Here is a 115,343-nt window from a genome sequence, read left to right as displayed (position 1 = left end):
GTTTAGCATTAAAAATGAATGGTGAAGGTCCTAAAACTATTTATATAGATGCTAAAGGAGAATGTGAAGTAACTGGAGCAGATATTAAAACCGATGGAGATGTAGAAGTTGTAAATAAGGATTTACATATAGCAACATTAGACACTGATGGAAAGCTATATATGGAAATCACTGTTGATAGAGGAAGAGGATATGTTTCTCAGACTAAAAACAAGAGTGATAACTTACCTATAAATACAATTCCTGTTGATTCAATATACACTCCAGTTAAAAGAGTTAATTTTACAGTAGAAAACACAAGAGTTGGTCAAATTACCGATTATGATAAACTAACTCTTGAGGTATGGACTAATGGAACAATTAAGCCAGATGAAGCTATAGGGTTATCTGCAAAGATACTTATAGAGCACTTTAAGTTGTTTATGACATTAACTGATCATGCTAATAATGTGGAAATAATGGTTGAAAAAGAGGAAGATAAGAAGGAAAAAGTTCTAGAAATGACTATTGAAGAACTTGATCTTTCAGTAAGAAGTTATAACTGCTTAAAGAGAGCTGGTATTAATACAGTACAAGAGTTAACGCAAAGATCAATGGATGATATGATGAAGGTTAGAAACTTAGGTAAAAAGTCACTTGAAGAAGTTGAGCAAAAACTTGAAGCTCTTGGCTTAAGCCTAAGACAGAGTGAGGAATAAAACTCTGTGTACCGACCAATTTTAAAAAGGAGGTAAAGACATGGCAGGATATCGTAAGTTAGGTCGTCCAACTGACCAAAGAAAAGCAATGTTAAGAAACTTAGTTACTAGTTTCTTAAAGCATGGAAAAATTGAAACTACTGATACAAGAGCAAAAGAAACTAGAAACTTAGCTGAAAAGATGATAACTCTTGCTAAAAGAGGAGATCTTCATGCTAGAAGACAAGTTCTTGCTTTTGTAACTGAAGAAAGTGTAGTAGCAAATTTATTTGAAAATATAGCTCCAAAGTATGCAGAAAGAAATGGTGGATATACTAGAATGTATAAAGTAGGTCCAAGAAGAGGCGATGGAGCAGAAATGGTTATACTAGAGTTAGTATAATATTAAAAGGGATTAAGTTAAACTAGCTTAGTCCCTTTTTTGTAATAGAGGTGTTTTTATGTTAAATAATATGGTGGAGTGCAAGGACCTTATATATCAATATCCAGGTAATGAAGAAGAGCAAGGAAAAATAGCTATAAATGGGGTAAGCTTAAATGTTAAAAAAGGAGAATTCCTTGTTGTATTAGGACGAAATGGTTCTGGTAAATCAACTTTAGCAAAGCATATAAATGCATTACTTCTTCCTAGTGGAGGAAAGGTATATGTAAACGGCCTAGACACAGCAGATACCAAAAATCTATGGGAGATAAGAAACAAGGCAGGAATGGTTTTTCAAAATCCTGATAACCAGATAGTTGCAACAATTGTAGAAGAAGACGTGGCATTCGGACCAGAAAATTTAGGTATAGAACCTGAGGAAATTAGAAAAAGGGTTGATGAGTCCCTGAAAAGAGTAGGTATGTATGATTACAGGAAACATGCTCCTCATTTGCTATCAGGTGGCCAAAAACAGAGAATAGCTATTGCAGGAATTCTTGCCATGAGACCTGAATGTATAGTTTTTGATGAACCTACTGCAATGCTTGACCCATCTGGGAGAAAAGAAGTTTTAAAAACAATAAAGGATATTAATAAAACCTATGGAATTACTATAATATTAATAACTCATTTTATGGATGAAGCAGCTGAGGCTGACAGAATTATTGTAATGGACCAAGGGAATATAATAATGGAAGGATGTCCTAGGGAGATATTTAGTCAGGTTCCTGTTATGAAAAAAATAGGATTAGATGTTCCGCAAGTTACTGAGCTTGCTTTTGAGTTACAGCGAAATGGAATAGATATGACTACTAATATACTAACTATAGACGAAATGGTGGAAGCATTATGCCAATTAAAATAGAAAAATTAACTCATATATATATGAAAGGTTCTCCTTTTGAAAAGAAAGCCCTTGATGAAGTTACAATTACTATAAATGATAATGAGTTTGTAGCACTTATAGGTCATACCGGCTCTGGTAAGTCTACATTAATACAGCATATAAATGGTATTTTAAAGCCCCATAGTGGAAATATAATAATAAATGATGTGAATATTACAGATAAAGGCGTTAAGTTAAGTGATATAAGAAAAAAAGTTGGACTTGTTTTTCAGTATCCTGAATATCAGCTATTTGAGGAAACAATAGAGAAAGACATATCCTTTGGTCCAAAAAATTTAGGATTAAGCGATGAGGAAGTAAGTAATAGGGTAAAGAGAGCTATGAATATGGTAGGTCTTGATTATGAGATCTATAAAAATAAATCCCCTTTTGATTTAAGCGGTGGTCAGAAGAGAAGGGTTGCAATTGCTGGAGTTGTTGCTATGGAGCCTGAGGTTTTGATTCTTGACGAACCAACAGCTGGCTTAGATCCGAAAGGAAGAGATGACATTTTAAATCAGGTAAAAATACTTCATAGAGAATACAACATGACTATAATCTTAGTTTCTCATAGTATGGAGGATGTGGCAAAAGTTGCTGAAAGAATATTAGTCATGCACAAAGGAAAATGCATACTAGATGGAAAGCCAAGCACAATATTTAAAGAAATTGATACTCTTGAAAGTGTAGGATTAGCAGTCCCGCAGGTTACATACCTAATGAAGAGACTTAAGCAAAAAGGCTTTAATATTTCAGGAGATGCATTTACAATAGATCAGGCTAAAGAGGAAATATTAAAATTTTTAAGGAGCGCTAAAAATGATTAAGGATATTACCATTGGACAGTATATACCTGGTGAATCTTTTATACACAAATTAGACCCTAGAACTAAAATATTAATTTCTATGATGTATATAATATCTCTTTTTATAGTAAATAATTTTGAAGGATATATTTTTATAATAATCTTTACAGTTTTATCAATACTTATTTCAAAAGTGCCGCTAAAGTATATATACAAAGGGCTGAAGCCAATATTTATACTGCTTATATTCACTGCTTTGATAAATATATTTATGACCAGCGGAGAGGTTCTTTTGTTTCGATGGAAGTTTATAAGAATATACCGTGAAGGTCTTGTTCTTGCAGCATTTATGATTATAAGACTTACATTTTTAATAATTGGTACATCATTACTTACTCTAACAACATCACCAATAGAGCTGACAGATGGAATTGAAAAACTTTTAAATCCATTTAGAAAAATAGGGGTACCAGCGCATGAATTAGCAATGATGATGACAATAGCACTTAGGTTTATACCAACTCTTATGGATGAAACTGATAAAATTATGAAAGCTCAAATGGCAAGAGGCGGTGACTTTGAAAGTGGAAACATATTTGCAAGAGCAAAAAATTTAATTCCACTTCTAGTACCATTGTTCATTAGTTCCTTTAGAAGAGCTGATGAACTTGCTATGGCTATGGAAGCAAGATGCTACAGAGGTGGAGAAGGAAGAACGCGAATGAAGCAGCTAAAGCTTACAAGCAGAGATATTACAGCAGGTACAGTAACAGTCTTAGTTATTATCCTATGTATTTTCAGCAGATTCTGGTGGACCGCAGTTTAATAATAAATTGGAGTAGAAAATGAAAAATATAAAACTCATAATAGAATATGATGGTACTAATTACGCAGGATGGCAGAAACAAAAAAATGCTGTTACAATACAGCAAACATTAGAAGAAGCAGTTTTACAGCTTACAGGTGAGACAGTAAATTTAGTGGGTTCAAGCAGAACTGATGCTGGAGTACATGCAAAAGGATTTGTAGCAAATTTTAAAACTCAAAGCAGTATACCTGGTAAAAGCTTTAGAGAAGCTTTAAATACTATGCTTCCGGAAGATATTACAGTGTTAGAGTCAGAAGAAGTACCTTTAGATTTTCACTCTAGATATTCAAGTAAAAGTAAAATGTACAGCTACACTATAATAAACAGAATTCAGCCTCCAGCAATAGGAAGAAATTATGTTTATCATTTTAAAAAAGAATTAAATTTTGAAGAAATGCAAAAAGCTTGTAATTATTTTATAGGGAAACATGATTTTTCGGCTTTTAAAAGCACAGGAAGCTCGGTAAAAACATCAGTTAGAACAATAAAGAAGGCTTTTATTAATAGAGATAATAATAAAATAATTATCTATGTTGAGGCTGATGGTTTTTTATATAATATGGTAAGAATAATGGTAGGTACACTTATTGATGTTGGAATTGGTAAAATAAGGGCTAGCGATATTAAAGATATAATACAGTCTAAAGATAGGAGCAGAGCAGGTAAAACTGTTCCTGCAAGCGGACTTTGTCTAGAATTTGTACACTATAATTAGTGGAAATTTGTTGACACACCTGGTAGAATGTATTATAATGAATAATGTTGTATTATGAAGTGTATAAGATCCACTAGCCCCGGATCTTGACATAGATAAACGTTTTTTATGTAGAGTTCAGGGAGGGAAAAAGATGAAAACATATCTAGCAAAAAAGAACGAAGTTGAAAGAAAATGGTATGTAATTGACGCTGCTGGAAAACCACTAGGAAGAGTTGCAAGCCAAGTTGCTACAATATTAAGAGGAAAACATAAACCAGTTTTTACACCAAACGTTGACACTGGAGATTTTGTAATAGTAATTAATGCGGAGAAAGTTGTTTTAACAGGAAAGAAATTAGATCAAAAAATGATGAGACATCACTCATTATATCCAGGTGGATTAAAAGAAACTCCTTATAGAGAAGTATTAGCAAAGAAGCCTGAATTTGCTTTCCATGAAGCAGTAAGAAGAATGCTTCCAAACGGACCATTAGGAAGAGATATGCTTAAAAAGCTAAAGGTATATAGAGGTGCTGAGCATAATCACGATGCACAAAAACCAGAAGTACTAGAGTTAAAGTACTAATTGGAAGCAGGAGGGAGGATTTATAATGGCTAAAGTTCAATATATAGGAACTGGAAGAAGAAAAAAATCAATTGCAAGAGTTAGACTTGTACCAGGTGAAGGTAAAGTAACAATCAATAAAAGAGATATCGAAAATTATTTTGGTTTAGAGACTTTAAGAGTTATTGTTAATCAACCATTAGTATTAACTGGAACTAAAGAAAAGTTCGATGTAATAGTAAATGTTCATGGCGGAGGATTCACAGGTCAAGCTGGAGCTATAAGACATGGAATTACTAGAGCATTAGTTAAAGCTGATGAAAATCTTAGACCAGAATTAAAGAAGGCTGGTTTCTTAACAAGAGATCCAAGAATGAAGGAAAGAAAGAAATACGGTCTTAAGAAAGCAAGAAGAGCACCACAATTCTCAAAGAGATAATATGCAAAATATACAAAACCCGCAAACCTCAATGGTTTGTGGTTTTTTTTTAATAGTTTTCCAGAAATTTAATAAAGTAAAAATTAAAATGTAGCACAATATATATATTGAGTACATTATATTTCAATGTAATTCTTCTAATTTTGTATTTCTACAAAGAATTTAAAGGAGGGATTGTATTGCATTATAATGGTAAAATAAAAAAAAGAGCTATATTAGTTTCAACTTTAATTTTTACATTATTAGTATATAGTATTGTTAAGAATGTAATACCTGCAGCAGCAGAAAATGATAGTACAAGCAATAAAAAAACAATACTAATAGATGTTGGTCATGGTGGATATGATGGTGGTGCAGAAGGAAAAAGCGGAACTAAGGAAAAAGATGTAAACTTAAAAATTAGTCTTAAGTTAAGAGATAGTTTAATTGAAAAAGGGTATAATGTTATAATGACTAGAGACACAGATAAAGCTCTTTTAGATGAAGATAAAAAAACTACAAGAAAAAAAGCACAGGATATTGCAAACAGGTGTAAAATTAAAGAACAATCACAGGCCGATTTGTTTATAAGTATACATCAAAACCATTTTCCGCAAGGGAAATATTATGGAGCTCAAGTATGGTACTCAAACAATAATAAAAGTCAATCTTTAGCACACATTATGCAGGAAAATTTAAAAATTGACTTAAATCATGATAATAAAAGAGTAGAGAAACCTGCAAAAAATGATTATAAAATATTATCTTGTAACGATACAATGCCATCAGTTCTTGTAGAATGCGGATTTTTATCAAATTATGAAGAAGAACAGAGACTTCTTTCAGAAGAATATCAGCAAAAAATTGTAGATTCTTTAGTAAAATCTATAAATATGTACTTCAGTAAAATTGAAAATCTATAAACTATAAAAAAGCGACATATTACCCAGGCAATATGTCGCTTTTTAGAATTTCATAAACTTGTAAACAAAACATACAATTAGGAGATAACTTTTTATGGACAAGAAAAAGCACTATGGTATATAATTATGCACAAACAAATCGAAAAAAATTAAAAAAGGAATTATAAAGTAATATATATATAATGTAATATAAAACGGAGGTAAAAAATATGAGAGAGATTCATGTTTCAGAAATTACAAAAGCTGTTAGAAAGCTCTGTATAGATGCTAACTATTTTTTATCTGATGATATTAAGCAGAAATTAGAGGAAGCTTATAATGATGAAAAATGGACTATAGCTAAAGATATACTGGAGAAGCTTCTAGTTAATGCAGATATTGCTAAAAATGAAAATATGCCTATGTGTCAGGATACGGGTATGACCTGCGTATTTATTGAATTAGGTCAGGATGTGCATATTGTTGGAGGAAGTTTACAGGAGGCAATAAACGAGGGAGTAAGACAAGGCTATGCTGAAGGATTTTTAAGAAAATCTGTAGTTAAAGATCCTCTTGACAGAGTTAATACAAAAGATAATACTCCGGCAGTAATTAACTATGAAGTTGTAACAGGAGATAAGCTTAAAATAACTATTTCTCCTAAAGGCTTTGGCTCGGAAAATATGAGTCAATTGAAAATGCTTACTCCTTCCTCTGGAGTTGAAGGTGTTAAAAATTTTGTTATTAAGACAGTTAAAGAGGCGGGACCGAACCCATGTCCTCCAATGATAATTGGAGTAGGCATTGGAGGTAATTTTGAAAAGGCTGCTACTATCGCTAAAAAGGCTCTTTTAAGACCTATTACAGAAAGAAATAGTAATCCTTATTATGCAGCACTTGAAGAAGAACTTTTAGAGAAGATAAATTCTTTAGGCATAGGACCACAGGGGTTTGGAGGAAAAACTACAGCACTTGCTGTTAATATAGAAACTTATCCGACTCATATAGCAGGGCTTCCTGTTGCAGTAAACATAAGCTGTCATGCAACAAGACATGCAGAGATAGAACTATAAATGGGAGGAAGAAAACAATGGAAAAAAGAATTACAACTCCGCTTACAAAAGAAAAAATAAAAGAGCTTAAGGCAGGAGATAGTGTACTTATTACAGGTACTATCTATGCAGCAAGGGATGCAGCACATAAAAGACTTGTGGAGCTTTTAGAAAAAGGAGAAAGTCTTCCCATTGAAGCTGAAGATGCTGTAGTATATTATGTTGGACCAACACCAGAAAAACCAGGTCAGGTAATAGGTTCTGCAGGGCCTACTACAAGCTACAGAATGGATGCCTATTCTCCAAAGCTTATAGAAAAAGGCTTGAGAGCAATGATAGGAAAAGGGATTAGAAGCAGTGAAGTTATTGAAGCTATAAAAAAGAATACGGGAGTATATTTTGGTGCCATAGGCGGTGCGGCTGCACTTATTGGAAAATCAGTTGTAAAATCGGAAATAGTAGCTTATGAGGATTTAGGCGCAGAGGCTATAAGAAAACTTGAAGTTGTAGATTTTCCAGCTGTTGTAATTATAGACTGCCAAGGAAACAATCTGTATGAGATAGGACAAAGAGAATATAAAGAGTATGAAAAATTAAAATAAGTAATTATTATAAATAGGATAAATTTACAAGCAAATTCGACTTAATCATTATCTTTTAGGCAATAATATTATAATAAGTATTGTCTTGAAAGGATGATATAGTGAAAAAATCCTATAAAATAAATAACTATATTAATATTACAGCTGTAATAATTGCTTTTAGTATAGCTTCATTTGTATTATTTTATCCTCCCATGCCAGGAGTTGCAGACCAGGGGGATTTTCAAAGGGTAATGACTGTTACAGGTCTTAAGGAACTTGAAAGAACTCCCGAAGAGCTTAATTCCTTATGGTTTAAGTTTGTTAAAAGTGAATATAAAATGGTTCCTATGAATCCTGCAAGGTTATTAGGAATAATCCCAACAACTAGCATGATATATCCGATTACTTTGGCAAGGATAATTTCAGGAATAATTGCAGGAGAATATTTTAGTACTAAAGTTTTATCATTTGTATATGTACTAATGTATACTGCTGGATTTTATTTTTGCTACAAATTTATTAAGTTTAAAAGAATAGTTACAAATATTTTTTTTATGATTTTATCTATATTTATATTAATGGATGGAAATTATGTTGTGTGGTTCAACAGTTTATATGGCGAGCCTATGATGATAATAGGGCTTATGCTGTTTATTGCTTCAGCTTTATATGCTGTAAGTAATTTAGATAAAAAAGATTTTAGAAAAATTATGCTCTTTTTTTTAACTGCTTTACTTTTTCTTGGAGCAAAGCTTCAGTGTTTTCCAGCTTTGCCTTTTATGATAGCATTTATTATCAGAATAGCTTTTATTCAAAATAAGGATTTGTTTAAAATTAAAAACAGCAGAGTTTTAATTGTGCCTGTGTTAATTTTAATTTTCTATGTAGGAGGTATATACGTTCAAACAAGCAGTGTCTGCGGCTTGGATACTGAATATAATTCAGTATTCTACGGTATTTTGAAAAATTCTAAAAATCCAGAGAAGGATTTAGCTGTATTAGGCTTACCTTCGGATATGGCTGTGGATGCAGGCAAGCACGCTTATCTTCCAAAGGAAGAGTACATAAAGTATAAGCCGTGGTCAAAGCTTACAAAAACCGAATTTAACGATAAAATCAGTAATTTTAAACTTTTAAAGTTTTATGTTTTTCAGCCTGAGAGGCTTATAGAGGGTATGGAATATACAGCTTCTAAAGTTTTTGATACAATGAGTTCCTTAGGAAAATATGAAAAAACTGCAGTAAGTGAGTATACATATAAGTTTAACAGATTTACCTTATGGTCAGAGTTTAGAAACACTAAATTACCTAAAAGGCTTATTTTTCTTGTAATATTTTATGGTTTTATTGCAGTTGTTTCTATAATAGAATATATAAAAAGAAAAGAAAATACAAAGGAACGCATGTATATAGAACTATTATGGCTTATTGCAATAATTGGTATTCTGCAGTTTCCAATGCCCTATATCGGCAATGGGGAAGCAGATACTGCAAAACAGCTTTTTCTTTTTAATTATACCTTTGATATAATGGTTTTAGTTTCATGTACTTGGATATTCGATAAAGTATGTAAAAAAGCAAAAAATAGTTAATAAAGGAGCCAAAAGCGGCTCCTTTAGTCATCATTTTTCAGGAACAATACCATACTTTTCACATTTTAATGCTACAGTTCTATGGGTAAGTCCTAATGCTTTTCCAGCCTTATTATAGCTTTTATATTTTTTCATAGCTATAGTTATAAGTTCTTTCTCATATTCTTCAAGTGGAAGAAGTTCACCGTTTACTAAATTAATTAAATTTTCTTCTTTTGGAGAGAAATTAGCTATATAAAAGGGTAAGTCTTTTGAGGTTATTATATTTCCATCACACATGTTAATGGCTCTCTCTATAATATTTTGAAATTCACGTATATTGCCTGGCCAATGATATTTTTCAAGCTGCTGAAGAGCTTCAGCGGATATGCCTGAAATAGTTTTTTTAAGTTTAGTGCTGATAGTTTTTATAAAATATTCTGCAAGCAGACTTATATCTTCCTTTCTGTCTCTTAGAGGAGGAAGAGAAAAAGTTAATACATTCAGTCTGTAGTATAAGTCTTCCCTAAATTCACCGCTTTTTAACATCTCTTCAAGGTTTCTGTTTGTAGCAGCAAGTACACGTACATCAACTTTGTGAGTTTCAAGTCCTCCAATGCTTTCAAATTCCTTTTCCTGAAGCACTCTTAAAAGTTTTACCTGCATGGATTTAGGCATGTCCCCGATTTCATCTAAAAATATAGTGCCTCCATCTGCAATTTTAAACTTGCCAGGTTTGCTTTTTACTGCTCCTGTAAAAGCTCCCTTTTCGTATCCAAATAATTCGCTTTCTAACAGATTTTCCGGTATTGCTGCACAATTAACTTTTATAAAAGGTTTATCTTTTCTTTGGCTGTGATTGTGTATAGCCTTTGCCACAAGTTCTTTGCCTGTACCGCTTTCACCTCTTATTAGCACTGTAGAGGTTGAATGAGCTGCCTTTTCAGCAATTATCAAAGCTTCTTTTAGGGTTCCGCTGGAACCTATAATATCGCTGAAGTGACCTCTGAAGCTAGTTTGTTTTTGTAATTCCTCTTTATAATAATTAAGCTCTTCCTGATAGTTTTCAAGCTTTTTAGCAAGCTCTGAAATATCTTGAAAAACACCAATAGCACCTATAACTTTATCTTCTGAAAATATAGGGCTGCGATTGGTTATAACTATGTGTTCATTTATCTGCATAATGTCGCCAGTAGTCTTTTCTTTTGTAAGCATAACTTTAGGTAATTCAGAAGCTTCAATTATATCATTTATATTCCTTCCTAACACTTCATGTATATTCTTTTTAAGAAGATTCAAAGTATATTCGTTTGCAGAAGTTATATTAGAATTAGCATCTATAATTATTATTCCAAGTGGCAAATTTTCAAGTATTTGCTCGTTGGCAATAGTACTTTCTTCAATTAAAGCGTCCACATTAGACATTGAGCTGCTTTGAGGACCTATTTGTGTTGTTATAAAACTGCATAGTTCAAGTACAGCATTTCTGCCGGAGTTATTATCTTCATAACAAGAGATTTCAATTATTTCATTTTCTTTAATTTTTAAGGAAACTAAGGCTAGCATGCTTATGGCAATTGGAGTTTTACTGTTTAATTTCCTTATATATAAATTAATATTATATTTTGCTTTAAGCTCTGCTGCTTTGTGAACAATCATAGCAGCAATTCTTGTATGGATTCCATAATGAATGTTTACAATAATACTGTTTTTATACATTATTACACCTCGCTATGATAAAAAATATCATTATGCAAATTCAGCCTGATAAAAAGTATCAATAATATAATAACCTGTTAAAAAAGGCTTGTCTAGTATTGATTTATAATAAAAAAACATAATATGCAAATAATAATAAGAAAGTATTTGATAAAAAATATCAAGGGTATTTAATACATAGCCGATTTTACGCTGTTTTAGATTTGGCATGAAATTTGCTGTAATAATATTTTGGTGTTTAAAAAAAATAAAGATTAGTAAATAAAGTTGATTGATAACTTTCTAGATCCATTTAAAGGAATGAGGAGGAATTGTTATGAAAAAAGGAATTGCAGCTTCCAGAGGGTATGCTATTGGTAAGGTAGTGCTGAATGAAAAAGAAGAAGCAGTAGTAGTTGAAAGAAAAATAGAAAATGCAGCAGAAGAAAAAAATAGACTTCAAGCTGCTGTTAGTTTATCAAGAGAGCAGATAACTAAAATAATGGCAAAAGCAGAAGCTGAAATGGGTGCTGATAAAGCTGCAGTTTTTGAAAGTCATATTATGTTGCTAGATGACCCGGAATTTGTGGGGGCTATTGAAGCAAGCATTGAAGGTGCTATGATTAATGCAGAAAAAGCATTAAAAGATACTGTTGATATGTACATGGGTATTTTTGAATCCATGGAAGATGAATATATGAAAGAAAGAGCTGCTGACGTAAAAGACGTTGGGAATAGAATTTTAAACAATCTTTTAGGTATAGCTACAGAAGCGGTTGAGGTTTCAGGCAATGATGCTGTTATTGTTGCTCATGATTTAACTCCTTCTGATACAGCAGGGCTTGATAAGAGCAAAGTAGTAGCTTTCTTAACTGATATCGGCGGAAGAACGTCACATAGCGCTATAATGGCTAGAACTTTAGAAATTCCAGCTATAGTTGGACTTGGAGATATAACTGTATCTGTTAAGAATGGGGATACGGTTATAGTAGATGGATGTGAAGGTATAGTTATAATAAATCCTAGTGATGCACAGATAGAAGAATATAAAGCTAAAAAAGTAAAGTTTGAAAAGGAAAAGGAAGAGCTTAAAAAGCTGATTGAAGTTAAGACTACAACAAAGGCAGGAAAGAGAATTGAAGTTGTAGGTAATATAGGAAAGCCAGAAGATGTTCACAAGGTTATAGAAAATGGCGGAGAAGGTGTAGGTTTATTTAGAACTGAGTTCCTTTATATGGATAGAGATAACATGCCTACAGAAGAAGAACAGTTTGAAGCTTATAAATATGTAGCTGAAAAATTAGAAGGAAAACCAGTGGTTATCAGAACTTTAGATATTGGAGGAGACAAGAAGCTTCCATACCTTCCAATGCCGGAGGAAATGAATCCTTTCCTAGGCTACAGAGCTATAAGATTATGTCTTGACAGAAAAGATATATTTAAGATTCAGTTAAGAGCACTTCTTAGAGCTTCAGCTTTTGGAAATATTAAGATAATGTTCCCTATGATTTCTTCAGTTGAAGAATTTTTAGAAGCTAAAAAGCTTTTAAATGAGTGCAAGGAAGAATTAAAGGCTGAAGGAAAAGCTTATAATGATAACCTGGAAACAGGAATAATGGTAGAAATACCAGCTGCTGCAGTAATTGCAGATGAATTTGCAAAGCATGTAGACTTCTTCAGTATAGGAACAAACGACTTAATTCAGTATACTATAGCAGCAGATAGAATGAATGAAAAGATATCCTATTTATATAATCCAATGCATCCGGCAGTTTTAAAACTTATAAAAATGACTATAGAAGCTGCTCATAATGCAGGTAAGTGGTGCGGAATGTGCGGAGAAATGGCAGGAGACGAAGAAGCTATACCTACCCTAGTTGAATACGGCTTAGATGAGTTTTCTATGAGTGCTTCGTAAATACTGAGAGCTAAACAGATAATTACAAATATGTAATAAATATTTTTCAATAAAAAGGTGGGTAAGTTTTATTTACTCACCTTATAAATTTTTTAATAGTAAAAAGTAAGATTGTAAAAAAAGTTATACTATGTTATACTTTCATTAAAATATTCCCCTTATTACGCGTAGAAGGAAAAAAATGAACACAGAGTCATTACAATATTTTATTAAAGTATATGAGAAGAAGAGTATATCTTCTGCCGCCAAAGATTTATTTATTACTCCTCAGGGATTAAGTAAGACTATAAAGCAGCTTGAAACTGATTTGCAGGTTGAATTGTTCTGCAGAGGGACTCGGGGTATGGAAGCAACTGAATATGGAGAATTATTATATGCCAGAGCTAAACATATTTGCTATCTAATGGATGATATAAAGAAGGAAATCAGCATTATGAGCAGAGAAAAAAGTACAATAAGTGTTGTAGTAACTTATTCTGCATCAACTGCTGTTCCTACTAAGCTGTTATTCGGGTTTTCTAAATTATATCCAAATGTTCAAATGAAATTGAGAGAATTTCCTGACGAATACCCTATATATAAGCTCTTTGAAGAAGAAGCAGATGCAGGATTAATTATGGGACATGAAGGAATTGAAAACTGTGAGTATGATTTAGTTGTATCTGGTGAAGTGGTTATAGCAGTACCTAAAAATCATCCTCTATCAGTTAAGGATGAAATTTCTGTAATGGATTTAGAAAATGTGCCCCTGGTTATTAAATCTGTAGAAGAAGGTAAAGAACATAGCTTTATAGATAAATGCCTTGAATTTGGATTTACACCGCATATTGAGCAGGAACTTGGAAATATTACTACTTTACATAAATTATGTGAAGCAGATGGGCTTGCTGTTGTTTCGGTGGATTTTGTTGAAGAGGCAATAAATAATCAAAAGCTTAAAATTATAAGACTAAAGGAAAAAATCCCACAAAATATTTATCTTATTACAAGAAAAAGATTCATTCAATCTAAGGCATTAGCACTGTTTAGAAGATATATAAAAGAAAATAGTTAAGATAAAAAGTCGTTTTGATGAGAAACAGCATCAAAACGACTTTTCTAGCTTATAAACTAAAAGTTTACTCCTAGAACTTTTGGCTGATGGAGTCTTTTACCCACATGTGTTAAATTAAATAATGTAAAGAAAAAAATCTAACGGTATCACAGAAAAAAGAGAAAATAGAGGGAGAACGCGTAAATAAGTCAGTGATAAAAAAAAGATTTTTGCAGTATTGGCTTAATACAGGGGGAATAAAATTGTATATGCTGATATCGTTTCTATTTAAATTAAGTATAACTCTCTCAGCTTTTTCATGAAATAAATTTAGTCTAATTTTCTTAGAGGTGACAAAATGAAATATAAACACATAATTGATAAGATGACATTAGAAGAAAAGGCATCATTAACCTCCGGTAAGGATTTTTGGCAGTCGATGGATATTGAGCGTTTGGGAATAAATAGTATGTTTTTATCTGATGGACCTCATGGCATTAGAAAGCAGGCAAAAGCAGCAGATCATCTTGGATTTAATCCAAGCCTTCCTGCAACCTGTTTTCCTACAGCTGCAACAGTAGCAAACAGCTGGAATGAAAAGCTGTGCATGAAAATCGGCGAGTTCTTAGGAGAAGAGGCAGTAGCTCAGAAAGTAAACGTATTGCTTGGACCAGGTATTAATATGAAAAGAAATCCTTTATGTGGGAGAAATTTTGAATATTTCAGTGAAGACCCTTATCTGGCTGGAAAGTTGGCAGCTAGTTATATAAAAGGTATTCAGTCTAAGGGAATTGCAGCATGTGTAAAGCATTTCTGTGTAAATAATCAGGAAGAAAGAAGAATGGCTATAGATACAATAGTTGATGAAAGAACACTCCGCGAAATTTATCTTACTGCGTTTGAAATTGCAGTAAAAGAAGGCGGCGTGAAAACCGTAATGTCATCTTACAATATGTTAAATGGTACTTATACAAATGAAAATATGCATATAATGCAAGACATCCTTCGTAAAGAATGGGGATTTAAAGGTGTAGTAGTTACGGACTGGGGCGGAAGCAACGAGCGTGTTGCTGGACTTATTGCAGGTAATGAACTTGAAATGCCGACTACAGCAGGAGAGACAAATGCAGAGGTTTTAAATGCCATTAAAAGCGGAAAATTAAAGGAAGAGATTTTGAATGAATGTATAGATAGAATGCTGGAATTAATATTCACTACAGAAGAGGTATATAAGAAATCTGTTAAAGAATATGATGTAAAAGAACACCATAGTTTAGCACAGTATGCAGCAGAAGAATCTATTGTGCTGCTTAAAAATGAAGAAAATATTCTTCCTATATCTTGTGGAACAAGAGTGGCTGTGATTGGAGATTTTGCAAAAAATCCAAGATATCAGGGGGCTGGTTCTTCAATAGTAAATCCAACAAAACTGGATAATACTCTAAACTGTCTAAAGAATACCAATTTTATTACTGTAGGTTATGCACAAGGTTTTGAACGCTATGGAAAGAAAAGTGATAAGTTAATTAAGGAAGCCTGTAAGCTTGCAGCACAAGCTGAGGTAGTGCTTTTGTACATAGGTTTAGATGAAGCTACTGAGGCAGAAGGCCTAGACAGGCAGGATATGAAAATTCCACAAAATCAAATAGATCTTTTAGAGGCTATATATAAAGTAAATACAAATATAATAGCAGTAATATCTTGTGGTTCAGCAGTGGAAATGCCTTGGATTAGCAAAGTAAAGGGGCTCGTACATGCTTACTTAAGTGGACAGGCTGGAGCAATGGCAGTTTTAAGAGTGCTTTGTGGAGAAGTAAATCCATCAGGAAAACTGGCTGAATCTTATCCATTACAGTATAAAGATGTACCTTCTTCAAGCAATTTTCCAGGTAAGGAAAAGACTGTAGAATACAGGGAAGCATTATATATAGGTTACCGTTACTATGATACAGCTGATGTGGAAGTTCTTTTTCCCTTTGGATATGGTTTAAGTTATACAAATTTCGAGTATTCGGATTTAAAAATAGAAAACGATAAAATAAGTTTCTTTTTAAAAAATACTGGAAAGTTCTCTGGAGCGGAAGTAGCACAGCTATATATTGGAAAATCTTCAGATATAGTCTTTAGGCCTAAAAAAGAACTGAAAGGATTTAAAAAAGTCTTCTTAAAGCCTGGAGAAATAAAGAGAGTTACTATAAATTTTGATGATAAAACTTTCCGTTATTACAATGTTTTAACAGATTCTTGGGAAGAAGAGCCTGGTGAATATAATATTTTAGTGGGCTCCTCCAGTAAGGATATTAAGCTTTTTGGTGTAACTTCTAGAAAAGGAACATCTGCTCCTGCACCTTATGATAAAAATTCTCTTTCATCTTATTTTTCTGGTAAGGCAGCAAATGTAGATACTATGGAATTTGAAGCTTTGCTTGGTAGAAAAGTACCTAAGTCTAAATGGGATAAAAGCAAACCGCTAGGCTATAATGATACTGTTGCACAATGTCAATATGCAAAGGGATTAGCTGCAAGATTTGCTTTCCATATCATTGAGTTTGTATATTGGTTTCTTAAGAAAATAGGTAAGAGAAGTACTGCAAATGTTATTATGATGTCTATTTATCACATGCCTTTCAGAGGAATTGCCAGAATGACAGGTGGAGTTTTTAATATGCCAATGCTAGATGGGCTGCTGATGGTTGTAAATGGCCAGTTTTTTAAAGGCTTAAGGCACTTGCTTAGAGAAAGAAGAAAGATGCTTAAGGAGAGAAGTAAGTCAGTTAAAAGTTTTAAAGCTTCTAAAACAAAAGTACAAGCAACACAGGAGGGATAAAAAATGAGCAGGGGAAAAGTCGGTTATAACAACGTAGCTACAGAAAAGAAAGAAATTTGGTCAAAATTCAGAGAAAAGCATCCAGAGCTTGCACAATTTATTGTATTTTTAATTTTAAGTAATGGCATTACTGTTCTTCAGATGGTTTTGATGCCCGTTATTAAAGGAGTCTTTGAACATACAGCCTTGATAAATACAAATTTTCAGGTTTTTAAGGTTGGTAATAATCTTGATGGAAGTCCTTATTATGTATTCAATTATGCAGCTGGTTCAATTGCTGCAGGTGGTGGAGGTGGACTTGCCTATTTCCTTGCAGTTCAAATAACTTTAGCAGTTGCACAAATTATTAATTTCTTTGTACAAAGGAATATAACATTTAAGTCTAATGGTAACATATGGGAAGCTGCGTTTTGGTACGTAGTTGCTTATATAGTTATTTCTATTAGTGCTGCAGCTTTTCAGGGACTTTACAAAGCACCGATTTATAACTTTTTTATGAATACTTTGGAATTAGGTTCAGTCGGTGTAACAATAGCAGACTTTATTACAATAATTATAAACTGTGCTATTTCTTTCTGGGTATTCTACCCAATATTTAAGATAATTTTTAAACGCAATTCAGAAAAATAAAATCAGTCTTTTAATTGGTAATAAATAAGTGCTTTATATTTATATTAAGGTACTATATTTTAAATACAAAAAATACAGTTTAGGGGGGATTTATTAATAACAATTTTTTCAGCAGGTTTGTCTTAAGAAGGGCAAGGTTTTATACGAAATTTATAATTTGGGAGGATAATTATGAAAAGATTATCAAAAAGAACTGGTATTATTTTGTATGTAGTAAACATTGTATTAATAATTGCACTTGTGATAAGTAATTTTTATGCAATGGCTTATAAGCAGATTATTTCAATATATTTTGGACATGAAACTAATAAAGTTGTTTCATCTGACGATAAAGCAGAAACACAGTATTTTAAAACATGCTATTCATCTAAAGAGGAACAAAAATCTAGTTCTGAAAAGCTTGTACAAGAAATAGTAGAGGAAGGTATTGTGTTATTAAAAAACGATAACAATACACTTCCGCTTACATTTGGTTCAAAGATTACTTTATTAGGGCAGAGTTCTGTTGATCTTGTTTATGGAGGTGGTGGGGCTGGATCTGTTGATACTACTAAAGCGGTAGATTTATTGACAGCACTTCAAAAATCAGGATTTAACGTAAATATGACATTATGGGATTTCTATAAAACTGGAGCAGGTTCAAAATACAGAAGAACAACTCCTGATGTGTATGGCAGAGGTACTTTTGCAGTAAATGAAGTTCCACGAAGTGTATACACAGAAAAAGAAATTAATAGTTTAAAGGATTATAATGATGCAGCTGTTGTTGTACTTGGACGTTCTGGAGGGGAAAGTGCAGATCTTGCATCTACTGGAAAACATTTTCTTAAGATTGATGAAAACGAAATAGAGCTATTAAAACTTGCAAAAGAAAATTTTAAAAAAGTTATTGTTATTATAAACTCCTCAAATGCAATGGAGTTGGGATTCTTAAAAGAATATAATATTGACGCTGCTATATCCGTGGGTGCTATAGGGCAGACTGGTGCTTATGCTATAGGTGAAGTGCTGAATGGAAAGGTAAATCCATCTGGTAAATTGGTTGATACTTATGCATATAATGCGCTAAGTGCTCCAGCAATGGCTAACTTCGGAAATTACAAAATCACTAACAGTAAAGTAAATAAAGGAAATACTTACATGGTTTATGGTGAAGGGATTTATATTGGGTACTATTATTATGAAACTAGATATGAGGATGTAGTACTTGGAAACGAAAGCGTAAACAATTATGATTATACAAAACAAGTACAATTTCCATTTGGGTACGGTTTATCCTATTCTACATTTAAGTGGTCTGATTATAGTGTAGTAAAAAAGGATGATGGATATGAAGTTTCAGTAAAAGTTACAAATACAGGAACTGCTACTGGTAAGGATGTTGTACAGATTTACATGCAGTCTCCTTACACTCAATATGACAAAGATAATGATATAGAAAAGGCTTCTGTAAAGCTGGTAGGGTTTGCAAAGACTTCTAAGCTTGAACCTGGTAAATCAGAGGTTGTTAAGATCAAAGTAGATAAAGAAGAAATGAAGGTCTATGATGCAAAAGGATATAAAACATACATTGTTGATGCAGGTGATTATTATTTTGCGGCAGGCTTGAATGCACACGATGCACTCAATAATATTCTTGCAGCTAAAGGTAAAACTACTGCAAACAATATGGATTATAACGGAAATGCAGATTTTGTAAAGAAATTTACTGTAGATAAGCTTGATGCTATAACTTATTCTGTATCAGCAGAAACAGGAAAGAAAATCACAAATCAGTTTAACGATGTTGATATTAAGTATTATGATCCTAATTTCAAATATCTTTCAAGAAGAGACTGGTCAGGTACTTGGCCAATAACTTATGCAAAGGGTGCTTTGACTGCACCTGATAAGATGCTTAAAGATGCTGAGATTTCATTCACAGAAGATTCGAAGGCTGTTATGCCTGTAACTGGCAAGATAGACGAAAAGTATGGTAAATTAAGCGCTGCCATGTTTATTGGACGTGATTATAACGATAAGATGTGGGATGCTCTTCTAAATCAGCTCACTGTTGATGAAATGGCTGAACTTGTGAGAATGGGTGGATATGCAACTATACCTCTTCCATCAATTAATCTGCCAGGAACAGTAGATAAGGATGGTCCTGCAGGGATATCTACAACCCTTGTTGGTGGAGGAGAAAGTGGTATGGCATTTCCTGCAGAAGTAACTTTAGCTTCTACATGGAATATTGAACTGGCTAATAAGTTGGGTGTATCTATTGGTGAGGATAGTCTAAGCTTAGGTGTACATGGAGTATATGCTCCAGGGGTTAATATGCACCGTGCACCATTTAGCGGAAGAAACTTTGAATATTTCTCAGAGGACAGTTTCCTTTCAGGTAAGATGAGTGCAAGTGAAGTTATAGGGCTTCAGTCTAAGGGTGCAATAGTATATATGAAACACTTTGCTTTAAATGATCAGGAAACAAACCGTATAGGAGGTCTTATGTTTGCAAATGAGCAGACTCTTCGTGAAGTGTATTTGAAACCATTTGAGACAACTGTTCGCGAGGGAAACGCACGTGGTGCTATGGCTAGTATGAATAGAATAGGAGCTCGTTGGTCAGGCGGTCATAAAGGGCTTATGACAGAAACCTTACGTAATGAATGGGGGTTTAAGGGAATGGTTATTACGGATCAGGCATCTTTTTCAGTATTTGCTTATGAAGATTTACGTGAAGGTATAGAGGCAGGTACTAACTTATGGCTGAATACTGATGCTAAGCTTTGGAAACTTACTAATGAGCAATTAACTCCTACTGTAGTAAATAATATAAGAAAATCAGCTAAGGATATCATCTACACAATTGTAAATAGTAATGCTATGAACGGCTTAGCAGCAGATTCTAAAATTGTTGAAATTATACCAAAATGGCAGTACTGGATGATTATTTTTGATGTTGTAGCTGGTTTATATATAGTTGTTTCAACAATACTTGTTACAAGAAAACTTATTAAGCAGAAAAAAGAGTTAAATTCTATTGGTGCATAAAAACATAAGGATGTCTCGAAATTTAATTGAGACATCCTCTTTTTTAAGTCAAGATATCAATAAACCAAAAGTTTATTCTTAATAATTTTTAGATGATAGAAATTTATGTTGTAATATGATAAATTTATAAGGAATTAGTGTTATAATTTTTACAACGATAACTTAATATTTTCTTAATGTTTTAATACTTGATGATGGATTTAGTTTCATTTATAATTATTCTGAACATATGACTTTATAGTGTTTATAATAAACACCAAGTGTTTCGGCGGTACTTTCTTCAGGTACCGCCGAAAATACAAAAAGAGGAAAAGATGATGAAGTATAAAGAACTGATAAATAAAATGACATTAGAAGAAAAAGCATCTTTAATGTCTGGTAAGAACTTTTGGCAAACCAAGGATATAGAACGCCTAGGGATAAACAGTATGTTTCTTGCTGACGGTCCTCATGGAATTAGAAAACAGTCGGTATCTGCTGATCAGATTGGTCTTAATGAGGGGATTCCAGCTACCTGTTTTCCTACAGCTGCTACAGTAGCTAACAGCTGGAATGTAGAACTGGCGGAAAGAGTAGGACAGTATCTTGGTGAAGAAGCAGTTGCTCAAAAGGTTAATGTGTTACTAGGACCAGGCGTTAATATGAAGAGAAATCCTTTATGCGGAAGAAACTTTGAGTATTTCAGCGAAGATCCTTATCTTGCTGGAAAAATGGCAGCTGGTTTTATTAGAGGTGTTCAATCAGAAGGTATTTCAGCCTGTGTTAAGCATTTTTGTGCAAATAATCAGGAAGAGAGACGTATGGCTATTGATACAATTGTGGATGAAAGAACTCTTAGAGAAATCTACCTTACTGCCTTTGAAATAGCAGTTAAGGAAGGAAGAGTAATGGCTTTAATGTCTTCTGCTAATAAAGTGAATGGTATTTTTGCAAATGAGAATATGCATTTAATGCAGGATATTCTTCGAGGTGAATGGAATTATAAAGGCTGCGTTATCACTGATTGGGGCGGAAGCAATGACCGTATTGCAGGACTTATTGCCGGCAATGAGCTGGAAATGCCTTCAACTGCTGGTGAGACTGATGATGAAATTATTCAAGCTATTAAAAGCGGTAAACTAAAAGAAGAAGTATTAGATGAGTGTGTAGACAGACTGCTGCATCTTATTTTTACAACTGAAGAAGCATACAGGAAACCACCTGAAAAATTTGATGTAGAAAAGCATCACAGAGTATCACAGAAAGTTGCAGAGGAGTCAATAGTGCTTCTTAAGAATGAAGATAATATATTGCCGCTTAAGTATGGTAAAAAGGTTGCAGTAATTGGAGATTTTGCAAAGGAAGCACGATATCAGGGAGCAGGCTCTTCTATAGTAAATCCAACAATATTAGATCATACATTGAATTGCTTTGAGGAATCAGGAATTGTAAGTATTGGTTTTGAACAGGGGTTTGAGCGTTATGGAAAGAAAAACGTAAAAAAAATAGAGAAAGCCTGTGAACTTGCAAAGCAAGCAGATGTTGTACTTTTATATATCGGGTTGGATGAAGTTACTGAAGCTCAGGGACTAGATAGACAAAGTATGAAAATTCCTCAAAATCAGATTGATTTATTAAATGCTTTATATAAGGTTAACTCTAATATTGTAGCCATTCTTTCCTGCGGCTGTGCAGTAGAAATGCCATGGATTAACAAGGTAAAAGGCCTGGTGCACGGATATTTGGGCGGACAAGCTGGAGCAAGGGCTATTCTCAGAGTTTTATCTGGTGATGTTAATCCATCAGGAAAGCTTACAGAAACTTATCCTCTTCGTTATGAAGATACACCTTCTTACTATAACTTTCCAGGGAAGGAAGTAAGCGTAGAGTATAGAGAAGGGATATATATTGGATATCGTTATTTTGATACAGCTAATGTGGAAGTACTGTTTCCTTTTGGTTATGGCTTAAGCTATACAACCTTTCATTATTCCGATATACAAGTGAGTAAAGAGGAAGTTAGCTTTAAGATTACAAATTCGGGAAAAGTTGCTGGAATGGAGATTGCTCAGCTGTATGTTGGCTGTAAGTCTGACGCCATTTTCAGGCCTAGGAAGGAATTAAAAGGCTTTGTGAAGGTATTTTTAAATGCCGGCCAGACAAAGACAGTAACAATACCTTTTGATGATAAGACTTTCCGTTATTTTAATGTAAAGACAAACAGATGGGAAATAGAAGGCGCAGAGTACGAAATTATGATTGGAGCATCAAGTGCTGATATTAGACTTGTTCATACTATTTTTATTGAAGGTACTGGAGCACCTCTTCCATATGATAAGGATAAGCTTCCGTCCTATTATTCAGGAAAAGTAAACAATGTAAGCACAGAAGAATTCGAGAATCTTATTGGACATAAAGTACCAGTTTCTACATGGGATAGAAGAAAACCTTTATCATATAATGATACTATTGCACAGTGTCAGTATGCAAAGGGAGTATTTGCAAGACTTTCATTCCATCTTATTGTATTTGCATACTGGCTTTTAAGAAAAATAGGGAAGAGAGCTGCTGCAAATATTATAATGATGTCTATATATCATATGCCTTTTAGAGGAATAGCCAGAATGACAGGGGGAGCTGTGAATATGCCTATGCTGGACGGCATATTAATGATAGTGAATGGACATTTCTTTAAAGGGTTGCGGTATTTTTTAAAGGAAAGGCATAAGAAGAAAAAGAATGAAAGAAAAAGAAGATAAATAACAAGTAAGTTCAGTAATAATAAATAAAAGGGGATGAGGTTCACAATGAAATTACTTTCAATAGTAATACCTTGCTATAATTCACAAGAGTATATGAAATATTGCATAGAATCTCTTTTGCCCGGTGGTGAAGATGTAGAGCTTCTTATAGTAAATGATGGTTCAAGTGATAAAACAGCAGAAATTGCAGATGAATATGTAAGAAAATATCCAACCATTGTAAGGGCCATTCATCAAGTAAACGGCGGACATGGGGAAGCTGTAAATGCGGGAATTCGAAATGCATTAGGTTTATACTTCAAAGTTGTAGACAGCGACGATTGGGTAGATGTGAGAGCATATCTGAAAATATTAAAATGTTTAAAGGATTTTCAGGCAGAAGCAAAATCAGTTGATATGATAGTAAGCAATTTTGTGTATGAAAAAGAAGGTTCAAAGTATAGAAAAATTATGAAATATGAAGATGTACTCCCACAAGGCAGGATTTTCACCTGGGATGAAATTAAGAACTTTCGTAAAGGACAGTATATATTGATGCATTCTATTATATACAGAACACAACTTTTAATAGATTGCAGACTGGAACTTCCAAAGCATACCTTCTATGTTGACAATTTATTTGTATATGTACCTCTTGAACATGTAAGGAGAATGTTTTATATTAACGTAGATTTTTACAGATACTTTATTGGCAGAGCAGATCAATCCGTTAATGAAAGTGTTATGATTAAAAGGATTGATCAGCAGATAAGAGTAAATAAGCTTATGATTGAGCAGGTGAATATTAATAACATTGAAAATGAAAAATTGCGCAAATATATGCTTAATCATTTGGAGATTGTTACTGCAGTATCTAATATTCTGCTTATACGTTCAGCAACAGAAGAAAACTTAAAAAAGAAAAAAGAATTATGGAAGTATATTAAGGATAAGGATATAGAACTTTACAATAATTTAAGATACGGCTTTTTAGGAAATATAGTTAACCTGCCAGGGCGAATTGGACGTAGTATTTCTATAGGGGTATACAAAATATCACAGAGATTTGTGGGATTTAATTAAAGAAATAGTATTGAAGTTATATTTTAAGAAATAGTTTTTTGTTATATACTCCCCTTGTAGCAGACAGTTTAAATAAAAAACTGACTCTATGAAGGGAGAATTTTTATTTTTTGTGACTATGTTTTGCAGTATACGTATATAGTTATAGAAAATATATTTTTGAGATATATAAAGGTGGTGTAAAAATTGGATGAGGATTTGAAGCTGGTGCAGGAGGTATTAAAGGGCAATATAGACAGCTTTAATATATTAGTCAATAAATATGAACTTACTATACTTAGGTTTGTATATAATATTCTAAAAGATAGAGAAGCTGCAGAAGACATAACCCAAGAAGTTTTTATAACTGTGTATAACAAGCTTTATACATTTGATAAAAATTATAAGTTTTCAAATTGGATTTTTCAGATAGCCAGAAATAAATGTATTGATTACATAAGAAAATATAAAAGAGTTTATGAAGCTAATGTGGAGGAAACTAGAGATATAGCCTCTTCTCTAATATCACCTGAGCAAAGTGTAGAGTTTAAAGAAACAAAAAAGCTTGTGGAAAACTTTTTAAATACATTAAATGATGTGGATAAACAAATAATCATACTAAGATATTCAAACGAAAATATAACCTTTAGAGATATGGCGGAAATAATGAAAATGACAGAGTCAGCTGTAAAAAGAAGATACTACAAAGCAAGAGACAAGTTTAAGGAATTTAGAGTAAACAAGGAAGAGAGGTGTAAGTAATGGATTGCAAAATATTTAGAAAAAGACTTACAGATTTACTTGAAGATAATATATCCTACGATTTAAAAGATGCTATGCTGGAACATGTGAAAAATTGTGAAGCCTGCAAGACATTATATGATGAAGAAGTTTTTATAGATGAAGCTTTTAAATCTTCCTTAGCTTTTGATGCACAGTCTTTTAGAAGCCTGAGAACAGACATTATGAAAAATATAAATAAAAATAAATATGGAAAAAATCCTGTAAAAAAGTTTTTATATAATATAAAAAGATTTAGTAAAACTTATTTATATGCTGCTGTTTTTATCATTTTTGCAGTAATTGTTACTCCATATATTATAAAAAATGGTTTTATCTCACTTATTAATAAAGGCATAGGTATGGAAATTGCTAACAAAAGCTCTGAGGGTGCTTTATTAGAGAATTACAGTGTAAGCGGTGAAAAAGAACAGAAAAATCAAATTGCCCAAAGCAAAGCTGCAGAAGATAATAGTACTAACTCATTAAAAAGTGCTGAGATTAAATCAGAGGTAAAAGATGCTTATATGCCAAGGTTTGAAAAGAAAGCTTTAGAAAAGAGCTATAAACCAAAGTTGAACACTTTGTGGAAAAACAGCACAAGTAAGAAATACAGTGCTGCTTTAGAAGGAAAAGGACCAGAGGCTATTGAAGAAGGAATTGCAAATATAATTTTAAAAGAAGTAAATACAGGGAAACAGTGGTCTTTTAATTTGGTTGATAATGATGGAAAACAGTTTAGCCCAAAGGCAATTGAATGGATAGATGATGAGCATCTTTTAGTTATAATAGGATACGGATATAAAGCTGTAAATCAAGGAGGATTGCTATATGTTTTAAATATAGTTGATGCCGGTGTTTACGAAGCAGATCCTAACAACACTATAAATCTTAACCCAAACTCAGAAATAACAAAAATACTTTCAGTAAAGAGACTGTCTTCAAATGACTTACAAATTGATGTGGAAGTTTTGGTGTTTGATGATGAAGCTTTAAACACCAGCCATAGAGAAAACAGGACTATAATGCTATCTCAAGCCATGTATAAATAGTATTAGTATTAAAAGTTAGGATTAGTTATTTAATATAGTCCTAGCTTTTTTGTATTATATTAACACTATGTAGGGTGCACATGTAAAACAGGCTACCTTATTATAAGGCAGCCTGATGATAGTATCTTACTTAATTAGCAATTGGAGTAACTTTAAGCAGTATATTACCAGTGTATGTGCCTGCTGTGATATTTTTTTCTACACCGTTAACTGTCATAGTCACTTTATAACCCTCAGGAGCAGTAATCTTTGAGCTATCAGCAATGGTTAAGCCAGTTAAATAAGAATTTCCGTTAACGATCCAAGTGGAACCATTAGTCAAGGATACTACCACTCCGTTGTTTACCGCAGCATTAGCTGTATTGGTAACTTCACCTAGTTTTTTATAGTCCTCAGCTCCAATACTACTTATTTCATGTTTGGCAGTACTTGCAGAAATGGTACCAGTTATTTTAGCATTATCGAAATTAATAGAAAGATTTTTACATTTTCTGCTTTCCTTGCCTGACATATCTTTTACAAGGTCGCCACGGGTGGAATTATATAAGTCGCCTTTTAGTTCTATATTAGAGAAATTTGCAATTGTATCCCTTGCTTTATCAATAGCAGCAGTATTATGGGTTTTATCTTTTACAGCTGGTTCTGTTGGTTCTTTGTAAACACCTGTGTTTAAAAGTAGTCCATCAGTCATAACTGGACCTGGATCGTCGTTATCCATTAATTGGAGGAGGACTCCATTGCCGGATTTTAACTGTGCACCCTTAGAACCGTCTACGTCAATGTGAGCAGAAGCACCTTTTACTAAGAAGGTTGTCTTTCCTGTGTCAAAGGTAGTGCCATCTTTAACACTTACAGAGCCATCACCATGCCACATAACTCCGAAACGGCTGGACTTTACAGTAGTTTGTTTCTCTTCAATGGCATCCAAATCTTTTGAAGTAAGACCTAGCTTTAGGCTAGTATTGAGTTTGTCTAAATTTGTACGTGTACTTGCACCGAAAATACCACTACCACCTGTTATTATAAGGGCATAGTCAGGAACAGTAATTTTAGAACCATAGAAGGAATCTTCAGCATTACCGATGGCATAAGCTCCGTATCCGCTTTCACCGGTGATGGCAACATTACTATTAATAGCAGTGAGTTTTATGTTATTACAGTCATCAGTTGATAGAACTCCCCAACCTTCAGATGATATGGAAGAATTGATATAAGTAGCAGTGGTGTTATCACCTAATACGTTAGTAGCGCGGCAATTTCCCGAAAGCCCAAGCATCCAGGGTACTGATTTCATCATGCCTAGTTGTACGTTAGGTTTATAGTCTGCAGGAAGCGTACCATTCTCAGTATTGATTTTTGAGTTCTTGACGATTAAGTTGCTGCCGTCAGCGGCAATAACAGCCGGACGGATGGCTCCATGAGTTTGGATATCGGCATCATCTACAACAACTGTGGTGTCTTTGCCAGTAGCCATAACAGCAGCACCAAATCCAGCAAAGTCGTTACCACCATTACCAGTTAAGTTTATTTTTGCACCGTTAACAGTATAAGTACCTCCAGCTACATAGATACCGTTGAAGTTTTCTTCCTCTGAAGTAATCTTAATATCCTTTGCATCAGTGTTTGTAACATTTCCACCTACAACTGACGCTGTAACAGATTTGTTTTCTACAATACCAGTACTATCTACAAACAGAGCCTGACGGAAAATGTGAGTTAGATTTACTCCCATATTTTCTTTAACGTATTTCACTTCGTTATATTTAGTAACGGAGAGCACAACATCCCCTTTAAACGTGCCAGGTTTAATTGTCTTTCCAATACCATCAACTGTCATAGTTATACTATAGCCCTCGGGAGCTGTAATAGTAGCTCCTTCACCAATGGTGAGAGATGATAGTTTAGTAGTTTTGTCTACAACCCAATTAGAGCCTGCCTCAACGGTTTTGCTGCTAGCTGTTACTTCTACATTAGTATTTTTTGAAGTTACTGAAGAAAATGAAGAACAAGCTGTAGTAGTCATCATTGCAGTAATGATTACACAAGAAATAAATAATTTTAATTTTTTTCTAAGCATTTTTTTCTCCTTTCTAATATGAATTAAAAGGCTATTATGTTAGAACTTTGTAAGTACCTTTTCCGCGGATTATTAAGGCACTGATAATAAGTAATCACCTAGGTCAATGTAAACGTTTGACATGATTAGTTTATCATATACAAATCTGAATATCATTGTTGAAAATATAAAAATCACTAAGCTAAATTAGTAAATTTTTACAACAAAATAAATTAGGGACGGTTATAGTTAGTTTTGTTTCTTACACCTATGATTTAAGGTATATACTTATTTCTATAAAAGATGGTAGTAGATATATAGTTTAAATACAATTATAATAAATACATAATATTATATTTATAAGAGGTATAGTATGGATAAGTCTACTAAGTTATATACAAAGGCAGTTAATTATTATAATGATGGATATATTGACAAATCATTGGAATATTGCGAAAAAAGTATTTCTGAGAATTTAAAAAATAGTTCTGCCATAAATCTTAAAGGTCTTCTTTATTATTTAAAAGGAGACCTTAATAATGCTCAAGCTTTATGGAAAATGAATTTTGAGGTAAATAAGGATTTAGTATCTAAAAAATATCTGGAAGACAGCAAAGATGATAAAGAAAAACAGTCTTTATACGAGCTTGCTGTAAAAAAAGCAAAAGAAGTTAGAATAAAGGAAGCATTAAAGCTTCTTGAAGAGTGTAAAAAAAGTGATTTTAACAGTATAAATGTAAATAACTGCATAGCACTTTGTGCCATTAAAACTGGTGAATATAAAAAAGCTTTAAAAGCTATAGATGAAGTGTTAAAAATAGATAAAGAAAACAAGATTGCCTTAGGATATAAGAAAGAACTGATAAAATTCGGCATAATAGAAAAGAAATTTAAAATAAAGTATATAAATTTATCAATACTTATTATAGGTTTTATCGTTATTTTTACAGTTATATCAAGATTTATAAGTAGTCCAGCCAAGGTTTATAACAAACCTGAAATAAAAGAAAATAATTTAAATATAACTTCTAAAAATATTTCTGATATACAGCAAAAAAGTACAGTAGATAAGCAGGAGGAAAAGAAGGAGGAAGCTGTAGAGCTATTCCCCTCAGAAGATATTAAAAAAGCTTTAGAGAGTAAAAATTATGATAAGCTATACACAATTTTTTTTAAATGGCAAGGTAAAGAATTAAATGTAGGTGATAAGTATTTATTAGTGAAAACTGAAGAAATAATAAAAGACGGTGGGGTAGAGTATTTTTATAATAGAGGCAGAGAAGCTGCAGGACGTAAAAATTATGATGAGGCAATAGATTATTTAACGAAAGCCTATAATATTGGAAGCAGTAGCTACCTTTATTCACATGTAATTTATTTTCTTGGGTTTAGCTATGAAAGCAAGGGAGATATAGAAAAGGCTTTGAAATACTACAAAGAATATGACAGTAAATATCCTAGCGGAGATTATGAGGATACAGTACTTTATGAACTTGCTTTGATATATAAAAATATTGATAATGATGCAGCTAGAAACTACGCTGAAAAGCTGGTTAAAGCTTATCCTAAATCTATTTATAATAATTCCATAATAAAAGGAATATTAAAGAGGAATTAAAGTTACCCTGATTGAAACAGGGAATGCAAGGAGGATAAAATGTTTATTAAAACAGTTACCGTTAGTAATTCCTTAGGCATTCATGCAAGAATTGCGGCAGAAATAGTAAATAAGGCAGATATGCTTAAGGGCAAATATGGTATTAATTTATATATAAGAAAAACTACAGTTTCTACACCTATTGCTATCAGTATGATTGCTTTGGTATCCCTCAAAATATCAAAAGATGATATAATAGAAATTTCCTGTATGGAAGACAGCATAGAAGGTAAAAATGCAGTAACAGAACTTTGCGAATTTATAAGCAGGCTTTCAACAGATAAAACTGCAAGTTTGAATAATTTAGACAATATTATGGTACAAGGCAATATAGTTAATGAACAGATAATTCAAAGTATACCTGTAGGTATAGTAGTTGTTGACATAAATTCATCTATTATATCAATGAATAGTTACGGTCTTAAGTTTATAAATAGAAATCTTCAAGAAGTTATTGGAAAAAATATTTTAGAAGTTATTCCAACTTCTGATTTGCCTTCTGTAATTAAGAATAAGGAAAAGTATACCGGGGTAACCCAAATAATAAATAATACTGAGGTTTTAGTTACAAGTTGTCCCATGTTTTCCGGGGATAGTATTATTGGTGCAGTTGAAATATTCCAGGACATTTCGGAACTGGTAACTGTGAAAGAACTAAATGAAAAATTCAGCATGATACTAGAGTACAGTAGTGATTTAATTTGTTTTGTTGATGAAAACAGAAAAATAAGTTATTTAAATCCGTCATATACAAAGTATATTCCAGTTTCAAATAAGGATGCGTTAGGAAAAGACCTAAAAGATTTATCCCCTGATGGACTTCGAATGAAGGTATTTAACTCAAGAGAAAAGGTTGAAAACTTTGTTTATCAAAAAGAAGGCATGGATATGGTAGCTACAGTAGGGCCTGTATTTATAGATAATAACTTTAAAGGTATTATTTCAATACTTAGACCAGTAAATCATATTAAAAATATATTAAGTAAACTGGAAGAATCTCAGGAAGAGATAAATTATTACAAGAAAGAGTTATCACGATTTTCGAAATTAAGCAGCTCATTTGCAGATATCATTGGTTCAAACAATAGTCTTAAAGAAAGTCTTTATATGGCAGAAAAAGCTTCTAAATCAGTTTCTACTGTTTTATTGCGTGGTGAAAGCGGTACAGGTAAAGAATTAATCGCAAAAGCAATTCATAATAACAGCAATCGAAAAGATAAACCTTTTATTAGAGTAAATTGTGCTGCAATTCCAGAAAACTTACTTGAAAGTGAATTGTTTGGATATGAAAAAGGGGCTTTTACTGGAGCTGTGACAAGTAAGCTTGGAAAGTTTTCTCTGGCAGATGGGGGAACTATATTTCTCGATGAAATTGGTGATATGCAAAAGTCAATGCAGGTTAAACTTTTACGAGTTCTTCAGGAGAAAGAGTTTGAAAGTGTAGGCGGAATAACTACAAAAAAGGTTGATGTAAGAGTAATTGCTGCAACTAACAGGCATTTAGAAGAAATGATTGAAAAAGGTGAATTTAGAGAGGATTTATACTATAGGCTTAATGTTATAACAATTCAGCTCCCTCCTTTAAGAAATAGAAAAGAAGATATAAGTCTTTTAGCTGAGCACTTTATAAATAAAATAAACAAGAAACTTGATAAGAATGTTAAAGGAATAAGCAAGGAGGCTCTTATTTATCTGCAGGATTATAATTGGCCTGGAAACATAAGAGAGCTGGAAAATATAATCGAACGTGCTATAAATATTTGTGAGGATGAAATTATTACTGAAAGAGATTTGCCAATATATTTAACAAATATAAGACCTAAGAAGGAAGATACCTTTAAACTTGAAAACGACGATATGCTTACTATGGAAGAATATGAGAAGCAAATAATAAAAATGGCAATGAAAAAATATAAAAGCTATAATAAAGCGGGAAAAGCTCTAGGGATTTCTCATCGTACAGTAGCACTAAAGTGTGAGAAATATGGAATAATTAATGATAATTGAGTTGATAAAATTTGTAAAGCTGTTAAAAATATTAAACAGGACTTGACAAAAATTATCAACCTATAAGAAGTATGGTTGACAAAAATTATCAAGTGTAAAAATGTTTTTATGTGTTAAGAGAATTTAAAATAGCTCTAAGTATTATTAAATAGTTATTTAAGAAAATGGCATGATAATTGCTAGTTAAATAAACATTAATAAACTTGGAGGTTGTGATTATGAAAATTGTGTTATTAGGTGCACCAGGAGCGGGTAAGGGAACTCAGGCTAAGTTAATTTGTGAATATTTTAATATACCTCATATATCAACAGGAGATATATTTCGAGCACAAATAAAAGAGAAGACTGCTTTAGGTATTAAAGCAAAAGAGTTTATTGAAAGTGGTAATCTTGTTCCTGATGATATTACAGTTTCAATAATTAAAGAAACTTTAAACCAAAAACAATATAATGATGGATTTTTACTTGATGGATTTCCACGAAATATATATCAGGCAAAGAAACTTGATTTAATATTAGTTGAAAAAAGACAGTTTATCGATAAGGTTTTTTTAATTGATGTATCAAAAAATATTATTTTAGAGAGAATTGCAGGGAGAAGATTCTGCGGTCAATGTGGTGCAAGTTATCATATTAAGTTTAATCCTTCTAAATATGGAGATAAGTGTGAGGTTTGTGGCAGTATTTTAATGCATAGATATGATGATAAAGAAAATATAGTTTTAGATAGACTGGAAATATACAATAAATCTATACAGCCTATTGTAAGTTATTATAAACAATTAGGTATATTACAAACTATACAAGGTAATGCTGATGCTAAAGATATTTTTTATAATATATGCAGTTTTTTAAAAGCGGTTTGATAAAGCAGAAGAAAAATTTCAAACCTAGTTGCTGTAGAGTTTTAAGCTTTACAGCATTTTTGATTTTTTAATGCATAGATAGTTAGATATATATTTAAACTGTTAATTAAACAAGGTATTCATACATACATATTTATTATAACTGCAGAGAATAAAGAGATATGTGTATAAATAAAAGGAATAATTGTAAAGATAATAAATAGTATAGAATGAGGTGCAAATGTATAGGAAACCTCTGGAGAATACAAAGTTTGTTTAAAGATTAAATAGAATTGACTTAAGATTAAAGCTATATAATAATTATTATTAAATAGATATAGGGTATTGATTTACATAAAAATATGTTGTAAAATAATAATATAAAATACCTGTTAGGGGTATATAGGAGGTAATGAAAATGAAAGAAGTTATGGATAACAATTTTATCGAAGAAATAAGTGAGGGAGATGTTCCTGTAGTAGTTGATTTTTGGGCTCCTTGGTGTGGACCATGCAGAATGCTTTCACCAGTTTTAGATGAGCTTTCAGCAGAGTATGAAGGCAAGGTAAAATTCATAAAAGTTAATGTGGATAATAACCCAGTTACATCACAGAAATATAGAATATCAAGCATACCAACAGTTATGGTGTTTAAAAAAGGATTAGCAGTAGATACAATGATTGGTTTCAGACCAAAAGCAGATATAAAACAGCTTCTTGAAAAGCACATCTAACTGGTTATAAATGAGGTGAAAGACTTGGCTGACAGATATGATATAGCTATAGTTGGCAGTGGGCCTGCAGGAATTTCAGCAGCTGTAAATGCTAAGATAAGAAATAAAAATATAATTATATTCGGAACTAAAGACTTAAGCACAAAGCTTATCAAAGCTCCAAAGATTAATAACTATTTAGGTCTGCCTGATATCACTGGCGAAGCTCTTAAAAATGAGTTTCAAAAGCATCTTGATGCAATGGATATAGACATAACTAATGAGAGGATAAATAATATTTATGCCATGGGAGATTATTTTGCTCTTATGGTAAATGAAAAAATGTATGAAGCTACTGCTGTTATTTTAGCAACAGGAGTAGAGTATACAAAACCTCTTAAAGGAGAAGAAGAGTTTTTAGGAAGAGGGGTAGGCTACTGTGCTACCTGTGATGCACCCCTTTATAAAGGAAAAACAGTTGCTATCATAGGCTATAATCATGAGGGTGAAGAGGATGCCAACTATGTAAGCGAGCTTGCAGCAAAAACTTACTATATTCCTATGTATAAAGCAGATTATAATTTAAGAAGCAATATACAAGTAATAAATGACAGACCTTTAGAAATACAGGGAGATAGTCTGGCTGATAGATTGGTATTTAAAAATGGTGAAATTAATACTGACGGTATATTTATTTTAAAGGACAGCGTTCCTCCTGGGCAGTTAGTTCCAGGACTTCAAATAGAAAATGGCCATATAAAAGTTGATAGAAATATGAGAACCAATATAGAAGGCTGTTATGCTGCAGGAGATTGTATTGGAAGACCGTATCAATATCTTAAGGCGGCGGGTGAAGGTCAAGTAGCTGCTTTAAATGCTGTAGCTTATATTGATTCTAAAATTAAAAATTCCTAGAGGATTATCCTCTGGGAATTTTTAATTTTTTGAAATATTTATTAAATTCAACTTTGTTAATTTCGACTATAATTCTGAAAAATGTTAAATTGTAAATGGTTGCAGTAGATTGTAAAATTAAATTGACCTTAGAAATTAACACTGCATTCAAAACAGAAGTCAAAGTTTTATTCTATGAAGTGATTATACTATGCAATATTTAAGGAAAGGGTGGTTTTATGGAGACAATAACTGATTTAAATACTAAGATTAAAAAGAACAAAAACAATAAATTATTGAAAAAGCTTTGGGAGCAGAGATATCTGTATTTACTTCTTCTGCCAGCTTTAGTTTGGGTAATTGTGATTTGCTATGCACCGATGTATGGCTTGTATATGGCTTTTGTAAATTATACACCAACAGGAGAACCGTTTTTTAAAGGACTTTTAAACAGTAAGTTTGTAGGACTTGAGTGGTTTAGATATTTTGTAAGCAGTCCAGATTTTTATATTGTTATAAGAAACACTTTAGCAATGAGTCTCTTAACCTTGATTATGTCTTTTCCAGCTCCAATAATACTTGCACTGGCACTTAATGAGGTAAGAAGTATATTTACTAAAAAATTTGTGCAGACTGTATCGTATTTGCCTTACTTCATCTCCTGGGTTATTGCCGCAAATATATTCCTTACTTTGTTGTCCTCAGAAGGAGTAGTAAATAATATTTTAAAGACACTTCATTTAACCGATTCTAATATTTTATTCTTTCAAAAGGGTGAGTATTTTTGGTGGATAATAGCTTTTGCAAACACCTGGAAGGTTATGGGGTATAACTCTATTATATATTTATCCGCAATAGCAGGTATAAGTCAGGAACAGTATGAAGCGGCAAAGGTGGACGGAGCAAATAGAATTCAGCAGATGATTCATATAACATTGCCATCACTTAAACCTACAATTGTAATATTGTTGGTTCTAGCAATAGGGGGAATTCTTAATGCTGGATTTGAACAACAGTTACTTATGCAAAACAATGCAATAATGAATTATTCAGACGTAATTGATACTTATGTATATAGATATGGGCTTCAGAATGGAATGTTTTCTTATGCATCAGCAGTTGGATTGTTTAAATCAATAATATCATTTGTGTTGTTAATTATTGCTAATTATTCTGCTAAAAAGCTAAACGATCAGTCATTATTCTAGAAGGGGTGAAGCAATTGAAAAAGACATCAAGTATATCGGAACATGTATTGGATATAGTAGTATACCTAATACTAATTTTAGTTGTATTAATTACACTTTATCCATTTTGGAATATTTTCATAATTTCAATTAATGATCCAATAGATACTATTAAAGGAGGTCTTTACTTCCTCCCAAGAAAGCTCAGCTTTGCAAGCTATCAAACAATTTTAACTGATTCTGAATTTGTTGGTTCTTTAAAGATAACTTTACTAAGAACAGTTATAGGTACTCCTGTAGCGGTTCTTGCAACGTCAATGTTAGCTTTTGTATTGTCAAAAAAGGAGTTGCTAGGTAGAAAGTTCTTTTCGCTGTTATTTATATTTACCATGTATTTTGGCGGCGGGTTAATACCTTACTACATGGTACTTAAGTCAATACACCTTATTGATAACTTTTGGGTATATATTTTTCCAAATTTGATAAGTGTTTTTAATATGATACTTGTTAAGGCTTACATAGACAGCATGCCTGCAGAACTGTTTGAATCTGCAAAAATTGATGGCGCTAACGACTTGGTTGTTTTCTTTAGAATGGTATTGCCCCTAGCAAAGCCTGTGCTTGCAACAATAGCATTGTTTATAGCAATAATGCAGTGGAACTCCTGGTTTGATTCTTATGTATTTACTTCCAGTCCGGGACTTAAAACTATGCAGGCAGTGCTTGTAAAGATACTGAACCAATATCAGACCGGCAATATGGCTTCAGCTGCACAACAGATGGCAGACTCAGCAAAAAGAGTTGCTGTAACGTCTGACAGTATAAGAATGACAGCAACAATGGTATCTACAATTCCAATAATTCTAGTATATCCTTTTGTTCAAAAATACTTTGTTAAAGGTATAATGGTAGGCGCTATAAAGGATTAATGCAAATGTTTATAAAGTTTTGAAGCTTTCTGCTTCAAAACTTATAAAAAATAAAAAATCAATAGGGGGAAAACAATGTTAAAATCAAGAACAAAATTTATTACTCTAGTCTTGACACTTACAGTGGCTTCATCTGTATTAACTGGTTGTAGTATTGGAAAATCTAAAAATGAAACGGCAAGTGAAGGAAATGACAATGTAGTAACTTTAAAATTCTTTGATAAAAATACTGGTGATGCTTTTACTGACGAGGTAGCTCAGGAAATTACAAAGAGAACAGGTGTTAAGGTTGAAATTCAGCAGCCTACTGGAGATCCGCTTGAAAAGCTTAATCTTATGCTTGCTAGTGGCGATTATCCAGATATAGTTCTTATGGATAGGTCAAATGATATCGTAAACAAATATATTACCACAGGTGCTCTTATACCTCTTAATGACTTAATTGACAAATATGGTGCAGATGTAAAAAAGATGTATGGAGATACTTTGAATAAGATAAGATATCAGGATGGAAAAAACTATTATCTTTCTAACTGGTATGGCAAAGACCCAGATGCTGTTTTTGGATTTATAATGAGACAGGATATGTTAAAGCAGGTAGCTTTAGATAAAGCATCAAATGGACAATACTTTACTCAGGATGAATTTATTAAGGTATTAAAAGATATTAAAGCTAAGTATCCAACAGTTAATGGAAAAGAAATAATACCTCTAACTTTCCAAAGTGATAACCAAGGCGGTATTGTTGGAACATTTAAGGGAATGTTTGGACTAAAAACTTACTATCAAATAAATGGAGAACTTAAATATGATGTAAGAGATCCTAAATATCTTGATATGTTAAAATATATGAACGCATTATATAGAGAGGGTCTTATTGATAAAGAATGGGTAGTTAATAAGAAGGAATTATGGCAGCAAAAGCTTTCTAATGGTTATACTTTTGCTACAACTGGAGCTTATTGGGATGTTACAAATTCAAACACTGCATTAAAGGGCAGTTTAGGTAATGATGCTCAGCTTTATGCATATAAGGTAGTAGCAAATGGTGTAGATCCTTCAAAGACTACTTACGGTGGAAGAAGCTCATTAGGCTGGGATGCAATTGGTATAACAAAAAATTGTAAAAATCCAGAGGTAGCAATGAAATTTATTAACTTTCTTGCAAGTGAAGAAGGTCAATACCTGATGATGTGGGGAGTTGAGGGAAAAACCTGGAACATGGTAGATGGAAAACATAAACCAACTGATGAAATATTAAAGCAATTTAAAGATAACTTTAATGATACAGCTAAGAAGACTGGTGTAAGACACTGGACATGGTTTATTAAAAATGGTTTAGGTTCAGATGGAACTCCATATGATATGGCTACTAAGTATGATAAGGATCAAGCTCAAATAATTGCTAATAAGAACCTTCCAGATACTTATTGGGATACAGCTGAGTTTGATGGTTTAACACCAAAAGGTGGAACTCCTGAAGCGTTAATAAACCAAAAAGTACAGGATATATTTAATCAGGCTTTCCCTAAAATTGTTAATGCAGCATCTGAAGCAGAATGTGTAAGTTTGTATAATAAAATGATTGCTGATATAGATGCAGCAGGATTATCTAAAGTAGAACAAATAATTAATGACAATTATAAACAGAGAATGTCACTCTGGAAGTAACATTAAATAATAGCCTCAAAGCGGACGTTTCTCCCTTTGAGGCAAAATTTTAATTTAATAAAATATCAAGAAAGGCAGGTGAAACCCGTTAATAAACTTAACGGAGTTTAAAAATGGGCATAATTTATAATCAATCAACAAGAGTTTTTCATTTGCAGGCAGCAAATACAAGCTATATAATGCAGGTTTATGATGATGGGTATTTGGCACATTCCTATTGGGGTAAGAAAATAAACAAAGTTAATGAGAAAAATATATTATCACTAAGAGGCAGAGGGTCATTTTCACCAAACACAAGCAATGTTAATAAAGTGCTTACCTTAGATACTCTTCCGCAGGAATATCCAGCCTACGGTAATTCGGATTTTCGCACTCCAGCTTATGCTGTGCAGCTTGAAAATGGCTCAACTGTAACAGACTTGAGATATGATTCCCATAGAATTTTTAAAGGAAAGCCTATGCTCAGGGGACTTCCAGCTACTTATGTAGAAAAAGACGATGAGGCTGAAACATTGGAAATAATTATGGTTGACAGATTAATAGGTCTTAAGGTTATACTTTCTTATACAGCTTACAAAAATTTTGATGTTATTACTAGAAGTGTTAGATTTATAAATAGGGGAGAGAGTAAGCTTAAGATTCTTAGAGCACTAAGCATGAGTGTAGATTTCAACAGCAGTAAATATGATTTCATGCATCTTTATGGAGCTTGGGCCAAGGAAAGACATATAGAAAGAAGACCTCTTTTAAATGGAACTCAGTCTGTTGAAAGCAGAAGAGGATCAAGCAGCCACCAGCACAATCCTTTTATAGCATTATTGAGCAAGGATGCCACTGAAGATAATGGAGATGTTTATGGTTTCAGTCTTGTTTACAGTGGGAGCTTTTTAGCTCAGGCAGAGGTTGATCAATATGAAACTACCAGAGTTTCTATAGGCATAAATCCTTTTGATTTTTCTTGGCTTTTAGAAAAAGGAGAAGAGTTCCAAACTCCTGAGGCAGTACTTGTATATTCTTCAAAAGGAATAGGAGAAATGTCAAGAACCTATCACAGGCTATTTCGTACAAGGCTTTGCAGAGGACAGTTTAGAGATAAAACAAGACCTATTTTAGTAAACAACTGGGAAGCAACTTATTTTGATTTTAATGCTGAAAAGATAGAAGCTATTGCAAAGGTAGGAAAAGACCTTGGAATAGAGCTTTTTGTATTAGATGACGGCTGGTTTGGAAAAAGAAATAATGATAACTGCTCTCTTGGAGATTGGGTAGAGGATAGAAGAAAGCTTCCGAATGGCTTAAAAGATTTGGCAGAGAGAATAAATAAGCTTGGCTTACAGTTTGGGCTATGGTTTGAGCCTGAAATGGTGTCGCCAGACAGTGAACTTTACAGACAGCATCCTGATTGGTGTCTTCATGTGCCAAATAGGCCAAGAACAGAGGCAAGAAATCAATTGATTCTTGACTTATCCAGAGAAGACGTATGTGAGTATATTATAAATTCTATTTCAAATATTTTAAAGACTGTTCCGATAAACTATGTAAAATGGGATATGAACAGAAACATGACTGAAATTGGTTCAGAATGCCTTCCTGTTGAAAGGCAGAGAGAAACTGCTCATAGATATATGCTTGGACTTTATAAAGTAATTGATAAGATTACTTCAGATTTTCCGCATATATTGTTTGAGAGCTGTTCAGGCGGTGGAGGGCGTTTCGATGCAGGAATGCTTTATTATATGCCTCAAACCTGGACCAGCGACGATACAGATGCAGTTGAAAGATTAAAAATACAGTATGGCACAAGTATAGTATACCCAGTAAGCACTATGGGAGCACACGTTTCAGCTGTTCCTAATCATCAGGTTGGACGAGTGACTCCATTAAAAATGAGAGGTGACGTAGCCAAGTCAGGTAATTTTGGCTATGAGCTTGACCTTACAAAGCTTTCGGAATGTGAGAAAGAAGAGATAAAGGTTCAGATTGCAGAGTACAAGGAGATTAGAGAATTGATTCAGTTTGGAGACATGTATAGGCTTTTAAGTCCTTTTGAAGGAAACGAAACAGCCTGGATGTATGTCTCAGAGGACAAAACGGAAGCTTTTGTAGCATACTTTAACGTTTTAGCTGTTCCAAATGGCCCAATAAAGAAATTAACCCTAAAGGGATTGGATGAAAAAAAGGAATATGTTATTCAGGGTTCTAAAGAAGTATATGGGGGAGACGAATTAATGTATTTAGGTCTTACTTTACCTGAAACAATGGGGGATTATAGCAGCATAATATGGAGATTAAAGAGTAAGCAGTAGACATATAGAAAAAAACTGCAGGCAGTTTGTATATGACAAATTGTCTGCAGTTTTACCTTTGTATAGGTATTGTAATTTTAACTTGAGTACCAATCCCCAGCCTGCTGAATACCTGTACTCCAAAATTGTCGCCAAAGTAGAGTTTGATTCTATTATTAACATTCTTTATGCCGTAGCCTGTAGTCATATTGTTTATTTCATTTAGTATTTGACATAGCTTTTTCTTTGAAATTCCTATGCCATCATCTATTACTTCAAATATAATTTTATCTTCAGCTTTGTAAAGTTTGATAATTATATTTATTCGGCAGTCATAACTCCAAATACCATGGTTAATGCTATTTTCAATAAAAGGCTGAAGGATAAGCTTTAAAGTTTTGTATTTAAGCAAATTATCATCTAAAGAGAAGGTTATATTTAACAGGTCTTTAAATCTTCTCTTTTGTATCTCTATATAATATTTTGTAAGCTCAATTTCATTTTTTATTGAGAGCATGTAGTTGCCGTTATTTAAAGACATTCTATAAAACTTGGAAAGAAGGGAAGTCATTTCTACAACATTCTGATTATTACTCCTTAATGCTAAAGATGAAATAGAAGCTAATACATTATAAAGAAAGTGGGGATTAATCTGCTCTTGTAATACATTAAGTTCAGCCTGTTTTTTTAGGATTTCTTTTTGATAAACTTCTTCTATCAGAAATTTTATTTTTTTGTTCATGTTGTTAAAGGCATCAGAAAGCTTTCCAACCTCATCAGAGCCCATATTCTTAAGCTCAAAGTCGAAATCACCGTTCTGAATTTTTATAGCCTGCTTAGCAAGGATATTTATTCTTTTTGTAAGTATTTTTGATAGTGTAAAAACCATCACAATGGCTAATAATATCATAGCTAAAGAAAATACTAATATATAGGAGGCAGATTTACGTGCATTGCTTAGAAAGCTGTTATAAGGTGTCATAGTGAGGGTTTGCCATCCATTGTTTAAAGTGTTGTAAACCAGGAGCATTTTTTGATTGTTATATTGAACATCAAGTCTGTTTTTATTTATAAGCTCACTTTTATCAATATTTAAAATATCAAATATATTTTTTGTTATTAGCGATTTGTCTTTGCTTGAAACAATATTTCCTTCCTGATCTACAATAAAGCTGAAGCTATTTAAGGAAGTCTTTTCGATTAATGAGTATAATTCAGCTTCCTGAATAGTTAAAACAGCCAGACCGTAAGGGAAATTGATGCTTCCGCTGTTTAAGTATCTGGCAAGGGTAAACACATAATTTCCTGAAGAATCCTTGAATGTACTGCCGTAAACAACATTTCCAGAAGAGTTTTTAACGTTGTTATACCATTTTTCATTTATTACACTATTATCTAAATGTTTAATATAATATTGGTCGGCGGGAAGAGTTATATTTGGTGTATAAACTGTGATTAAGGAAGTATCAGGGTTTAAAATCAGCATATTAGAAAAAAACTTATTTATAAAATAATAAGCATCTTCTATGTTTGCTTTAGTATAATCTTGTACCAGATAATTTTTTAAATCGTTGTTTAAATAAATTAAGGAACTGCTTTTTGAATATCCTTCCAGTTTCTTTTCGATATTACTGCTGGTCTGAAGCAGATTATTCTGCATACTTTGGTAGTTTTGTTCAATAAGATTATTCTTAGTAGTATTATAAAAGTAAAAGCTTATAACAAACACTGGAATAATAGCAACAATTAAATATCCAAGGAAAAACTTTCTTCGTATGCTTGAGTTAATTAAATAATTATATATTAATTTAAGCATTTTCTTATACCTCTAGTATTTCTTTCTGTAATCATTTGGAGAAGCTCCAAATTTCTTTGCAAATATAGTACAAAAATAGGACACATTTTCATAGCCTACCATGTTGCTTATATCATGAACTTTCAAGGACTTGTTTTTTAATAGCTCACTAGCTTTTTTTAGTCTGTAGTTTGTTAGATATTCCAAGATGGTTTCGCCTGTTTTTTCCTTGAAAATAGATCTGATATAATTTGAGGACAAGTAAACCTCCTTAGCTATATCATCAATTGTTATAGGTTTATGATAGTTTTTATCGATAAAATTAAAGATTTTATCTACAACATACTGATTTTTATCCTTCTTTTTTATTAATAGATAATCAACTATTTTTTCTGTGTAATCAAAAATTATAAGTTTAACATCATTAATATCTTCGCAAATAGAGAGTTTTTCCCATAGCTCATTTTTTGATGCATGAGTCTTAGAGATTTCGGGATTTTGGATTAAAAAATTATCCCAAATGAATACGAGCAAATTATAAACACTTTGAATTACTGAAGCTTTAGGATATTTCTTATCTGTTAATAGTTTTATATATTCATTTATTACTTTATAAACTATTCCTTTGTCATAGCTGAAAATAGCACTACTTAATTCTTTATCAATTGAAGGTGTTGAATATTCTGTTGTTTTTTTATTAAAGTTTTTCGAAGCTTTAATAATTGAGTTTTTGCCCAAATAAAAAACATTTTCTCTAGCATATATCAGGCTATTAAAGGTATTTGCTAATTCGGTTAAAGTTGACTTAAAATCTGAATATATAATTGAAGCATTAAAGCATTGGTTTATATCAAGCTTATATTTAAGGAAGCTTATAAATTCTTCTAGGCTTGAAGTATGGTGTTTATCTGTTCTAATTATAATAGTACAAGTACAGTTTTCTTCAATTAACTGGGCATGCTCATCAAAAGAATAAATAAAATTTTCTATTAAATTAAGGACTTTTTGCTTTGAGTTAATATTAATTACATAGTATGAAAAACTGGCAAAGTCATGGGAGCTATCTGTTTTTATATCACTAATAATGGAAACTATTTTTGAAGGCTCATCTTCATGCAGTAATTTATAAAAGCAGTTTTGTATAAATACCTTCAAGGAATGTGCTGACAACTTGTCTTTTTCCAAGTCTTTTTTAGCTTTTAGTATAACATCTTTCAGTTCGTTCATATCTACAGGCTTTAAAATATAATCGATTGCATTAACTTTAAGTGCATTTTTAGCGTAGGTAAAATCATCATAGCCTGTAAGAAAAATAATTTTAGAATTAATATTTTGTTTCCTAAGCCCTTTAGTGAATTCAATTCCATCCATTATAGGCATTTTAATATCAGTAATTATAATATCAGGTTTATATTTACAAGCTTTCTCAAGGGCTTCTTTTCCATTTCTTGCTGTTGCAACCACCTGCACTCCAAGGGAATTCCAATCCACATAATCCCTTAAGGTTTCTAATTCTAAGATTTCGTCATCTACTAATAGTACACTGAACATGTATAAATACCCCCTTATAGTACTATGAATAGGTAACCTTATTGTATTATAACACAAAATATAATAACTTGATACAGATGGAGAACATGGGAGTTAATTTCAAATATTAACTGGTTTAAATGCAGTGTCTTATATTCATTTTTAATTGTTTTATTGTAAAATGTTTAGTTTATAGTAATAACTAAGTAGGACGATTATCAAATATTATCTTTTTTAAAAGAAGAATTAAATGATAACCGTCCCTTATTTATTATCTTTTTTAAAAGAAGAATTAAATGATAACCGTCCCTTATTTAAATTAACTATTTAAGGTTGTATACAGCAGCTCTTTCAATAGAAAGACCTTTGGTATAACGCTTCATGAATTCATTAAAGCCTGCTACATCCTTAGCATCTGGCTCTACTTTTGCACAAACTTCATCTGCAAATATTTTGTTTGTAAGGTAATCTTCTAATGTTTCATTTTCGGCTTTGTTAAGCATATAAGAAGCTAAGAGTGCCATTCCCCATGCTCCGCCTTCTCCAGCAGTTTCCATAACAGAAACGTTGGAATTTATAGCTGCAGCCATAATCTTCTGTCCAACACCTTTAGTTTTAAATAAGCCTCCGTGACCTAGTATTTCATCAACATTAACGCCTTCCTCTTTAAAAAGAATATCCAATCCGGTTTTTAATGCACCTAAGGCTGTAAATAGGTGGACACGCATAAAATTAGCTAAGTTAAATTTACTTTCAGGTGTACGCACAAATAATGGACGTCCTTCTTCAAAATGAGTTATATGTTCACCTGAAAAATAATTATAGGATAGTAATCCGCCGCAGTCTGAATCTCCTTCAAGTGCCTTATTATATAAAATAGAAAATAATTTATTCATGTCAACTTCCATACCCATTGCTTCAGCAAATTCTCTAAATATGGAAACCCACGCATTAATATCTGATGTGCAGTTATTACAGTGAACCATAGCTACCAGGTTGCCAGTAGGTGTTGTAACTAAATCTATTTCTTCATATGCTTTGGATAATTCTTTTTCAAGAACAATCATTGCAAAAACAGATGTTCCGGCTGAAACATTTCCAGTACGCTTTGCAATACTATTGGTTGCAACCATACCTGTCCCTGCATCACCCTCTGGAGGACAAAGTGGAATACCAGGTTTTAATTGGCCTGTAACATCTAGAAGTTTTGCTCCTTCTTCTGTAAGAACTCCAGCATTTTCACCAGCTAACAAAACTTTTGGCATAATATCTTCAAGTTTCCATGAGAAGTTTTTATGAGCAATTAAGTCATTGAACTGCTTAATCATATTTTTATTATAGTCTTTTGTTTCTATATCAATAGGAAACATTCCTGATGCTTCACCAATACCTATAACTTTTTGACCTGTTAGTTTCCAATGTACATATCCTGCCAAAGTTGTCTGGAAACTAATATCGGCTACATGCTCTTCACCATTTAAAATAGCCTGATAAAGATGAGCTATGCTCCATCTTTGAGGAATATGGTAGTTAAAAAGTTTAGATAATTCTTCTGAAGCTTTTTCAGTAATAGTGTTACGCCAAGTACGGAATGGTACTAAAAGTTCACCCTTTTTATTGAAAACCAAATAACCATGCATCATGGCACTAAAACCGATTGCACCAATGGTTTGAAGGGTTACTCCATATTTTTGTTTTACGTCGCTTGCCATTTTCTTATAACTATCCTGTAAGCCTGTCCAAACATCCTCTAAGCTGTAGGTCCAGATGTTATTAATATAACTGTTTTCCCAGTCATGGCTTCCAGAAGCGATAGGTGTATTATCTTCACCGATTAGAACTGCTTTAATTCTTGTTGAACCAAGTTCAATACCAAGCATTGTTTTTCCGCTTAAAATGGAATTTTTGATATCATTCATTGAAAGACTCATTTTTAAACCTCCATAAAACATATACATATTAATATTTAAATTATGTTTGTGACAATATTTATTAAATATGTGTAGACGTTTTCTTGACAAAAATATGATTACAGCTTCATATCATGTACGTACAACTTATTGTAAAAATTTTGAACTGATAATTCTTTTATTACTATGTTTAATTATTTATCAGCGTGATTGTTGTTAAAACAAATACTTGTACGTACAACTTATGATTTTATTGTACTATCAAAATAATATTTAATCAATATGATTTTGAGCTAAACTTAATATTTTTAGTTGTTTTAATTATTATCTTATATCTTAGGTTTAAGAAGAACTTATTAAAAACTAAATCAGCTTATTAAATAAATTTAAACCCCTTACCCAGAACTTCATAAGTATCGCACATAATTATAAATGCATTAGGGTCGTAACTTTTAATCATATTTTTTAACTTTGTTACTTCATTTTGGCCTACTACCACCATTAACATTCCCTTTTCTTTGCCGGTATAGCCTCCGTAACTTGACAGTTTTGTAACGCCTCTATCTAAATCATTTAATATGGCTGTTTGTATGGCTTCGTTATTTTCCGATATAACAAAAGCCACCTTGGAAAAACCAAAGCCCATCTGAACAAAGTCTATTGCTTTGCTTGTAATAAAGAGAGATATGAGAGCATACAGGGCTTTTTCAGCACCAAAGGCAAATCCAGCAGCTGTTATAACAATTGAGTCAAATATCATCATACAGTTTCCTATAGTAATTCCTGTATAATCGTGGATTATGTAAGCAAGTATTGAGAAACCACCTGTAGAACCTTTACTCTTTAAGGTTAAGCCTAGTCCTATTCCAACAGCAAGTCCTCCGAAAACAGCGTTAAGCATAAGATCATCAGCAATAGGACCTATATTTTTTGTCATTAAAATAAATAAAGGCAGAAGTACTGAACCAACTGCAGTTTTTAGTCCAAACTTATTCCCAAATAGTATTATTCCAACAATGAATAAAGGAATATTTAAAGCCCACTGAGTAAACGCTGGCTGAATACCGAATATTTTTTCTATTACAAGAGATGTCCCGGTAACACCGCCTGAGGCAATGTTATTTGGAACAAGAAATACATTGAAAGATACAGCGGTTATTAAACTGCCTATGATTAATAAGCTATATTCTATTAAAGGGGTAACAAAAGATGATTTTCTTTTAGAACGCATATTTATTCACTCTCACTTTATATAAAATATGTATTAATTGTATGTGTGCAGTTTATGTATTGCAACATATAAAACGGTAATATAAGTATAATAAATTTTTTAATAAACTACTACTATTAATTTTTCTAACAAAGTGATAAAATATAGGAAAGATATGGAATAATGAATTAATTTTTATTATGGATTTGAAAGGGGTTATATTAATGAAAAAGTTGCCAGTGGCAGTACAAATTTTTTCTATTCGTGATGAAGCTGAAAGAGATTTTAAAGGAACCATGGAGCAGGTTAAGGCAATGGGCTATGATGGGGTGGAGCTTGCTGGATTATACGGATATTCACCTGAAGAAATTAGGGATTATATTAAAAATGCAGGACTTAAAGCCATTTCAGCTCATGTACCTTATCAGGAATTGGTAGCGGATATGGAAAATACTATTGAGAAATATGTTACCATAGGATGTGAGTATATTGTTGTTCCTTACTTAACAGAAGAATATCGTCCAGGAACAGAAAAGTTTTCTGAAGTGGTAAAAAACATTGAAAAGATAGGTGAATACTGTAGAAGCAAGAACATGATGCTTCTTTATCATAATCATGATTTTGAATTTACAAAAATGGAAGATGGAAGATATGCACTGGATTATTTGTATGATACAGTAAGTGCAGACAAGCTTCAGACAGAGATTGATACCTGCTGGGTAAAGGTATCGGGAGTAGATCCTTCAAAGTATATAAGAAAGTATGCTAACCGCTCACCAGTAGTACATTTGAAAGACTTTAAAGGTGAAAAATCTGACAATATGTATGAATTAATCGGAATTGACGAAGGAGAAAAGAAAGCAGCTAATAATTTTGAATTTCGTCCAGTAGGATATGGCGTACAGAACTTTAAAGAGATTTTAGAGGCAGCAGTTGAGTCTGGTGCAAAATGGGTAGTTGTTGAACAGGATGCTCACTATGATAACACAGCTATGGAAGATATTAAACTTAGCCGAGATTATTTGACTAAGCTTGGTTGGTAGTTGTTGAAAATTCCACATCAATTTAATGATGTGGAATTTATTTTGGCGGTTTTATAAATTCTTTCTATATTCCGTAGGTGTACATCCATAATGCCTTTTAAATATGTCATAAAAAAAATTTGTATTTTCATAGCCTATTTCTCTAGCTATTTCAGCTACGGACATATCAGAATTTTTTAATAAAATGCCAGCTTTTTTTAGTTTGGCTTCCTGTAATATATGGGTAAATTTTCTGCCGATAAATTTTTTTATAATAGAGCTTAAATAGTTAGGATGAAAGTGAAAATGCTCTGCAGTTGAAGCAAGTGTGGCATTTTTGCAGTTATTTTCAATATAAAGAATGATATCGGAAATTTTAGTATTTCTAAGATTATTATAGTTTTGCGAATTAGTATTCTCAGCAAATATACGAACAAGTTCTGAAAAAATTATTATCATATAGCTGTTAATTACTTCATCTGAACATAGAGATTTATCAAAGAATTCGCAGAGTACATCTTCCATTAGGTTTGTAAGCTTTTCAGATTTTCCTGAATTAAATATTATATAATCATTGAAATCATTGCTTTGGTAAATAGCTCGGATAAAGAAACTTGAGAGCAGGTCATTTCCAGATAAACGGCTTAGCAATATGTTATCGAGATAATTTTTACTCATCATACAGTTTATGATAATATCATTCTCGTCAGCAGGTATTATGGAATGAAGCACGTTTGTATCAAGTATGCATACTTCTCCTTTATTAAGTGTTATATGTTTTCCGTTGATTATCTGATGACATTTACCAGAATAAACATAAGTCATTTCTATATAATTATGGTGGTGCTCTGTTACACTGCTAAAGCGAGGGTGACAGGCAAAGATAATGCCTTCTTTTGGATGTATCGCCGTTTTATTTTTAAAAGATTTTTCAGGATTTATTATAAAATCAACATCCCATCCTTTATTGATAAAGGGAAATTTTTTTGTACTATCTTCATCAAGAAAGAAATCCATTTCAGGTAATACCTTAGGCATAATGTTTTTATTGGATGATAGCTCTAAACAAGTATCTTCAAGCAAAGTATGTTTTCTTAAAAATTTATTAAGCTCAATTCGATTCATTAGTTCACCTTTAGTTATCGAATTTAAAATAGCTGCCTATTTTATAACAGTACTTTAGCATAAACAGATGTGATTTACAAGAATATTAACTATGGTTGTACATTATATTAGATTTCGTTGTTAATTATTATTTAGGCATATAGTAAAATGATTTAAAAGGATGAATTGTCTGTAAACGTATAATAAGAGGTGATGTTAATGTTTTCGATAATTAAATGTTTTACTAATAACAGTAACAAAAAAGTCATTATTGGAGATAATAAAATTTCTTTCGGATGGCAGCTGGATTCAGATAAAAATAATGTATTTCAAAAAGCTTATCAAATAGTGTTGTTTAATGATAAGAAGGAAATGCTATGGGATACAGGAAAGGTTGAAAAAAGTCAGCAGATAAATATTTATTATGATGGAGAAAAGCTTGAGAGCAGAAAAGAATATTATTGGAATGTAACGGTTTGGAATAACTATGATGAACAAGCTGTGAGTGAGCCTGTAAGTTTTGAAATGGGCTTAATAAATGTTGAAGATTGGCAGGCAAAATGGATTGAAGCCAAAATGCCCATTCAATCTAAAAAAGAGCAGTTTATTCTGCCACAAATATTTTCATATAGTGGAGGAAATCCAAAAGAGATTGAAAAAATTCCTTTAGATCCTCCTGTAGTGTTTGAAAAAGAGTTTTTTATAAAAAATAAAAAAGTTGAAAAGGCAAGAATATATATCACAGCCCATGGTGTTTATGAGGCTGAGCTTAATGGAAAAAAAGTAGGGGACGAGTATCTGGCTCCTGGATTTACAACATACCCTAAGTTTCAGTGTTATCAGACTTATGATATAACAAATCAAATTAAATGCTTTGAAAATAAATTAAAGATAACTGTGGCAGACGGTTGGTACAAAGGGAAAATAGGTTTAGCTGGCATTGGACACCAATTCGGCGATAATGTTGCATTGCTTGCCCAGATTGAAATACAGTATGCAGATGGAGAAAGAAAAATTATAGGAACAGATAATTCATTTAAAGCTTCAAATGGAGAGATAGTTTATTCAGATTTGTTTATAGGTGAAAAACAAAATCATGCATTAAAAACAAAGGACTATTATGAAGTTATAGAGAAAGATTATGGATATAAACAGCTTAAGGCAGATTCAGCTGAGCCGGTAAGATGTATTGAAAAGATTAAAGCTGTAAGTATAATTAAAACCCCAAAAGGTGAAACTGTAATTGATTTTGGCAGAAATATAGCCGGAATTGTTGAAGTGAAAGTAAAAGGCAGTGAAGGCGATGTTTTGCAGCTTCAGCATGCTGAGGAACTTGATAAGGAAGGAAACTTCTTTTTTAATCTTATGGGGCAGAACAAATACCAGACAGATACATTTGTATTAAAGGGAGGAGAAGAAGAAACATTTATTCCTAAGTTTACTTATCATGGCTTTAGGTATGTTAAGGTTATAGGATATCCAGGAGAAATAAATAAAGATAATTTCACAGCTTATGTATTATCCAGCGATTGCAGAAGAACTGGATGGCTTGAAACATCAAATGAAAAAATAAATCAACTAATTGAAAATATATATCATTCACAGGAAAGCAATTTTGTTTCGGTACCAACAGATTGTCCGCAAAGGGAAAAAGGCGGCTGGACAGGAGATGCACAAATCTATACTAAAACTGCAATTTTTAATATGAAGCTTGACAACTTTATGAAACGCTGGCTTTATAACATGAGGCTTGAGCAGTATGAAAATGGACAAATACCAGGTCTTATTCCTTGGATAGAGTCAGATAAAATGTTATCTAGTGGTTTTGGTAATATCAGTTCTGCAGGGTGGGCTGATGCCTGCATAATTATTCCATGGCATCTTTATGTTCAGTATGAAGACATAAATTTTCTTAAAGAAAATTATGAAATGATGAAAAAATGGATAGATTATGTTGAAGCAAGATGTGCTTCTAATATAACTGATGAATCAGAAGAATATGAAAAATATATATGGGATATGGATTTTCATTACGGAGATTGGTTTACCCCAAGCTTAGTAAACGAAGATGGCAGTCCGAATCCAATGCTTTCAGCAAAATTAACTGCTAATCAGGTTGCAACTATGTACTTTGCTTATTCTTCAGAACTTCTTTCAAATATTGCACATATACTTGGAGAAAAGGAGGAAGCATCACATTACTTAAATTTATCTATAAAAGTTAAAGCTGCATTTAATAAGGCTTTTGTAGATAGCGAAGGAAAGATTTTAAACGACCTTCAGGGCTTATACACACTAGCGGCTTATTTTAAAATGGGTGATGATAAAGTTAATAAAAAATTTGCAGACAGATTAGCTGAAAAAATTAAGGAAAATGGAAACAGATTAGATACGGGATTTTTAGCAACACCAATACTTTTAGATGTTTTAACAAACTATGGTAAGAAAGATTTAGCATATAAACTTCTGCTGCAAGAAGAATGTCCATCTTGGCTTTACATGGTAAAGCAAGGAGCAACAACTATATGGGAATGCTGGGATGCTGTTAAGGTGGATGGAACAAGAAACATAACATCTTTCAACCACTATTCCTTAGGAAGCGTGCAGGATTATATAGTCAGAAAAATTTGCGGATTAAATAAATCATCAGAGAAAAATGCCGAATTTATTTTTGAGCCTGATTTTGATGCACCATTTAAGTATTGCAGTTTATTCTATGAAAGTCCTTATGGAAATATAGAAGTTAAGTGGATAAAACATGAGCATAGCAGGGAAGTAAATGTAAATATTCCAGTTGGAGTAACTGTTGTTTTTAAGGTGCAGAATCAAAAGGTTAGAAAATTTGGTTCAGGAGTATATAATATTAGATTTATGTCAATATAGTAGACACAAAAACTCGAATTTTTTATGCAGTTTTCTTAAAGAATCTTCAAACTGTTAGGGAGTCATATAACCGATACTGCTATGAAGCTTTTTTCTGTTATACCAGGATTCTATATATTCGAATATAGCTATCCTTGCAGTATTAAAGTCACAATATGTAACTAGGTTTACTTCTTCCTTTTCCTCCTCAAGCCTTGCCATCTTATTTAACATTGCCTGATACTCTGCTGATGTTATAGTTGTATATTTATTCACAGTTATTGGTTTAACTCTCTTAAGCCATCTATTGATTGTTGACTTTGATATGCCATATTCGCTACTAAGTTCTGCCAAACTCTTACCAGAGTTATAGAGCTCTACAATTGTCTTTCTAAATTCTTTTGTATAATATCTCTGTCTTTTTGCCATTATAGACTTTTTCTTTCTTTTTTATATTTTAAGGTGTTCTAATTTTTGTGTGCACACTAATATACTAACACCACTTTTTCAAATAAAAATTATAAAGTTTGATAACCGTCCCTAAGTTCTAGAGTAATTAAGAACCTACAAAGGCTGTATCCAAGAAATTATTAGGTTATTTGGATACAGCCTTTGTATTGAGTAAAATTATTAAGCTTTATTTAACTGCAAAAAAAACATGATTGCCTATAGATTTTATATTTGTTTTATTTACCTTTTTCATCCAAGTTGAAGTTGATATTTTTGGATTGTAAAAGAAAACTGCCTTATTAGTAGGGTCTTTACCTTTTAGTGCATCTAAAACTGCTGCGTAGCTTGCTTTATCTGGCACTACGTGTATTTCACCATTTTTTAAGCAGGAAAAAGCATTTTTCTGCTTTATTATTCCTTCTATAGTTTTTGGAAAATCGGGACTTTTAAGCCTGTTAAGTATTACTGAAGCTACAGCAACTTTACCATCGTAAGGTTCTGAACGGCTTTCAGCATATACAATCTGTGCCATAAGATATACGTCATCATCAGTTATATATATAGTTTTATCAGATACGTTAAAAACTTGGACTGCGCTTATTTGTTCGTTATATAAATCGCAATCCGTATCATTTGCTGCTTTTACTGTAGACCAAGGAATGCTTAGGATAATGGTCGTCAGTAAAAGTATTGAAAAGTATTTTTTCATTTTTTTCCTCCTTTTACCTACGGGGTTAGCTGACGGGTTCGGTAAAGGCATAACCTACGTTAAAAAACGATTCACCCCAAACAAAATGGTTTCCCCGCGTTTATAAAAACTTAGGCTGAATTTATTATTCCACAGTTTTTGAAAAAAATACAAAATTTCAGAAAAAAATTGGCATACTATTTAAAGTATGCCAGAGTGTAGTAATATTAATTTTAATTAGCATTTTTAAATTCTGTGAAAGTCTTTAAAAAACTATTATAATTTTTTTCCGCAGCATTATATTTTGAAGTTGAATCTGAGTAAATTTCAGCAAGCTTTTCACTTGTTAAATTACTTCCTGCAAGTTTTTCATTTTTAACTGCATAAATAAAGCTTTGAAGATAGCTTTCATAACTATCCATAGCAGTATTAAATAATTTATAGCAGTTAACCGCTTTTGCAGGAACAGCTAAATTTGAAAACTCCTGTCTTATGTAATTTAACTCATCATCATTTTTATTAGCAAGAGCTATAATATTGTCTAAGTTTCCACCTTCATTTCTAGTTTTTGAAAGCTGAATTGAAAAATCTATCTTAAGAGGAGAAAACTTTGATGCAATATTATCCAGGCTTTCAATAAACTCTGCATTCTGATTTTGGGTTATTTCTTTATCTCTTTGAATTCTACCTAGTTCATAGGCATAATTTAACGTATTTTCAATAAAAGTTACGCAGCCTTCAGGCAGAGTTATTATTAAGTTTTTATTGATGATTTTAGAATAATAATTTATACAACTTTCCATATAAGTTTTCAGGTTATCAGCAGCTTTGTCTATATCTTTTCCTTCGGGATCTCTATAAATTGCATCTATCTGTCTATAAATAGTTATATTTTTTTCTAATCCATTTGTAAGATTTTCATGGTCTGCTTTATATTTATCTGAAGCAGTTATAGTTTGAAGTTTATCCTTTAAAACTGTTAAATTTTGAATTTTCTCTGGGATTTCTTTTCTGATTGCTGTTAGTTTTTCTGAATCAATAGCCTGACCCTTACTATAGGAGGCTGTACTTGAGTTAACATCATTTATTTTGCTTATAATTTCTTTTACATTTTTTTCATAGGAATTCATTGAGTCGCCTATGAATAAATAGTATGTTCCAAAAAAAACTGCTCCTAATAAAATTACAAAACCTAATATTTGTAACATAAAAATTACTATTTTATTTTTAGCTTTATCTTTAGCTTTATTATTTTTAACGTTTTCCCCTTCCAATTTTTACTCCTCCGTATTCCTTATTTACTGATGGTTGTACTATATATTAATATTCTATGTTTTGTGTTAAAATTCCTTCTTGCTGTTTTTTAAATTTTCTATTAATAAATATTATTAAAATCTTGATTAAAGTTTCATATATTTAGCAATAATTTTATACTATAAGGGTGTATATTGTTGTATAATTGAATATAGATAATAAACTATAAGTTCTGATAAATTTTTTGGTTAGCAGTTTAGGAGGGAAAAATGTGGCAGAATTTTTCGGATTGTTAGTAAATAGCATTAAAGCTATAAGTCCATTCTCTATATTAGACATTATAGTGGTATCATATATTTTTTATAAGGGTTATATGCTTATTAGAGAAACAAGAGCTGAGCAGCTTTTAAAGGGTATTCTTTTAATACTTTTACTTATTCCTGTAAGCTCAATTCTCAAATTAACAATGCTGGAATGGATTTTAAATAAAACAATAACTATAGGTATTCTTTCTATTATAATTATATTTCAGCCTGAGATACGAAGAGCTCTGGAACACTTGGGAAGAAGCGCTTTTAACGACAGGCACTTACTTGAAAATGATGAGATAATGGAGAAAGTTATAAATGAAGTAACGGAAGCTGTAGAAAGTTTATCTAAAAGCAAAACAGGAGCTTTAATAGTTATCGAAAACAGAACTGGACTTGGAGAAGTTATAAGTACTGGTACTAAATTAGATGCATTGGTTTCATCTGCACTTCTTGAAAACATTTTTGTAGTTAATACACCTCTTCACGATGGAGCAACTATAATTAGAAACGATAGAATTATTGCATCAGGTTGTTTTTTACCTTTGACAAACAGTGATGATATAAGTAAATTATTAGGTACAAGGCATAGAGCAGGTATAGGGATATCCGAAAATTCCGATGCATTAACTATAATAGTGTCTGAAGAAACAGGAGTCGTATCCCTTGCGGTAAACGGAAAACTGACTAGAAATTATACTAAGGAAAGATTAAAAGATATACTAATTAGAATATTGAAAGCTAAGCAAAAAAGAAAGATAACCTTTAGGGAGAGGGTGGTGCTATGGAGCAAAAAGATACGTGGCTAATTAAAATATGCTGTGTAATAGCAGCTTTTTCTCTATGGCTTTATATAGTTACTATAGGAAATAATGAAGTTACAAGAAGGGTTACTGTTGCAGTAGAGCTTACAAATATTGATTCTGTAACTGATAAGAAACTTGTTATTCTGCCAGAACAACAGTTTACTGTAGCTTTAAATGTTAAAGGAACACCTGCAGATATAGAGCTTGGCAAGGAACAATTTAAAGTAGTAGCGGATATGAGTATGTATGCTTTATCTAAGGGTGAAATCAGGATTCCTGTTACAGTTGAAAGGCAGCCGGTTAATGTTACAGTGTTAGATTCAGGTTATTATGTTAAAGTAATGTTTGATGATTTAGTGCAAAAAAGTGTTCCTGTGAAGGTATCTATAAGCGGAAAGGCTAAAGAAGGTTTTTATGCCTTTCCACAAACAATAAATCCAACAGAAGTAATTGTAAGCGGTGCAGCAAAATTTGTTAATGCAGTTACAGCTGTAGAAGCTGGAAAAGATATAAATAATTATGAAGAAGATATAAATTTTAATTTACCTCTTAAAGCTGTTGATGCAGACGGCAAAGAGGTCAAGAATGTAAGTATAGATACAAATACTGTTCAAGTAACAATTCCAGTTAAAAGGACTAAAACAGTTGGAATAAATGTTAAGACAAAAGGAAACATAAGTAATGAATTTTATTTAAAATCCTTAGTGCCGCAGCCAGAAAAAGTGGATATAGCCGGAGGAAATGCAATAAATAATATAACAGCATTGGATACAGAGCCTGTAGATTTAAGTACTCTTTCTCCAAATAAAAATATTGTTGTTAAATTAATTGTACCAGAAGGGATAAGCTTAATAAACAGTGATGGAACAGTTAAGGTTAAGGCAAATTTAGAAAAAGTTATTAGTAAGACCTATTCTTTAAATATTGGTATTAAGAATTTAAATGAAGTGTTTACAGCAGCACTAGATATTCAAAAAGTTTCAATAACAGTATCAGGTGCGGAAAGTACAATTAATACAATTAAAGAGGAGGATTTTAGCGCTTTTGCAGACCTTAGTGGAATAACATCAGAAGGCGAATATTCATTAAAGATAAATACTATTATACCACAAGGCGTAACAAAGATTTCAACTAATCCGCAGAGTGTAAAAGTTACTTTAAAGAAAAAGGAAGCATCAGCTGCAGGCAATTCTGATGCAGCAGCTTCAACCAATGCACCAACGAATGGAGGACAATAAACTATATGTCAATAAGAATTAACAATATAATACTTGATATAGACGATGACATAAATATTTTAAAAGATAAGGCTGCTAAAAAGCTTAAGTTATCAAAATCTCATATTAAAGATTTCAAAATTTTAAGAGAATCCATAGATGCAAGAAAAAAAGATAGAATTAAGTTTAACTATACCTTAGAGGTGAGTACCGATAATGAAGAAAACCTTGTAAAGCGGCTGGATGATAAAGATATTAAACTAGAGACTGTTAAATATACAGACGAGTTTCCTTTTGGTACTAGAAAAATGAAGCAAAGACCAATAATAGTTGGAATGGGACCGGCAGGAATGTTTGCCGGTCTTTTGATGGCGAGAAAAGGATATAAGCCTGTAATTTTTGAGAGAGGGCAGAGAGTAGAGGAAAGAACTGAAAGCATTAATTCTTTTTGGACTACAGGAAAACTGAATATAGAATCAAATGTTCAATTTGGTGAAGGGGGAGCAGGTACCTTTTCTGACGGAAAGCTTACAACAAGAATAAAAGATTCAAGATGCGACTATGTTTTGGAAGCTTTTGTAAAAGCCGGTGCTCCAGAGGAGATATTATATATTGGAAAGCCTCATGTTGGAACGGATATTCTGAAAAATGTTGTTAAAAACATTAGAGAAGAAATAATAAGTTTAGGCGGAGAAGTAAGATTTAACAGCAGGTTAGAGGATTTGATTATTAAAGATAAAAGTTTAAAAAGTATTGTAGTTAATGGTGAAGAGTTTCCTTGTGAAAATCTAGTTTTAGCAATAGGACACAGCTCAAGGGACACTTACGAAATGCTTTATAAAAGAGGTATAACTTTAACTGCAAAACCTTTTGCTATAGGTGTAAGAATTGAGCATCTGCAAAGCTTGATAGATGAAAATCAGTATGGCAGGTTTGCAGGTCATAAAAGACTTAAGGCAGCAGATTATAGGTTAAGCTATATTGGTGAAAAGACCAAAAGAGCTATTTACAGTTTTTGCATGTGTCCTGGGGGAGAGGTTGTAGCTGCAGCTTCTGAGGAAAGAAGATTGGTAACAAATGGAATGAGTTATTATAAAAGGGATAAGGATAATGCAAATTCAGCATTAGTCGTTACTGTAGGACCAGATGATTTTGGAAGTAGTAATCCGCTAAGCGGCATGGAATTTCAAAGACACTATGAAAGTCTGGCATATTCCTTGGGTGGTGGAAATTATACAGCACCTATACAGCTTGTAGGAGATTTTTTAAAGGATAGGGTAAGCAGTAAGCTGGGAAATATTATTCCTACTTATAAACCTGGTTATGAATTTAGAGAATTAAAAGGCTGCCTGCCTTCTTATGTTATAGAGGCATTAAAGGAAGGTTTGCTAAACTTTGAAAATAAGATAAAAGGGTTTGCTCAAGATGATGCTGTGCTTACAGGTATAGAAACAAGAACTTCTGCACCTTTAAGAATTGAAAGAAATGAAAATCTGCAGAGTGTCTGCTTAAAAGGCCTTTATCCTGCAGGAGAAGGAGCCGGCTATGCAGGAGGCATAATGTCCGCAGCTGTTGACGGACTTAAGATAGCAGAAAGCATTATGAAGGAGTGGGCACCGATAGATTAGATTTTTACAGGATGAAATAAAATTAATAGATTGTGTCAATGATGCAATCTATTAAACAGAAAGTTCGTAAACGTTTCAAATAAAAAGGGAGGTTCATACTTATACGCAGACAAGCTGAATATATGATAAGAAATATTTGTGTTATAATATAGACAAAAAAGAATAGGAGAACATATGAGCAGAATAAGAGTTTTTACTGGGCACTTTGGAAGTGGAAAAACTGAAATAGCTATAAACTATGCTATTAATCTTATAAAAGAGGGAAAAAAAGCTGCTATTGTTGATATAGATATAGTTAATCCTTATTTTTGTGTTAGGGATATTAAGGACTATTTAGAAAAACAGTATGGTATAAGAGTTATTTCATCGAATCCTCACTACTCTAATGCTGAATTAGCAGTAGTGCCGGCAGAAATATTTTCTGTATTTAATGATAAATCTTATGAAGTTGTTATAGATATAGGAGGAGATGAATCAGGTGCAGTAGTTCTTGGGCAATATAACAGATTTTTTAAAGAGGAACCTTATGATTTATATTTTGTAGTTAATAATAACAGACCTTTAACTCTTGATGCAGAATTAACAGAGGAATATATAAAAAGTATACAATTTGCCTCAAGGCTCAAGGTTACACAATTAATTTCAAATACTAATTTATCCTATGAAACAACCTTAGAAGATATATTTAAGGGGGATAGGGAAGTATATGAGCTTTCTCAAAAGTTAGGTATTCCATATAAATTTACTGTATGCAGAAGAGATATGGCTGAAGATATAAAAGGTAAAGTTAAAGGTGAGATTTTTCCAATAGATATATACATGAAACCGCCATGGAGATAAAATAATAAGTTTTAGGAGTGAATTCTATGTCGCGAGTTACCTTTAGAGAAGAAAGATGTAAAAGTTGTGGAAATTGTATTAAGGCTTGTCCTAAAAATATAATATCTTTTTCAGAGAAATTAAATAACAAAGGGTATCATCCAGCTGAAGTTACAGAAGATAAAATGAGCCAGTGTATAGGCTGTGCTTCTTGTGCAAAAATGTGTCCGGATTGCGTTATAGTAGTGGAAAAATAGAGGTGATATAGCAATGAATGAAAAAGTATTAATGAAAGGTAATGAAGCAATAGGAGAAGCAGCCATACGAGCTAACTGTCATTGTTTTTTTGGTTATCCAATTACACCTCAGACAGAACTAGCTGCCTACATGTCTAAAATGATGCCAAAGCTTGGGAGAGTATTTCTGCAGGCAGAAAGTGAAATAGCAGCTATAAATATGGTTTATGGAGCAGCTGGAACAGGGGTAAGAGTTTTAACCTCTTCATCAAGCCCGGGAATAAGTTTAAAAGCAGAAGGAATATCTTATTTAGCAGGAGCAGAGCTTCCTTGTGTTATTGTAAATATTGTAAGAGGGGGACCTGGGCTTGGGGGAATTCAGCCTGCACAGTCTGATTATTTTCAGGCAACAAAGGGAGGGGGCCATGGTGATTTTTATATGCCGATTTTTGCACCAGCTTCTGTACAGGAAATGGTTGATTTAGTTCAGGAAGCTTTTGATGTAGCAGATGTTTATAGAACTCCCTGCATGATTATGGGAGATGGAATGCTTGGACAAATGATGGAACCTGTTGAATTTAAAGAAAGAAAAAAGAGAGAACTTACAGAGAAGACTTGGGCAGCAACAGGACTTAGAGGCAGAAAAGAGCATAATGTTATAAATTCCTTATTTTTAAACCCAGAAGAGCTAGAAAGACATAATCTGAAGCTTAAGGCAAAGTATGATGAAATAATAAAGAATGAAGTAAGATATGAACTTTATAATTGTGAAGAGGAATGTGATTTAATAATGGTTGCTTATGGAACTACTTCACGAATATGTAGGAACGTAATAAAAACAGCTGAAGAAAAAGGTGTAAAGCTTGGGCTTATAAGACCAATAACACTATGGCCATTTCCGTCAGAAGCTTTTGAAAACACAGTAAATAATACTAAATTTGGATATATATCAGTTGAAATGAGTTTAGGTCAAATGGTTGAGGATGTTAAACTTTCAGTAAATGGCAGAAAGCCAGTATACTTTTATGGGAGAGCCGGGGGAATGGTACCTCATCCAGAAGAAATTTTTAATAAGATTAAAGACATAATAGGAAATAGAAGTATTGACAATTTTTCTGTGCAACATATATAGAAGGCATAGCAATTATTGACTGTTATGTGCTTATGAGAAATACAAGGAGGAAGTTTTAATGGCAATAGTTTTTCAACCACCGCAGGCATTATTAGATGTGCCTACACATTATTGCCCAGGATGTACACATGGAATAATACATAGATTAGTTGCTGAGGTTATAGATGAACTTGGTATTTTGGATAAAACTGTAGGTATAGCGCCGGTTGGGTGTTCAACATTAGCATATGATTATTTTGCCTGCGATATGTTTCAGGCAGCTCACGGCAGGGCACCAGCAGTAGCTACAGGAGTAAAAAGAGCAAATCCTGATAGCGTAGTATTTACCTACCAAGGAGACGGAGATCTTGCAGCAATAGGTACAGCTGAAATTGTTCATGCTGCAACAAGAGGAGAAAATATTACAACTATATTTGTAAATAACTGTATATACGGAATGACGGGAGGACAAATGGCTCCAACAACACTTCCAGGTCAAATCACAGAAACTTCACCTTATGGAAGAGATGTTAAAACAGCAGGCTTTCCAATAAGAGTAGCAGAGATGCTTGCAACTTTAGATGGAGCTTCATATATAGAAAGAGTTTCTGTAGACAGCGTACCTAATGTTATTAAAGCAAAAAAGGCTATAAAGAAAGCTTTTGAAAATCAGCTTGCAAAAAAAGGTTTTTCAATGGTTGAGATATTATCTATTTGCCCTACCAATTGGGGACTTTCCACTGCAGAATCTTTTAAGTGGCTTAGAGAGAATATGATTCCTTATTACTCACTTGGCGTAAAGAAAGATAGCACTAAGGAGACAGAGAGATTAATGAGCTCTCAGTGCAGTAATAAAACACAGGAGGGGAAGTAGAATGTTATCACAAGAAATATTGTTTGCAGGCTTTGGAGGACAAGGCATTCTATCTATGGGAAAATTTTTAGCTTACGCAGGAATGGAAGCAGGACTTAATGTTTCATGGCTTCCATCTTATGGTCCAGAAATGAGAGGAGGAACTGCCAATTGTTCTGTTATTCTGACAGATAATATAGTAGGTTCTCCTATTGTAAACAAAGCTTCTACATTAGTAGTTATGAACAGACCCTCTTTAGATAAATTTGAATATGCTATAAAACCAAAGGGACTTTTGATATTAGACAGTGACTTAGTAAACAGACTTCCAGGGAGAAATGATATAGAAGTAATAAGTATACCAGCTCAAACTATAGCAGAAGAAATAGGAAGCAAGACAATAGCTAACATGGTGCTGTTAGGGGCATTAGTTGCTAAAACAAAGATAGTTTCTATGAAAAATTTGCTGAAGGCACTAAAGGAGCATGGCAAAGAAGATTTCTATGAAATTAATATAAAGGCTCTAGAAAAAGGAGCACAATACGCAGTATAGCTTATACTATTGTATTCTTATATCTTAATGTATTCAAATATAATACCACCTTTTAACATTGTAATAAATTTCTACATATTATATAATTATTCTGTATGTTTATGTAAACAATATAAAGTGAGGTAATAGATATGGGAAGAATGTTTGGGACAGACGGAGTCAGAGGTATTGCAAATAGTGAGCTTACTGCAGAACTGGCTTATAATTTGGGTAGGGCTGGTGCTTATGTTTTAACGGAAGGGGCTCATAAGCCTAAAATATTAGTTGGAATGGATACGAGAATTTCAGGAGATATGCTTGAATCAGCACTTGTTGCTGGAATACTTTCAGTTGGGGCAGAAGCGGTATGTTTAGGTGTTGTGCCAACTCCAGCTGTTGCTTACTTAACAAGAAAGTATGGAGCGGATGCAGGAGTAGTAATCTCTGCTTCACATAATCCAGTTGAATATAATGGAATTAAATTTTTTAACAGTCAAGGATATAAGCTTTCAGACGAACTGGAAGATAGAATACAAGCTGTAATAGAAAATGGGTTTCAAGGTGTACCTTTACCTACAGGTGCAGATTTAGGAAGAAAAATTGTTGAAGAAGCTGCACTTGAGCATTATATCGAATTTGTTAAGTCTACGGTAGATATAAACTTTAAGGGAATGAAGGTAGCCTTAGATTGTGCTAATGGAGCAAGCTACAAAGCTGCTGTTGAAACTTTCAGAAGTCTTGGTGCTGAGGTTGTTGTAATAAACAATGACCCAGATGGAGTAAATATAAACAAAAACTGCGGCTCTACTCATCCGGAAGAACTTATGGAGTATGTAGTTAAAAAGGGCTGTGATTTAGGTCTTGCTTTTGACGGAGATGCAGACAGATGCCTTGCTGTTGATGAAAAAGGAAACCTTGTTCACGGAGACTTTATGATAGCAATTTGCGGCAAATATTTAAAAGAACAAGGAAAGCTTGATAATAATGCAGTTGTAGTAACTGTAATGAGTAATCTTGGACTTGATATTGCTTTAAGCAAAGAAGGAATTAAATCTATTAAGACTAAGGTTGGAGACAGATACGTACTTGAAGAAATGGTTAAAGAAGGCTATAAGCTTGGAGGGGAACAGTCAGGGCATATTATATTTCTTGAGCATAATACTACAGGAGATGGACTTTTGACAGCACTTCAACTTACTGCTATTGTTAAAAAAAGCGAGAAGAAGCTTTCTGAATTAGCTTCCATGATGAAGGAGCTTCCACAGGTGCTTGTAAATGCCAAGGTTCCTAATGATAAGAAGGATATTCATGAAACAGATGAAGAAATAGCAAATGAAATTAAGAATATAGAAGAAAAACTTCATGGTGTTGGAAGAGTTCTTATAAGACCTTCTGGAACAGAGCCTTTAGTAAGAGTCATGCTTGAAGGTGAAGACCAGGCTGAAATAGATGAAATGGCTAATTCACTTGCCAAATTAATTGAGGAAAAAGCAAATAGATAAAAATAATAAAAAGTAGAGAAAAATATAAATTCTCTACTTTTTATGTTATAAAACCCAATTAATATTAAGCATATTACTATGTTAAATATATTTATATTAAAGAGTTTTTACGTTTACAGCCTGATCTCCCTTTTCTCCTTGAGTTAAATCAAAGGAAACCTTATCACCTTCATTTAGGGTTTTAAATCCTGTTGTCTGAATTCCTGAATAATGAACAAATACATCTTTTCCATCGTCAGTAGTGATAAAACCAAAACCTTTTTGTGAATTAAACCATTTTACTGTTCCCTGCATTTGAATAAACCTCCTAAGTATATAAAAACTACAATAGATTAATCTTAAGTAACCTATTAATATTATATATTTTGCCAACTTATTTGTAATTTATTCAATTACAGCATTATTTATTTTAAATTAATGGTTTTAGTTGTAAAACAAATATTTTTAGGGTAAAGTGTATATTACAGACTAACAAAAGGAGGAAAAGGTATGATAAATATTTTTGATTCCCATGCCCATTATGATGATGAAGCTTTTAATGAGGATAGAGATAAGGTAATAGAAGAACTTAAAGAAATGGGAGTAATCGGAGTTTTAAATTGTGGCGCATCTTTTGATGGTACAATACAATCAGTTGAATTGGCAGATAAATATGATTTTTTTTATGCTGCAGTTGGAATTCATCCAGAACATGCAGAGGATTTTAATGATGATGTGTTAGGTAAGTTAAGGCTTCTTGCAAAAAATAAAAAGGTTAAGGCCATTGGAGAAATTGGACTTGACTATTACTATGAAGAAAATCCAGCTAGAGATATACAAAAAAAAGTTTTTAGAGCACAAATGAATCTAGCAGATGAATTAAAACTGCCTGTAGTAATTCATGACAGAGATGCACATGAAGACACATTGAGTATTTTAAAGGAGTTTCCACAAGTAAATGGAGTAATACACTGTTTTTCAGGTAGTGTGGAATTTGCACGAGAATGTTTGAAGCTTGGTTATTATATTGGTTTTACTGGTGTAGTTACTTTTAAAAATGCAAAAAAGATAATTGAGGTAGTTAAGGAAGTACCTCTTTCTAGAATGTTAGTTGAAACTGACTGTCCTTATATGGCACCAACACCTTATAGAGGTAAAAGGAATAGGTCAGATTACATTAAATATATTATAGAAAAAATAGCAGAAATTAAAGGAGTAACAGAAGAAGAAATATCAAAAGTTACAATAGATAATACTAAGAAATTATTAAATATATATTAAGTGTAAACAGGGAAAGCCTGTTTATTTTTTTGCTATTAAAATGATTAAAATTCTAAAATATGTCATATAATTAAATGTATTACATTTTTAGGAAGAAAGTATCGCACATAATTGTGTATTCATAGGTATTGTCTATTTTTAACAACCTCATATTAAAGACTGCAAATTAAATTTATTACTGCAATCATTTATTTTTTTTTCCTTATGCATAGTTATGCATTTTAGCAGTCTAATAATTTAAGCTCAGGTGGAGTATTTTAAATGCCGCTTTTGCTTAGGGGAGGTAGTAAAAAATGGATAAGTTGAAAAATGCTTTAAAAAGCTGTTTTTCAAATGGACCTAAGACAATATTTATTTTATTATTGATACTTATCGGCATAACTTCAATTATTGATGCCGCTGAAAAAACTGTAATTGTATCAATAGATGGTAAAGAAACAAAAATAAATACTTATAAAAACACTTTTCAAGATGTATTAAAGGAAAATAACATAGTTTTAGGTCCTAAGGATAAGACAATACCAAGTTTAGACACTGTACTTAAGAAAAATGACAGAATAGATATTAAAAAGGCTGTAAATATAATTGTAACTGTAGATGGTAAAAATTTAGAAATTCAGACTGCAGAGGATACAGTAGACAAAATGTTTAAAGCAGAGGGCATAAACATAGATAATAATGATAAAGTTATGCCTGGAAAAGATATACCTATACAAGAAGGTTTAAAATTAACAGTTACAAGAGTTGAGTCAAAAATTATTGAGGAAACTCAGCCTATACAATTTTCAACTAAATTAACCAATGATACAAAGCTTGAAAAAGGAAAGAGAAAGGTACTTCAAGAAGGTCAAACAGGTGAGAAAGTAATAGCTACAAATGTAGTATATGAAGACGGAAATGAAGTATCAAGAACAGTGATAAATGAAACTGTTACAAAAGCTCCAGTTGCAAAAGTGATAGCTGTAGGAACTTATGTTGCTCCTAAGGTTACTAAACTTGTAGCTTCTCGTGGCGGAAGCGGTTTAAGTACTATAGCTTCAATAAGCAATACTCAGATTAAAACCAGTTTTACAGTTAGAAGTACAGCATATACAGCAGATTATAAAAGTACGGGCAAACGGCCTGGAGATCCTGGTTTTGGAAGGACTGCAACTGGTACTAGAGCTAGAAGAGATATTAGTGGCTATAGTACTGTAGCAGTAGATCCAAGAGTTATTCCTTATGGTACTAAAATGTATATTGAAGGTTACGGCTATGCAATAGCAGAGGATACTGGCGGAGCTATAAAAGGAAACAAGATAGATGTTTTCTTTAACTCAAATGCAGAGTGCATGCAATGGGGAGTTAGAACAGTAACTGTTCATATCTTAAAGTAAAAAGATTTATTTTTGAAAGAAAGCAGAACATTACTGCTTTCTTTTTTCTTGACATTTTAGTATAGTTATTTCAAAATATAATGAGCAATTAAAACTAGGGAGATATGGTTTATGATAAAAGAAGTAATAGTGGTTGAAGGAAGAGATGATGTAACTGCTGTTAAAAGGGCAGTTGATGCAGAAGTTATAGCAGTAGGCGGCTTTGGCATAAATGCAAAAGTAATAGGAAGAATAAAGGAAGCTCAGAAGAGACAAGGTGTTATCGTGCTTACAGACCCGGATTTTGCAGGAGAAAAAATAAGAAGGATTATAGCTAAAAGGGTACCAGGCATAAAGCATGCTTACATAACTCAAAAGGAAGGAAGCAAAGATGGGGATATAGGAGTTGAAAATGCCTCTCCAGAAACTATAATAAGAGCACTTCAGTCTGCAAAGTGTGAAATAAAAGACAAAAGAGAAGAATTTAATGTTCAGGATTTAATATTCTTTGGTCTCACGGGAGATAATAAAGCTAAGGAAAGGCGGGAAGCACTTGGAAGAGAACTTGGAATAGGCTACTCTAATTCCAGCCAATTTATAACTAGATTAAATAACTATGGAATAACTCGTGAGGAATTTATAGAAGCTTTAAAACGTATTGAAATAGGAGAAAAATAATATGAATCAGGTATCAACTAAAGATATAGTTAAAAAGTATGGATTTAAATTTACAAAAAGTTTAGGACAAAATTTTTTAATAGATGACAGTGTGCTTATGGATATTGTTGAAGGCGCAGAAGTAAATAGTGAAGATTTTATTATAGAAATTGGACCTGGGGTAGGTACACTAACAAGAGAGCTTTTAAAAAGGAGTAAAAAGGTGTGCTCTATAGAGCTTGATTCTGAATTGATTCCAATTTTAAATGAAGAATTAAAAGAATTTGATAATTTTGAACTTATACATAAAGATGCTTTAAAAGTAAACTTTAATGAGCTTATAGGAGATGAAAAGTCTGTAAAGGTAGTTGCTAATCTTCCTTATTACGTAACAACTCCAATAATAGCAAAGCTTTTAAATGAAGGCTATAATTTTAAATCGCTAACTATTATGATTCAAAAAGAAGTAGGAGAAAGAATAGCAGCAAAGCCTAATTCAAAGGATTATGGTTCACTTTCCATTCTTGTTCAATATTATTGCGATACAAAAATTATAAGAAAGGTTTCACCTGCATCTTTTATTCCACAGCCTAAGGTTGAATCTATAGTTATTAAATTGGACAAATTAGATAAGCCAAGAGTTGAAGTAAAGGATGAGAAGCTGTTTTTCAGACTATGCAGAGAAGCTTTTAATATGAGAAGAAAAACTTTATGGAACGCTTCAAAGAATTTAAAGCTAGATTCTAAGCTTATGGAAGAAGCTTTTAATTGTGCAGAAATAGATCCTAAAAGAAGAGGCGAAACTCTTTCACTTCAAGAGTTTGCAAATCTTTCAAATGCTATATACAGCTTAACCCATACAAAAAGTTAAACATACTTTTTGTATGGGTATTTTTTTATTATTGTTCACTTTTCTAATTGCATTTCATATACTATATTGAATAATTTTTTTGGAGGGACAAGAGTTGACGCAAAAAAAGAGCTACAGTAGATATTTTATAATACTACAAGAAGATGAAAAAGGTTATGCTTTAGCCTCTGACAAATTGCCTTCTGGTTATGCTAAATTGGAAATAAAAAATGATAAATGCAAAATATCTTATTACGTCCAAAACTTAAAAAAAGAAAGCGCACCTTACTATATGATATTAATCTGTGGTAAAAAAGACGTTAATAAGCTTATAAAGCTTAATGAACTGAACATAGACGACCACGGAAGGGCAGAGGTATGTTATGAATATCCAGCAGAAAATGTTGCTAACTGCGGCATAAATATCGACAAGGTTATTGGTGCCGGAATAGTTAAGTTTATGAATTCAAATTTAATACCTGTTATGAGCGGTTTTACAACAACGGATATTCCAGAATGGAAAAGTTTTACTGTAATTGAAGAAGAAATGAAACGAAATGAGGATAAAGAAGTTAAGGAAGTTAATAAGGTTAAGGAAGCTGAAGTGCTGGAGAAAGTAGTAGAAAATAAAAATGAACAGGCTGAAGAGATAAAAGCAGAGCCGGAAAATATATTCGATGAGTATGAGCAAAAAATTGAAGAATTAAAGAATAAAGATAATAACAAAGAAAAACCTGTACAATCTGAAGAGGAAAATATGAAAAGAGATAATATAAACCAGGAAATAAAAGCGGACGAAGTTGAAGAAACCGATGAATATGAAGAAACGGATGAAGTTGAAGAAACCAATGAATTTGAAGACAGCAGGCATAAAAAGAAGAAGAGTAAAAAAGACAGCTGTGAGGATAAAGAAAAGTCAAAACATGAAGATAAAAACTATCCTAAAGGCAGAGCAGGAGAATTCTTTATGAACTTGGCTGCTGGATTTGAAGAGTTAGAAGGTATTTGCACTGAAATTAAAAGATGCAGGTGGTTTAAAGTACCTGTAAACAGGCCAGAGGATATGACAAACTGCAGAGAATATAATAAATATACTGTAGCTTACTACCCAATGATGAATTACTATCCTTATATTAATAAATTTGGACATTTTGTATTAGGTTATAAATGTGATAAAGATGGTAAAATGAAGTATTTAATCTACGGTATACCAGGAACAAAATCAAGAACAGATCAGCCTTTTGGAGGAAAAACAGGTTTTGTAACGTGGGTTCCATTAAGAGAAGGAGAAGAAGATGAAGATAGCTTTGGATACTGGCTTATGTTCTATGATTTCAGAAATTCAACAATTGTAATACCTGTAAAATAAGATAAGCTTTAGAATGAAGAATGAAAAGTTCTTCATTCTATTTTTTACTGCTTGTACATATAATTAAATAACAATGCTTATAGGTAGGGGAGGATAATGAAATTAATCATATTAAACAGAAAAAGAATTGGGGTCACTATAATTATAGTTGGTCTTATGTTAGTTTTATTTGGTCTTGAAAAAAAATTTGATGATAGGTTAAAATATGTAGCTTTAATGCAGAACAATATAACCTCTCTTAAAAAGTATGATGTGCCTGAACTTAATTTCAGTTATAAGCTTCCTAGTGAGTGGATAACTAAAAAAGAAAATTTTGACGGAGAAGAGATAGTTTATCATAATAATTTTGAATCAGAGGATGCAATTATTCATGGATTTGTTCAAGTGTGGAATATGAAAGAAGATTTAAAAAACTTTTTAGACAAGAGCAAGGAGTCAGGAGTAAAATATGCAAGTTATAAGCAGTATGAACTTATTCCAATAACAGTAAAGAAACATGAGGGATATTTAATTATATTTACTATGAAAACTTCTGAAAATGCTGTTTTTAAGGGTTATGAGTATTTTCTAAAAGATAAAGATAAATTTTTCAGATTTTCATTCTATGTTAGAGAAAAAAATTTTAAAGAAAATATGCCTACTATATTTAAAACTATAGTTGATACTTTTGAAGTAAAGAAGTAAAATCATTTATTTATAATTCGTTGATTTAGTATGATTAAAGTATTATAATTTATTTAAAGTAAAGAGAAGCAATAGCTTCTCTTTTTTAAGGAACATATAAGGATAAGGGGAGAAAAGGTGTTGATACAAAAAAAAACTTTGCTTAGTCTGTTTTTAGTAATATTTTTAATTTCATTATTTTCTGGTTGCGATAAAATAGATGAGCTAAAGGTTAGGCTTGGTATGAAAAATAATGATTTTGAATATATAAAACAGGGAAAAATTAAAAAAATAGTAATTCAAAGTACAAGAGATCCTGGATTTAGATTTATAGTTACTGATAAGAATGCTATTTCAGAACTTTATGACATACTTTCTCAAGCAAAGCCAGTTCAGGCTAAATCCGCATTAGAGCCTGATTATATATTTGAAATGGAAGAAGGCATAAATAAGGTATATAAATTTAACTATATAGCTGGACTGGATAAAAAAGATGCAGGAAATCTATATAGTGATGATAAAATTTATATTGTTTCAAAGAGAATTGATAATGACATAATTAAAAATTTTTGGAATGTTAGAAAACCTAATGATTTTAATGAAGTTTACTATGGGACTTTACTTAGTCAGATAGAGCAGTATTCTCAGGGAGATGGAAAAGGAAAATCAATCGGCATCAATATTTATGATGATGTAGAAGCAGCAAAATTTATCCTTTCTACTGATTTAGAAGAATTTAAAAGCAATTTATCACTTAAAGTTAATAATGCTGAACTGATTGAGCCGTCAAAAACCAATGGACAAACTAAAGTTTATGACGTTACTATGAGTATAAGAACAGTAGGTTATAAGACTTTCTTATACAAATGTGAGATTACCTTCTGGGATAATACAAATAAAAGTGAAAAAAAATATTATATACAAGTTTCGGATAACTTTAAGGATGGAAGATGGAACACAAAGGTATATACGGAAAATGATAAGCCATCAACCTTTTAGTTTAAGGCACATGATAAAATTTTGAGTATTTGTCACGTGCCTTAAACTACACAATTTGAACATGGAGGGGAATATATGAAAAAGAAGATTATTATTTGGATTATTATAATAGCAGTTATAGGCGGAATAATATCTTTAAGAGTAACTGCCAAAAACAAGGGAAAGGTTATAAGTGTTAAAACCTCAACTGTTCAGCAGGGAGATATAAAATCCTATCTTTCAACTACTGCTACTATAAAATCAAAAAACAGTAAGGATTATTATCCATTACAGGGGAAGGTTAAAAAAGTAAACGTTAAAGTTGGAGATGTAGTAAAGGCTGGTCAGGTTTTAGTGGAGTATGAGATAACAGATCCTAACATAGCTGTTAAACAGGCTCAGATAAACTATGACAATGCTGTGCTTACTAAACAGATGTATGTTAATAGCAATAACGAAATGAAAAATAAGATGGCTGATTTAGATAAGCAAATTGCGGATTTAGAAAATCAAATTGCTGCATTAAAAACAAACCCAGAAGAAGCAGCAAAGGCAGCAGCTTTAGAAACTCAAAAGGCTCAACTGAAACAGCAAAGAGATGCTTTAAAACTTCCGTTTACAAATGAACAATTAAAACAAGCGGATAATGCAATATCACTTGCTAAAATTAACTTAGATACAGCAAAGCAGAATCTTTCAAAGAGTCAGGATAAGATTACAGCAAGTTTAGATGGGGTAGTTACTGCTGTAAATGTTACTGAAGGTGCTGCTACTGTGGCAAGTTCTCAAGCAGCTGTAACAGTTCAAGATGTTGACAATTTAAAAGCTGTTATGTCTGTTGGAAAGTATGATGCAGATAAAGTTCAAATTGGACAGGAAGCTATAGTTAAAAGCGGTACTAAGGAATATAAAGGTAAAGTATCTTTTGTAGATCCAGCTGCTAAAAAGACTGTATCAGCAACTGGTTCAGAAACTATTCTTGGTGTGGAAATTGATATATTGGATAAACCAGAAGGCTTAAAAATAGATTTTGACATAGATGTAGATATACTACTTGGCTCAGTAACCAATGTATTAAAGGTTCCCGCTGAAAGTATAAGAACAACAAAAGAAGACAAAACCTTTATTTATTTGATTGAAGGAAATAAGGCAGTTGAAAAGGAAGTTAAGCTAGGTCTTCAGTCAGATATGGAAGCTCAAGTTGTTGAGGGAGTAAAGAATGGAGATAAAGTAATATTAAATCCTTCTGAAAATATAAAGAGTGGAACTCTTGTTAAGGAAGCCTCAGGAGATGATAAATAATGTTAGAAATAAAAGACGTAGTTAAAAGATATGTAACGGGAGATATAAATTTTACTGCACTTAAAGGGGTAAGCCTTAAAATTGAAAAAGGGGAATTTACTTCTATAATGGGGCCTTCAGGTTCAGGAAAATCTACAATGATGAACATTTTAGGCTGTTTAGACAGAATGGACAGTGGAACTTATATTTTAAATGGTCAAAATGTATCAAACCTTACTGATAAACAGCTGGCTCATATAAGAAACAGGGAAATAGGTTTTGTTTTTCAAGCTTTTAATCTGCTCCCAAGAATGACTGTGCTTGAAAATGTTGAGCTTCCAATGGCTTATGCAGGAGTACCTAAAAAAATAAGAAGAGAAAAGGCATTAATGGCTCTAGATAAGGTTGGTTTAAGCGATAGAGTTAAGCATAGACCTAATGAAATATCAGGAGGTCAAAAGCAGAGAGTGGCAATTGCAAGAGCTATAGTGAATACTCCTGCAGTTATCATGGCTGACGAACCTACTGGAAATCTGGATACAAAATCTTCCGTTGAAATTATGAAGATATTTCAGGATTTAAACAACGAAGGTGCTACCATTATAATGGTTACACATGAACCGGATATAGCACAGCATACTAAAAGGGTTGTTAGGTTCAGAGATGGTGAAATAGTAGATGATTATGAAGTTAAAGACAGGATAATATTATGAGGGAGGGTTGCATTTGAACTTTTTATCAAGTTTTGCGGAAAATTTTAAAATGGCTATAGAAAGCATAAAGGCCAATAAAATGCGCTCATTTCTTACTATGCTCGGAATAATTATAGGTATAAGCTCAGTAATTACTATAGTATCCCTTGGACAAGGTGGTCAAAATACAATAACAGGAGAGTTTGAAAAGATAGGAGCAGCTACAGTAAATGTATCAGTTGATACTTCCAAGGCCGAGCAAAACGATTATATAACCTATAAGGATATAGAACAAATTAAACAGAAAGTAGATACTGTAAAATATATAACTCCTACTGTAACAAAAAATGGAGTGGCAATATCAGAAACAAAAAATAAAAGAGCAAGTATTACAGGGGCTAATACTGATATATTCCCAATTCAAAATGTTGAAATGTTATATGGAAGAACTTTTAACGAAAGAGAATATGTTGAAGGGAAACCTGTTATAGTAATAGATGAGTATGCAGCAAGAGAACTATTTGGATATACTGATGTCGTTGGGAAAAGTATAAAAATAGGAAGCAGACAGTCTCCAGTTAAAGCTACTATTGTAGGAGTTTACAAATTGGATATGGGAGGCTTTGCCTTTGATGTAAGCCAGATGCCTGTTATTGCTTATGCTCCATCAACCTTTGTAGAGACTGTATATTCTGGAGAAGCCCCAATAGATAGGCTCACACTTATGGCTGTTAATAAAGATAGCACAGATGCGGCAGGAAATGGTGCTAAAAACATACTTGAAAGCAGACATAATAGTAGAGGAAAAGGTAAATATAAAGTAGAAAATGCACTTAAGCAGCTAGATCAGATAAATAAGGTTCTTGGAATTTTTACTGCTTTTATAGGAGCCGTTGCAGCTATATCACTTATAGTAGGCGGTATAGGAGTTATGAATATAATGCTTGTTTCTGTAACAGAAAGAACAAGGGAAATAGGTATAAGAAAAGCTATAGGAGCAACTACAAGTGCAATACTTCTTCAGTTTTTAACAGAGTCAGTTATAATATCAGTAATCGGCGGAATAATCGGTATGATAGCTGGAATTACGGGTGCTTATTTTATAGGCAGCTTTGCAAACATAACTCCGTCACTATCAGCTGGAGTTATAATCGGGGCAATACTGTTTTCTTCAGCAGTTGGAATATTTTTTGGGATATATCCTGCTAGAAAAGCCGCTAATTTAGATCCTATTGAGGCACTTAGGTATGAGTAAAAAAATAACATATGAAAGTGAAAAGTTTAGTTTTGAAATAGTGGATAGAGTAGGAGGAGGAGATGCCTTTACAGCTGGGCTTATTTACGCATTAATGGAAAGATTTGAACCACAAAAAACTGTCGATTTTGCAACTGCTGCTTCAGCCTTGAAACATACTATAAAAGGAGATGCGAATATTTCAAGCAGAGAACAGATAGAAAGCCTCTTAAGAAGTAGTTTTGAAATTAACAGATAGCTTAAAGGTTACAGATTCATAATTTAACAGAAGATAAATTTTATATAGTATAATCCTTCAAATGAAACAGTATTAGTTGATTGCATAAATTTAGTTTTATATAATAAAACAACAGCACAAAAAAGCAGCGGCTGATTTTAGAAAGAAAGCTAATAAAATACTGGCAAGAAATTTAAAATAGAATATTTGAAGTTATGTAGAAGAAATGTACGTTTTCTAATTTTAAAGTAAATGATTAACTTGTAACACTAATTTTAAAATACCACAGGAGCGTTTAGGCTGAGGTTTCCTGTGGTATAAATATTTTGTATAAATTAGTTATAAAGCAAATTTTAAACTTTCATGCTATTTGTGTTTATATTGTGAATTTTTAAATTATTTTCCGATCTTCTGGAATTCAAATCGTTTTCTATTTGAAAAAGCGTCTTTTTATCTATTTTATATCCAAAGGTGAAAATTATACCTCCTAAAAGAGAAAGGATTGAGGGAATCACTATGCATACAAGAATAATACCAGTGATTGCAGAAGCAGTTTGCTGAGTGTTAGGAACATAACCTGTTGCAGCTAGAACATAACCTGGTATCGCTCCTCCAAAACCCATTCCAGCTTTTGTCACGAAAGAACTAAGTGATGCAATTGCACCTTCAGCACGTTGATTGAATTTCCATTCAACGTAGTCAGTGTTATCAGCTTGAATACCATAGTTAAGTGCCATAGTTAAACCGCCGCCTATAGCGCCTATAATAGAGCAAATATAAAATAATTGTAAATTTGTAACGTTAATAAGTCTAAGTAAAGGGAATATAGCTGAAATTAATATGCCTGTACAGAATACTGCTTTTTTTCCAAATTTATTACTAAGAGGAGCGGAGAATATAAGGCCTGGCATCATTCCAGCAACTGATAGAAGACCAACAACACTAAGTACTTCAGGTTTGTGCAGGATATAAACAGCAAAGTACATTCCAGTAGCACTAGTTGCTGCCATACTGATTCCACTAAATAATGAATTTAAAAATGCAACCGCAACAGGTCTTAATGATATAATTGGGAATATGTCTTTAAATTTATATTTTTCTTGCTCTATAGGCTGGATTCTTTCTTTAATTCCTAAAGTACCAATAATAGATAAAGCTAAAACTAAAATTACTGCAATCCATACTAATGTGATATAACCTTGTTTAGGATTTGAAGATTTTGCTATAACAAGCGGAGCTGCAATATTAAAGCCCATTATTCCTATCATATAAAAAGTTCCCTTAATAGAACTTAAAGTGTTTCTTTCATTTGCTTTATCTGTCATTACAGGAATCATGCTGTTTAATGGAATATCCATAAAGTCAAAGGTAATTCCTATTAATAGGTATGAAATATATACTATAATAAGTTTAGCTCCAGGAATTAAAAGAGGTCCAAACCAAAGCAGCAGGTAATTTAAAGAACATATAATAGAACCTATAATTAAATAAGGTCTAAACCGTCCCATTTTTGTATTTGGAAGATGGTCTACGATAAATCCCATAATTGGATCATTAATTCCGTCTAATATACGTGCTAAAAGAAATAATGTAGCTACTGATGCTGAATTAAGACCAACCACATCAGTATAAAATATTAGTAAAAAAGAATTTACAAGTGCCATTATTGGAATATTTCCTAAATTTACAAGAGCAAAAGCGCTTTTCTCAAGAAAATTAATTTTCTCACTATGTGTATTTTTGATAATCATGTGAACCTCCCCAAAAATTATATAATTTTATTATGTATGATATAAAATGAGAATGTTTTATATGTCTTAATATGCACCTCCTTTATTTAATGTTAATAGTTTTAAAAAAGATTATATTTATGTTGTGTTTAAAAATGTTTCTGCTAAAATAATATGTTGTTTTGAAAAAGTTTACTATAACGAAGTTATATAACAAATATGACCATTTTTTATATTTAGAATTATATAAAAAATGGTCATATTTTAATTAAAATGATTTTTTCTTATAAAAAAACAGCTCTAATCAGAAATAGTTTGAATTTTTTCTGAATTTTGCAGGTGTTACGTCATATTTCTTTTTAAATATCTGATAAAAAAAACTCATATTTGAATATCCTATTTTATCAGCTATTTCAGCAATAGACATATTAGAATTTTTTAATAGAAAATATGCTTTTTTAATTTTAATTTCTTGTATAATTTCTAAAAAGGTTTGACCGGTAAATTTTTTAATTATAGTACTTAAATAACTTGGATTAAAATAAAAATGTTTAGCTGTAGATTCTAAAGTGGCAGTTTTATAATTAGTTTCTAGATACATAATAATGTCAGAAATTTTAGTGTTTTTTAATGTTAAATAGTTCTGTTCATTAATTCTATTTTTGTAGCTGCGCATTAATTCTGCAAAAAGTACTATCAAATAACAGTTGATTACTTCGTTTGAGCATAGATTTTTATCGTAATATTCGCATAGAATATTAGTCATTATCTGTTTTACATTGCTGCTTTTATCATAAGGGAAAATAATATATTCATTGAATTCTTTGCTTTGATAAATAGAACGAATAAAGAAGCTGGATAGTATATCGTTTTCAGATAGTCTGCACAAAAAAGCAGTATCAAAATAGCTTGTATCCAAAATGCAGTTGATAATAATATCGTTCTCATCAGCAATTTCTATGCTATGCTTTACATTAGTATCTAAGAAGCATATATCACCTTCTTGTAATATAACTTTATTACCATTTATTATCTGATTACATTTTCCCGAATAAACAAATATTATTTCAATATAGTTATGGCTGTGCTCCATTACTTTCAGAAAACGAGGATGTATGCTGAAAAAAATTTTTTTATTAAAGTCTAAGGTAGAGTTTGCCTGTTTACAATCCTCAGGAGGAATAACAGTAATGATTTTATTTAAGTCGTCATTAAAAATAAGACTCATATGTGGAAAATTAATAGATTCATTACAATCAGTTTCAGATAATTCAAAAATTGAAGGAATTAAATTAGGAGTTTTTAAAGCTAATTCTTCAAGGTGAGTATGTTTTCTTAGAAATTTGTCTAATTGCGATTTATTCATTTTGCTGTACACCATCCCTTGACTAGAGGAAATTTAAATATTTGTAAAAATATAGTATCACATTTTAAAAACATTGTATAGAACATAAAAAATAGTCACAGTATTAATGAAATCTAGTCATATAAAAACAATATATAGGTTTATACAATTTAGATAAGACATTTAATAATTAGATATAAATTTAAATTGGGAGGGATTTCTATGGATTTATTAAAGAAAAAATTTGAAAAGCCAGAAATAGAGTACTGGCCGGAAGTAAGGTGGTGGCTGGCAGAGGGGTTTCATACTGATGAGACGTTGAAAAAAGACATTCAAATGTTATATGATGCTGGATTTGGTGCTGTTGAATTCTTGGCAATGGATGAGCAGGGAGCAGATTCTTCACGCTATGGCTGGGGTTCTGAAGAATGGATTCATGACTCACAATTAATTATAAAAGAAACTACCAAGAAAAAAATGGGTGCTAGTTTAACAAGTGGTACAAACTGGTCAAATGCTAATCTGACAACTATCACTCCAGATGATAAGGCTGCTGCAAAAGAATTAGACTTTACTGTTGAAACAGTTGCGGCAGGACAAACCCGCACAGGTATTTTAGAAAAAGTAATGCCGGCAGAAAATCTTAACTCTGTATTCCATACAGCAAAATTTAGTATTCAAGAATTAATTGCTGTTGTTGCAGTAAAGCGTGTTTCTAAAAAAGAGAATAAAGTTTACTTAGATAAAAATACTGTAATCGTATTAACTGAAAAGGTTGAGGGTGAAGGAGAAAATAGAACTCTTCATTGGACAGCACCAGATGATGGAGAATACGAACTTTTTACTTTCTGGATGCACGGTACTGGTCAAATTGCTACTCCTTCAGTCAGTGTTTCATATACCATAAATTATTTAGATAAGTATGGTGTAGAGGCACTTATAGATTATTGGAACAAAGAAGTGATTACTCCTGAACTTAAAAATTATATAAAACAAAATGGAAGAGTTCAGATGTATATGGATTCTTTGGAGTTGTCTACTTTTGGTAAAGGAGGTCAGCTCTGGGGATATCATCTTTTAGAGGAATTCAAAAAACGACGTGGGTATGATCTTACTCCATATCTTCCTTTTATAATAAAAATAACTAATAATATGATGCCTTTTGGACCTTTTAATTATTATTATGAGGATGATGATACAAAATTTATTGATAAAGTACGCATTGACCTTTATCAAACAATGACAGAGCTTTATATGGATAATATGCTTAAACCGCTTCAAGAGTGGCTTCATAGCATAGGAATGACACTTCGCGCAGAAATATCTTATGGTCTGCCTTTTGAAATATCTCAGCCTGGAAAATATGTAGATGGTATAGAAACTGAATCTTTGGAATTTGCATCACAGATTGAACCATTTCGAAATTTAGCTGGACCTGCTCATCTATATAACAGATTATATTCAAGCGAAACTGGTGCAACTATGATGAATTACATGATGGGACTTGACTTTTATACTCAAATTATTTTTACACAATTTGCAGCAGGGGTTAGTCGTACAGTACTTCATGGTTACTCAAGCATTGCAGGAATTGAAGACTCTACTCATTGGCCTGGACATGAGGGAATGTGGCCAATATTTTCTGAACGTTTTGGATGTCGACAGCCTGCTTATCAGCATTATAATGATTGGACCACAATGCTGGCTAGATATCAAATGATTTTAAGGCAGGGAACTCCACGTGTAGATATTGGAATTTTAAGACTTGATTATAACTTTAATAATATGTATATGATGTTTGATTTTAAAGAAAAGTCTCTTTATGAAAGCAGGCTGCTACGTGCCAATGAAGGAATATATTGGAAAGATATGATGCTTCAAAATTCAGGCTATACTTATGATTACTTTTCTCCACAAATTTTAGAGGAAGATAGCATTGAGTTTAGAAATGGGGTTATTGCTCCTAATGGACCTGGGTATAAAGCCCTTATTATTTATCAAGAGGGATTGCCGCTTTCAAGTGCAGAACAGATTTTAAGATGGGCAAAGGAAGGATTACCTGTAGTAATTGTAAATGGAGCTACCGAAACACTTCACTTTGGTATTAATAAAACTCATGCTAAAGCAGCCAGTATGACTCCATTTAATGACAACATGAACGAGAGATTGGCTGAAGTTATGAGTGAAATGAAAGCATTATGCAATGTACTTGAAGTAAATGACCAAAGTCAAACCTGCAACGCTCTTATGTTACTTGGAGTATACCCTCGTGCTAAATTTTCTGAGCCAAATAAAAATATTCTTACTTTTATGAGAGAAGATGGGCATATTCGTTATCTTTATGTATATAATTATATGTACACTGATAAGGAAAACTTCACTTGTAAGATTGCTATAGATGGTATAGGTAAGCCTTATGAGTTTAACTGCTGGACTGGAGAAATTAACGAATTGGGTATATATAGCTATGATAATGGATGTACCATTATTGAAATTACATTACAGCCAGGTGAAGCTACAGTTATTGCTTTAAATCTTAGTGAAAAAGATAAGGTATATGCAGTATCCAGCAATGCTCATAAAGTTTTACAAGCTTCAGGTAAGATATTTGTTCTAGCTTGTGAAAGTGGAACTTATAGAACAGAATTAAGTGATGGTTCTGTTGTAGTAAAAGAAATTGAAGTGCCAGATAATATTGACTTAAAGGAATGGTATCTTGAAGTTGAGGATTGGAATGAAGGTGAAAAAGTTACTATTCAAGAGGATAGAGGACTTGGTTATGTAACTAAGGAAGTTTATTATGAAACAAAGAAAACAAAGATACAGGTAGGAAAAACAGAGCTTAAACCATGGAAAGACATTTCAGCTGTTGGAGAAGAAGTTTCTGGTGTGGGGTATTATACAACAACTTTTAAACTGCCTGAAACTTGGTCAGAAAATAACGGTGCATATCTTAAAATAGGTTCTACTAATGGTAATTCAGCAGCTGTATATGTAAATGGTAAGAAAGCTCCTGCAGTTGATTTTAATAGCTTAAAGGTGGACATTAGTGAACTGTTAGTTTTAGGGGAAAACATAATTAAGGTAGAGGTGTCCAGTACACTAAACAATCGCTTAAAAGCAAGAGGTTATTATGATAAAATTTTGAATTTTGAAAGTATGATGAGCGGGGGCATTGAAACAATTAAAACTGATTTTCAGGATTATGGTATGACAGGAGAAGTTACTATAGTTACTTATACTATTGACAATATTTTTTAGTTGTAACTTAAAATGTTTTAATGGAAATCTCTTTTTGTGATTTGGCTGTAATTAGAGATTTCCTTTTTAATATTTAAAATTAAAAAGAAGGTTGAGTGATATAATGGTTATTTATATCAGCTTGCAAATTTAGTTACGGGCTTTTATTTTGTTTTTGTGTTATAATATATGATGCAATTAGAAACTAAAGAGGTATAAGTTATATTACTTTTTATGATAAAATAGAGGAGGGAAAACTTATGGGAAAATGTGACAGCTGTGCAAGTAAGGGAAAGTGCGGAAGTAGTGAAAATACTTGTTCAGTGATAGTACCAAGTTACGGCAGCATTAAAAATATAATTGGAGTTATGAGCGGCAAGGGAGGAGTAGGTAAATCCACAGTTACAGGAATACTTGCCACAAAGCTTAGAAGTCTAGGTTACAAGGTTGGAGTATTGGACGGTGATATTACAGGTCCTTCAATGCCAAGATTTTTTGGTATAAATAAAGAAAGAGCAGCAGTTCTTCCAGGAAAGAGTGAGGAAGAGGCTAAGTTTGTACCAGTTGAAACTTCTACTGGTATAAAGGTAATTTCTTTAAATCTTTTAACAGAGGAAGAAGAACAGCCTGTTATTTGGAGAGGTCCTATATTGACAGGGGTTTTAACACAGATGTATAGAGATACAGATTGGGGAGAACTTGATTACCTTTTAATAGATATGCCTCCAGGAACAGGAGATTTAGCGTTGACAGTAATGCAAAGTATTCCGCTAACTGGAGTAATTATAGCTGCTACACCTCAGGATATGGTAACTATGATAGTTAAAAAGGTAGTTATTATGGCTCAAAAAATGAACATAAGAGTATATGGTGTAGTTGAAAATATGTCTTATATTAAATGCAGTTCCTGTGGCGAAAAGCAAAGGGTGTTTAGTAAAAAGTCAGCAGGGGAGCAGGCTGAAGCTTTAGGAATACCTCTAATTGCAGAACTTCCTATAAATTTAGATTTGGTAGAAAAAATGGAAAGCGGCGAAGTTGAAGAATTTATTAATAGTTCATCTGAATATAGTGATTTATTAGGAAATTTTATGAGAATAATTTAAAGTTGAAAGAACAGATTCTAAGTTTTAGGGTTTGTTCTTTTTTATTTTTGTAATAATTTATTTTTTTCAGGGTACAATATAAATATTAATGTACATAATTTTATTTTGTACTTATTTTAAGTAAACGGAGGTCGTATTATGAAAGCAAATGTAGATAAGGAAGCATGCATATCTTGTGGATTATGCCCATCGTTATGTCCAGAAGTTTTTGAAATGGAAGATGACGGAAAGGCTGGAGTTATTACAGATGAAGTTCCTGAAGGTGCAGCTGATTCCGCTAAAGAAGCAGAAGAATCCTGCCCAGTTAATGCAATTTCAGTTTCTTAATTAAAAAAGTAAGCAGATGTTGTATTCATCTGCTTACTTTTTTATTAAAGTTCTGTTTATTACATTGTATAATTCATTGATTGGCAGCAGAGCTAGTATTATAATACATAAAAGGCCTTCAGGACCTATATAGCTTAAGTTATACCAGAAAGAGTAAGCTGCTACAGATTGTCCAGCCTCAGCGTAGCTTCCATAGAATACAATTCCGGATATAAAATGAAATAAAAATCTTCCTATTAATGCAAGTACAATTCCAAATATCATTTGTACTTTATTTTTGTCTTTAAAGTATCCTGCTATTCCTAGTGCGGCAAATGCAAGAGGGTAATCAAAAAGTACTTGTACAGGATGCAGTATATATGGACCAAGTAAAAAGTCCAGCAGACCAAATAGAAGTCCTGTAAGTATCCCTATTTCAGAACCATAAAATAAACTTATAATAAATATAGGAACCATGCTGCCAAGTGATACGCTTCCTCCATTAGGCAATTGATAGAATTTAATCATCTTTAAAACTGTACCTAATGCAAGAGCCATACCTATATGAGCCATAATTTTAGTAGTAAGCTTTACTTTTTTTACTTTAATAAGCACGAAAGCTAATACTAATAAGCCAATTAGTGCAAATATAGCTACAGGATGTTTTGGCACTTCAGCAAAGCCCTCTTCTATAGATTTCAAATCAATGCCCTTAAATTCAAAGTTAAAGCCGTTTAGAAAATTTGTTGATAAAAAAGTGTTCATAAAATACCTCCTTTTTATGTTGTGCTAAGAGGCAGCAATAAAAAAACCGTATCCAGATTGGAATACGGTTTTAAACTACACTAAAATCGCTTTCCTACGCTGGTATTATCCAGATCAGGTATGAGGGTTAATGAAATTCTTCATCTCTCAGCCTAAAGGCACCCCTAGCACAATATTTTCTTCAACAAATATTATATTAAATTTATAATGATTGTTCAAGATAAAATTTTAAGCTTAAAATATTCCATTAGATATTTTATGGTTTGTCATTGAGGTTGAATCCATTGGTATATTTATACTAGTACCAGTTTTGATATTGGAAGGCAGATGTGCTAGGCCAACACATATATTTCTGCCATCTTGAAGAGAAACATAAGCCTCTGCTTGATATATATCTATAACTACGCCTTTCATTAGTCATCCTTTCTGTTCTTAATAGTTTTATCTATTTCAGGAACGGTTGTTAAGTTTTTCTGAACAAAATCTATTCCTTCTCCAATAGGGCCTTTACGTTTGCTAGCCATTGGAAACTTACCAACGATTCCTTTTGCACTCTTTCCTGTACCCATAATTATCAACTCCTAATCTTATTATCTTTTACTTTTATATTTTTTGATTATTTAAGCTTTATTATTCAATAACATAAGGTTTTTCAGTTTTTTTAACGCTTTCTCTTTTAATTTGGTACAAGTTGTATAGTTAATTGCTTTTAATTCAGCAAATTTTTTCATTGTATTATTGCTGAAATATATATGTTCAATAAGCTCTCTTTCCAAAGGCTCAAGCTTTTTAAGAGCAGCATGCAGTTCTTCTATGCTTTCTTTTAGTAAAAAGTCTTTTTCTATATCTTCATCAGAAACAATATTTTCAATAAATTCGATACCTTCATCAATCTCCTTGTTTAAGCTGATTGCTCCATTATACCTGCTTTTTTGTCTTATTTCATAATAAAAGTTATTTTTTATAGCAGAAGTTACATATACTGTAAAGTTATTATTTTTACTAAAGTCAAATTTACGTATTGCTTTTATTAAAGTAGTATATCCAATTTGAAGCAAATCCTCAGTATCATAGCCGGAAATATATGTTTCTTTAGCAAGTTTACAGATAAATCCCTTAAACCTATTAATTATTTCTTCATAAGCTTTATCATTGCCTTTTTTAGCTTCTAGTACTAATTTTTCTAATTCCATTAAAATACTCTCCTTAAATATAGGGCCCGTTAATTTTGCTAGCAGCTATATGATAAATTATTCAAGACTATTTGTATAAATTTAACTTTTTAATAAAGTGTATACAAACATGTGTTCCTATAAATTTAAATTAATAATCAAAGGAATTTTTAATAAAATTAATAATAAAAATTTTCTACTTTTTATTTTGTATTAGATTAAAATATTACAAAAAACTCTGAATTAATTTTAAATATTTTATTAAATGTGTATGTATATTTATTGTTTTAGTTTATAATTTGTAATGTATATATTTATTAAACATGGAGGAATGTAATGAAAATTGCAGATATAAAAGTTGGAAAGGTTAGCATTGCTTTGAAAAAAACTTTTAAAACTGCTTTAAGAACTGTAGATAGGGCTGAGGAAATAGTTATAAAGGTGATTTCTGACAGCGGTGAAGCTGGTTTTGGAAGTGCAACGCCAACTGCAGTAATAACAGGAGAGATAGAATCGTCTATAGAAGGTGCTGTTAAGGGTATAATAAAACCAAAACTTATAGGCATGGATATAGATAATATGGAGGGAATAATGAATGTTCTTCATAGTTCTATTATTAAAAACACAAGTGCTAAAGCTGCGGTAGATATGGCTGTTTATGACTTGTTTGGGAAAAAATATAACATGCCTTTGTATAAGCTTTTTGGAGGCTATAGAAACGAAATAACTACAGATATAACTATAAGCGTAAATTCTCTAGAGGAAATGGTTAATGATTCAATAAAGGCTGTTCAGCAAGGCTTTAATATTTTAAAGATTAAGGCAGGAACAGACTTTAGTATGGATATACAAAGAATTAAAGCCATAAGAGATGCAGTTGGAGGAAATATAACAATAAGAGTTGATGCCAATCAAGGCTGGAAACCCAAAGAAGCAGTAAGAATCATAAGAAAATTTGAGGATATGGGTCTTAATATTGAGCTTGTGGAGCAGCCTGTTAAGTACTGGGATTTGGAAGGATTAAAGTTTGTAACTGAAAATGTGGAGACTGATATATTAGCCGATGAGGCTGTTTTTAGTTCTTATGAGGCTTTGAAGGTAATACAGATGAGAGCAGCGGATCTTGTTAATATAAAGCTTATGAAATGCGGAGGGCTTTATAATGCAGCTAAAATAAACAGCATTGCTGAAACTATGGGGATAGAGTGCATGATTGGCTGCATGCTTGAAAGTAAGATAGGTATTACAGCCGCTGCAAGTTTTTCAGGTGGAAAAAAGAATATAACTAGAGCAGACCTTGATACAGTTAATCTAATGTTAGAAGACCCTGTAATAGGTGGAGTAAGCTTTAACAAAGATAAAATTTTACTTTCAGATGCTCCAGGACTTGGAATTACAGATGTACAAGGATGGGTGGAATTAAGTTAGGAGGAAAGAGATGTTTGATAATAAGAAATATAAGTATGCAGCTTACTACATTATAGGAGCAGCAATATTACTTATGATTATAAATTTTTTAATAGTAGATTTAACTACACAAAGCATTAAATATAATGAGTTTTTGAGTCTGATTTCAGAAAAAAAGGTAGAGGAAGTTCAGATATCAAATGATAGAATAATTGTTATTCCTAAGGTTGAAGAGGGACAAAAGAAGAAAATATTATATACAGTTAATGTTAACGACCCTAAGCTAGTAGAGAAGCTGACTGCCGCAGGAGTTCAATTTGGAGGAGTAGCTCCAAATAACAATCCAATTAAAAATTTCTTCTTTAATTGGGTGCTGCCTATAATACTTTTTACCTTTTTAGGAAGACTTATTTTTGGAAGACTGGATAAAAAGTTTGGCAGCGGAGTTATGTCCTTTGGGAAAAACACTGCAAAGCTTTATGCTGAAAATGAAACAGGAAAGACTTTTGCAGATGTAGCAGGACAGGAAGAGGCTAAGGAATCCTTAGCAGAAATAGTAGATTTTCTTAATAACCCTAAAAAATATGCAGAGATAGGTGCTAAGCTTCCAAAGGGGGCTTTATTAGTTGGACCGCCAGGAACAGGAAAAACTTTGCTTGCAAAGGCTGTGGCTGGTGAGGCAAAGGTTCCTTTCTTTTCAATGTCAGGTTCTGAATTTGTAGAGATGTTTGTTGGTATGGGAGCTGCTAGAGTCAGAGATTTGTTTAAACAAGCGGCAGAGAAAGCTCCATGCATAATATTTATAGATGAAATAGATGCTATAGGAAAGAGCAGAGAAGGTAATTTAAGCGGAAATGATGAAAGAGAGCAGACATTAAATCAGCTTTTAGCTGAGATGGATGGGTTTGATTCTAGTAAGCCTGTAGTAATACTTGCAGCTACTAACAGACCAGAAATACTTGATAAAGCACTTTTAAGACCTGGAAGATTTGACAGAAGAGTTATTGTAGATAGACCTGATTTAAAAGGAAGAGAAGCTATTTTAAGAGTTCATCTAAAAAGTGTTAAATACTCTAAGGATTTAGATGTGGAAGCTATAGCAAAGGCTACTCCAGGTGCTGTAGGAGCAGATTTAGCTAATATGGTAAATGAAGCAGCACTTAGAGCAGTTAAAAACAACAGAAAAGAGATAATACAAGAGGACTTGGAAGATGCCATTGAGGTAATAATAGCAGGTAAGGAAAAGAAAGACAGAATTATGTCTGACAAAGAAAAGAAAACCGTAGCTTTCCATGAAGTAGGTCATGCACTTGTTGCAGCACTATTAAAGGGAACGGATCCTGTTCATAAGATAACTATTGTTCCAAGAACTATGGGAGCTTTAGGTTATACTTTGCAGCTTCCTGAGGAGGATAAATATCTTATTACAAAGGAGGAACTCTTTAATGAAATAGCAATACTTCTTGGAGGCAGAGCTGCAGAGGAAGTAGAGTTTAATTCAATTTCTACAGGAGCTTCAAATGATATTGAAAAAGCCACTCAGACTGCAAGAAGCATGGTATCAATGTATGGTATGTCTGAAAAATTTGATATGATGGGACTTGAATCTCCATCAAACAGGTATTTAGATGGCAGACCAGTGCAAAACTGCAGTGCAGAAACTGCAGCGGCTATAGACGAAGAAACATTAAAAATAATTAAAGAGGCACATAAAACAGCTATAGATATTTTGAAAAATAACAGGGAACTTATGAGAAAAATTGCTGAAAGACTTTTAGAGAAAGAGACTATCATGGGTGATGAATTTATGGAAATGGTAAGAGAAGTCAGGGGAGAATAGAGGAATTAAAGAGGTGATAGGGTTGGAAATTAATGATTTAAGTCTGGAAAAAGAGTTAAGCATTGAAAAGGAAATGCAGCTTAATGTTGAGAAACAAAAGCTTGAGGAAGTTATTTCTCTTATAAATAAAGAAATATTAAATTATGTTGAAAAAAGAAAAGATGTTTCTAACTATATTCAGGATTATAGAAAAAAGGTTTTAGAAGAGTATAGAGATGATGAAGATAAAGTAATAGAATATTTCGATCATGAAAGGTTTGTTAAAGAAGAGGCTTTTAAAACAATTGACAGAAGACTTAAGGAACTTACAATACTTCTTTCTGCTCCTTATTTCGGAAGAGTTGATTTTAAGGAAGAGAACTTTGAAGGTGTCGATACTATATACGTAGGAAGGTTTGGGATGACTCCAGAGGGCGAATATGAACCTGTAGTTGTAGACTGGAGAGCACCTATTTCTTCACTCTTTTACACAAGCAGACTGGGAGAAAATTCTTATATGGCGCCTGCGGGAAGGATAGATGTAAATATACTTTTAAAAAGGCAGTTTATAATTAAGAAGGGTAAACTTCTTGGAATGTTTGACTCAGCCTTAGATGTTAAAGACGATATTCTTCAGATGGTATTAAGTGGAAACACTACTTCCAAGCTTAGAGATATTATAATGACTATACAGGAAGAGCAGGATAATCTGATTAGACAGCCAAAGGATAAAACTATTGTAGTTGATGGTGTGGCAGGCAGCGGTAAAACTACAATTGCTCTTCATAGAGTTGCTTATCTGCTCTATAATTATAGAGACACTCTGCAAGACAAGGTTTTAATACTTGGACCTAACAGCATTTTTATGGAATACATAGGAACTGTGCTTCCAAGCCTTGGAGAAGTAGGTGTTAGGCAAACTACTTTCAGAGATTTTGCTATAGATATATTAGGTATAAGCAATGTAATGAATTTTAAAGACTATATGGAGAAAGTATTAAAGAATGATAAAGAGTTTATAAGTGAAATAATTCATAAGAGTTCTATGGATTATGTAAAAGAACTTGATGATTTTATAACTAAGCTGGATGATGAATACTTTAAAGTTCAGAGTGTAAAATTCTACGATAAAGTTGTCGCAGACAAAGAAGAGATAGAAAAGTTATTTAAAGATTATTATAAGAATATGCCTCTTTTTAGAAGAAGTAAAAAGATAAAGAGAATAATATACTTAAAGCTTAGAGATGTAAGGGATGAAAAGGTAAGAAAAATACAGAAGGAATATAATGAAAAAATTTCAAAGCTATCAAAATCAGAACTTGAAATTCATGAAACTTCATTAAATTTAATGAGAAAAATTCAAATAAGAGAAGTTATCTCTGAAGTTATGAGAGCTAAGAAAGAATTAACGTGGATTAATAATGCCGATTGTTTAGAACTTTATAATGAATTTAATGGATATAAAAAATTAACTCAAGATGATTTAGCTCCTGTTTTATATCTTAAAATCAGGCTTGAAGGTTTAAGAATAAAAGAAGAAACTAAGCATGTGGTAATTGACGAAGCACAGGATTATAGTGCGGTACAGTTTTTAGTAATAAAAGAGCTCACAAGATGCAGTTCTATGACTATAGTAGGAGACAGCAATCAAAGATTACTGCCTCTTAAAGGAATAACTCCTATGTTAGGTATTGAGGAGATATTACCTGCGTTAACTGTAGAGTATTTTAAATTAGATAAAAGTTATAGGTCTACTAAGGAAATAATGGAGTATGCTAATAAGTTTCTAAAGGATAACAGAATAGTTCCTCTCGTAAGAAATGGAGAAGCTGTTATTGAGGAAACAATAAGCAGCGAAGAGGAACTTATTGATAAAATCTACGATGCTCTTCACAAGCTTCAGCAAAAAGAATATGAGAATATTGCAGTACTTTGCAGAGACCTAGAAGAGACGGATAGAATAGGAAAGGTTTTAAAAGAAAGAGAGCATGTTAAAGTTATAGATAGGGAAGATATAATTTACACAGGGGGAATTGTAGTAATTCCTTCCTATTTTGCAAAAGGACTTGAATTTGATGCTGTTATATTAGTTCAGGATACTAAAAGAGAAGGAGAAAGCAAACTAAACTATGTAATGGCTACCAGGGCATTGCATGAATTAAGAGTGTTTAAACTATAATTAAAGTAGTCTGTAAAAAGTTAATACTTTTTACAGACTACTTTAATTTTTTTCTTTATTGAATCTCTACAATATCACTTTTGTCTATAATATTCCACCAAGTATTGCCTGGATTTAATGGAATTTTTGTTCCGTTCTCATCCGTTAATATTGTTTGAGAATTTAAATCTTTTTTAGACCATTTCATTTTAATGTATTTTCCATTGCTTATTACATATCCATCGCCTTGACCTGTTAAAGTTATATCAACGAGTATACTATCCTTTTTCTGTTTTATGCTGGTAGCTTGAATTACAATATTGGTAAAGGCTAAAGGTCTGGCATCTTCTTTATTTAATGAGGCCGTTCCGTTCATAGATTTATAATATTTACCATCTTTATAGGTGTAGGAAGTGCTATAGTATTTGCTTAACTTTAAATTTATATTAATTGCAGTTTTAAAGTTTTGATTGTTATTCCAGAAACTTTTATCAAAAGAAAACTTAACATTTACTGGTTTATTATATTTTCTTGAAACAATAGCATCCCTAATTCTATCAGCAGAGGTATATAAATTGTGAGGAGCTTTTCTGTCTCTTTCTCTCCAATAAAAACCTGTATATGCAAATTCATTAAGAGACATGAGTTTGTTTTTTTGTATCATCTCGTCTGCTTCATCACTAGCCCCGCAGTGTGCAAATGCAAGGTTATATTCCCGTGATAAATTTAAAAAATAAGAACGGGCGCTTCTAATAGGGCCTATTTTCTCAGGGCTGTTTTTCTGAAAAATTGCAATAGTTCTTGGTATGCCGCCTTCAGCCATAGTTTCGTATACGATATCTGCATCAACAAGTCCGGATTGAGGTCTTGCATCTTTTGAATTTTCTATTATAGCCATAAAAGGAACATTATTATAGGTTTTTTCGTCAACTTCTTCTCCAGTGAAGGGAGCAAAAAATTCAGCCTGTTTTTTGTTTGGTTCTTTAATAAAATTATTTACAGGGGCAGCAGGTTCCGTTTCAGAGTTTGACTTAGATGGAACTTGGATTAAATTCTTTTTAATTTTAGAACATCCAGCAGATACACTAAGTGTTAGGCTTAAAAGTATTATAACAGTAAATTTGCTTTTCAATTTTATCATCTCCTAATATAGCATATTATACCATATTTATTATAATATATAATTTTATTTCCATATATTCATTTTTAGTTTTGCACACTCAATTTATATGAGTATAAAGAAATTTAATTATTATTAAAAAAGAGTAAAAATAAGAGGTAATTTAACCTTAAAGGTGATAATATTGTTAAAAGCATTTTTTAAAAATTGCTAGAAAAGAAATCCTGCATTATAATATTCCAAGAACAATATATTGTGTTCGGGGAGGAAAAAATATGCTACATGTTGTGAAGAGAGACGGGAGAAGGGTTGAGTTTAATTCCGTCAAAATAACTAATGCAATTAAAGGGGCAGCAGAAGAAATTGCTTATAACCTAAAAGAAAGTGAAGCTGTAGAATTAACTCAAAAAGTTATTAAAAAGATTGAAGATTTATGTAAAGAAGAAGTGGCTGTGGAAGAAGTGCAGAATATAGTAGAAAACATACTATCTGAGAGCGATTATAAATTGCTGCAGACTACATATTCAAATTATAGAAAAGAAAGAAACAAAGTTAGAGAAATTAAATCAGATTTAATGAAGGCTATTGAGAGAATTGGGGTAGAAACTGATCGCGATAATGCAAATGTCGGAAATAATTTCAGCTCTAAGCTTTTAAGAATAGCCAGTGAATCGAATAAATGGCATAACTTAGCAATGATGCCGAAACATCTGGCAAAGGCACATGAAAATGGAGATATTTATTACCATGACCTTGATTCATATAATCTGACTACTAACTGTTTACATATACCTACAAAGGAAATTCTTGAAAGAGGTTTTAATACAGGCTATGGAACTATAAACAGGCCTAAACGTATTGAATCAGCGGCTGAATTATCCTGTATACTGCTGCAGGGAACACAGAATGATATGTTTGGGGGCCAGTCTCATCCTGATTTTGATAATGATATGTCAGTTTTTATAGAGCCTACAAGACAGGAGATAAGAAAGGAATTAATAGAATTAGGGTTAGAAGGAAAAAAACTTGAAGAGGCAGTGGAGAAAAAACTTGTAAAAACTGTTCATCAGGCTATGCAGGGAATAGTTTATAATCTTAATACAATGCATTCACGTGCAGGTAGTCAGGTACCTTTTTCCTCTATTAATTTAGGAATACCATATAGCAAGGATGCTGCTTTAGTATGCGAAGTATTTCTTAAGGAGTATGAAAAAGGGTTAGGTAAAGGAGAACAGCCAATATTTCCAAATATAATTTTTAGAGTGAAAGAAGGAGTAAACAGAGAAAAAAATGATCCTTATCATTACCTTTACAAATTAGCTTGCAGGGTTGCAGCTAAGCGAATGAACCCAACCTTTATGAATATAGATTCTGACTTTAATAAGGCATACTTTGATAAAGGATATATGCCTGCTACAATGGGCTGTAGAACTTATATAATGTCCAACATAAATGGAGAGCCAGGTACTAAAGGTAGAGGGAATATTGCTCCAACAACAATTAATCTTCCTAGACTTGGGATACTCGCTAAAGGTGATATAGATAAATTCTTTTCATTATTAAATGGTAAATTAGAATTGGCAAGAGAAGCATTAATGCACAGATATGAGGTGTTAAAAAAACTAAGGGTTAAGGATTTGCCTTTTGTTGCAGGTCAAGGACTTATGAAAGGTTCAGAGGGACTATCCCCTGATGATTCTATTGAGCCAATTTTAAAACAAGGAACTTGGGCTATAGGCTGGATAGGTTTAGCTGAAACTCTTGTTGCATTAACAGGAAAGCATCATGGAGAAGATGAAAAAGCAAGGGAACTAGGAGTTAAAATAATAACTCATATAAGAAATTATACAGATAAACTTACTAAGGAGACAAAACTTAATTGGAGTACTTACGCAACACCAGCTGAAGGTTTAAGCGGCAGATTTATACTTCAGGATAAGAAGGTTTTTGGAGAAATAAAGGGAGTAACTGATAAGGATTATTATACTAACAGCTATCATATTCCAGTTGGGTTCCCTATATCTATAAAAGATAAGATAGACATAGAAGCACCTTATCATAAGCTGTGCAATGCAGGGCATATAAGCTATATTGAACTAGACGACTACCCTACAGAAGATATTATCATGGATATATTGGATTATGCTTATAAGCATACTAATATAAGTTATATAGGTATAAACTTTCATATAAGGTATTGCAGAGACTGCGGTACTTACTTAAAAAACGGTGAGCACAAATGCAGATGTGGAAGTTATAATATACAAGGTGTTTCAAGAGTAACTGGGTATTTAAGCTTAGATGAAAGATTTGGTGCTGGAAAAAATGCTGAAAGAAAAGACAGAAAATCACATACAGAAAGCCACGCCAGTGTTTATAAAAATGTGAATTGTTAATAAAGCCTTACTGTAAATGTGGATAATTTTTATTAAATTGCAGGTGAGAACTGATGAGTTTTGATAAAAAAATAAGACTAGCGGGAATACTTCAAGAAAGTCTTGTAAATGGTCCAGGGATAAGAAGAGTGATTTTTGCACAAGGATGTCCCCATAATTGTAAAAACTGTTTTAGTCCCCACACTCATTCTTATGATAAGGGAGAACTTATGGATATGGATATTATTATTGAAGATATAAGAAGAAACCCTCTACTTAAAGGAGTTACCTTCAGTGGAGGAGAGCCTTGGGAGCAGGCAGATAAGTTTTCCTATATAGCTAAAGCAGTAAAAGCTATGGGACTTAGTGTATGGTGCTATACGGGGTATACTTTTGAATATATACTGCAGCATCATAATAAAAAGAGAGGCTGGAGTGAGCTTTTAAAATATGTGGATGTGCTTGTAGATGGGAAGTTTGAAGAAGATAAAAAAGATTCTGCGCTTAGATTCAGAGGTTCAGCCAATCAGAGAATAATCGATGTGAAAAGCAGCATTGAGGTTATGGGAGCAGTTGCATTAGATTTAGACAAATAAAAACCAAGCAAAAATTGCTTGGTTTTTATATTAGAAACAGATAAAATGTTAAAGAAAAAATCTTTTTGTACGATTATTACTTTATAAAAACAATGTTGTATTTGTAAATAGTATGTATAATTAAAAGTTGTTACATAAGCAGGAGGAAAACCATGGACAAGATGTCGTTTTTAGGATTAGTGCTGGCTGTTGGGTTCATACTATATGGAATACTTTCAAGCGGCTCTATATTTACATTTATTGATCTGCCATCAGTATACATAACTATTGGTGGAACTTTTGGTGCACTTTTATTAAGTACTAAAGGGAAAAATGCAAAAACTTTGTTTAAGCTTTTCAGTCTGGTTTTTAAAGAAAATAAGTCAAATGATGAAGAAATAATTAATAATTTAGTAGAATGGTCTATGAAAGCAAGAAAAGAAGGATTATTATCATTAGAAGATACGATTGAAACAATATCAGACAGTTTTATAAAAAAAGGAATGATGATGATAGTAGATGGAGCAGAACCAGATACTATAAAAAATGTATTAGGTTTAAAAATTAGAGGTATTATAGAAAGACATAAAAGCAATAGAGGTATGTTTGATACTGGAGCAGCTTTAGGTCCTGCTTTTGGTATGATTGGTACACTTATAGGTTTGGTTAACATGCTTAAGACGCTATCAGACCCATCTACTATAGGTCCTCAAATGTCAGTTGCCTTAATTACAACTTTTTATGGTTCACTTTTGGCGAATGTAGTATTTATGCCTATGTCTAAAAAACTGAAGGCTAAAACAGAGGAAGAAGTATATCAAAAAGAGATGATTATAGAAGGACTTTTAAGTATACAGGCAGGAGAAAATCCAAATACGCTAAGGGAGAAAATGTTATCTTTCTTAGATGATAAGACCGCTAAGAAGATGGAACTTATGAATAGTAAAGAAGGAGAAAAATAATTTCAGGAAGGAGGTAATGTAATGGCTGATAATAATTATAATGTAGATGATGACGATAGTGCAGGCGGAGGGGAATGGCTTGCAACTTATGGTGATTTAGTTACATTGCTTCTATGTTTCTTTGTTCTTTTATATTCCATGTCTACTATAGATAACCAAAAGTTCAAAAAGGTTATTGCTGCCTTTAATTCAATGGGTATTATAGGGGAATCGGGAAGTATAAAGCCTGATACAAGTCAAGGTGATTCTTTAATAAATCTTGAACTGAATAATGAGGTAGAAGCTGAGAAGCAAGAAGAGATGGAGGATATATATAAAAAGGTTAAAGAACTAGTAGACAGCAATGGATTAACCGAAAATATAGATGTTGAAAAGGTTCAGGAAGGAGTCCTTTTAAGATTTAAGGATAAGGCGTTGTTTGATACAGGCAAAGCAGATTTAAGGGATGATTCAAAAAATACATTACAAAGGTTTGCTGTAATACTTAGACAGTATAATAAAAATATTAGAATAGAGGGACATACAGATAATGTGCCTATAAAAAATAGTATGTTTAAAAGCAACTGGGAATTGTCGGCAGCAAGGGCTATCAGCGTAGTTAGATACTTTACTGAAGAGCTTCCGGAAGGAGAACGGTTTGATTCTAAAATATTTGAGGTGGCAGGATACGGCGAGTATAGACCTATAGCTCCTAATGACAGCGAACAAAACAGACAGAAAAACAGACGAATAGAAGTAACAATATTAAAATAAATATTGTATAAACTGTTGGAACGAGATGTTTTCCAGCAGTTTTTTCTTATAATATATTTATCTTTAAATAAATATAACATAAGAAAAATGGCATACTAATCATAGATAAAAGCTTTTATATATTTTTGGAAGGTTATCCATAGTTTACTTAATAAGGATGTGGCATATATGAAGATAATTTCTCTTAGAGTATACGAAGGAAACAATATGAAAAGAAAAAAGAAAATAATAAACATATCTATTGAAAATGCCTGTGATGCAGATATAAAAAAATACCTTAAAAACTATTTTAGAGTTTCCTTTTTATTGGGTTTTAAAGAACAGTTTGTAGATATGGAGAAAGAAGGAAAACTTTATAGTTTATGGGTTACATATACCCAGGAGGAAGTTTCTAAATATATATTATATAACATATCCTATGATATAGATAATACAGAAAAAATAGTAGAAAAAGCGGATAGTCTTGTTAAGCGAGGATTTCTGCAGGATATAATAATTGCTTCTCAAAATAGATGTCTTCCAGTAATAGAAATAAAAGAAGATTTGTTTCAGCTAGGATATGGAGAGAGTTCTGTAATATTAGGAAAAGAATTTCAAAGTTATGAAAACATGATAAAAGTTGAAATATCACGAAACAGAAAAAATTTATGGAAGTATTTAAGATATACACATATTCCAAAAGTAGATGGAAAAGTTCTTTACGGTATAGAAGAAATAAAAGAAATAAAAAATTTTAAATATCCTATAAACTTAAGAAGTATAGATAAAAAAGCAGATATTAAGATAACTATTAGTGATGAGGAAGAGCTAAATAGAGTTCTTGATAATGTTATGAAAATGTACACAAGAGTTTTTGTGTATAGTGGAGTGGTTAAATATAGAATCATTTGTTACAAGGGTGAAGCAGGTGTAATTCTTAAGAAAGAAAATGGATATAAAGTAATTGAAATTAGTGATAGAAGCTTAGAAATACTTGAAGTTGTAGAAACACTGCAAAAACTGAAAGATTTCTGTAAAAGGATTTACAGCAGTATATGTATTGAATTTATGTATATAGATGTTCAGGAAGATGATGGTCTTAAAGCTGTAGATTTAGGTTGTGTATTTGATGTAGCAGAAGAACTTAAGGATACAAAAGATAAAGTAATTGATTATTTTATTAATTCATTAATAAAAGAAGGCGTAGGGCTGATTCCTATTTTTTCAGTCACGGGAACTAACGGCAAAACTATTACTTGCAGACTTATAAATCATATACTAAAAAACTTAGGGTTTAAAACTGGATTAGCTTCCGCAGGTTTTTTAAGTGCTAGGGAGATTTTATCTGATAAAGAAGTGGAAGCAGCAGTTGTAGAGATTGATGGAGCTTCTATTTATAAAGAAGGTCTCGGCTATGAAAATGCTAAAGCAGTAATTATTACATCTGTTTCTGAAGATTACATAAGTACGGAAAGAGTTAATAACTTAAATGATTTAATAAATATAAAAACTGTAGTTTTAGATGAACTTGATAAGGGGGGGAAAATTATTATAAAAGCTCAAAAAGAGTTAATGGAATATGTAATAAATAAAGAGAATGTATGTCTTTATAATGTTGATAAAAATGAACTTATAATTCAGCATATAAAAAATGGAGGAGAAGCATTTTATTTAGAAGGAGAATATATAATATGGAACAATAAAGGTAATATAAAGAAATTATCAAATGTTAAAGAGTTTCCTTTTACTCATGAGAGTTATTCAAAGGAAACTGTATTAAATATAATGGCTGCTGTAGCATCAGTATTAACTGTTTGTAATAATGTAGAGGAAATAACAAATATATTAAAAAATTTTCACTGTGATTTATATTTTAATCCTGAAAGACAATACATTGTTTAGATGTAGTTTATATAAGTTATTAATAAATAATAAAGAAAAATATAGGTTATATTGGACAGGGGTTAGATTTTACATATTAAGCTTGATATTGTTGTACAAATTTATCAATAATAATATAATAGTTTAAAAGAGAATTGTTAAACATTGAGGTGTAATATGGAAAACAATATAGAGCTTAAGAAAAGTAGTGATATAGAAGTGTGCAACTGCACAGAAGTCCATAAAGATTGTGTAGGGTGTGTAAAGGAAAATATGCTTAAAGAAGACACTTTTACAAGTATAGCTGAACTTTTTAAGGTGTTTGGGGACTATACAAGAATTAAAATAATATATGCCCTTTTAAAAAAGGAGCTTTGTGTTTGTGATATAGCAGAAGTGCTAGGTATGAGTCAGTCCTCCATATCTCATCAGCTTAGAGTACTAAAGAGTGCAAGGCTTGTAAAGTTTAGAAAGGAAGGAAAAGTTGTATATTATTCTTTAGATGATGAACACATAGGAAATATTTTTAATGCAGGGCTTGAACATGTAGAGCATGAATAGTTTTTATAAAAATAGAGAGCATTTTGCTCTCCATTTTTATGCTTTAAAGTCTAAAATTTTAACTACATTTGTACCTTCAAGTTTACCTTCTAATTTTAATGTACTGGAGTGAATGTTTTCTCCGTTTTTCATATGGATAAGAAAAGTCTCAGCACCGTCAATTGGGAAGGAAATAGCTGAAGTTTTAAAATGCATTGGAATAACAATCTTTGGATTTAAAAGTTTGCATACTGCAGTAGCTTCTTTCCCATCTATTGTATAGTTACCGCCAACAGGAATTAAAAGCACATCTATTTCCCCTATTTCATCTGCATCTTGAACTGAGAGTACATGCCCTAAGTCTCCTAAATGGCATATCCTGTAGTCATCCATTTTAAATACGTAAATTACATTTTCTCCTCGTTTTGCACCCTGAACCTTATCGTGATAAGAAGGAATTCCTTTAATGTCGATATCACATACGTGAAAAAAACCAACTTTATCTAAAACAGCTGGATTACCTGTAAGTTTTTCCAGGTAATCATGATCAAAATGATGATGGCTTATAGTAACAACATCTGCATGACCATTAAATACTTTATATCCAACACTTTGATCAAAAGGGTCTGTAAGCAGTGTTCTTCCCTTTGAGTCTTTTACTAAGAATGAAGAATGACCAAGCCAAGTTATTTCCATATAATTGCACTCCTTTTAAAACAATTAAATAATACACTTTATATTATACCCTAAAAATAGCTTTTAAAAATTTAGTAATGGAAATTTTATATATATTAAAATATCATATAAAAGTACAATACAAAGCCGCTTTATGATAAAATACAAAGTGAGTATGATAATATTCTAGTATTTACATACAATAATATTAAATGAAACAGTTTATTGTGATATGAAAGGAGAAAATTATGGAACTTATAGTTCTTGGTAATTATGGTCCTTTTCCAGCAGCAGATGGAGCTTGTTCTGGTTTTTTGCTAAGAGATGAGAATACTAATATTTTAATTGATTGTGGAAATGGTGTTATGAGCAGACTTCAAAAATACTGTAAAATAGAAGATTTGGATGCCATAATGCTTTCTCATCTTCACAAAGATCATTGCTCAGATATGGGAGTTTTAAAGTATGCAGTGCAGATAAAAAAGAATCAAAAGATTATGGATAAGCCTATAGAAGTTTTTTGTCCAGCAACGCCTGAAGTAGAATTTAATGATTTTAATATAGAAGGTATATTTAACACTCATATCATTACAGATAGAATGCAGATTAACGTTAAACATTTTGTAATTACTTTTTATAAAACTATTCACCCCGTTGAATGCTATGGTATGAGAATAGAAAAAGGGGGCAAGGTATTTGCTTATAGCGGAGATACCGTATGCTCCAGTAATGTAATTAAATTAGCTGAGAGTGCGGATTTATTTTTATGTGAAGCTAATGCTACAGAAAATTTAAAATCAAAAAGCAATGTGCCCCATCTTTCTGTTAAAGAGGCATGTGATATAGCTAGAAAGGCAGGGGCTAAGAAGCTTCTTTTAACGCATTTTTATTTCGAAGAGTCTAGAGAAAATTATGCTAAAGATGCAGAAGGAGAATTTGAAAATATAGAATTATCTGAAGAATTAAAGGTGTATAAAATTTAGTTAATTTTTAAACTATTCTTGAAAAAATAAATATATAGAGGTAAAATTATTATAGTGGTTTAAGTAATGATATAAATATTGAAAATGTTAATAAAGATAAATTATAGTTCAGCAGTTTTAAAATTGTAAACGGCTGAGCTATATTTATTTTGAATTAATAACATCAAAAATATGGGGGGACTAAAAATTATGGTTTCTATTCATTTCTTATTAGATTTAGCAATAATACTTCTGTCAACTAAGGTACTTGGCTTAATGACTAAAAAATTTCATATGCCTCAGGTAGTGGGAGCATTGCTTGCAGGTGTAATATTTGGTCCCGCTATGTTAAATCTGGTACATGAAACAGAATTTATTACTAATTTGTCTGAACTTGGTGTAATAATTCTCATGTTTTCAGCAGGAATGGAAACAGATATTAAAGAACTTAAAAAGTGTGGAAAGGCATCCTTCATAATTGCATTATTAGGAGTTATTGCTCCTCTTTTTGGAGGATATGTTGTGGCATCAGTATATTCAGGAGATTGGGGATTAACCAGCTTGTCATCACCAGTTTTTTTGAGAAATGTGTTTATTGGCGTAATACTTACAGCAACTTCTGTAAGCATTACAGTTGAAACTCTGCAAGAACTGGGGCGGTTGAAAACCTCTTCGGGTACTGCGATTATGGGAGCTGCTGTTATAGATGATATTATTGGTATAATAATATTAACTATTATTACAGGAACAGCAGACAGTAATGTTAATCTGTCATTAGTGCTTTTAAAAATATCAATATTTTTAATACTTGCAGTTGCAGGCGGATTAGTTTTTTATAAGATTTTTAATTGGATGTGTAAAACACAAGGGCAAAAGAGAAGAATTCCTATAATGTCATTTGCTTTCTGCCTTATACTTGCATATATTGCGGAAGAATGGTTTGGTGTAGCTGATATAACTGGTGCCTATGTAGCTGGAGTAATTTTAGCAAATACTATGCAGGCTGAATATATAAGCAAAAAGTTTGAAACTATTTCATATATGCTGCTATCTCCTATATTCTTTGCTGCTGTAGGTCTTAAAATAACTATAGGCACAATGGATAATAATATGATTATGTTTGCTGTTGTATTGCTTTTGGTTGCTATTTTTACAAAGATTGCAGGCTGCGGGTTAGGAGCTAAAATGTGCAGATATAGTAACCATGAGTCTTTAAGAATAGGAGTGGGAATGATTTCTAGAGGTGAAGTTGCTTTAATTGTTGCAAATAAAGGAGCTGCAGTTGGACTTATGGATGAAAAATTTTTTGCACCAATAATCTTAATGGTAATTATAACAACTCTTATTACTCCAATACTTTTAAAAGTTGTTTATTCTAATAGAGTTGTAAAAAATAAAGCAGCATAGAAATATATTAAGTATTATTTTATAGCAAAGAACAACTGCGAAATAATTTGACAATTTAAATATATTGTAATAAAATAAAGAAAAATGATTTTTAAATGGCTTTGACAAGGAAAAGTACTTAAATACTGAACTTAAAGAGAGTGGGGACTGGTGGAAACCCATAGGGATAATTTAAGGAAAATCACCTTTGAGCTGAGAACTGAAAATTTATTGGGACAGCACTTTTTGGTGTGTCGCTTTACATTATTAGGTGTATCCGTAATCCTGCGTTAAAGGATAGAGTATTATTGTACTTGAACCATAGGTGGTATAGCGAATTTAACTTCGTCCTTTTGGGGCGGAGTTTTTTATTTTTCTAAGTTTATTTAAAGAATTTATGATCATAATTAAAGTAGTAATGAAAGGAGCAGGTGTTATGTACAAAAAAGTGGATTCTTCAAAAGGCTTTGTTGGTATGGAAAAAGACATACTTAAGCTTTGGGAAGAAAAAGATGTTATTAAAAAAAATTTTGACATGAATCAAGATGGAGAATATTTTACTTTTTACGATGGTCCTCCAACAGCTAATGGAAAGCCTCATATAGGGCACGTAGTAACAAGAGTTATTAAGGACTTGATTCCAAGATATAGAGTTATGAAGGGCTATAGAGTTCTAAGAAAAGCAGGCTGGGATACTCATGGACTTCCTGTTGAGCTTGAAGTTGAAAAATCACTAGGTATTTCAGGAAAGCCTCAAATAGAAGAATATGGTGTAGAAGATTTTATTAAAAAGTGTAAGGACAGCGTTTTTACCTATGTTGAGCAGTGGAGACAAATGACAGAGAGAGTTGCTTATTGGGTAGATATGGAAAAGCCTTATGTAACTTATCATAATGACTATATAGAGTCAGAGTGGTGGGCATTAAAGCAAATGTGGGATAAAGGTCTTATATATAAAGGACATAAGATAGTTCCATACTGTCCACGCTGCGGAACAGCGTTATCCTCTCACGAAGTTGCTCAAGGTTATAAGGATGTTAAGGATGCATCTATATATGTTAAATTTAAGGTTAAAGGCGAAGATAAATACATATTAGCTTGGACAACAACCCCTTGGACACTTCCAAGCAACGTTGCTCTTGCTGTAAACAGAGCCTATACCTATGTAGAAGTTAAAAATAATGGAGATAATTTAATACTTGCTAAAGAACTTTTAAATAAGCTTGATGGTGAATATGAAATAGTAAGAGAATTTAAAGGTTCAGAGCTTGAAGGAGTAGAATATGAGCAGCTCTTTAAGTTTGTTACTCCTGATAAGAAAGCTTTTTATGTAGTTCATGCAGATTATGTAACTTTAACAGATGGTACTGGTGTTGTTCATACTGCTCCAGCATACGGTGAAGAAGACGCAATAAGCGGAAGAAAATATGATCTGCCTATGATAAATTTAGTTGATTCAGAAGGTAAGTTTGTACCTGAAGTTAAGCCATGGGCCGGAATTTTTGTTAAAAAGGCTGATCCTAAGATTATAGAATACCTTAAGGAAACTGGAAATCTCTATAAGGCAGAAGGCTTTACTCACTCTTATCCATTCTGCTGGAGATGCGATACTCACTTGTTGTACTATCCAAGAGAATCCTGGTTTATAAAGATGTCCTCTTTAAGAGATAAGCTGCTTGAAAATAATAATAAGATAAATTGGCTTCCAGATAATGTTAGAACAGGAAGAATGGGTAACTTCCTTGAAAATGTTATAGACTGGGGTATTTCAAGAGAAAGATATTGGGGAACGCCGCTTCCAATATGGGAATGCGAATGCGGCCACAGAGAAATGATAGGCAGCCGTGAGGAATTAAAAGCTAAAGGCAAGAATGTACCAGAGGATATAGAGCTTCATAAGCCTTATATAGATAATGTGTACTTAGATTGTCCTCACTGTCATAAGGAAATGAAGAGAGTGCCAGATGTTATAGACTGCTGGTTTGATTCTGGTTCTATGCCATTTGCTCAGCTTCACTATCCATTTGAAAACAAAGAAATATTTGAGAAAAATTTTCCAGCACAGTTTATATCAGAGGCTGTTGACCAGACAAGAGGATGGTTTTATACACTTCTTGCCATATCTACAGCAATTTTTGATACCAATCCTTTTGAAAACTGTGTAGTGCTAGGACACGTACTTGATAAAAACGGACTTAAGATGAGCAAGCACAAGGGTAATGTATTAAGCCCATGGGTAGCTCTTGATAATGAAGGTGCAGATGCTACAAGATGGTATTTCTATACTTCAAGTGCTCCATGGCTTCCATCAAGATTCTATGAAGAAGCTGTTATAGAAGCACAAAGAAAGTTCTTGAGCACTCTTTGGAATGTGTATTCCTTCTATGTGTTATATGCTGAAATAGATCAATTTGATCCGACAAAGTATGAAAGCTTTGTAAGCGGAAACGTAATGGATAAATGGATAATGTCTAAGCTTAATACTTTAGTTAAAACTGTAGATGATGATTTGGCTAATTACAGAATAACTCAGTCTGCACTTGCAATAGAAGGCTTCGTTGATGAATTATCTAACTGGTACGTAAGAAGAAACAGAGCTAGATATTGGAGTGAAGAGTTAACTGATGATAAAGTTGGAGCATATGTTACTTTATATAGAGTTTTAAAGACACTTAGCTTAGTTGCTGCTCCATTTGTACCATTTATTACAGAAGAGATTTACCAAAACCTTGTAGTAGGTTTAGATAAAAATGCTCCTGAAAGTGTTCATTTATGCCATTGGCCAGCAGTTGACGAGTCAGCTATAGATAAAGACTTAGAGGCTGAAATGGATTTGGCTTATAAGGTAGTTAACCTTGGAAGAAGCGCAAGAAATGCTGCTAACATAAAGAACAGACAGCCACTTTCAAAGATGCTTTTAAGCACAAAGGTACTTCCAGAGTACTACAGCGACATTATTAAAGATGAGCTTAATATTAAAGAGCTTGAACTTGGAGCAGATCTTTCTAGGTATGTAAACTTTGAAATAAAGCCTAACCTTCCAGTATTAGGAAAAGCTTATGGAAAGCTGATACCTGGAATCAGAAAAGAAATTTCTTTAAAAGATCAGATGGAATTAGCTCAAACTATTCAAAATGGAGGAACTGTAACTATTAATGTTCAAGGAACAGAAATAGAATTAAACAGTGAAAACCTGCTTGTAACTATGCAGGGACTTGAAGGTTATGCATTTGCTGGAGAGGGTCAGATAGGTGTTGTACTTGATACTCATATAACAGAAGAGCTTAGAGAAGAAGGACACGTAAGAGAAATCATAAGCAAGATTCAAAATATGAGAAAAGAAAGCGGTTTTGAAGTTGCTGACAAAATTATACTTTATGTTAGCGGCAATGAAAGCTTAGAGAAGGTTGTTAAAAAGTTTGAAAGCCACATTATGAGGGAAACTCTTGCTGCAGATGTAGTTTATAATGCAGAGAAAGAGTATAATGAAGCTAATATTAATGGTGAAAAGTTAGGATTAGCTGTTGAAGTAGTTAAATAAAAATCCGTAAAAGCCGAGGGAAACCTCGGCTTGTTTATTTTGTCAAAATAAACAATATTTTTACCTGTTGCAATATTTTGAAATTTAATGTAATATAAATATGTGATAATATTTTAACAATGTTTACGGGGAGGAATATGATGAATAGCTTAATTGATTACGGTACACTAGATGATATTCTAAAAAAACATGAATTTAAAGCTAGTAATATTATTGGTATACTTCAGGATACTCAGGAAGTTTTCAGGTATTTGCCTAAAGAGGTATTTACATACTACTCAGAAAAGCTCGGTGTAAGCAGAGCAAAAATTTATAGTGTTGCTACTTTTTATGAAAATTTTTCTTTAGAGCCGAAGGGAAAGTATATAATCAAGATATGCGATGGAACTGCATGTCACGTTAGAAAGTCTATTCCTATATTAGATAGACTGAGAAAAGAGCTGGGGCTTTCTGAAACTAAGCATACAACTGACGACTTAATGTTTACAGTGGAAACGGTATCCTGCCTTGGTGCCTGTGGTCTTGCTCCAGTTATAACTGTTAATGAAAAGGTATATGGTGCTATGACTCCGGATAAGGCTTCGGAGCTTTTGAATGAGCTTAAGGAGGGAAAATAGTATGCTTAGCAGTAGAAATGATTTAATTCAAATGGCGGATATTTATAAAAGAAGCCTTGAAAAACAGACAAAAAAGATTCTTATATGTGCAGGTACTGGCTGTGTTGCGGGAGGAGCGTTAAAAATTTATCAAAAATTTATAGAAATTATGAAACAGAAAGGAATAAACTGTGCTATAAGTCTTGAAAAAGAACCTCATGACGAATCTGTAGGGATTAAAAAAAGCGGGTGTCATGGTTTTTGTGAAATGGGTCCGCTTGTAAGAATTGAGCCTTGGGGTTATTTATATATTAAGGTTAAACCAGAGGACTGCCATGAGATAATAGATAAAACTATAGTTAATGGTGAATGCATTGAAAGACTTGTTTACAGCAAAGATGGCATAATATACAAAAAACAGGAAGAAATACCTTTTTATAAAAAACAAACCAGACTGGCTCTTGAGCATTGTGGTCATATTGATGCAACCTCTATAGAAGAATATATTGCAATAGGCGGGTATAAAGCTTTTGAAAAAGCTTTATTTGATATGGATTCGGATGAAATTATAAAGCAGATAGAGGAATCAGCATTAAGAGGACGTGGAGGCGGAGGATTTCCTGCTGGGCGTAAATGGTCACAGGTAAAGCGTCAGCAGGAAGAAATTAAATATATAGTTTGTAATGGTGATGAAGGGGATCCTGGTGCTTTTATGGATAGAAGCATTATGGAGGGAGATCCTCATAGAGTACTTGAAGGCATGATGATTGCTGGTATTGCTTGTGGAGCTCAGGAAGGTTATATATATGTTCGTGCAGAATATCCTCTTGCTGTAAGCAGGCTTGATAATGCTATTAAAGAAGCAAGAAAATATGGAATACTTGGAAAGAATATTCTTGGAACAGATTTTAGTTTTGATATAAAGATAAATAGAGGCGCTGGGGCTTTTGTATGTGGTGAGGGAAGTGCTCTTACAGCATCTATTGAAGGTAAGAGAGGAATGCCCAGGGTAAAGCCTCCAAGAACTGTTGAACAAGGACTTTTTGGGAAACCAACAGTATTAAATAATGTAGAAACCTTTGCTAATGTACCTTCTATTATTATAAAAGGAGCACAGTGGTACAAGTCTATAGGACCAGAAAAAAGTCCGGGTACAAAGGCTTTTGCTTTAACAGGTAATATTGAGAATACAGGTCTTATTGAGGTTCCAATGGGGACAACTTTAAGAGAAGTAATATTTGATATAGGAGGAGGAATGAGAGGAGGCACAGAATTTAAAGCTGTGCAAATAGGAGGTCCTTCTGGGGGGTGTCTTACAAAAGAGCATCTTGACCTGCCTTTAGATTTCGATTCTCTTAAAAAAGCAGGAGCAATGATAGGCTCCGGAGGTCTTGTAGTTATGGATGAAAATACTTGTATGGTTGAAGTTGCAAGATTTTTTATGAACTTTACCCAGAACGAATCCTGCGGGAAGTGTGTACCCTGCAGAGAAGGAACTAAGAGAATGCTTGAAATTCTTGAAAGAATTGTTGCAGGTGAAGGAAAACTGGAAGATATAGATATGCTTTTAGAGCTTGCTGATACAATATCTTCAACTGCACTATGCGGACTTGGAAAAACTGCAGCTTTTCCTGTAGTAAGCACTATTAAGAACTTCAGAAGCGAGTATGAGACTCATATAGTAGATAAAAAATGTCCTTCAAAAACCTGCAGTAAGCTTAAAACTATATTTATTGATGAACAGCTATGTAAGGGTTGTTCAAAATGTTCAAGAATTTGTCCTGTGGGAGCAATTTCCGGTAAGATTAAGGAGGCTTATAAGATTAATGAAGATAAATGTATAAAGTGCGGTGCTTGTATTGAAGCTTGTAACTTTAAAGCTATAAAGGAGGATTAGCATAATGAGCGGACAGTTTATGCTTATAGATAATATTCCCGTGGAAATAAACGGAGAGAAAAATATTTTAGAATTAGTTAGAAAAGCTGGTATTGATTTGCCTACCTTTTGTTATTATTCAGAGCTTTCAGTTTATGGAGCTTGTCGTATGTGTATGGTTGAGAATAAATGGGGAGAAATTGAAGCAGCTTGTTCTACACCGCCTAAGGCTGGTATGGAAATTAAAACAAACACTCCACGCTTAAGAAAGTATAGAAAAAATATTCTTGAGCTTCTTTTATCTAATCACTGCAGAGACTGCACAACCTGCGAAAAAAACGGAAGATGCAAACTTCAGGATTTAGCACAGCGTTTTGGAATCAAAGAAATTAGATTTAATAATACTTCTGAAAATAGGCAAATAGATAAATCTTCTGTATCTATAGTAAGAGATAAAAGCAAGTGTATATTATGTGGGGATTGTGTAAGAATGTGTGATGAAGTACAAAATGTGGGAGCTATAGATTTTGTAGGCAGAGGTTCAAAAATGACTGTAACTACTGCATTTGATGAGCCTATAGCTAATTCAAACTGTGTTGGCTGCGGTCAGTGTGCAGCAGTATGTCCAACCGGAGCTATTGTAGTTAAAAATGATACCTCTAAGCTTTGGAAGGAACTTAGCGATAAAAATACAAAAGTAGTTGTTCAGATTGCTCCTGCAGTTAGAGTTGGAATTAGTGAAGAATTAGGACATAAAGATGGCGACAATGTTATGGGAAAAATAGTTGGAGCTTTAAAGAGAATGGGTTTTGATGAAGTATTTGACACTTCCACAGGAGCTGATCTTACTGTTTTAGAAGAAACAGGAGAATTCTTAAAAAGATTGGAGAAAAATGAGAAACTCCCATTATTTACTTCATGTTGTCCTGCCTGGGTAAGTTATGTTGAGAAAAATTATCCTGAATTAATAGCAAATATTTCAACCTGCCGCTCACCTATGCAGATGTTTTCTTCAGTATTAAAAGAGCATTACAAGCATTCTAACAGAAGAGTTGTGTGTGTAGCTGTAATGCCTTGTACTGCTAAAAAATTTGAAGCTCAAAGGGAAGAATTTAAAGAAGATGGGATTCCATGTACAGATTATGTAATAACAACGCAAGAACTCATTCAAATGATAAAAGAATCGGGAATTGTATTTAACGAAATAGAGCCTGAAGCGGTTGATATGCCTTTTGGTGTCAGCAGCGGTGCAGGTGTTATATTTGGAGTAACAGGCGGAGTTACTGAAGCTGTTATACGAAGAGTTTTGGATGATAAGTCTACTACCACCCTGCGTTCCATTGCTTTTAATGGTGTCAGAGGTATGGAAGGAGTTAAGGAAACAAACATCACAGTTGGAGATAAAGAGCTTAAGATAGCTATTGTAAGTGGACTTAAAAATGCAGATGACATAGTAAAGAAAATAAAATCTGGTGAAGTTCATTATGATTTTGTTGAGGTAATGGCTTGTCCAGGTGGATGTATTTGCGGAGCAGGACAGCCTTTTACTAAAGCAGAAGGAAAATTAAAACGAAGTGCTGGATTATATGAAACAGACAGAATGAGCAGCATAAAGCGTTCAGAAGAAAATCCTGTAATGATGTCTCTGTATTCAGGTCTTTTAAAAGGGAAAGTTCACAAGCTGCTGCATGTAAAATATAAAGGAAGGGAGTAATGTTATGATAACTTTAAGCGTTTGTGTAGGCAGTGCCTGTCATATTAAAGGTTCTTATAACATAATAAGTACCTTCCAGCAAATTATTGAAGAATACAATCTTTCGGATAAAATTGAATTAAAAGCTGTATTCTGCCTGGGACACTGCACAGAAAATGTATCTGTAAAAATAAACGATAGTGAAGTTTACAGTGTCTCAGGAGCTACTGCAAGAAGATTTTTTGAAACAGAAGTAATGACAAGGTTAAGTTCATAAAAATTTATAATAAAAGCTGTTAATCAATATTTTGACTAACAGCTTTTAATGAAACTAGCCTAATGCTACATCTAGAAACATCATTACTGCAAATCCAAGCATTGTACCTAATGTTGCAATATCTGTATTTTTTTCTAGTTGAGATTCTGGAATTAGTTCTTCTACAACAACAAAAATCATTGCACCAGCTGCAAAGGAAAGGGCATAAGGGAGAATATTCTGCATTGTTATTACAAGCATTGCTCCAAGCACGCCAGCAACAGGTTCCACCATTCCAGAAAATTGACCATAAACAAAACTTTTAAGTCTTGAATATCCTTCTCTTCTTAAAGGAAGAGATACAGAGGCACCTTCTGGAAAATTCTGAAGACCAATACCTATAGCTAGTGCAACAGCACTAGATAGAGAGGCAGAAGGAAGATTTGCACTTAAAGCTCCAAAGGCTACTCCTACAGCTAACCCTTCAGGAATATTATGTAGAGTTATAGCCAGAACCAAAAGTACACTTCTCTGCCAGCTTGTTTTTATTCCTTCTGCTTCTTCGTTTGGAAAACCAACGTGCAAATGGGGAAGAATTTTATCTATTATTCTTAGAAAAATTCCTCCAGCAAGAAAGCCGGTAACGGCAGGAAGCCAAGCAGGTTTTCCTGAGTTTTCAGCCATTTCTATAGCTGGTGCCAGCAGTGACCAAAAACTTGCAGCAATCATTACTCCAGCAGCAAAACCCATCATCACATCTAATACTTTTTTGCTGACATTTTTAAAGAAGAATACCATAGCTGCACCAGCTGCAGTTATACCCCAGGTAAATAATGTGGCAAGCAGTGCCTGAACTATATGATTTTGATTAGAAAACCAGCCCATTATTTTAGACCTCCTTAAGATAAAACAGTAATTTATATTAATTTAATCCGCTATGATAGTATATTCACTTTAGGTTGTCCTTGGTTACTAAAAGATTTAATAAACTGAAAATTTACTAAATGAATTGATTATTAAAATTTTATGATATAATATTTTTGTTTAAATTGTAACTTTTTAAATTGTAACTTTCAAGCACAAATATTAATATTCTTTGTGCAGAAATACAGGAGGGGTTTAAATGTTTAGTTCAGATGTTGATTATGTAGCTCATTACGCGGAAAAAAAAATTAAGTTTTTAAAGGAAGGTAAAGCAAACTATATAACCGCTGCAGCTTTAGCAGGGTTGTTTATTGGAATAGCATATATATTTATTTTCACTGTTGGAGCATATCTCCATGCAGGAAATTCACCTGCTTATAAAATACTCATGGGAACTTCCTTTGGAGTAGGTTTAAGTTTAGTAATGGTTGCAGGTGCGGAACTTTTTACAGGAACAAATATGGTAATGGCAATTGGTGCTTTAGAGAAAAGGACAAGTTGGATGGATGCTTTTAAAATTTGGACTGCAAGTTGGATTGGAAACCTTATTGGCTCTATAATTACAGTAGTATTATTTTTAGCATCCGGTTTAGTTAAGGGTAATTTAGCAGAGTTTATAATAGAAGGTGCTGCAGGTAAAGTATCTCCATCAGCCCTTCAAATTTTTGCAAGGGGAATATTGTGTAACATACTGGTTTGTCTTGCGGTTTGGTGTTTTTATAAATTAAAAGATGATACAGCTAAGCTTATTATGATATTTTGGTGTTTATTTGCTTTCATAACAACAGGTTTTGAGCACAGTGTAGCAAATATGACTCTGCTTCCGCTTGCAAGCATACTTTCACATGGAGCTGAGGTATCTTTAGGAGCTGTAGCTCACAATTTAGTTTTTTCTACATTAGGTAATTTAGCTGGCGGAGCATTGTTTGTTGCATTTCCATATTGGTTTATTTCTAAGAATAAGAAATTAATAGCTAAATATGAAAAAACTTCAAAAAGTGCCTGATTTTAAAATAACATGCAAATAGCTGCATGTTATTTGTTTTTATTCAAAAATTATGATAATATATCTTCATTAATAGAATAATATAGAAAAAAGTAGTATATATTAACTTGTAAAGAAGTTGTTTTATAGTTATAATTATGAGATAGAATATTAGTTTAGGAGTTGATATTGTGGCAGCTTCAATAAAAGATGTTGCAAAAGAAGCAGGAGTATCCATTGCTACTGTTTCCAGAGTTTTAAATGATGTTGATGTAGTTAATGAAGAGACAAAAAAGAAGGTTCAGGAAGCCATAAAGAAATTAGGCTATAGACCTAATATAGTTGCAAGAAGCTTAAAAACTCAGAAAAGCAGAACCATAGGTATTATAATACCAGATATTTCAAATCAGTTTTATCCTGAAATAGTAAGAGGAGCAGAAGATGTAGCTAATATATACAACTACAATATAATGCTTTGTAATACTGATTTGGATCCAGACAAAGAAATGGAATATCTTAGAGTATTAAAAGAGAAGATGGTAGATGGAGTTATTTATATGAGTAACTCTTTAGAGCCAGAGATAATCGAGCTTATAAAGAGCCTTGAGTTACCTGTTGTATTGGTTGAAACTACAGATAAAGCTAATACCTTCCCAAGTATAACTATTGATAATGATAAAGCAGCTTTTGAGGCTACTAATTATCTTATAAATAAAGGAAATAAAAAGATAGCTTACATAGGAACTCATGAAGATGCTGTTCATGCAGCTTCGTATAGATTTTCTGGTTATAAGTCTGCTCTTGAAAGCAATGGTATAGAATTTAATGAAAAATTATGCTTTTTTGGTGGGCTAAAGGCTCAAGATGGTTATGATGGTATAAATGCTATCTTTGCTAATAAAGATGTAGAGGTAGATGCTGTTTTCTGTGCTAGTGATGAGCTGGCTATGGGTGCAATAAATGCATTAAGAGATATAGGAAAAAGGGTACCAGAAGATATTGATGTAATGGGATTTAATGATATTTATAGTGCATCTATATTCTATCCAAAGCTTACAACAGTAGTACAGCCTATGTATGATATGGGTTCTGTAGGAATGAGAATGCTTATTAAGGTTATAAATAAGACAGAGCTTGCTGAGCATCATTTTGTATTACCTCATCAAATTGCTGAAAGAAATTCATGTAAAAAATAGTAAAAACCCTGTGCTAAGGCACAGGGTTTTTAGTTAAAATATTAATAGGTCAGTTATTGGCTAATTGGACTCTTCTGACGATTGTATTTCTTGTTTTGATGTAGTTTCAGACTGCTGTGTTGATTGATTTTTTTGCTCTGTAGTAGTTTTAGTTGTAGATTGCGTCTGTTTGGATTTCGTAGTTTTATTTGTTGTAGTTGTTTTTTTGTTTTGTTGGGTATTAGATTTTTGCTCATTATTATCAGTATTAGTACCAGTATCCTGAGTTTCGTAAATAAACTGATGAATATTCTTTGCAGTGGCATTTAAGTCCGCCCACAAATAATAAACTCCATTTATTTTTGTATCTCTGGAATTTTTATCCAAAGGAAATCTCTGTTGATCTATTGTAGTAATGTTTGCTGCAAAAACTTGAGCACCTAGTTTCAGCATAGTGCTTTTATCTATGCTTGTTTCTGTATAAGGTAAAATTTGAGATACAATATATGGATATTTCAGTGATCCAGCTGCAGTTACTTTATCAAATAATAAATTTAAAACTTGTCTTTGTCTATCGGTTCTTTCATAATCGCCATTTCCTACGTTTCGTATTCTTGCATATCCAACTGCTTGCATACCATTTAAAAGCTGTGGTCCAGGAGTAGTGACATAGGCAGTAGGTTTGTTTTCTCTCCAAGCCACTTCTTCCATATTTTTGTTCATGCTTGGAATTTCTTCTTTTTTTACATCAATAACAACTCCGCCAAGAGCATCTATTATTTTTTCTAAGCTAAAAAAGTCAACAAGTACAAAGTCTCTTATATCTAGTTTAAAGTTTTCATTTAATGTTCTAATAGCAAGTTGAGGACCACCGTAAAAATAAGCATGAGTTATCTTGTCCATTCCATGCCCGTTGATTTTTACATAAGTATCTCTCATAATAGAAGAAAGTTTAATTTTTTTATGTTTTTTATCTATTGTAGCTATCATAATAGTATCTGTACGGGCTTTCTCATTTGGATCTCTTCTATCAGTTCCAAAAAGAGCGATATTGACAATGTCATCATCCATTTCAACATTTAGTTCATCTTCATTTGAAGAAGGAGTTCTTACTATACCTAAATCTTCATCGGTTTTAGATATTTCTGTAATTTTAACTTTGCTTAATTGATAATAAGTATAACCTGCAAAAGAACTGCCTACAGTTACAAAAATTACAAGGAAAGAGAATAAAATTGCTTTTAATTTTTTATTTTTTGATAACTTCATTAAAGTCACTTCTTTCTAAAATAGATGTAGAATTAATACATATGGATATATACGATAATATTTTTAAAAAGTTATTATAAAAACAAATATCATTATACAATATTTTTTGTAGATTATAAACATATATTCAAAATATTCATGTTGGGATATTTTTATTTTCATATGAGTTTTGTAACAATTATAAAAAGCTTTCATATTATGAATTAGGACAAAGGTCTACTAAATCATTAATTTTAAAAAGGAGGAAACAGAGGATGGATGAATATAATTTTTTAGCAGAATTATCAAGTAATATTGGCCAAACTGTAACTATTTATACTACAAGCGGTGGAGATTCAGGTCGAGGTTTTACAGGAGTGCTAACTATGGTTAATCCTAGTTTTGTAAGATTAGTTACAAATTTAGGACCAGCACCAGGCTGTGCACTGGGAAGCTGCTGCGATAAAAATCACCGTGTTGAGCAAAGTAAAGAAGGTAATAATTTAGGAGTACAAGGAAGACCAGACTGCCGTCCTGGAGATTTGGGTTCTATAGTTGATATTCCAGTTGACAGAATAGCAGCTTTTGTACACAACTCGGTAGGAAGCAATTAATAGAAATATCTAAAAAAAAAGGGATTGATATAAAAATCAGTCCCTTTGCTATTTTTTAGCTTTTTCTACCGCTCTTTTTACAGCCAGCTTCCAATTTAATAATAGGTCTTTATTTTTTGTTGGGATACTTATATCATAGCTTTGTCTTTTTAAAACTTCATTTGTAAGTAAGTCTATGATTGATTCTATATCATCTGCAAGAAGCCGCCTACTTGTATCGCTATTATCAATGGTACTGCAGTATTTACTAATAATTTCAGTGCCTTTTAAGTCTATTCTTTTAAACATTACTTCTGTAATTTTTCCCTTTGATATAGTAATTGTTGCAATATCGTTTCCGTAATCTTTACTGTCACCTTCACCTACATATATTCCATCATTATAAAACACAGAGTTAACTATCCCTTGGTTGGAACCTTTTCTGGAAAATGAATAATTGGAATCTGAACAACTAGTAAATAATACAATTTCAAGTAGGTAAAATAAGATAAAAATATATTTTCGCATCATAAACACCACTATACTTTAGAATCTGATATTAATATTATTAGTTGTATTAAGTAAGCATATACAGTTTTCATAAAATATTTTTATAAATAGTGACAAATATAAAATAAATATCATACTATATAGCAGGACAAGAGTCCTAATAAATCTTCATTATAAGAAAGGAGGATACTTAGGATGGCAAACGGAGGTTTCGTACCTAATTTAGCAAATTATATAGGTCAAACTGTGACTGTTTATACTACAAGTGGAGGAGATTCTGGAAGAGGTTTTACAGGGGTACTGGCAATGGTAAACCAAAACTTTATAAGACTTATTACTCAAATTGGTCCAGCACCAGGTTGTGCACTTGGAAGTTGCTGTGATAAACGATTTCCAGATAACGTAGCTGGAGTTCAAGAGGATTGTGTCGATGGATTAGGAAATTATCCAGGTAATATTGCAGGTCAAGGTAATTTTCCAAACAGACAAAGCAGAATAGATTGTGATGGAAGTCGTGGTTTGGGATCAGTAGTGGATATTCCAGTAAATAGAATAGCTTCTTTTGTTCACAATGCAGTTGGCGGCGGCTGGTAACTAAAGTTTAGAAATAAGGCATCATCTTTTAGATGATGCCTTTATAAGTTTTAGTAACAATAAAGGATTTATGCTCATATTATAAAATAGCTTAATATGTAAGAAAGGATAAGATAGATGGTTAGAAAAAATATAAATATATTTAATATAAAAAAGAAAAAAAAGTGTATATATTTAAGAACGGAAACTGCATATAGATTTTCCAGCAAAATAAAAAATAATAAGTTATATTTAAATGACGATAGCTTTATTCTTTGTTTAACAAGATACATAGGACAGACAATAACTATATTTACAATTAGCGGAGGAGAATCAGGTTCAGGGTTTACGGGAGTACTTATAGAAGTTAATAAGGATTATATAAAAATACTTATAAGAGCAGCTTCTCCACCAAGCTGTACACTTGGAAACTGCTGCATAACAGAAAAGCAAGAAAAGGTTTTTGATGAAAATAATTGTGAAAAACTTACACTAGGTACTATGACAAGTATTCCAATAAATAAAATTGCTGCATTTGTTCACAACATAATATAATATAAAAATTTATATGATAACTGTAACCATTTATACAGGAAATCATAGTATATATTAGGACAAAGGTCCTAGTAATCTTGAATATAAGAAAGGAGGACACACAGGATGGCAAATGGATTTAATTTAGTAGGAGATTTAGCAAGACACATCGGACAGACTGTAACAATTTATACAACTAGCGGTGGAGATTCAGGCAGAGGTTTTACAGGAGTACTTGCTAGTGTAAATTGCAACTTTGTAAGGCTAATTACACAAATAGGACCAGCTCCAGCATGTGCACTAGGAAGCTGCTGTGATAAACATCAAGGATGCGGACATGGAGGTAATACAACATTACCAAGTGGAATAAGATGCGACGCTGATAGAGGATTTGGTTCAATAGTTGATATTCCAGTAGACAGAATAGCAGCATTTGTTCACAACGCAGTTGGAAGCGGCTGGTAAGATACACACAAGAAATTCTATATAGTATAAGGAATTGAAAATTAGCACCATCCTTATGGGTGGTGCTTTATTAATGTGCGCCCGGCATGGGCGTAATCTTGTCGGTGAAAGTCCGATACGGGGGTTGATAGTACCAACCGTTAGCTTAAGACAAGGGTGTACACCGTGAGGTGGAATCTGAAGGAAGTCGGCGGCAAAGCTCTGGTCTGACGAACAGAAACTACATATAAGGCATATGCT

General features: G+C 32.5%; 98 protein-coding genes, 2 pseudogenes, 2 riboswitches and 1 other annotated feature (1 of these 103 running past the window's edge). Of the genes and pseudogenes, 77 read left to right on the top strand and 23 right to left on the bottom strand.

The genetic code is table 11. The features are described 5' to 3' along the window. The 12 genes from M2651_RS06970 to wsfD form a co-directional block, all read left to right on the top strand. On the top strand, positions 1-698 hold the 3' portion of the coding sequence (locus tag M2651_RS06970; RefSeq protein ID WP_252131630.1) for a DNA-directed RNA polymerase subunit alpha. Its footprint begins 250 nt before the window's first position; only the last 698 of its 948 coding nucleotides appear in the window; its start codon lies off the left edge, out of view; its stop codon occupies positions 696-698. 40 nt (positions 699-738) lie between these two features. Continuing rightward, a complete protein-coding gene (gene rplQ, locus M2651_RS06965) occupies positions 739-1,080 on the top strand; it encodes a 50S ribosomal protein L17 (RefSeq protein ID WP_252131629.1) in 342 nt (113 codons plus the stop codon). Between the two features lie 58 nt (positions 1,081-1,138). Continuing rightward, positions 1,139-1,984 (top strand): energy-coupling factor transporter ATPase, encoded by an 846-nt coding sequence (locus tag M2651_RS06960; RefSeq protein WP_252131628.1) that lies wholly within the window; start codon positions 1,139-1,141, stop codon positions 1,982-1,984. Beyond that, the gene (locus tag M2651_RS06955) at positions 1,969-2,832 is read left to right on the top strand and encodes an energy-coupling factor transporter ATPase (protein ID WP_252131627.1); all 864 of its coding nucleotides are present in this window, start codon (positions 1,969-1,971) and stop codon (positions 2,830-2,832) included. Before M2651_RS06960 ends, M2651_RS06955 begins: the two co-directional genes overlap by 16 nt. Then, positions 2,825-3,637 carry an energy-coupling factor transporter transmembrane component T family protein gene (locus M2651_RS06950; RefSeq protein ID WP_252131626.1) on the top strand — a complete coding sequence of 271 codons (813 nt, stop codon included), beginning with the start codon at positions 2,825-2,827 and terminating at the stop codon, positions 3,635-3,637. Before M2651_RS06955 ends, M2651_RS06950 begins: the two co-directional genes overlap by 8 nt. 19 nt (positions 3,638-3,656) lie before the next feature. Beyond that, entirely contained in the window at positions 3,657-4,394 is a 738-nt protein-coding gene (truA, locus tag M2651_RS06945) for a tRNA pseudouridine(38-40) synthase TruA (protein ID WP_252131625.1), read from the top strand. Positions 4,395-4,527: 133 nt separating this feature from the next. Then, complete coding sequence (gene rplM / locus M2651_RS06940; RefSeq protein WP_252131624.1) at positions 4,528-4,962, top strand: 50S ribosomal protein L13; 435 nt, start codon at positions 4,528-4,530, stop codon at positions 4,960-4,962. Positions 4,963-4,987: 25 nt separating this feature from the next. Then, complete coding sequence (gene rpsI / locus M2651_RS06935; protein ID WP_252131623.1) at positions 4,988-5,380, top strand: 30S ribosomal protein S9; 393 nt, start codon at positions 4,988-4,990, stop codon at positions 5,378-5,380. Positions 5,381-5,559: 179 nt separating this feature from the next. Then, positions 5,560-6,282: an N-acetylmuramoyl-L-alanine amidase CwlD gene (gene cwlD / locus M2651_RS06930; RefSeq protein ID WP_252131622.1), complete on the top strand. Its 723-nt coding sequence runs from the start codon at positions 5,560-5,562 to the stop codon at positions 6,280-6,282. 209 nt (positions 6,283-6,491) lie between these two features. Beyond that, positions 6,492-7,334, top strand: a complete 843-nt coding sequence (locus tag M2651_RS06925; RefSeq protein WP_252131621.1) for a fumarate hydratase — start codon at positions 6,492-6,494, stop codon at positions 7,332-7,334. A 17-nt stretch (positions 7,335-7,351) separates the two neighbouring features. After that, entirely contained in the window at positions 7,352-7,915 is a 564-nt protein-coding gene (locus M2651_RS06920; protein ID WP_252131620.1) for a Fe-S-containing hydro-lyase, read from the top strand. A gap of 101 nt (positions 7,916-8,016) precedes the next feature. Then, positions 8,017-9,489 (top strand): glycan biosynthesis hexose transferase WsfD, encoded by a 1,473-nt coding sequence (gene wsfD, locus M2651_RS06915; protein WP_252131619.1) that lies wholly within the window; start codon positions 8,017-8,019, stop codon positions 9,487-9,489. A gap of 30 nt (positions 9,490-9,519) precedes the next feature. On the opposite strand, the gene M2651_RS06910 is transcribed toward wsfD, so the two are convergent. Further along, complete coding sequence (locus M2651_RS06910; RefSeq protein WP_252131618.1) at positions 9,520-11,187, bottom strand: sigma 54-interacting transcriptional regulator; 1,668 nt, start codon at positions 11,185-11,187, stop codon at positions 9,520-9,522. A 316-nt stretch (positions 11,188-11,503) separates the two neighbouring features. Between M2651_RS06910 and ptsP the strand changes: the two genes are divergently transcribed. The 9 genes from ptsP to M2651_RS06865 all read left to right on the top strand — a co-directional run bounded on the left by ptsP (position 11,504) and on the right by M2651_RS06865 (position 26,224). Next, the gene (gene ptsP, locus M2651_RS06905; RefSeq protein ID WP_252131617.1) at positions 11,504-13,084 is read left to right on the top strand and encodes a phosphoenolpyruvate--protein phosphotransferase; all 1,581 of its coding nucleotides are present in this window, start codon (positions 11,504-11,506) and stop codon (positions 13,082-13,084) included. A gap of 181 nt (positions 13,085-13,265) precedes the next feature. Next, entirely contained in the window at positions 13,266-14,138 is an 873-nt protein-coding gene (locus M2651_RS06900; RefSeq protein WP_252131616.1) for a LysR family transcriptional regulator, read from the top strand. A gap of 337 nt (positions 14,139-14,475) precedes the next feature. Beyond that, positions 14,476-16,944, top strand: coding sequence for a glycoside hydrolase family 3 C-terminal domain-containing protein (locus tag M2651_RS06895; protein ID WP_252131615.1), 2,469 nt, complete (start codon positions 14,476-14,478; stop codon positions 16,942-16,944). Positions 16,945-16,947: 3 nt separating this feature from the next. Further along, positions 16,948-17,574: a hypothetical protein gene (locus M2651_RS06890; protein WP_252131614.1), complete on the top strand. Its 627-nt coding sequence runs from the start codon at positions 16,948-16,950 to the stop codon at positions 17,572-17,574. 171 nt (positions 17,575-17,745) lie between these two features. Continuing rightward, positions 17,746-20,610: a glycoside hydrolase family 3 protein gene (locus M2651_RS06885; RefSeq protein ID WP_252131613.1), complete on the top strand. Its 2,865-nt coding sequence runs from the start codon at positions 17,746-17,748 to the stop codon at positions 20,608-20,610. 314 nt (positions 20,611-20,924) lie between these two features. Next, positions 20,925-23,348, top strand: a complete 2,424-nt coding sequence (locus M2651_RS06880) for a beta-glucosidase family protein (protein ID WP_252131612.1) — start codon at positions 20,925-20,927, stop codon at positions 23,346-23,348. Positions 23,349-23,396: 48 nt separating this feature from the next. Then, a complete protein-coding gene (locus M2651_RS06875; RefSeq protein WP_252131611.1) occupies positions 23,397-24,413 on the top strand; it encodes a glycosyltransferase family 2 protein in 1,017 nt (338 codons plus the stop codon). A 186-nt stretch (positions 24,414-24,599) separates the two neighbouring features. Beyond that, complete coding sequence (locus M2651_RS06870) at positions 24,600-25,154, top strand: RNA polymerase sigma factor (protein ID WP_252131610.1); 555 nt, start codon at positions 24,600-24,602, stop codon at positions 25,152-25,154. Beyond that, positions 25,154-26,224: a DUF4652 domain-containing protein gene (locus M2651_RS06865; protein ID WP_252131609.1), complete on the top strand. Its 1,071-nt coding sequence runs from the start codon at positions 25,154-25,156 to the stop codon at positions 26,222-26,224. The genes M2651_RS06870 and M2651_RS06865 overlap by 1 nt, the downstream gene beginning before the upstream one ends. Positions 26,225-26,354: 130 nt before the next feature. On the opposite strand, the gene M2651_RS06860 is transcribed toward M2651_RS06865, so the two are convergent. After that, the gene (locus M2651_RS06860; protein ID WP_252131608.1) at positions 26,355-28,250 is read right to left on the bottom strand and encodes a hypothetical protein; all 1,896 of its coding nucleotides are present in this window, start codon (positions 28,248-28,250) and stop codon (positions 26,355-26,357) included. A gap of 403 nt (positions 28,251-28,653) precedes the next feature. Here M2651_RS06860 and M2651_RS06855 point away from each other — a divergent pair, with 403 nt between their 5' ends. The 9 genes from M2651_RS06855 to M2651_RS06815 all read left to right on the top strand — a co-directional run bounded on the left by M2651_RS06855 (position 28,654) and on the right by M2651_RS06815 (position 40,488). Next, positions 28,654-29,898, top strand: coding sequence for a tetratricopeptide repeat protein (locus tag M2651_RS06855; protein ID WP_252131607.1), 1,245 nt, complete (start codon positions 28,654-28,656; stop codon positions 29,896-29,898). 39 nt (positions 29,899-29,937) lie between these two features. Then, positions 29,938-31,944, top strand: coding sequence for a sigma 54-interacting transcriptional regulator (locus tag M2651_RS06850; RefSeq protein ID WP_252131606.1), 2,007 nt, complete (start codon positions 29,938-29,940; stop codon positions 31,942-31,944). Positions 31,945-32,162: 218 nt separating this feature from the next. After that, complete coding sequence (locus M2651_RS06845) at positions 32,163-32,810, top strand: adenylate kinase (protein ID WP_252131605.1); 648 nt, start codon at positions 32,163-32,165, stop codon at positions 32,808-32,810. Positions 32,811-33,207: 397 nt separating this feature from the next. After that, entirely contained in the window at positions 33,208-33,522 is a 315-nt protein-coding gene (gene trxA / locus M2651_RS06840) for a thioredoxin (RefSeq protein WP_252131604.1), read from the top strand. 24 nt (positions 33,523-33,546) lie between these two features. Then, on the top strand, positions 33,547-34,416 hold the full coding sequence (locus M2651_RS06835; protein WP_252131603.1) for an NAD(P)/FAD-dependent oxidoreductase: 870 nt from the start codon (positions 33,547-33,549) through the stop codon (positions 34,414-34,416). Positions 34,417-34,634: 218 nt separating this feature from the next. After that, positions 34,635-35,603 (top strand): ABC transporter permease, encoded by a 969-nt coding sequence (locus tag M2651_RS06830; protein WP_252131602.1) that lies wholly within the window; start codon positions 34,635-34,637, stop codon positions 35,601-35,603. 14 nt (positions 35,604-35,617) lie between these two features. Beyond that, a complete protein-coding gene (locus M2651_RS06825; protein ID WP_252131601.1) occupies positions 35,618-36,511 on the top strand; it encodes a carbohydrate ABC transporter permease in 894 nt (297 codons plus the stop codon). Positions 36,512-36,586: 75 nt separating this feature from the next. After that, the gene (locus tag M2651_RS06820) at positions 36,587-38,182 is read left to right on the top strand and encodes an extracellular solute-binding protein (RefSeq protein ID WP_252131600.1); all 1,596 of its coding nucleotides are present in this window, start codon (positions 36,587-36,589) and stop codon (positions 38,180-38,182) included. Positions 38,183-38,295: 113 nt separating this feature from the next. Then, positions 38,296-40,488 carry an alpha-galactosidase gene (locus M2651_RS06815; protein ID WP_252131599.1) on the top strand — a complete coding sequence of 731 codons (2,193 nt, stop codon included), beginning with the start codon at positions 38,296-38,298 and terminating at the stop codon, positions 40,486-40,488. Between the two features lie 52 nt (positions 40,489-40,540). Here M2651_RS06815 and M2651_RS06810 read toward each other — a convergent pair whose 3' ends face one another. From M2651_RS06810 to M2651_RS06795, 4 genes are all read right to left on the bottom strand, one after another. Continuing rightward, the gene (locus M2651_RS06810) at positions 40,541-42,283 is read right to left on the bottom strand and encodes a sensor histidine kinase (RefSeq protein ID WP_252131598.1); all 1,743 of its coding nucleotides are present in this window, start codon (positions 42,281-42,283) and stop codon (positions 40,541-40,543) included. Between the two features lie 12 nt (positions 42,284-42,295). Beyond that, positions 42,296-43,813, bottom strand: a complete 1,518-nt coding sequence (locus M2651_RS06805; RefSeq protein WP_252131597.1) for a response regulator transcription factor — start codon at positions 43,811-43,813, stop codon at positions 42,296-42,298. Positions 43,814-44,115: 302 nt separating this feature from the next. Continuing rightward, complete coding sequence (locus tag M2651_RS06800) at positions 44,116-45,723, bottom strand: xylulokinase (protein ID WP_252131596.1); 1,608 nt, start codon at positions 45,721-45,723, stop codon at positions 44,116-44,118. A 355-nt stretch (positions 45,724-46,078) separates the two neighbouring features. Beyond that, a complete protein-coding gene (locus tag M2651_RS06795) occupies positions 46,079-46,933 on the bottom strand; it encodes a YitT family protein (RefSeq protein WP_252131595.1) in 855 nt (284 codons plus the stop codon). Between the two features lie 203 nt (positions 46,934-47,136). Between M2651_RS06795 and M2651_RS06790 the strand changes: the two genes are divergently transcribed. Beyond that, positions 47,137-47,955: a sugar phosphate isomerase/epimerase family protein gene (locus tag M2651_RS06790; RefSeq protein WP_252131594.1), complete on the top strand. Its 819-nt coding sequence runs from the start codon at positions 47,137-47,139 to the stop codon at positions 47,953-47,955. A 51-nt stretch (positions 47,956-48,006) separates the two neighbouring features. Here M2651_RS06790 and M2651_RS06785 read toward each other — a convergent pair whose 3' ends face one another. Beyond that, entirely contained in the window at positions 48,007-49,059 is a 1,053-nt protein-coding gene (locus M2651_RS06785; RefSeq protein ID WP_252131593.1) for an AraC family transcriptional regulator, read from the bottom strand. A 198-nt stretch (positions 49,060-49,257) separates the two neighbouring features. Between M2651_RS06785 and M2651_RS06780 the strand changes: the two genes are divergently transcribed. Continuing rightward, complete coding sequence (locus M2651_RS06780; protein WP_252131592.1) at positions 49,258-51,921, top strand: alpha-L-rhamnosidase; 2,664 nt, start codon at positions 49,258-49,260, stop codon at positions 51,919-51,921. A gap of 54 nt (positions 51,922-51,975) precedes the next feature. Here the strand turns inward: M2651_RS06780 and M2651_RS14430 are convergent. The 4 genes and pseudogenes from M2651_RS14430 to M2651_RS06765 all read right to left on the bottom strand — a co-directional run. Beyond that, positions 51,976-52,095, bottom strand: a pseudogene (locus M2651_RS14430) (IS3 family transposase); the annotation flags it as partial. A 33-nt stretch (positions 52,096-52,128) separates the two neighbouring features. Next, positions 52,129-52,329: pseudogene (locus M2651_RS06775) on the bottom strand (transposase); the annotation flags it as partial. A gap of 208 nt (positions 52,330-52,537) precedes the next feature. Beyond that, the gene (locus M2651_RS06770) at positions 52,538-53,059 is read right to left on the bottom strand and encodes a cell wall hydrolase (RefSeq protein WP_252131591.1); all 522 of its coding nucleotides are present in this window, start codon (positions 53,057-53,059) and stop codon (positions 52,538-52,540) included. Continuing rightward, positions 53,059-53,186, bottom strand: a riboswitch (cyclic di-AMP (ydaO/yuaA leader). Its footprint overlaps the gene before it by 1 nt. A gap of 85 nt (positions 53,187-53,271) precedes the next feature. Continuing rightward, positions 53,272-54,312 carry a hypothetical protein gene (locus tag M2651_RS06765; RefSeq protein WP_252131590.1) on the bottom strand — a complete coding sequence of 347 codons (1,041 nt, stop codon included), beginning with the start codon at positions 54,310-54,312 and terminating at the stop codon, positions 53,272-53,274. Positions 54,313-54,563: 251 nt separating this feature from the next. On the opposite strand from M2651_RS06765, the gene cdaA reads away from it, so the two are divergent. The 9 genes from cdaA (at position 54,564) to glmM (ending at position 63,304) form a co-directional block, all read left to right on the top strand. Then, entirely contained in the window at positions 54,564-55,409 is an 846-nt protein-coding gene (gene cdaA, locus M2651_RS06760) for a diadenylate cyclase CdaA (protein WP_252131589.1), read from the top strand. Beyond that, on the top strand, positions 55,385-56,644 hold the full coding sequence (locus M2651_RS06755) for a CdaR family protein (protein WP_252131588.1): 1,260 nt from the start codon (positions 55,385-55,387) through the stop codon (positions 56,642-56,644). Before cdaA ends, M2651_RS06755 begins: the two co-directional genes overlap by 25 nt. Positions 56,645-56,649: 5 nt before the next feature. After that, a complete protein-coding gene (locus tag M2651_RS06750) occupies positions 56,650-58,251 on the top strand; it encodes an NAD(P)/FAD-dependent oxidoreductase (protein WP_252131587.1) in 1,602 nt (533 codons plus the stop codon). A gap of 174 nt (positions 58,252-58,425) precedes the next feature. Then, positions 58,426-59,091: a P-loop NTPase family protein gene (locus tag M2651_RS06745; protein ID WP_252131586.1), complete on the top strand. Its 666-nt coding sequence runs from the start codon at positions 58,426-58,428 to the stop codon at positions 59,089-59,091. Between the two features lie 26 nt (positions 59,092-59,117). After that, positions 59,118-59,327, top strand: coding sequence for a 4Fe-4S binding protein (locus tag M2651_RS06740; RefSeq protein ID WP_252131585.1), 210 nt, complete (start codon positions 59,118-59,120; stop codon positions 59,325-59,327). 13 nt (positions 59,328-59,340) lie between these two features. Then, positions 59,341-60,438 (top strand): 3-methyl-2-oxobutanoate dehydrogenase subunit VorB, encoded by a 1,098-nt coding sequence (locus M2651_RS06735; protein WP_252131584.1) that lies wholly within the window; start codon positions 59,341-59,343, stop codon positions 60,436-60,438. Between the two features lie 58 nt (positions 60,439-60,496). Beyond that, positions 60,497-61,291: a thiamine pyrophosphate-dependent enzyme gene (locus M2651_RS06730; protein WP_252131583.1), complete on the top strand. Its 795-nt coding sequence runs from the start codon at positions 60,497-60,499 to the stop codon at positions 61,289-61,291. A 1-nt stretch (position 61,292) separates the two neighbouring features. Further along, positions 61,293-61,823 carry a 2-oxoacid:ferredoxin oxidoreductase subunit gamma family protein gene (locus tag M2651_RS06725; RefSeq protein WP_252131582.1) on the top strand — a complete coding sequence of 177 codons (531 nt, stop codon included), beginning with the start codon at positions 61,293-61,295 and terminating at the stop codon, positions 61,821-61,823. Positions 61,824-61,954: 131 nt separating this feature from the next. Then, positions 61,955-63,304 carry a phosphoglucosamine mutase gene (glmM, locus tag M2651_RS06720; protein ID WP_252131581.1) on the top strand — a complete coding sequence of 450 codons (1,350 nt, stop codon included), beginning with the start codon at positions 61,955-61,957 and terminating at the stop codon, positions 63,302-63,304. Between the two features lie 96 nt (positions 63,305-63,400). Here the strand turns inward: glmM and M2651_RS06715 are convergent, their stop codons facing one another. Beyond that, on the bottom strand, positions 63,401-63,598 hold the full coding sequence (locus M2651_RS06715; RefSeq protein ID WP_252131580.1) for a cold-shock protein: 198 nt from the start codon (positions 63,596-63,598) through the stop codon (positions 63,401-63,403). A 195-nt stretch (positions 63,599-63,793) separates the two neighbouring features. Here M2651_RS06715 and M2651_RS06710 point away from each other — a divergent pair, with 195 nt between their 5' ends. From M2651_RS06710 to M2651_RS06660, 11 genes are all read left to right on the top strand, one after another. Beyond that, entirely contained in the window at positions 63,794-64,564 is a 771-nt protein-coding gene (locus tag M2651_RS06710) for a TatD family hydrolase (protein ID WP_252131579.1), read from the top strand. Between the two features lie 293 nt (positions 64,565-64,857). Then, positions 64,858-65,940 (top strand): resuscitation-promoting factor, encoded by a 1,083-nt coding sequence (locus tag M2651_RS06705; protein ID WP_252131578.1) that lies wholly within the window; start codon positions 64,858-64,860, stop codon positions 65,938-65,940. Between the two features lie 111 nt (positions 65,941-66,051). Beyond that, positions 66,052-66,597: a ribonuclease M5 gene (rnmV, locus tag M2651_RS06700; protein WP_252131577.1), complete on the top strand. Its 546-nt coding sequence runs from the start codon at positions 66,052-66,054 to the stop codon at positions 66,595-66,597. Position 66,598: 1 nt separating this feature from the next. After that, positions 66,599-67,447, top strand: coding sequence for a 16S rRNA (adenine(1518)-N(6)/adenine(1519)-N(6))-dimethyltransferase RsmA (gene rsmA / locus M2651_RS06695; RefSeq protein ID WP_252131576.1), 849 nt, complete (start codon positions 66,599-66,601; stop codon positions 67,445-67,447). Between the two features lie 94 nt (positions 67,448-67,541). After that, positions 67,542-68,795 carry a DUF7922 domain-containing protein gene (locus M2651_RS06690; RefSeq protein ID WP_252131575.1) on the top strand — a complete coding sequence of 418 codons (1,254 nt, stop codon included), beginning with the start codon at positions 67,542-67,544 and terminating at the stop codon, positions 68,793-68,795. 96 nt (positions 68,796-68,891) lie between these two features. Continuing rightward, positions 68,892-69,479: a PsbP-related protein gene (locus M2651_RS06685; protein WP_252131574.1), complete on the top strand. Its 588-nt coding sequence runs from the start codon at positions 68,892-68,894 to the stop codon at positions 69,477-69,479. A 117-nt stretch (positions 69,480-69,596) separates the two neighbouring features. Next, the gene (locus M2651_RS06680; protein WP_252131573.1) at positions 69,597-70,457 is read left to right on the top strand and encodes a YhfM domain-containing protein; all 861 of its coding nucleotides are present in this window, start codon (positions 69,597-69,599) and stop codon (positions 70,455-70,457) included. Positions 70,458-70,532: 75 nt separating this feature from the next. After that, on the top strand, positions 70,533-71,738 hold the full coding sequence (locus tag M2651_RS06675) for an efflux RND transporter periplasmic adaptor subunit (RefSeq protein ID WP_252131572.1): 1,206 nt from the start codon (positions 70,533-70,535) through the stop codon (positions 71,736-71,738). Next, positions 71,738-72,430 carry an ABC transporter ATP-binding protein gene (locus M2651_RS06670; protein ID WP_252131571.1) on the top strand — a complete coding sequence of 231 codons (693 nt, stop codon included), beginning with the start codon at positions 71,738-71,740 and terminating at the stop codon, positions 72,428-72,430. Before M2651_RS06675 ends, M2651_RS06670 begins: the two co-directional genes overlap by 1 nt. A gap of 49 nt (positions 72,431-72,479) precedes the next feature. Continuing rightward, on the top strand, positions 72,480-73,664 hold the full coding sequence (locus M2651_RS06665; RefSeq protein ID WP_252131658.1) for an ABC transporter permease: 1,185 nt from the start codon (positions 72,480-72,482) through the stop codon (positions 73,662-73,664). After that, complete coding sequence (locus tag M2651_RS06660; protein ID WP_252131570.1) at positions 73,657-73,902, top strand: PfkB family carbohydrate kinase; 246 nt, start codon at positions 73,657-73,659, stop codon at positions 73,900-73,902. Before M2651_RS06665 ends, M2651_RS06660 begins: the two co-directional genes overlap by 8 nt. 332 nt (positions 73,903-74,234) lie before the next feature. Here M2651_RS06660 and M2651_RS06655 read toward each other — a convergent pair whose 3' ends face one another. Then, positions 74,235-75,632: an MFS transporter gene (locus M2651_RS06655; RefSeq protein ID WP_252131569.1), complete on the bottom strand. Its 1,398-nt coding sequence runs from the start codon at positions 75,630-75,632 to the stop codon at positions 74,235-74,237. Positions 75,633-75,915: 283 nt separating this feature from the next. Continuing rightward, positions 75,916-76,977, bottom strand: coding sequence for an AraC family transcriptional regulator (locus M2651_RS06650; RefSeq protein ID WP_252131568.1), 1,062 nt, complete (start codon positions 76,975-76,977; stop codon positions 75,916-75,918). A 201-nt stretch (positions 76,978-77,178) separates the two neighbouring features. On the opposite strand from M2651_RS06650, the gene M2651_RS06645 reads away from it, so the two are divergent. The 3 genes from M2651_RS06645 (at position 77,179) to M2651_RS06635 (ending at position 81,626) form a co-directional block, all read left to right on the top strand. Then, positions 77,179-80,217: a glycosyl hydrolase gene (locus M2651_RS06645; protein ID WP_252131567.1), complete on the top strand. Its 3,039-nt coding sequence runs from the start codon at positions 77,179-77,181 to the stop codon at positions 80,215-80,217. A gap of 239 nt (positions 80,218-80,456) precedes the next feature. Further along, a complete protein-coding gene (locus M2651_RS06640; protein ID WP_252131566.1) occupies positions 80,457-81,299 on the top strand; it encodes an Mrp/NBP35 family ATP-binding protein in 843 nt (280 codons plus the stop codon). A gap of 138 nt (positions 81,300-81,437) precedes the next feature. Continuing rightward, positions 81,438-81,626: a ferredoxin gene (locus M2651_RS06635; protein ID WP_252131565.1), complete on the top strand. Its 189-nt coding sequence runs from the start codon at positions 81,438-81,440 to the stop codon at positions 81,624-81,626. Positions 81,627-81,659: 33 nt separating this feature from the next. Here M2651_RS06635 and thiT read toward each other — a convergent pair whose 3' ends face one another. The 4 genes from thiT to M2651_RS06615 all read right to left on the bottom strand — a co-directional run bounded on the left by thiT (position 81,660) and on the right by M2651_RS06615 (position 83,563). Next, a complete protein-coding gene (gene thiT, locus M2651_RS06630) occupies positions 81,660-82,370 on the bottom strand; it encodes an energy-coupled thiamine transporter ThiT (protein WP_252131564.1) in 711 nt (236 codons plus the stop codon). A gap of 74 nt (positions 82,371-82,444) precedes the next feature. Then, positions 82,445-82,546, bottom strand: a riboswitch (TPP riboswitch). 58 nt (positions 82,547-82,604) lie between these two features. Beyond that, positions 82,605-82,784 (bottom strand): hypothetical protein, encoded by a 180-nt coding sequence (locus M2651_RS06625; RefSeq protein ID WP_252131563.1) that lies wholly within the window; start codon positions 82,782-82,784, stop codon positions 82,605-82,607. After that, on the bottom strand, positions 82,784-82,939 hold the full coding sequence (locus M2651_RS06620; RefSeq protein ID WP_252131562.1) for a hypothetical protein: 156 nt from the start codon (positions 82,937-82,939) through the stop codon (positions 82,784-82,786). The genes M2651_RS06625 and M2651_RS06620 overlap by 1 nt, the downstream gene beginning before the upstream one ends. Positions 82,940-82,990: 51 nt before the next feature. Further along, on the bottom strand, positions 82,991-83,563 hold the full coding sequence (locus tag M2651_RS06615) for a sigma-70 family RNA polymerase sigma factor (RefSeq protein WP_252131561.1): 573 nt from the start codon (positions 83,561-83,563) through the stop codon (positions 82,991-82,993). A 315-nt stretch (positions 83,564-83,878) separates the two neighbouring features. Between M2651_RS06615 and M2651_RS06610 the strand changes: the two genes are divergently transcribed. From M2651_RS06610 to M2651_RS06600, 3 genes are read left to right on the top strand one after another with little or no spacing between them, the layout of a single operon-like run. Next, entirely contained in the window at positions 83,879-84,970 is a 1,092-nt protein-coding gene (locus tag M2651_RS06610) for a dipeptide epimerase (RefSeq protein WP_252131560.1), read from the top strand. Positions 84,971-84,980: 10 nt separating this feature from the next. Continuing rightward, positions 84,981-86,789, top strand: coding sequence for an ATP-dependent zinc metalloprotease FtsH (gene ftsH / locus M2651_RS06605; RefSeq protein WP_252131559.1), 1,809 nt, complete (start codon positions 84,981-84,983; stop codon positions 86,787-86,789). 28 nt (positions 86,790-86,817) lie between these two features. After that, positions 86,818-88,947: a HelD family protein gene (locus M2651_RS06600; protein WP_252131657.1), complete on the top strand. Its 2,130-nt coding sequence runs from the start codon at positions 86,818-86,820 to the stop codon at positions 88,945-88,947. Between the two features lie 55 nt (positions 88,948-89,002). Here the strand turns inward: M2651_RS06600 and M2651_RS06595 are convergent, their stop codons facing one another. Continuing rightward, the gene (locus tag M2651_RS06595; RefSeq protein WP_252131558.1) at positions 89,003-90,058 is read right to left on the bottom strand and encodes a DUF3048 domain-containing protein; all 1,056 of its coding nucleotides are present in this window, start codon (positions 90,056-90,058) and stop codon (positions 89,003-89,005) included. 263 nt (positions 90,059-90,321) lie between these two features. Between M2651_RS06595 and nrdD the strand changes: the two genes are divergently transcribed. From nrdD to M2651_RS06565, 6 genes are all read left to right on the top strand, one after another. Beyond that, positions 90,322-92,442, top strand: coding sequence for an anaerobic ribonucleoside-triphosphate reductase (gene nrdD, locus M2651_RS06590; protein WP_252131557.1), 2,121 nt, complete (start codon positions 90,322-90,324; stop codon positions 92,440-92,442). 53 nt (positions 92,443-92,495) lie between these two features. Continuing rightward, entirely contained in the window at positions 92,496-93,017 is a 522-nt protein-coding gene (nrdG, locus tag M2651_RS06585; protein ID WP_252131556.1) for an anaerobic ribonucleoside-triphosphate reductase activating protein, read from the top strand. Between the two features lie 152 nt (positions 93,018-93,169). Continuing rightward, a complete protein-coding gene (locus M2651_RS06580; RefSeq protein ID WP_252131555.1) occupies positions 93,170-93,958 on the top strand; it encodes a motility protein A in 789 nt (262 codons plus the stop codon). 21 nt (positions 93,959-93,979) lie between these two features. Continuing rightward, entirely contained in the window at positions 93,980-94,711 is a 732-nt protein-coding gene (locus tag M2651_RS06575) for an OmpA/MotB family protein (protein ID WP_252131554.1), read from the top strand. 168 nt (positions 94,712-94,879) lie between these two features. Continuing rightward, positions 94,880-96,592 carry a Mur ligase family protein gene (locus M2651_RS06570; protein WP_252131553.1) on the top strand — a complete coding sequence of 571 codons (1,713 nt, stop codon included), beginning with the start codon at positions 94,880-94,882 and terminating at the stop codon, positions 96,590-96,592. Positions 96,593-96,748: 156 nt separating this feature from the next. Beyond that, the gene (locus M2651_RS06565) at positions 96,749-97,132 is read left to right on the top strand and encodes an ArsR/SmtB family transcription factor (protein WP_252131552.1); all 384 of its coding nucleotides are present in this window, start codon (positions 96,749-96,751) and stop codon (positions 97,130-97,132) included. 36 nt (positions 97,133-97,168) lie between these two features. Here the strand turns inward: M2651_RS06565 and M2651_RS06560 are convergent, their stop codons facing one another. Continuing rightward, complete coding sequence (locus M2651_RS06560; protein ID WP_252131551.1) at positions 97,169-97,807, bottom strand: MBL fold metallo-hydrolase; 639 nt, start codon at positions 97,805-97,807, stop codon at positions 97,169-97,171. 227 nt (positions 97,808-98,034) lie between these two features. Here M2651_RS06560 and M2651_RS06555 point away from each other — a divergent pair, with 227 nt between their 5' ends. The 7 genes from M2651_RS06555 (at position 98,035) to M2651_RS06525 (ending at position 108,117) form a co-directional block, all read left to right on the top strand. Further along, a complete protein-coding gene (locus M2651_RS06555) occupies positions 98,035-98,769 on the top strand; it encodes an MBL fold metallo-hydrolase (RefSeq protein ID WP_252131550.1) in 735 nt (244 codons plus the stop codon). Positions 98,770-98,958: 189 nt separating this feature from the next. Further along, a complete protein-coding gene (locus tag M2651_RS06550; RefSeq protein ID WP_252131549.1) occupies positions 98,959-100,155 on the top strand; it encodes a cation:proton antiporter in 1,197 nt (398 codons plus the stop codon). Positions 100,156-100,247: 92 nt separating this feature from the next. Further along, positions 100,248-100,490, top strand: a binding site (T-box leader). 80 nt (positions 100,491-100,570) lie between these two features. Further along, complete coding sequence (ileS, locus tag M2651_RS06545) at positions 100,571-103,675, top strand: isoleucine--tRNA ligase (RefSeq protein WP_252131548.1); 3,105 nt, start codon at positions 100,571-100,573, stop codon at positions 103,673-103,675. 140 nt (positions 103,676-103,815) lie between these two features. After that, on the top strand, positions 103,816-104,292 hold the full coding sequence (locus tag M2651_RS06540) for a complex I 24 kDa subunit family protein (protein WP_252131547.1): 477 nt from the start codon (positions 103,816-103,818) through the stop codon (positions 104,290-104,292). A 1-nt stretch (position 104,293) separates the two neighbouring features. Then, entirely contained in the window at positions 104,294-106,168 is a 1,875-nt protein-coding gene (gene nuoF / locus M2651_RS06535; protein ID WP_252131546.1) for an NADH-quinone oxidoreductase subunit NuoF, read from the top strand. Between the two features lie 4 nt (positions 106,169-106,172). Next, the gene (locus M2651_RS06530; RefSeq protein WP_252131545.1) at positions 106,173-107,861 is read left to right on the top strand and encodes a [FeFe] hydrogenase, group A; all 1,689 of its coding nucleotides are present in this window, start codon (positions 106,173-106,175) and stop codon (positions 107,859-107,861) included. 4 nt (positions 107,862-107,865) lie between these two features. Then, positions 107,866-108,117, top strand: coding sequence for a (2Fe-2S) ferredoxin domain-containing protein (locus M2651_RS06525; protein WP_252131544.1), 252 nt, complete (start codon positions 107,866-107,868; stop codon positions 108,115-108,117). A gap of 54 nt (positions 108,118-108,171) precedes the next feature. Here the strand turns inward: M2651_RS06525 and M2651_RS06520 are convergent, their stop codons facing one another. Continuing rightward, entirely contained in the window at positions 108,172-108,981 is an 810-nt protein-coding gene (locus M2651_RS06520; RefSeq protein ID WP_252131543.1) for a ZIP family metal transporter, read from the bottom strand. Between the two features lie 238 nt (positions 108,982-109,219). On the opposite strand from M2651_RS06520, the gene M2651_RS06515 reads away from it, so the two are divergent. Continuing rightward, complete coding sequence (locus tag M2651_RS06515; protein ID WP_252131542.1) at positions 109,220-110,026, top strand: formate/nitrite transporter family protein; 807 nt, start codon at positions 109,220-109,222, stop codon at positions 110,024-110,026. Between the two features lie 170 nt (positions 110,027-110,196). Beyond that, positions 110,197-111,201, top strand: a complete 1,005-nt coding sequence (locus M2651_RS06510; RefSeq protein WP_252131541.1) for a LacI family DNA-binding transcriptional regulator — start codon at positions 110,197-110,199, stop codon at positions 111,199-111,201. Positions 111,202-111,261: 60 nt separating this feature from the next. Here the strand turns inward: M2651_RS06510 and M2651_RS06505 are convergent, their stop codons facing one another. After that, entirely contained in the window at positions 111,262-112,449 is a 1,188-nt protein-coding gene (locus tag M2651_RS06505; RefSeq protein WP_252131540.1) for an LCP family protein, read from the bottom strand. 254 nt (positions 112,450-112,703) lie between these two features. Between M2651_RS06505 and M2651_RS06500 the strand changes: the two genes are divergently transcribed. Beyond that, entirely contained in the window at positions 112,704-113,042 is a 339-nt protein-coding gene (locus M2651_RS06500; RefSeq protein ID WP_252131539.1) for a hypothetical protein, read from the top strand. A gap of 48 nt (positions 113,043-113,090) precedes the next feature. Here the strand turns inward: M2651_RS06500 and M2651_RS06495 are convergent, their stop codons facing one another. Next, the gene (locus tag M2651_RS06495) at positions 113,091-113,432 is read right to left on the bottom strand and encodes a hypothetical protein (RefSeq protein ID WP_252131538.1); all 342 of its coding nucleotides are present in this window, start codon (positions 113,430-113,432) and stop codon (positions 113,091-113,093) included. 294 nt (positions 113,433-113,726) lie between these two features. On the opposite strand from M2651_RS06495, the gene M2651_RS06490 reads away from it, so the two are divergent. From M2651_RS06490 to M2651_RS06480, 3 genes are all read left to right on the top strand, one after another. After that, a complete protein-coding gene (locus M2651_RS06490; protein WP_252131537.1) occupies positions 113,727-114,125 on the top strand; it encodes a hypothetical protein in 399 nt (132 codons plus the stop codon). A 117-nt stretch (positions 114,126-114,242) separates the two neighbouring features. Beyond that, on the top strand, positions 114,243-114,659 hold the full coding sequence (locus M2651_RS06485; RefSeq protein WP_252131536.1) for a hypothetical protein: 417 nt from the start codon (positions 114,243-114,245) through the stop codon (positions 114,657-114,659). Positions 114,660-114,764: 105 nt separating this feature from the next. After that, complete coding sequence (locus M2651_RS06480) at positions 114,765-115,103, top strand: LSm family protein (RefSeq protein ID WP_252131535.1); 339 nt, start codon at positions 114,765-114,767, stop codon at positions 115,101-115,103. Positions 115,104-115,343: the final 240 nt, after the last annotated feature.

Origin of the sequence: Clostridium caldaquaticum (assembly GCF_023806125.1) — a bacterium.
GTDB lineage: Bacteria > Bacillota > Clostridia > Clostridiales > Clostridiaceae > Clostridium_AT > Clostridium_AT caldaquaticum.
Note: the sequence above shows the minus strand (reverse complement) of the source record. Positions and strands in the feature narration are given on the sequence as shown.

Coding starts and splice junctions, on each gene's coding strand:
- rplQ (WP_252131629.1), top strand. CDS start 739: ATGGCAGGATATCGTAAGTTAGGTCGTCCAACTGACCAAAGAAAAGCA.
- M2651_RS06960 (WP_252131628.1), top strand. CDS start 1,139: ATGTTAAATAATATGGTGGAGTGCAAGGACCTTATATATCAATATCCA.
- M2651_RS06955 (WP_252131627.1), top strand. CDS start 1,969: ATGCCAATTAAAATAGAAAAATTAACTCATATATATATGAAAGGTTCT.
- M2651_RS06950 (WP_252131626.1), top strand. CDS start 2,825: ATGATTAAGGATATTACCATTGGACAGTATATACCTGGTGAATCTTTT.
- truA (WP_252131625.1), top strand. CDS start 3,657: ATGAAAAATATAAAACTCATAATAGAATATGATGGTACTAATTACGCA.
- rplM (WP_252131624.1), top strand. CDS start 4,528: ATGAAAACATATCTAGCAAAAAAGAACGAAGTTGAAAGAAAATGGTAT.
- rpsI (WP_252131623.1), top strand. CDS start 4,988: ATGGCTAAAGTTCAATATATAGGAACTGGAAGAAGAAAAAAATCAATT.
- M2651_RS06925 (WP_252131621.1), top strand. CDS start 6,492: ATGAGAGAGATTCATGTTTCAGAAATTACAAAAGCTGTTAGAAAGCTC.
- M2651_RS06920 (WP_252131620.1), top strand. CDS start 7,352: ATGGAAAAAAGAATTACAACTCCGCTTACAAAAGAAAAAATAAAAGAG.
- M2651_RS06910 (WP_252131618.1), bottom strand. CDS start 11,187: ATGTATAAAAACAGTATTATTGTAAACATTCATTATGGAATCCATACA.
- ptsP (WP_252131617.1), top strand. CDS start 11,504: ATGAAAAAAGGAATTGCAGCTTCCAGAGGGTATGCTATTGGTAAGGTA.
- M2651_RS06900 (WP_252131616.1), top strand. CDS start 13,266: ATGAACACAGAGTCATTACAATATTTTATTAAAGTATATGAGAAGAAG.
- M2651_RS06895 (WP_252131615.1), top strand. CDS start 14,476: ATGAAATATAAACACATAATTGATAAGATGACATTAGAAGAAAAGGCA.
- M2651_RS06890 (WP_252131614.1), top strand. CDS start 16,948: ATGAGCAGGGGAAAAGTCGGTTATAACAACGTAGCTACAGAAAAGAAA.
- M2651_RS06885 (WP_252131613.1), top strand. CDS start 17,746: ATGAAAAGATTATCAAAAAGAACTGGTATTATTTTGTATGTAGTAAAC.
- M2651_RS06880 (WP_252131612.1), top strand. CDS start 20,925: ATGATGAAGTATAAAGAACTGATAAATAAAATGACATTAGAAGAAAAA.
- M2651_RS06875 (WP_252131611.1), top strand. CDS start 23,397: ATGAAATTACTTTCAATAGTAATACCTTGCTATAATTCACAAGAGTAT.
- M2651_RS06865 (WP_252131609.1), top strand. CDS start 25,154: ATGGATTGCAAAATATTTAGAAAAAGACTTACAGATTTACTTGAAGAT.
- M2651_RS06860 (WP_252131608.1), bottom strand. CDS start 28,250: ATGATGACTACTACAGCTTGTTCTTCATTTTCTTCAGTAACTTCAAAA.
- M2651_RS06855 (WP_252131607.1), top strand. CDS start 28,654: ATGGATAAGTCTACTAAGTTATATACAAAGGCAGTTAATTATTATAAT.
- M2651_RS06850 (WP_252131606.1), top strand. CDS start 29,938: ATGTTTATTAAAACAGTTACCGTTAGTAATTCCTTAGGCATTCATGCA.
- M2651_RS06845 (WP_252131605.1), top strand. CDS start 32,163: ATGAAAATTGTGTTATTAGGTGCACCAGGAGCGGGTAAGGGAACTCAG.
- trxA (WP_252131604.1), top strand. CDS start 33,208: ATGAAAGAAGTTATGGATAACAATTTTATCGAAGAAATAAGTGAGGGA.
- M2651_RS06830 (WP_252131602.1), top strand. CDS start 34,635: ATGGAGACAATAACTGATTTAAATACTAAGATTAAAAAGAACAAAAAC.
- M2651_RS06820 (WP_252131600.1), top strand. CDS start 36,587: ATGTTAAAATCAAGAACAAAATTTATTACTCTAGTCTTGACACTTACA.
- M2651_RS06815 (WP_252131599.1), top strand. CDS start 38,296: ATGGGCATAATTTATAATCAATCAACAAGAGTTTTTCATTTGCAGGCA.
- M2651_RS06810 (WP_252131598.1), bottom strand. CDS start 42,283: ATGCTTAAATTAATATATAATTATTTAATTAACTCAAGCATACGAAGA.
- M2651_RS06805 (WP_252131597.1), bottom strand. CDS start 43,813: ATGTTCAGTGTACTATTAGTAGATGACGAAATCTTAGAATTAGAAACC.
- M2651_RS06800 (WP_252131596.1), bottom strand. CDS start 45,723: ATGAGTCTTTCAATGAATGATATCAAAAATTCCATTTTAAGCGGAAAA.
- M2651_RS06795 (WP_252131595.1), bottom strand. CDS start 46,933: ATGCGTTCTAAAAGAAAATCATCTTTTGTTACCCCTTTAATAGAATAT.
- M2651_RS06790 (WP_252131594.1), top strand. CDS start 47,137: ATGAAAAAGTTGCCAGTGGCAGTACAAATTTTTTCTATTCGTGATGAA.
- M2651_RS06785 (WP_252131593.1), bottom strand. CDS start 49,059: ATGAATCGAATTGAGCTTAATAAATTTTTAAGAAAACATACTTTGCTT.
- M2651_RS06780 (WP_252131592.1), top strand. CDS start 49,258: ATGTTTTCGATAATTAAATGTTTTACTAATAACAGTAACAAAAAAGTC.
- M2651_RS06770 (WP_252131591.1), bottom strand. CDS start 53,059: ATGAAAAAATACTTTTCAATACTTTTACTGACGACCATTATCCTAAGC.
- M2651_RS06755 (WP_252131588.1), top strand. CDS start 55,385: ATGGAGCAAAAAGATACGTGGCTAATTAAAATATGCTGTGTAATAGCA.
- M2651_RS06750 (WP_252131587.1), top strand. CDS start 56,650: ATGTCAATAAGAATTAACAATATAATACTTGATATAGACGATGACATA.
- M2651_RS06745 (WP_252131586.1), top strand. CDS start 58,426: ATGAGCAGAATAAGAGTTTTTACTGGGCACTTTGGAAGTGGAAAAACT.
- M2651_RS06740 (WP_252131585.1), top strand. CDS start 59,118: ATGTCGCGAGTTACCTTTAGAGAAGAAAGATGTAAAAGTTGTGGAAAT.
- M2651_RS06735 (WP_252131584.1), top strand. CDS start 59,341: ATGAATGAAAAAGTATTAATGAAAGGTAATGAAGCAATAGGAGAAGCA.
- M2651_RS06730 (WP_252131583.1), top strand. CDS start 60,497: ATGGCAATAGTTTTTCAACCACCGCAGGCATTATTAGATGTGCCTACA.
- M2651_RS06725 (WP_252131582.1), top strand. CDS start 61,293: ATGTTATCACAAGAAATATTGTTTGCAGGCTTTGGAGGACAAGGCATT.
- glmM (WP_252131581.1), top strand. CDS start 61,955: ATGGGAAGAATGTTTGGGACAGACGGAGTCAGAGGTATTGCAAATAGT.
- M2651_RS06715 (WP_252131580.1), bottom strand. CDS start 63,598: ATGCAGGGAACAGTAAAATGGTTTAATTCACAAAAAGGTTTTGGTTTT.
- M2651_RS06710 (WP_252131579.1), top strand. CDS start 63,794: ATGATAAATATTTTTGATTCCCATGCCCATTATGATGATGAAGCTTTT.
- M2651_RS06705 (WP_252131578.1), top strand. CDS start 64,858: ATGGATAAGTTGAAAAATGCTTTAAAAAGCTGTTTTTCAAATGGACCT.
- rnmV (WP_252131577.1), top strand. CDS start 66,052: ATGATAAAAGAAGTAATAGTGGTTGAAGGAAGAGATGATGTAACTGCT.
- rsmA (WP_252131576.1), top strand. CDS start 66,599: ATGAATCAGGTATCAACTAAAGATATAGTTAAAAAGTATGGATTTAAA.
- M2651_RS06685 (WP_252131574.1), top strand. CDS start 68,892: ATGAAATTAATCATATTAAACAGAAAAAGAATTGGGGTCACTATAATT.
- M2651_RS06675 (WP_252131572.1), top strand. CDS start 70,533: ATGAAAAAGAAGATTATTATTTGGATTATTATAATAGCAGTTATAGGC.
- M2651_RS06670 (WP_252131571.1), top strand. CDS start 71,738: ATGTTAGAAATAAAAGACGTAGTTAAAAGATATGTAACGGGAGATATA.
- M2651_RS06665 (WP_252131658.1), top strand. CDS start 72,480: ATGGCTATAGAAAGCATAAAGGCCAATAAAATGCGCTCATTTCTTACT.
- M2651_RS06660 (WP_252131570.1), top strand. CDS start 73,657: ATGAGTAAAAAAATAACATATGAAAGTGAAAAGTTTAGTTTTGAAATA.
- M2651_RS06655 (WP_252131569.1), bottom strand. CDS start 75,632: ATGATTATCAAAAATACACATAGTGAGAAAATTAATTTTCTTGAGAAA.
- M2651_RS06650 (WP_252131568.1), bottom strand. CDS start 76,977: ATGAATAAATCGCAATTAGACAAATTTCTAAGAAAACATACTCACCTT.
- M2651_RS06645 (WP_252131567.1), top strand. CDS start 77,179: ATGGATTTATTAAAGAAAAAATTTGAAAAGCCAGAAATAGAGTACTGG.
- M2651_RS06640 (WP_252131566.1), top strand. CDS start 80,457: ATGGGAAAATGTGACAGCTGTGCAAGTAAGGGAAAGTGCGGAAGTAGT.
- M2651_RS06635 (WP_252131565.1), top strand. CDS start 81,438: ATGAAAGCAAATGTAGATAAGGAAGCATGCATATCTTGTGGATTATGC.
- thiT (WP_252131564.1), bottom strand. CDS start 82,370: ATGAACACTTTTTTATCAACAAATTTTCTAAACGGCTTTAACTTTGAA.
- M2651_RS06625 (WP_252131563.1), bottom strand. CDS start 82,784: ATGAAAGGCGTAGTTATAGATATATATCAAGCAGAGGCTTATGTTTCT.
- M2651_RS06620 (WP_252131562.1), bottom strand. CDS start 82,939: ATGGGTACAGGAAAGAGTGCAAAAGGAATCGTTGGTAAGTTTCCAATG.
- M2651_RS06615 (WP_252131561.1), bottom strand. CDS start 83,563: ATGGAATTAGAAAAATTAGTACTAGAAGCTAAAAAAGGCAATGATAAA.
- M2651_RS06610 (WP_252131560.1), top strand. CDS start 83,879: ATGAAAATTGCAGATATAAAAGTTGGAAAGGTTAGCATTGCTTTGAAA.
- ftsH (WP_252131559.1), top strand. CDS start 84,981: ATGTTTGATAATAAGAAATATAAGTATGCAGCTTACTACATTATAGGA.
- nrdD (WP_252131557.1), top strand. CDS start 90,322: ATGCTACATGTTGTGAAGAGAGACGGGAGAAGGGTTGAGTTTAATTCC.
- nrdG (WP_252131556.1), top strand. CDS start 92,496: ATGAGTTTTGATAAAAAAATAAGACTAGCGGGAATACTTCAAGAAAGT.
- M2651_RS06580 (WP_252131555.1), top strand. CDS start 93,170: ATGGACAAGATGTCGTTTTTAGGATTAGTGCTGGCTGTTGGGTTCATA.
- M2651_RS06575 (WP_252131554.1), top strand. CDS start 93,980: ATGGCTGATAATAATTATAATGTAGATGATGACGATAGTGCAGGCGGA.
- M2651_RS06570 (WP_252131553.1), top strand. CDS start 94,880: ATGAAGATAATTTCTCTTAGAGTATACGAAGGAAACAATATGAAAAGA.
- M2651_RS06565 (WP_252131552.1), top strand. CDS start 96,749: ATGGAAAACAATATAGAGCTTAAGAAAAGTAGTGATATAGAAGTGTGC.
- M2651_RS06560 (WP_252131551.1), bottom strand. CDS start 97,807: ATGGAAATAACTTGGCTTGGTCATTCTTCATTCTTAGTAAAAGACTCA.
- M2651_RS06555 (WP_252131550.1), top strand. CDS start 98,035: ATGGAACTTATAGTTCTTGGTAATTATGGTCCTTTTCCAGCAGCAGAT.
- M2651_RS06550 (WP_252131549.1), top strand. CDS start 98,959: ATGGTTTCTATTCATTTCTTATTAGATTTAGCAATAATACTTCTGTCA.
- ileS (WP_252131548.1), top strand. CDS start 100,571: ATGTACAAAAAAGTGGATTCTTCAAAAGGCTTTGTTGGTATGGAAAAA.
- M2651_RS06540 (WP_252131547.1), top strand. CDS start 103,816: ATGAATAGCTTAATTGATTACGGTACACTAGATGATATTCTAAAAAAA.
- nuoF (WP_252131546.1), top strand. CDS start 104,294: ATGCTTAGCAGTAGAAATGATTTAATTCAAATGGCGGATATTTATAAA.
- M2651_RS06530 (WP_252131545.1), top strand. CDS start 106,173: ATGAGCGGACAGTTTATGCTTATAGATAATATTCCCGTGGAAATAAAC.
- M2651_RS06525 (WP_252131544.1), top strand. CDS start 107,866: ATGATAACTTTAAGCGTTTGTGTAGGCAGTGCCTGTCATATTAAAGGT.
- M2651_RS06520 (WP_252131543.1), bottom strand. CDS start 108,981: ATGGGCTGGTTTTCTAATCAAAATCATATAGTTCAGGCACTGCTTGCC.
- M2651_RS06515 (WP_252131542.1), top strand. CDS start 109,220: ATGTTTAGTTCAGATGTTGATTATGTAGCTCATTACGCGGAAAAAAAA.
- M2651_RS06505 (WP_252131540.1), bottom strand. CDS start 112,449: ATGAAGTTATCAAAAAATAAAAAATTAAAAGCAATTTTATTCTCTTTC.
- M2651_RS06500 (WP_252131539.1), top strand. CDS start 112,704: ATGGATGAATATAATTTTTTAGCAGAATTATCAAGTAATATTGGCCAA.
- M2651_RS06490 (WP_252131537.1), top strand. CDS start 113,727: ATGGCAAACGGAGGTTTCGTACCTAATTTAGCAAATTATATAGGTCAA.
- M2651_RS06485 (WP_252131536.1), top strand. CDS start 114,243: ATGGTTAGAAAAAATATAAATATATTTAATATAAAAAAGAAAAAAAAG.
- M2651_RS06480 (WP_252131535.1), top strand. CDS start 114,765: ATGGCAAATGGATTTAATTTAGTAGGAGATTTAGCAAGACACATCGGA.